This window comes from Photobacterium sp. GB-50, assembly GCF_003026755.1.
Lineage (GTDB): Bacteria > Pseudomonadota > Gammaproteobacteria > Enterobacterales > Vibrionaceae > Photobacterium.
In genome coordinates, this window is the sequence record NZ_PYNX01000001.1 from 1 (window position 1) to 115,343 (window position 115,343).

100 protein-coding genes, 1 tRNA gene and 2 pseudogenes are annotated in these 115,343 nt (G+C 39.6%); 45 read left to right on the forward strand and 58 right to left on the reverse strand.

What is annotated here, in order from left to right; translation table 11 throughout:
* Positions 1-273: 273 nt before the first annotated feature.
* From C9J41_RS00005 to C9J41_RS00020, 4 genes are all read right to left on the reverse strand, one after another.
* A tRNA-Ser gene (locus tag C9J41_RS00005) sits at positions 274-364 on the reverse strand.
* Positions 365-450: 86 nt separating this feature from the next.
* On the reverse strand, positions 451-1,242 hold the full coding sequence (locus C9J41_RS00010) for a phosphorylase (protein WP_107286980.1): 792 nt from the start codon (positions 1,240-1,242) through the stop codon (positions 451-453).
* 21 nt (positions 1,243-1,263) lie between these two features.
* The gene (locus C9J41_RS00015) at positions 1,264-1,659 is read right to left on the reverse strand and encodes a hypothetical protein (RefSeq protein ID WP_107205815.1); all 396 of its coding nucleotides are present in this window, start codon (positions 1,657-1,659) and stop codon (positions 1,264-1,266) included.
* Between the two features lie 453 nt (positions 1,660-2,112).
* Positions 2,113-2,574 carry a hypothetical protein gene (locus C9J41_RS00020; protein WP_233218461.1) on the reverse strand — a complete coding sequence of 154 codons (462 nt, stop codon included), beginning with the start codon at positions 2,572-2,574 and terminating at the stop codon, positions 2,113-2,115.
* A 259-nt stretch (positions 2,575-2,833) separates the two neighbouring features.
* On the opposite strand from C9J41_RS00020, the gene C9J41_RS00025 reads away from it, so the two are divergent.
* On the forward strand, positions 2,834-3,187 hold the full coding sequence (locus C9J41_RS00025; RefSeq protein ID WP_107205813.1) for a DUF6404 family protein: 354 nt from the start codon (positions 2,834-2,836) through the stop codon (positions 3,185-3,187).
* Positions 3,188-3,199: 12 nt separating this feature from the next.
* A pseudogene (locus C9J41_RS21975) lies at positions 3,200-3,613 on the forward strand (MFS transporter); the annotation flags it as partial.
* Between the two features lie 88 nt (positions 3,614-3,701).
* Here C9J41_RS21975 and htpX read toward each other — a convergent pair.
* A complete protein-coding gene (gene htpX, locus C9J41_RS00035) occupies positions 3,702-4,589 on the reverse strand; it encodes a protease HtpX (protein ID WP_107205812.1) in 888 nt (295 codons plus the stop codon).
* A 448-nt stretch (positions 4,590-5,037) separates the two neighbouring features.
* Between htpX and C9J41_RS21860 the strand changes: the two genes are divergently transcribed.
* Positions 5,038-5,199: a hypothetical protein gene (locus C9J41_RS21860; protein WP_199186999.1), complete on the forward strand. Its 162-nt coding sequence runs from the start codon at positions 5,038-5,040 to the stop codon at positions 5,197-5,199.
* 89 nt (positions 5,200-5,288) lie between these two features.
* Here C9J41_RS21860 and bioD read toward each other — a convergent pair whose 3' ends face one another.
* The 4 genes from bioD to bioB are packed head-to-tail and all read right to left on the reverse strand — an operon-like array spanning position 5,289 to position 9,002.
* Positions 5,289-5,969 (reverse strand): dethiobiotin synthase, encoded by a 681-nt coding sequence (gene bioD / locus C9J41_RS00040; RefSeq protein WP_107205811.1) that lies wholly within the window; start codon positions 5,967-5,969, stop codon positions 5,289-5,291.
* Positions 5,962-6,786, reverse strand: a complete 825-nt coding sequence (gene bioC / locus C9J41_RS00045; protein ID WP_107294069.1) for a malonyl-ACP O-methyltransferase BioC — start codon at positions 6,784-6,786, stop codon at positions 5,962-5,964. The genes bioD and bioC overlap by 8 nt, the downstream gene beginning before the upstream one ends.
* A complete protein-coding gene (gene bioF, locus C9J41_RS00050) occupies positions 6,779-7,963 on the reverse strand; it encodes an 8-amino-7-oxononanoate synthase (protein ID WP_107294070.1) in 1,185 nt (394 codons plus the stop codon). The genes bioC and bioF overlap by 8 nt, the downstream gene beginning before the upstream one ends.
* On the reverse strand, positions 7,950-9,002 hold the full coding sequence (gene bioB / locus C9J41_RS00055; RefSeq protein WP_107205808.1) for a biotin synthase BioB: 1,053 nt from the start codon (positions 9,000-9,002) through the stop codon (positions 7,950-7,952). Before bioB ends, bioF begins: the two co-directional genes overlap by 14 nt.
* Positions 9,003-9,217: 215 nt before the next feature.
* Between bioB and bioA the strand changes: the two genes are divergently transcribed.
* The 9 genes from bioA (at position 9,218) to C9J41_RS00100 (ending at position 18,926) form a co-directional block, all read left to right on the forward strand.
* On the forward strand, positions 9,218-10,501 hold the full coding sequence (bioA, locus tag C9J41_RS00060) for an adenosylmethionine--8-amino-7-oxononanoate transaminase (RefSeq protein WP_107245395.1): 1,284 nt from the start codon (positions 9,218-9,220) through the stop codon (positions 10,499-10,501).
* Between the two features lie 157 nt (positions 10,502-10,658).
* Complete coding sequence (locus tag C9J41_RS00065; protein ID WP_107205806.1) at positions 10,659-11,228, forward strand: LON peptidase substrate-binding domain-containing protein; 570 nt, start codon at positions 10,659-10,661, stop codon at positions 11,226-11,228.
* A 124-nt stretch (positions 11,229-11,352) separates the two neighbouring features.
* A complete protein-coding gene (locus C9J41_RS00070) occupies positions 11,353-11,925 on the forward strand; it encodes a sigma-70 family RNA polymerase sigma factor (RefSeq protein WP_107205805.1) in 573 nt (190 codons plus the stop codon).
* Positions 11,915-12,616, forward strand: a complete 702-nt coding sequence (locus C9J41_RS00075) for a ChrR family anti-sigma-E factor (RefSeq protein ID WP_107260749.1) — start codon at positions 11,915-11,917, stop codon at positions 12,614-12,616. Before C9J41_RS00070 ends, C9J41_RS00075 begins: the two co-directional genes overlap by 11 nt.
* Positions 12,617-13,263: 647 nt before the next feature.
* Entirely contained in the window at positions 13,264-14,847 is a 1,584-nt protein-coding gene (locus C9J41_RS00080; RefSeq protein ID WP_107294071.1) for an L-lactate permease, read from the forward strand.
* Between the two features lie 99 nt (positions 14,848-14,946).
* On the forward strand, positions 14,947-15,666 hold the full coding sequence (locus C9J41_RS00085) for a (Fe-S)-binding protein (protein WP_107294072.1): 720 nt from the start codon (positions 14,947-14,949) through the stop codon (positions 15,664-15,666).
* 12 nt (positions 15,667-15,678) lie between these two features.
* Complete coding sequence (locus tag C9J41_RS00090; protein WP_107260751.1) at positions 15,679-17,091, forward strand: LutB/LldF family L-lactate oxidation iron-sulfur protein; 1,413 nt, start codon at positions 15,679-15,681, stop codon at positions 17,089-17,091.
* A 16-nt stretch (positions 17,092-17,107) separates the two neighbouring features.
* On the forward strand, positions 17,108-17,860 hold the full coding sequence (locus C9J41_RS00095) for a lactate utilization protein C (RefSeq protein WP_107260753.1): 753 nt from the start codon (positions 17,108-17,110) through the stop codon (positions 17,858-17,860).
* A 163-nt stretch (positions 17,861-18,023) separates the two neighbouring features.
* A complete protein-coding gene (locus tag C9J41_RS00100; RefSeq protein ID WP_107205799.1) occupies positions 18,024-18,926 on the forward strand; it encodes a LysR family transcriptional regulator in 903 nt (300 codons plus the stop codon).
* Between the two features lie 49 nt (positions 18,927-18,975).
* Here the strand turns inward: C9J41_RS00100 and C9J41_RS00105 are convergent, their stop codons facing one another.
* A complete protein-coding gene (locus C9J41_RS00105; RefSeq protein ID WP_107205798.1) occupies positions 18,976-20,190 on the reverse strand; it encodes an ROK family protein in 1,215 nt (404 codons plus the stop codon).
* 275 nt (positions 20,191-20,465) lie between these two features.
* Here C9J41_RS00105 and queE point away from each other — a divergent pair, with 275 nt between their 5' ends.
* The 5 genes from queE to C9J41_RS00130 all read left to right on the forward strand — a co-directional run bounded on the left by queE (position 20,466) and on the right by C9J41_RS00130 (position 27,256).
* Positions 20,466-21,134, forward strand: a complete 669-nt coding sequence (queE, locus tag C9J41_RS00110) for a 7-carboxy-7-deazaguanine synthase QueE (protein ID WP_107294073.1) — start codon at positions 20,466-20,468, stop codon at positions 21,132-21,134.
* A gap of 274 nt (positions 21,135-21,408) precedes the next feature.
* Positions 21,409-22,809, forward strand: a complete 1,401-nt coding sequence (gene asnS, locus C9J41_RS00115; RefSeq protein ID WP_107294074.1) for an asparagine--tRNA ligase — start codon at positions 21,409-21,411, stop codon at positions 22,807-22,809.
* Between the two features lie 990 nt (positions 22,810-23,799).
* The gene (locus C9J41_RS00120; protein ID WP_107205795.1) at positions 23,800-25,101 is read left to right on the forward strand and encodes a GGDEF domain-containing protein; all 1,302 of its coding nucleotides are present in this window, start codon (positions 23,800-23,802) and stop codon (positions 25,099-25,101) included.
* 102 nt (positions 25,102-25,203) lie between these two features.
* Positions 25,204-25,959 carry an enoyl-CoA hydratase-related protein gene (locus C9J41_RS00125; RefSeq protein WP_107205794.1) on the forward strand — a complete coding sequence of 252 codons (756 nt, stop codon included), beginning with the start codon at positions 25,204-25,206 and terminating at the stop codon, positions 25,957-25,959.
* Between the two features lie 106 nt (positions 25,960-26,065).
* The gene (locus C9J41_RS00130) at positions 26,066-27,256 is read left to right on the forward strand and encodes an amino acid aminotransferase (protein WP_107205793.1); all 1,191 of its coding nucleotides are present in this window, start codon (positions 26,066-26,068) and stop codon (positions 27,254-27,256) included.
* A 108-nt stretch (positions 27,257-27,364) separates the two neighbouring features.
* Here the strand turns inward: C9J41_RS00130 and C9J41_RS00135 are convergent, their stop codons facing one another.
* Positions 27,365-27,670, reverse strand: a complete 306-nt coding sequence (locus C9J41_RS00135; RefSeq protein ID WP_107205792.1) for a hypothetical protein — start codon at positions 27,668-27,670, stop codon at positions 27,365-27,367.
* A gap of 275 nt (positions 27,671-27,945) precedes the next feature.
* The gene (locus tag C9J41_RS00140) at positions 27,946-28,356 is read right to left on the reverse strand and encodes a MarR family transcriptional regulator (RefSeq protein WP_107205791.1); all 411 of its coding nucleotides are present in this window, start codon (positions 28,354-28,356) and stop codon (positions 27,946-27,948) included.
* Positions 28,357-28,652: 296 nt separating this feature from the next.
* Here C9J41_RS00140 and C9J41_RS00145 point away from each other — a divergent pair, with 296 nt between their 5' ends.
* Positions 28,653-29,324: a DUF2982 domain-containing protein gene (locus C9J41_RS00145; RefSeq protein WP_107294075.1), complete on the forward strand. Its 672-nt coding sequence runs from the start codon at positions 28,653-28,655 to the stop codon at positions 29,322-29,324.
* On the opposite strand, the gene C9J41_RS00150 is transcribed toward C9J41_RS00145, so the two are convergent.
* From C9J41_RS00150 to C9J41_RS00205, 11 genes are all read right to left on the reverse strand, one after another.
* Complete coding sequence (locus tag C9J41_RS00150; RefSeq protein ID WP_107286988.1) at positions 29,311-30,603, reverse strand: MFS transporter; 1,293 nt, start codon at positions 30,601-30,603, stop codon at positions 29,311-29,313. The genes C9J41_RS00145 and C9J41_RS00150 overlap by 14 nt on opposite strands.
* A gap of 29 nt (positions 30,604-30,632) precedes the next feature.
* A complete protein-coding gene (gene uhpB / locus C9J41_RS00155) occupies positions 30,633-32,204 on the reverse strand; it encodes a signal transduction histidine-protein kinase/phosphatase UhpB (protein ID WP_107294076.1) in 1,572 nt (523 codons plus the stop codon).
* The gene (gene uhpA, locus C9J41_RS00160; RefSeq protein WP_107294176.1) at positions 32,204-32,812 is read right to left on the reverse strand and encodes a transcriptional regulator UhpA; all 609 of its coding nucleotides are present in this window, start codon (positions 32,810-32,812) and stop codon (positions 32,204-32,206) included. Before uhpA ends, uhpB begins: the two co-directional genes overlap by 1 nt.
* Positions 32,813-32,972: 160 nt before the next feature.
* Positions 32,973-34,367, reverse strand: coding sequence for a hexose-6-phosphate:phosphate antiporter (gene uhpT / locus C9J41_RS00165; RefSeq protein WP_107205787.1), 1,395 nt, complete (start codon positions 34,365-34,367; stop codon positions 32,973-32,975).
* Positions 34,368-34,716: 349 nt separating this feature from the next.
* Positions 34,717-35,370 carry an MBL fold metallo-hydrolase gene (locus C9J41_RS00175; protein ID WP_107205785.1) on the reverse strand — a complete coding sequence of 218 codons (654 nt, stop codon included), beginning with the start codon at positions 35,368-35,370 and terminating at the stop codon, positions 34,717-34,719.
* Positions 35,371-35,456: 86 nt separating this feature from the next.
* A complete protein-coding gene (locus tag C9J41_RS00180) occupies positions 35,457-36,005 on the reverse strand; it encodes a YcbK family protein (RefSeq protein WP_199188045.1) in 549 nt (182 codons plus the stop codon).
* Between the two features lie 172 nt (positions 36,006-36,177).
* Entirely contained in the window at positions 36,178-37,917 is a 1,740-nt protein-coding gene (locus C9J41_RS00185; RefSeq protein ID WP_107294077.1) for a murein L,D-transpeptidase, read from the reverse strand.
* A gap of 211 nt (positions 37,918-38,128) precedes the next feature.
* Entirely contained in the window at positions 38,129-39,250 is a 1,122-nt protein-coding gene (locus tag C9J41_RS00190) for a DUF1513 domain-containing protein (RefSeq protein ID WP_199187000.1), read from the reverse strand.
* Positions 39,231-40,340 carry an imelysin family protein gene (locus tag C9J41_RS00195; protein WP_107245416.1) on the reverse strand — a complete coding sequence of 370 codons (1,110 nt, stop codon included), beginning with the start codon at positions 40,338-40,340 and terminating at the stop codon, positions 39,231-39,233. Before C9J41_RS00195 ends, C9J41_RS00190 begins: the two co-directional genes overlap by 20 nt.
* A gap of 16 nt (positions 40,341-40,356) precedes the next feature.
* Entirely contained in the window at positions 40,357-41,790 is a 1,434-nt protein-coding gene (locus C9J41_RS00200; RefSeq protein WP_107205781.1) for a di-heme oxidoredictase family protein, read from the reverse strand.
* A gap of 95 nt (positions 41,791-41,885) precedes the next feature.
* Positions 41,886-43,139, reverse strand: coding sequence for an imelysin family protein (locus tag C9J41_RS00205; protein ID WP_107205780.1), 1,254 nt, complete (start codon positions 43,137-43,139; stop codon positions 41,886-41,888).
* A gap of 310 nt (positions 43,140-43,449) precedes the next feature.
* On the opposite strand from C9J41_RS00205, the gene C9J41_RS00210 reads away from it, so the two are divergent.
* The 9 genes from C9J41_RS00210 to C9J41_RS00250 all read left to right on the forward strand — a co-directional run bounded on the left by C9J41_RS00210 (position 43,450) and on the right by C9J41_RS00250 (position 51,581).
* Positions 43,450-43,953: a MarR family winged helix-turn-helix transcriptional regulator gene (locus C9J41_RS00210; protein WP_005367205.1), complete on the forward strand. Its 504-nt coding sequence runs from the start codon at positions 43,450-43,452 to the stop codon at positions 43,951-43,953.
* 1,085 nt (positions 43,954-45,038) lie between these two features.
* Positions 45,039-45,926: a ubiquinol oxidase subunit II gene (gene cyoA / locus C9J41_RS00215; protein ID WP_107205779.1), complete on the forward strand. Its 888-nt coding sequence runs from the start codon at positions 45,039-45,041 to the stop codon at positions 45,924-45,926.
* A gap of 28 nt (positions 45,927-45,954) precedes the next feature.
* Complete coding sequence (gene cyoB / locus C9J41_RS00220) at positions 45,955-48,006, forward strand: cytochrome o ubiquinol oxidase subunit I (RefSeq protein WP_199187009.1); 2,052 nt, start codon at positions 45,955-45,957, stop codon at positions 48,004-48,006.
* 15 nt (positions 48,007-48,021) lie between these two features.
* The gene (gene cyoC / locus C9J41_RS00225; RefSeq protein WP_107205777.1) at positions 48,022-48,666 is read left to right on the forward strand and encodes a cytochrome o ubiquinol oxidase subunit III; all 645 of its coding nucleotides are present in this window, start codon (positions 48,022-48,024) and stop codon (positions 48,664-48,666) included.
* Entirely contained in the window at positions 48,666-49,004 is a 339-nt protein-coding gene (cyoD, locus tag C9J41_RS00230; RefSeq protein WP_005367198.1) for a cytochrome o ubiquinol oxidase subunit IV, read from the forward strand. Before cyoC ends, cyoD begins: the two co-directional genes overlap by 1 nt.
* A gap of 12 nt (positions 49,005-49,016) precedes the next feature.
* Positions 49,017-49,934 carry a heme o synthase gene (cyoE, locus tag C9J41_RS00235; RefSeq protein ID WP_045082985.1) on the forward strand — a complete coding sequence of 306 codons (918 nt, stop codon included), beginning with the start codon at positions 49,017-49,019 and terminating at the stop codon, positions 49,932-49,934.
* The gene (locus C9J41_RS00240) at positions 49,934-50,554 is read left to right on the forward strand and encodes an SCO family protein (RefSeq protein WP_107205776.1); all 621 of its coding nucleotides are present in this window, start codon (positions 49,934-49,936) and stop codon (positions 50,552-50,554) included. The genes cyoE and C9J41_RS00240 overlap by 1 nt, the downstream gene beginning before the upstream one ends.
* Before the next feature lie 17 nt (positions 50,555-50,571).
* Entirely contained in the window at positions 50,572-51,069 is a 498-nt protein-coding gene (locus C9J41_RS00245) for a copper chaperone PCu(A)C (RefSeq protein WP_107260771.1), read from the forward strand.
* Between the two features lie 14 nt (positions 51,070-51,083).
* Positions 51,084-51,581, forward strand: coding sequence for a hypothetical protein (locus C9J41_RS00250; RefSeq protein ID WP_107205774.1), 498 nt, complete (start codon positions 51,084-51,086; stop codon positions 51,579-51,581).
* Positions 51,582-51,667: 86 nt separating this feature from the next.
* Here C9J41_RS00250 and C9J41_RS00255 read toward each other — a convergent pair whose 3' ends face one another.
* Complete coding sequence (locus C9J41_RS00255; RefSeq protein ID WP_107260774.1) at positions 51,668-52,033, reverse strand: hypothetical protein; 366 nt, start codon at positions 52,031-52,033, stop codon at positions 51,668-51,670.
* 131 nt (positions 52,034-52,164) lie between these two features.
* On the opposite strand from C9J41_RS00255, the pseudogene C9J41_RS00260 reads away from it, so the two are divergent.
* Positions 52,165-52,700: pseudogene (locus C9J41_RS00260) on the forward strand (peptidase T); the annotation flags it as partial.
* A 307-nt stretch (positions 52,701-53,007) separates the two neighbouring features.
* Here the strand turns inward: C9J41_RS00260 and C9J41_RS00270 are convergent.
* From C9J41_RS00270 to C9J41_RS00280, 3 genes are all read right to left on the reverse strand, one after another.
* On the reverse strand, positions 53,008-53,637 hold the full coding sequence (locus C9J41_RS00270) for a hypothetical protein (RefSeq protein WP_107262077.1): 630 nt from the start codon (positions 53,635-53,637) through the stop codon (positions 53,008-53,010).
* A 418-nt stretch (positions 53,638-54,055) separates the two neighbouring features.
* The gene (locus C9J41_RS00275) at positions 54,056-56,869 is read right to left on the reverse strand and encodes a P-loop NTPase fold protein (RefSeq protein ID WP_107294078.1); all 2,814 of its coding nucleotides are present in this window, start codon (positions 56,867-56,869) and stop codon (positions 54,056-54,058) included.
* Entirely contained in the window at positions 56,793-57,380 is a 588-nt protein-coding gene (locus C9J41_RS00280; RefSeq protein WP_107294079.1) for a P-loop NTPase fold protein, read from the reverse strand. The genes C9J41_RS00275 and C9J41_RS00280 overlap by 77 nt, the downstream gene beginning before the upstream one ends.
* A 450-nt stretch (positions 57,381-57,830) precedes the next feature.
* On the opposite strand from C9J41_RS00280, the gene C9J41_RS00285 reads away from it, so the two are divergent.
* The gene (locus C9J41_RS00285) at positions 57,831-58,679 is read left to right on the forward strand and encodes a LysR family transcriptional regulator (protein WP_107205770.1); all 849 of its coding nucleotides are present in this window, start codon (positions 57,831-57,833) and stop codon (positions 58,677-58,679) included.
* Positions 58,680-58,706: 27 nt separating this feature from the next.
* Here the strand turns inward: C9J41_RS00285 and C9J41_RS00290 are convergent, their stop codons facing one another.
* The 10 genes from C9J41_RS00290 to cmoM all read right to left on the reverse strand — a co-directional run bounded on the left by C9J41_RS00290 (position 58,707) and on the right by cmoM (position 73,390).
* Entirely contained in the window at positions 58,707-60,092 is a 1,386-nt protein-coding gene (locus tag C9J41_RS00290; RefSeq protein ID WP_107294080.1) for a sensor domain-containing diguanylate cyclase, read from the reverse strand.
* Positions 60,093-60,368: 276 nt separating this feature from the next.
* Positions 60,369-61,151, reverse strand: coding sequence for a TSUP family transporter (locus tag C9J41_RS00295; RefSeq protein ID WP_107205768.1), 783 nt, complete (start codon positions 61,149-61,151; stop codon positions 60,369-60,371).
* A 135-nt stretch (positions 61,152-61,286) separates the two neighbouring features.
* Positions 61,287-61,739, reverse strand: a complete 453-nt coding sequence (locus C9J41_RS00300; RefSeq protein WP_107205767.1) for a group II truncated hemoglobin — start codon at positions 61,737-61,739, stop codon at positions 61,287-61,289.
* Positions 61,740-61,872: 133 nt separating this feature from the next.
* Complete coding sequence (gene torA, locus C9J41_RS00305; RefSeq protein ID WP_107205766.1) at positions 61,873-64,353, reverse strand: trimethylamine-N-oxide reductase TorA; 2,481 nt, start codon at positions 64,351-64,353, stop codon at positions 61,873-61,875.
* Between the two features lie 72 nt (positions 64,354-64,425).
* Positions 64,426-65,610, reverse strand: a complete 1,185-nt coding sequence (torC, locus tag C9J41_RS00310; protein ID WP_107205765.1) for a pentaheme c-type cytochrome TorC — start codon at positions 65,608-65,610, stop codon at positions 64,426-64,428.
* A gap of 38 nt (positions 65,611-65,648) precedes the next feature.
* The gene (locus C9J41_RS00315) at positions 65,649-65,819 is read right to left on the reverse strand and encodes a periplasmic nitrate reductase, NapE protein (protein WP_107205764.1); all 171 of its coding nucleotides are present in this window, start codon (positions 65,817-65,819) and stop codon (positions 65,649-65,651) included.
* A 231-nt stretch (positions 65,820-66,050) separates the two neighbouring features.
* The gene (gene mukB / locus C9J41_RS00320; protein WP_107294081.1) at positions 66,051-70,514 is read right to left on the reverse strand and encodes a chromosome partition protein MukB; all 4,464 of its coding nucleotides are present in this window, start codon (positions 70,512-70,514) and stop codon (positions 66,051-66,053) included.
* A complete protein-coding gene (mukE, locus tag C9J41_RS00325; RefSeq protein ID WP_005367158.1) occupies positions 70,514-71,257 on the reverse strand; it encodes a chromosome partition protein MukE in 744 nt (247 codons plus the stop codon). Before mukE ends, mukB begins: the two co-directional genes overlap by 1 nt.
* Positions 71,238-72,560: a chromosome partition protein MukF gene (gene mukF / locus C9J41_RS00330; RefSeq protein ID WP_107245429.1), complete on the reverse strand. Its 1,323-nt coding sequence runs from the start codon at positions 72,558-72,560 to the stop codon at positions 71,238-71,240. The genes mukE and mukF overlap by 20 nt, the downstream gene beginning before the upstream one ends.
* Entirely contained in the window at positions 72,557-73,390 is an 834-nt protein-coding gene (gene cmoM / locus C9J41_RS00335) for a tRNA uridine 5-oxyacetic acid(34) methyltransferase CmoM (protein WP_107205761.1), read from the reverse strand. Before cmoM ends, mukF begins: the two co-directional genes overlap by 4 nt.
* 119 nt (positions 73,391-73,509) lie before the next feature.
* On the opposite strand from cmoM, the gene elyC reads away from it, so the two are divergent.
* The 4 genes from elyC to C9J41_RS00355 all read left to right on the forward strand — a co-directional run bounded on the left by elyC (position 73,510) and on the right by C9J41_RS00355 (position 77,167).
* A complete protein-coding gene (gene elyC, locus C9J41_RS00340) occupies positions 73,510-74,337 on the forward strand; it encodes an envelope biogenesis factor ElyC (RefSeq protein WP_107290405.1) in 828 nt (275 codons plus the stop codon).
* A gap of 325 nt (positions 74,338-74,662) precedes the next feature.
* Positions 74,663-76,051, forward strand: coding sequence for an L-cystine transporter (locus C9J41_RS00345; RefSeq protein ID WP_107294082.1), 1,389 nt, complete (start codon positions 74,663-74,665; stop codon positions 76,049-76,051).
* A 349-nt stretch (positions 76,052-76,400) separates the two neighbouring features.
* A complete protein-coding gene (hpf, locus tag C9J41_RS00350) occupies positions 76,401-76,760 on the forward strand; it encodes a ribosome hibernation-promoting factor, HPF/YfiA family (protein ID WP_107205758.1) in 360 nt (119 codons plus the stop codon).
* 170 nt (positions 76,761-76,930) lie between these two features.
* Positions 76,931-77,167 carry an RNA-binding protein gene (locus C9J41_RS00355; protein ID WP_107205757.1) on the forward strand — a complete coding sequence of 79 codons (237 nt, stop codon included), beginning with the start codon at positions 76,931-76,933 and terminating at the stop codon, positions 77,165-77,167.
* Between the two features lie 33 nt (positions 77,168-77,200).
* Here C9J41_RS00355 and C9J41_RS00360 read toward each other — a convergent pair whose 3' ends face one another.
* From C9J41_RS00360 to C9J41_RS00385, 6 genes are all read right to left on the reverse strand, one after another.
* Positions 77,201-77,929, reverse strand: a complete 729-nt coding sequence (locus tag C9J41_RS00360; RefSeq protein ID WP_107205756.1) for a potassium channel family protein — start codon at positions 77,927-77,929, stop codon at positions 77,201-77,203.
* Between the two features lie 158 nt (positions 77,930-78,087).
* On the reverse strand, positions 78,088-78,834 hold the full coding sequence (kdsB, locus tag C9J41_RS00365) for a 3-deoxy-manno-octulosonate cytidylyltransferase (RefSeq protein WP_107261675.1): 747 nt from the start codon (positions 78,832-78,834) through the stop codon (positions 78,088-78,090).
* Positions 78,834-79,013, reverse strand: a complete 180-nt coding sequence (locus C9J41_RS00370) for a Trm112 family protein (RefSeq protein WP_006645988.1) — start codon at positions 79,011-79,013, stop codon at positions 78,834-78,836. Before C9J41_RS00370 ends, kdsB begins: the two co-directional genes overlap by 1 nt.
* Positions 78,994-80,028: a tetraacyldisaccharide 4'-kinase gene (gene lpxK / locus C9J41_RS00375; protein WP_107294083.1), complete on the reverse strand. Its 1,035-nt coding sequence runs from the start codon at positions 80,026-80,028 to the stop codon at positions 78,994-78,996. Before lpxK ends, C9J41_RS00370 begins: the two co-directional genes overlap by 20 nt.
* Positions 80,028-81,785, reverse strand: coding sequence for a lipid A ABC transporter ATP-binding protein/permease MsbA (gene msbA / locus C9J41_RS00380; protein WP_107205753.1), 1,758 nt, complete (start codon positions 81,783-81,785; stop codon positions 80,028-80,030). Before msbA ends, lpxK begins: the two co-directional genes overlap by 1 nt.
* A gap of 165 nt (positions 81,786-81,950) precedes the next feature.
* Positions 81,951-84,260 (reverse strand): DNA internalization-related competence protein ComEC/Rec2, encoded by a 2,310-nt coding sequence (locus C9J41_RS00385; protein ID WP_107294084.1) that lies wholly within the window; start codon positions 84,258-84,260, stop codon positions 81,951-81,953.
* Positions 84,261-84,291: 31 nt separating this feature from the next.
* On the opposite strand from C9J41_RS00385, the gene C9J41_RS00390 reads away from it, so the two are divergent.
* The 3 genes from C9J41_RS00390 to C9J41_RS00400 all read left to right on the forward strand — a co-directional run bounded on the left by C9J41_RS00390 (position 84,292) and on the right by C9J41_RS00400 (position 86,929).
* Positions 84,292-84,816, forward strand: a complete 525-nt coding sequence (locus C9J41_RS00390; RefSeq protein ID WP_107261681.1) for a DUF2062 domain-containing protein — start codon at positions 84,292-84,294, stop codon at positions 84,814-84,816.
* Positions 84,817-85,109: 293 nt separating this feature from the next.
* The gene (locus tag C9J41_RS00395; RefSeq protein ID WP_107205750.1) at positions 85,110-85,670 is read left to right on the forward strand and encodes an HdeD family acid-resistance protein; all 561 of its coding nucleotides are present in this window, start codon (positions 85,110-85,112) and stop codon (positions 85,668-85,670) included.
* Positions 85,671-86,260: 590 nt separating this feature from the next.
* The gene (locus C9J41_RS00400; RefSeq protein ID WP_107205749.1) at positions 86,261-86,929 is read left to right on the forward strand and encodes a DedA family protein; all 669 of its coding nucleotides are present in this window, start codon (positions 86,261-86,263) and stop codon (positions 86,927-86,929) included.
* Between the two features lie 258 nt (positions 86,930-87,187).
* On the opposite strand, the gene C9J41_RS00405 is transcribed toward C9J41_RS00400, so the two are convergent.
* The 4 genes from C9J41_RS00405 to lolC all read right to left on the reverse strand — a co-directional run bounded on the left by C9J41_RS00405 (position 87,188) and on the right by lolC (position 91,545).
* On the reverse strand, positions 87,188-87,727 hold the full coding sequence (locus tag C9J41_RS00405) for an outer membrane beta-barrel protein (RefSeq protein WP_107245440.1): 540 nt from the start codon (positions 87,725-87,727) through the stop codon (positions 87,188-87,190).
* Between the two features lie 677 nt (positions 87,728-88,404).
* Complete coding sequence (gene lolE, locus C9J41_RS00410) at positions 88,405-89,652, reverse strand: lipoprotein-releasing ABC transporter permease subunit LolE (RefSeq protein WP_107205747.1); 1,248 nt, start codon at positions 89,650-89,652, stop codon at positions 88,405-88,407.
* Complete coding sequence (gene lolD, locus C9J41_RS00415) at positions 89,652-90,344, reverse strand: lipoprotein-releasing ABC transporter ATP-binding protein LolD (RefSeq protein ID WP_107205746.1); 693 nt, start codon at positions 90,342-90,344, stop codon at positions 89,652-89,654. Before lolD ends, lolE begins: the two co-directional genes overlap by 1 nt.
* Positions 90,337-91,545 carry a lipoprotein-releasing ABC transporter permease subunit LolC gene (gene lolC / locus C9J41_RS00420; protein ID WP_107205745.1) on the reverse strand — a complete coding sequence of 403 codons (1,209 nt, stop codon included), beginning with the start codon at positions 91,543-91,545 and terminating at the stop codon, positions 90,337-90,339. The genes lolD and lolC overlap by 8 nt, the downstream gene beginning before the upstream one ends.
* A 253-nt stretch (positions 91,546-91,798) precedes the next feature.
* On the opposite strand from lolC, the gene C9J41_RS00425 reads away from it, so the two are divergent.
* From C9J41_RS00425 to C9J41_RS00445, 5 genes are all read left to right on the forward strand, one after another.
* On the forward strand, positions 91,799-92,383 hold the full coding sequence (locus C9J41_RS00425) for a PilZ domain-containing protein (RefSeq protein ID WP_107205744.1): 585 nt from the start codon (positions 91,799-91,801) through the stop codon (positions 92,381-92,383).
* Positions 92,376-95,837, forward strand: a complete 3,462-nt coding sequence (gene mfd / locus C9J41_RS00430; RefSeq protein ID WP_107261683.1) for a transcription-repair coupling factor — start codon at positions 92,376-92,378, stop codon at positions 95,835-95,837. Before C9J41_RS00425 ends, mfd begins: the two co-directional genes overlap by 8 nt.
* Before the next feature lie 81 nt (positions 95,838-95,918).
* Positions 95,919-96,473 carry a GNAT family N-acetyltransferase gene (locus tag C9J41_RS00435; protein ID WP_107205742.1) on the forward strand — a complete coding sequence of 185 codons (555 nt, stop codon included), beginning with the start codon at positions 95,919-95,921 and terminating at the stop codon, positions 96,471-96,473.
* 106 nt (positions 96,474-96,579) lie between these two features.
* Positions 96,580-96,819, forward strand: a complete 240-nt coding sequence (locus tag C9J41_RS00440) for a YecH family metal-binding protein (RefSeq protein ID WP_107294085.1) — start codon at positions 96,580-96,582, stop codon at positions 96,817-96,819.
* A gap of 91 nt (positions 96,820-96,910) precedes the next feature.
* On the forward strand, positions 96,911-97,384 hold the full coding sequence (locus tag C9J41_RS00445) for an FKBP-type peptidyl-prolyl cis-trans isomerase (RefSeq protein ID WP_005367112.1): 474 nt from the start codon (positions 96,911-96,913) through the stop codon (positions 97,382-97,384).
* Positions 97,385-97,462: 78 nt separating this feature from the next.
* On the opposite strand, the gene C9J41_RS00450 is transcribed toward C9J41_RS00445, so the two are convergent.
* The 7 genes from C9J41_RS00450 to hinT all read right to left on the reverse strand — a co-directional run bounded on the left by C9J41_RS00450 (position 97,463) and on the right by hinT (position 103,160).
* The gene (locus C9J41_RS00450) at positions 97,463-98,752 is read right to left on the reverse strand and encodes an NAD(P)/FAD-dependent oxidoreductase (protein WP_107205740.1); all 1,290 of its coding nucleotides are present in this window, start codon (positions 98,750-98,752) and stop codon (positions 97,463-97,465) included.
* Between the two features lie 191 nt (positions 98,753-98,943).
* Positions 98,944-99,483, reverse strand: coding sequence for an alpha/beta hydrolase YcfP (gene ycfP / locus C9J41_RS00455; protein ID WP_107205739.1), 540 nt, complete (start codon positions 99,481-99,483; stop codon positions 98,944-98,946).
* A 148-nt stretch (positions 99,484-99,631) separates the two neighbouring features.
* A complete protein-coding gene (locus tag C9J41_RS00460) occupies positions 99,632-100,471 on the reverse strand; it encodes a DUF6279 family lipoprotein (RefSeq protein ID WP_107205738.1) in 840 nt (279 codons plus the stop codon).
* 45 nt (positions 100,472-100,516) lie between these two features.
* On the reverse strand, positions 100,517-101,425 hold the full coding sequence (locus tag C9J41_RS00465; RefSeq protein WP_107205737.1) for a phosphotransferase: 909 nt from the start codon (positions 101,423-101,425) through the stop codon (positions 100,517-100,519).
* Positions 101,426-101,463: 38 nt separating this feature from the next.
* Complete coding sequence (gene lpoB, locus C9J41_RS00470) at positions 101,464-102,054, reverse strand: penicillin-binding protein activator LpoB (protein ID WP_107205736.1); 591 nt, start codon at positions 102,052-102,054, stop codon at positions 101,464-101,466.
* 30 nt (positions 102,055-102,084) lie between these two features.
* Entirely contained in the window at positions 102,085-102,471 is a 387-nt protein-coding gene (locus C9J41_RS00475; RefSeq protein WP_107205735.1) for a YcfL family protein, read from the reverse strand.
* A gap of 338 nt (positions 102,472-102,809) precedes the next feature.
* A complete protein-coding gene (gene hinT / locus C9J41_RS00480) occupies positions 102,810-103,160 on the reverse strand; it encodes a purine nucleoside phosphoramidase (protein ID WP_005367093.1) in 351 nt (116 codons plus the stop codon).
* Positions 103,161-103,537: 377 nt separating this feature from the next.
* On the opposite strand from hinT, the gene C9J41_RS00485 reads away from it, so the two are divergent.
* On the forward strand, positions 103,538-105,505 hold the full coding sequence (locus C9J41_RS00485) for a methyl-accepting chemotaxis protein (protein ID WP_107205930.1): 1,968 nt from the start codon (positions 103,538-103,540) through the stop codon (positions 105,503-105,505).
* 31 nt (positions 105,506-105,536) lie between these two features.
* Here the strand turns inward: C9J41_RS00485 and C9J41_RS00490 are convergent, their stop codons facing one another.
* Complete coding sequence (locus C9J41_RS00490; protein WP_107290414.1) at positions 105,537-106,466, reverse strand: DMT family transporter; 930 nt, start codon at positions 106,464-106,466, stop codon at positions 105,537-105,539.
* Between the two features lie 110 nt (positions 106,467-106,576).
* Between C9J41_RS00490 and C9J41_RS00495 the strand changes: the two genes are divergently transcribed.
* The 3 genes from C9J41_RS00495 to pyrC all read left to right on the forward strand — a co-directional run bounded on the left by C9J41_RS00495 (position 106,577) and on the right by pyrC (position 109,861).
* Positions 106,577-107,518 carry a LysR family transcriptional regulator gene (locus C9J41_RS00495; RefSeq protein ID WP_107294086.1) on the forward strand — a complete coding sequence of 314 codons (942 nt, stop codon included), beginning with the start codon at positions 106,577-106,579 and terminating at the stop codon, positions 107,516-107,518.
* A gap of 219 nt (positions 107,519-107,737) precedes the next feature.
* Positions 107,738-108,676: a DMT family transporter gene (locus C9J41_RS00500; protein ID WP_199189211.1), complete on the forward strand. Its 939-nt coding sequence runs from the start codon at positions 107,738-107,740 to the stop codon at positions 108,674-108,676.
* Positions 108,677-108,829: 153 nt separating this feature from the next.
* Positions 108,830-109,861, forward strand: a complete 1,032-nt coding sequence (pyrC, locus tag C9J41_RS00505) for a dihydroorotase (RefSeq protein ID WP_005367079.1) — start codon at positions 108,830-108,832, stop codon at positions 109,859-109,861.
* 91 nt (positions 109,862-109,952) lie between these two features.
* Here pyrC and C9J41_RS00510 read toward each other — a convergent pair whose 3' ends face one another.
* From C9J41_RS00510 to C9J41_RS00520, 3 genes are read right to left on the reverse strand one after another with little or no spacing between them, the layout of a single operon-like run.
* Positions 109,953-113,027 carry an efflux RND transporter permease subunit gene (locus C9J41_RS00510; protein ID WP_107245452.1) on the reverse strand — a complete coding sequence of 1,025 codons (3,075 nt, stop codon included), beginning with the start codon at positions 113,025-113,027 and terminating at the stop codon, positions 109,953-109,955.
* Complete coding sequence (locus C9J41_RS00515; protein WP_107245453.1) at positions 113,027-114,121, reverse strand: efflux RND transporter periplasmic adaptor subunit; 1,095 nt, start codon at positions 114,119-114,121, stop codon at positions 113,027-113,029. The genes C9J41_RS00510 and C9J41_RS00515 overlap by 1 nt, the downstream gene beginning before the upstream one ends.
* Positions 114,118-115,155, reverse strand: coding sequence for an efflux RND transporter periplasmic adaptor subunit (locus tag C9J41_RS00520; protein ID WP_105060489.1), 1,038 nt, complete (start codon positions 115,153-115,155; stop codon positions 114,118-114,120). Before C9J41_RS00520 ends, C9J41_RS00515 begins: the two co-directional genes overlap by 4 nt.
* Positions 115,156-115,343: the final 188 nt, after the last annotated feature.

Here is a 115,343-nt window from a genome sequence, read left to right on the forward strand (position 1 = left end):
ATATAGGAATAACACAAGTACTAAAAGAAAGAGAATGGAGATAAGAGAGATGGAGACAAAGCAGGGTTCATATCCATGTTTAAGAATTATTGTGGCTTGTGGTCATAATAAGAAACAGCTTCAAGCGCAGTAGTTTAGGTAGAGAAAGTTGTGTAGTAAATACAGAAAGGTAGTTTGTCCTGAACCCTTTGTATCACCCTATAGGTATGGGCAACTTCAATACGCTAGATACGAAAAAGCCGCTGATTAAACAGCGGCTTTTCGTTTTAAATATGGCGGAGAGATAGGGATTTGAACCCTAGATACGCTATAAACGTATGCCGGTTTTCAAGACCGGTGCTTTCAACCACTCAGCCATCTCTCCATGGCGCGAATAATAGCGAAGTAAATACCGAGTGTAAATAGTGATAAGTACTAACTGAACAGTCTTTAATCGAATTTAACGGATTATTATTTTGGAACACCGCAATCTGTTAAAAAACGTTCAAAACCGTAATTTTCAAGCCATTGCAATTGTTCAGTTGAACTCACCAAAAAGCGGCCAATAAAATTCACCCCATGCCCTTTTATTTCGCCAACTTGATTCTTTGTGCGAGGAATAAGCAACATCCAACGTTGTGTTAATAATATATTATACGGGTGACATTCTGTTAAACCATTGATACTCGATGTCATATACAACTGCATTGATTCCATAACCGACAAATAATGCTGGTAAAGATCTGCTGCATTTAAATATTCGAATCTCATCAAGTCATGTTTAAAGGGTAATAGTCCCTGAAGAATTGTCTTTTCTAAAGGCAGTGATGTTCTAATAAGCTGCATATGCCGATGCATTTGACTAGAACCTGCTATCGCACCTGAATTAAAAAAACCTAAGACGCTATCATCCGTTATTCCTTCTATCCAAGCTTCAAAATCCTTTAACACTAATGGCGACGTTTGCGGAATATAATTTTTCGCACAGATAAGTAGATGAGGAACAACAATAGGAAATTTATTTAATAAACAAACGTGTTGCTCTCCAATCGTGTTGATATATGCTGAAGGATTATATGGTGATACAAACGGATCATGAGTGGCTACAGATGGAGAATGTTTAACTTTCATATTCTCTGTCTCAACATTAACAATAAACTCTATCCCATTTTGCTCAATGATAAGATCGTTTGTTATTAAAGGTAGTAACTCGCCTGACGCTAAACCCTTGTTCGACTTTTCATAACCGATATCCCACAGCATATTCTTTCCTTTACCACTTATTTAATAGTCTTCATCAATCTCAGGAGTACACTCTTCACAGCTTTGTAACGCAATCTCATGTTTAAACATTGCAACACCTTCTGATGTCATATGCTCTGAAATGAGATCATTCACTTCGGTTGAATCTTCTGAGTTAACTTGTCCATGGTTAATTTCATGTTCAGAATAACCATAATAGTTCAGTAGCAAATAATCGCGCGCTTCATCTTCTGAACATATGATACTGACTGAAAAATACTCTTCATAGTCTGTATTTGATTGAGAGATAACGCTTTTTATCTGCTCAAGCACATCGTCTTTCATACTTGGTGTAAACCATCCAAGTTCAGTTTTAGCCATTCGTTTATGACAGATAAAGCAAGGTAAATCTTCGCTGTAATATTTAAAGTTAGTCATTGTGAAACTCCATAAAAGAGGTACACGACAAAATATTCCTAATATAAATAAAATAATAGCTATAAAAATGGAATTTTGTGTTGCGTTTTGAGCTTTTATTCTAAAAATAATAACGTTAGCGAGATCATATATTTTATAAATATAATCTCTTTACTTATTTTATTGACTCGAGATCACAAGTTAACAACTTTGTTATAAATTTTATGTTTTTAATAGCTATTCTTAAATAATCATAAATTGAATGCTTAACAGGATGTAAGATAAGCATTAGCTCTTAAATGGATTAGGAGGTTCAATCGGAGTGCAAAATAATAAAGAAACAAAAAAACAATGGATTATACCAGCAGGGATCAGCTTACTTATGGCTGTTCTCGGAGTAGTTATTCTATCTCCATTTATTAATATTTAATTTAAATGGGGAGTTCCTTCTCCCCATTTACTTGTTACTAAGCATTAACTTACAGATTCCATATTGAATGGATAATAATATTTTGGCATCTTCGCAAGCCGATTAATGTTTTGTCGTTCTTCTTCTGTTAATGCTAAATTATCTCTTGCAGTATATAAAGCGGATTGAAATATAAGCCAACTATTTAGAAATAATTTATCTCCTGTTTTAGCTGTATAATCCAATAACTTATATGTAAAATCTTTTTCTTTTTTTATAACACACCGCTGAAGAGCCATATTATTCAATTCATTAAGTATTATCTTTTTTCTTTCTAAAGGTTGGCTACTTAACCATGAGTCATTAATAGGTTTTAATTTTCTATTTTCAAGTAATTGACATTGATGAATTTGGTTCTCATATTCTTGTTTAACTTTTAACAACTGCATTTTCTCTGAAGAGCTATTTATGCTTAATGAAAATGAAGGAAAAGAGATAATTAAAAATATATACAATAACTTATACACTTATAGCTACTCAATAAGAAATAATGCTTCGGTGAGAAACATTAATTAAATGATGTTTTATATCTCGGTCGGCAACCTTACAGCAATAATTAATGCAAAACAATAAAGACATTTATCGATAAAAAATACAAATCACAACCATAAAAATTTCTTTATTAATTTATTAGCTTTTCATTTTAATTTGATTGTTTAAACTCATTTTTTACTACAAAATAATAACGCTGTCTTTTTCACATACACTATGTTTAGGGATAAAATAATGCATTTCGAACAGCAATTAGCCTTAGCACATCAAGAATTAACGCGCTATGGCATTCAGCCATCGAATAGTCATCCTATCAGCTTTCAATTATTGCACTGGTCAGGATTACAAGCACCTCTCCCTCATTATGGCCATTTCAAAACCAACTTTTCCATTTTTACTGCATGGTATAGTCTTATTTTTGCGATTATTTTCATTCTTGCAGAGATAATCAGCGATACGCCTATTGCTCTTTTTTCTGCTATTTTTACCTCTCTATTTGCAGGCATAACCGCAGGTATTTCAATGGCTACGTATTATTACTACAGCGCAAAGCGTTTTAATTTAAGCCCTTGGCATCAGTTAAAATAATATTAATTATAGAGCCAAACACAACCAGAAGCCTTAAAGGAGTATTTCAAAACAAAAGCTTTGATTTATTCACTTGGGTTTCTTGTCTGCGGTTTTCAGGTTATGTTTATCGCGACGCACTTACCAAACTATTTCGCAGATAAAGACTTACCTGCACCAACCGCTGCTATTGCGCAGACCTATGTCGGTATCTTTAATATCCTGGATCTTATTTTTGGGGCATTTGGGGTGACCGATTCAACAAACGCGATGAAATAGCATCACTCTACCTGCAAGAACAGGCGTCATTACTGCGTTTTTACACTGCCTGTAACTGAAAATACTGCGGTTATTTCTGATGGGACTATCGTTTTTTGCTGGCTGGGGACTGTGCCATTAACTTCTGGCGTAGTTCGACAAGCCTCTTTCTCGTTTTACTTGCTCACTACGCAAGTTAAACGCAAAAAAAACCCTACTAATTTTCATTAATAGGGCTTTATTTAACGCTTTCTAGTTGAGAAAGTGTCTTTGTCGATTACTTGTTTAAGTACTCGCCTTGACGAAGTGCTTCAATACGTTTTTCTAGTGGTGGGTGAGTCATGAATAATTCAGATAATGACTTCTTACCATTAATACCAAACGCCATCATTGAACCTTCTAATTGTGGCTCGTGGCTCACTTTTAGACGCTCAAGTGCTGCGATCATCTTCTCACGACCAACAAGCTTTGCAGAACCCGCATCAGCGTAGAATTCACGATGACGGCTGTACCACATTGTTAGAATACTTGCTAAGAAACCAAATAGAATTTCCATGATGGTCGATACGATAAAGTATGTCATGTAGCTACCGCCACTTTCACCTTCTTCATCGTTATTGTTCACACCACTGATTGCGCCAGCCACTAAACGTGAAACGAAAATAACAAAGGTATTCACAACACCTTGCATTAACGTCATTGTTACCATGTCACCATTCGCCACGTGACTCACTTCGTGAGCAAGTACAGCTTCAGCTTCATCACGTGTCATACTGTGTAATAAACCTGTAGAAACAGCGACAAGTGAATCATCACGTTTCGCACCTGTTGCAAATGCGTTAATATCTGGCGAATCATAAATCGCGACTGTTGGCATACCAATACCCGCCTGTTGTGCTTGGCGAGATACTGTTTCCATCAACCAGTGTTCTGTTTCGTTACGTGGGCTTTCGATAACCACACCACCAACAGAACGAAGGGCCATTGACTTTGACATCATCAAAGAAACCAATGAACCACCAAAACCAAATAGTGCAGCCATAACTAGCAAACCAGAAAGGCTACCGGGTTGCATCCCTGTTACAGCATAAACAATGTTCAATACAACACTGAACACCAGCATTACTGCTAAGTTTGTTAATAAAAACAATGCAATACGCTTCATATTTCTAATATTCTCCACTTAGAAATTATTTCAATTCCTACCGTTATCAGTAGAATCGATGCTATCTCTTAATACTGACTCTATAGTAAACAAAGTCTGTAACTTAACACTATATTCAATGAATATACGTATGATTTAAAGAGTTTAATTGTTACTAATTCTTTATATATGTTCAAAGTGGCAATTTATCAATAGCGAACACAGACAAAGGTTTTGCTTTATTTTTTTAATATCCTCAATCTATGACGTTCTTTAATCCTCTTATCCCTCATTAATATAAAATTAATATCATATTTACCATAATCATTAACTGCATAATATCAATAAGTTACGAACAATAAATGTGCACTATCTTACTTATTAGACTTTAGTCTTATTGCCTCAGAAAACATTCTCTACTATTGTGACTGTGTTTATATTAGACAAAATGTTGAACCAGGGAGGATTCATGGCTAGTAAAGAGAATTACCAAGTTGCCGTTGATATTTTACGTTGTCACCTTGGCATGTCTTTAGAAGAAGCACATAAAGAGCTGGGTATTGATCAGGTATCAAAATCATCAGCAACAGAAACACAAGAATTACTCATTGGCCTTAACCAAGATAATTAATTGTGTAATACCGCGGTCAGTTATAAAGATAAAGGCACTCAATGAGTGCCTTTATCTTATTCTGTGTATAAAAAAACGATGATTAAACGCTATAACCCAAGCTTTTCTAATTGAATATACGATGATAAATCACGCCTATTAATACCTGGCATATAAGGAATTTCCCCTAATTTCACACCCGGTAAATTAAGCTCTAGCATTTTTATCATTTCTGCGTAATTTTCAACTCCAGGGTTAACCCGATTAGCAACCCAGCCAACCAGCTCTAAACCATCAGCTTCAATAGCTTCAGCCGTAAGCATGGCGTGGCTTAAACACCCTAATTTAATGCCTACCACTAAAATGACAGGTAACTTTTCTTGTTTAACCCATGTAGACAAGAAATCGGTACGTGTAACGGGCACACGCCACCCCCCCGCTCCTTCCACTAATACCACATCAGATTTCGCTTTAAGGTGTGCTAAGCCCTGTGAAAGCACATCAAAATCAATGGTTTTACCTTCTCTTTCTGCAGCCAAATGCGGCGAGACCGGATCTTTAAATGTATAAGGGTTCACTTCTTGATAAGTAAGCTCAACCGGCGATGCTTGTTGTATAAATAAAGCATCTGAATTGCGAAGTCCTTCGGCTGTTTCTTCACTGCCTGAAGCGATAGGCTTGTAACCTGCCATTTGAATATTGTGCTGACTGGCCGCTTGTAAAATAGCGCGACTACTGACTGTTTTACCGACTTCGGTATCCGTCCCAGTAAGGAAAAAAGCATTAGTCATTAATTAAAACTCCAAAACAAACTTGATACGTGGCGGGTAATAAATGGCTTTCATCACGATAGGCATCATAGGCATGCTCTAACGCGTTCAATGTTTTACGACCTAATAACACATTTTTCCTTTTTTGTTGCAAATGTGTAGCGCCAATGCCTTTTAGATCTTTCATTAACCCCAATGCTGATGGGTAATGAACGACTATGGGTGAGAATACTAATTTATCTATCTGTGTTCCTGTTTGCGCCAGCGCAACTTTTATTTCATTTTCTGTTTTAAAATCATTAACATGTTGATATTGATCAACTTGTGCCCACGCATCTTTTAACTCATTTAACGAGCCATCAACCAACGTTGTGAAAAAGATCATACCGCCCGGCCGAACAATACGCTTTAATTCTTGAAGTGGTACAGCTAAGTCATCACACCACTGTAACGCCAAGCTACTAAATGCAATATCATAGCTATTGTCTGCCAATGGCAAATTTTCAGCATCAGCCAATAGATAATCACAATCACTATTACAGCGTTGCTTGGCTTGCGCTAACATTTCTAAAGACAGATCAGCTGCCGTCACATTAAAGCCAAGCTTTACCAATTCCGCACTAAAATAGCCCGTACCACAACCTACATCGATCGCTTTTTTATGGCTTCCTACGGCATGAAGATGAGGTAATTCCTCTAATAATAAATGCCCAACTTTACGTTGAAATGCCGCTGCGTTATCGTAATTTTTCGCCGCTTTACCAAAAGCCGATGCAACCGCTTGTTTATCTATTGGCATCGCTGGCTCGGTATTTAACGCCGTATTAAATTTATCCATTATATTGCTCATTAATTACCTCATTTAATGATGCAGCAAGCAGACGAATATCTTTATCATTATGTGTCGCTGTTAATGTGACGCGAAGACGAGCTGTATTTTGAGGAACCGTCGGAGGACGAATTGCACCTACCCATAATCCACGCTGTTTTAACTGCTCAGATATCGCGATAGTTTGTTCACTACTACCAATAACTATCGGTTTTATAGGGGTAATGGTGTACTGCAACGGTATAGAAGCATCGAGTTGCTGGGTGAACAAATCACTTAACGCTGTTAATTTTTCTCGTCGCCAAGGTTGTTGCTGTATCACTTCACATGCTTTACTTAATGCATAGGCTTGAGCTGGCGGCATTGCTGTTGAGTAAATAAAGTGTCGTGCAAACTGAATCAAATATTCAGCAGTGTCGTTATCACATAATATTGCAGCGCCTTGAAGCCCAAACGCTTTGCCGAATGTGATCACTAAAATATCTGCTTTTATTCCGCTCGCTGCACAACTCCCTCTTCCTTCATCGCCAAGTACACCACACCCATGTGCATCATCAACCACTAACCAACTTTGTTGTTTATCACAAACATGACGTAATGCTTTAAGCGGTGAACAATCACCATCCATGCTAAATACGCCTTCTGTTATCACCATTCGTGCTTGGTTAGGTTCAAGGACTTGTTTATCAAGTAATCTATCTAGGGCATCAATATCATTGTGTGGAAAACGCTTCATCATTGCTGGTGATAACATGCCCGCTTCCATCAATGAAGCATGATTCAACTTATCTTGGTACACACTGTCGTGCTTTTGTAATAGCGTAAAAAGCAAAGCTTGATTTGCGCTAAATCCGCTACTGAAAAGTAACGCCCTGTCATAACCGAGCCATTCCGATAATTGCGCTTCTAGATTTGCATGGGGAGAGTGATAACCTGTCACTAAGGGTGATGCGCCACTGCCAGCACCATATAGGCTCAACCCTTGCTGCCATGCTTCGATGATTTCAGATGACTGTGCTAATCCCAAATAATCATTACTTGAAAAGTTAACAAATGATTGTTGATCCGCAGAAATGTGTCCTGATTCATTACCCAGCTTACGAGATAAACAAGTACGGCTACGATAAAGCTTTTGTTTATCTCGTTCTGCTAACGCATGGCGAAAGCGTTGACTAAACAGAGGCATCGTAAAAGATGTCATCTTTAGTCGGGCGAGATGCCACACGTTGTGCCACTTTGCCTAATAATTCATGCTCTTGAACTTCATCAGGTTTCGCTGCTTGTTGCTCACTGTTAATCCCTAACTTAGCAAACAACTGCATGTCTTTATCTTCACCTGGGTTTGGTGTTGTCAGTAATTTGCAACCATAGAACACAGAATTAGCACCCGCCATGAAACAAAGCGCTTGCATCTGCTCATTCATGTCTTCACGACCAGCTGATAAACGTACCGCTGACATTGGCATAATAATACGGGCAACCGCAATAATACGTATAAAGTCAAAAGGATCGACATCATCAACACTTTCTAACGGTGTCCCTTTCACTTTGACCAACATATTAATCGGTACACTTTCAGGGTGAACAGGCAGGTTCGCTAGCTCAACCAATAATCCGGCGCGATCACGCGAGCTTTCACCCATTCCAATGATCCCACCTGAACAAATTTTCATCCCAGCATCACGAACATGAGATAACGTATCAAGTCGATCTTGATAAGTACGTGTGGTGATAATATTGCCGTAGTATTCAGGGGAGGTATCAAGGTTATGGTTGTAATAATCTAAACCAGCATCGGCAAGCGTATCGGCTTGATCACTGGTGATCATACCCAGCGTCATACACGTTTCTAAACCCATTTCTTTTACGCCTTTAACCATATCGAGTAGATACGGCATGTCGCGCTCTTTCGGGTTCTTCCAAGCCGCTCCCATACAGAAACGGGTTGCGCCTGATTGCTTTGCTTTATTTGCAGCGTCTAGGACACGCTCAACTTCCAATAAGCGTTCCTTATCTACATCGGTACGATAATGAGCACTCTGTGGGCAATACTTACAATCTTCAGGACATGCGCCTGTTTTAATCGAAAGTAAAGTACTGACTTGTACTTGATTAGGCTGATGATATTGACGATGTACTTGCTGTGCTTCAAAGACTAAATCCATAAAGGGTTTATCGAATAAAGCTTGGACTTCCTCTACTGTCCAATTATTACGTACTTCCACAGTCTGACCTCAATTATAGTTATCTTACGACTCACAAGGACTTGCTCGATCCTTCATGTTTACCTGATGTTTCACAGCTCTATTTGTTAACGTCTTGTTTCACTTTTACTCAGTAAAAAGCTATTAAATGATAACTCTATGAACTATTACTACTTGGCTAGTCTACTAACAGCACGTAGACTGTCAACTATGGATAATAACAGAGGTTTACATCTGTGCAAAAAACAAACAATATAGATATTGATTTTGATAAAGAACACGTTTGGCATCCCTATACATCAACAGTTACTCCCCTACCTTGCTACCCTGTTACATCAGCCCAAGGCGTTTATCTCACCCTTGAAGATGGTACGCAGTTAATCGATGGTATGTCATCATGGTGGTCGACTATTCATGGTTATAATCACCCAGTTTTAACTGAAGCGGCAAAAGCGCAGCTTGATAAAATGTCACATGTGATGTTTGGTGGTATCACCCACCAGCCAGCCGTTGATTTGTGTAAAAAACTCATTTCCATCACCCCAGATCCTTTAGACAAAGTGTTTCTTGCCGATTCTGGCTCTGTTGCCGTTGAAGTTGCTCTTAAAATGGCATTGCAATATTGGCACGCACAAAATGAATCTCGTACAAAATTTTTAACGGTTAGCCATGGCTATCACGGTGATACTTTTGCCGCGATGTCTGTGACTGATCCCACCAATTCCATGCATAGCATTTATAAAGGTTTTTTACCTGAGCATATTTTTGCCAAATCGCCAGAATGTGGATTTGGGGATAATTGGGATGAAACTGACATTGCTGACTTTGAAGAAAAAATACGTCTTCATCATCATGATCTTGCTGCGGTGATTATTGAACCCATTGTTCAAGGTGCAGGTGGCATGCGTTTTTATCATCCAACGTATTTAAAACGTATTCGTGAGCTCTGTGATCAATACAATGTTTTACTTATTGCTGATGAGATTGCTGTCGGATTTGGTCGAACAGGTAAATTATTCGCCTGTGAACACGCAGAAATAAGCCCTGATATTATGTGCTTAGGTAAAGCGTTAACGGGTGGATATATGACCTTGTCAGCCACGCTGACCACCAAGCATGTCGCCGATACCGTATGCAGCGGTGAAGCGCAATGCTTTATGCATGGACCAACATTTATGGGGAATCCCCTTGCTTGTGCCGTCGCAAACGCCAGTTTAGATTTATTAGCAGAAAATAAATGGCAACAACAAGTCAAAAATATAGAGCAGCAATTAGCGCAGGAACTGCCAGTAATTGCAGAACTTGAAAATGTAAAATCTGTCCGTTGGTTAGGTGCAATCGGTGTGGTTGAACTGCATCACCCTGTTGAAATGAAAAGTATTCAAGAGAAGTTTGTTCAACAAGGCGTTTGGGTTCGCCCCTTTGGCAAACTTGTCTATATTATGCCGCCATTCATTATTAGCTCTTCACAGCTAACCCTACTGACGACTGCAATTAAAAAAGTTATAAGTTCAATATAACGGTCATTAATTCTAGCGAAAATATCGCATGATTTATCATAAAGCAGACAAAAATCTTATTTATGTCTGCTTATACTTTAGGTCATGATGCCAGTACTAAAAATAATAATAATTTAAGTACAGTATCGATGAGAGTACGTCAGCTAGGGCTAAGATTATGCAAATACCTCTGTTTCCACTAGATGTTTATCTATTACCAGGCGGGATCAGCAAATTAAGGATCTTTGAACCTCGTTATATCAAACTGGTAAAAATTGCAGCTACAAACAAAAATGGATTCGGTTTGTGCATGTCAATCGATAATACGATCTGCCACTTTGGCACACGCGTAGTTATCACTGATTTTGATTCCTTACCAGACGGTGTATTGAGTATCACAATTCAAGCCGTTGAGTTATTTCTTATTGACGATCATTGGCGTGATGAAGACGATCTTTTCTTTGGCAGGATATCTTCCGTCCCTAATTGGCAAAGTACTGATATTAACTATACCGATGTTGAGATAGCAAACAGCCTTAAAGTACTTTTCCAAGAACATCCAGATCATGCAAGCTATTACCCTGCCCCTAATTTTGAAGACATGACATGGGTATGTCAGCGCTGGCTTGAAATTTTACCCTTAGAAGTCAACCAAAAGCAGTGGTTCATGAGCCGAAACGACCATACTGCCGCCTTATCTTTTCTACACACGGTAATTGATGATAATTTGCAGAAAAATGATCCATAACTAAATTAATGACGTATCACTATGTAACTATTCACTATTTATATCAATACACATTGAGATTATGTCTATTATTACATACCCTAATTCTCAATCTAGTCATCATTATAGGTTGAGAACACCCACAATGAATGAGATCAGTATTGAGCAACAAAAACAATTACTCGTTAGTGTAGCAACAGACCGTGATAAAACGGCCTTTTCCGCTATATTTTCTCATTTTGCGCCAAAAATCCGCTCTTATGGTTTAAAACACCTCAAGCATGATGCGAATGCGATGGAGCTTGTTCAAGAAACAATGCTTACTGTTTGGCGTAAAGCACACCTTTTTCATCCTGAGAAAGGGGCAGTATCAACATGGGTTTATACAATAATGCGTAACCAATGCTTTGATATTCTACGTAAGCGTCAAGCAACAAAAGAAGATAATTACAGTGATGATATCTGGCCTATTTTTGAACAGAGACTCGTCACAACATCTGATGATCCAAGTAACGAACAGCTCAGTGATGAGCTCGTTACATTAATAGCAACATTACCAAAAAATCAACAAGTTGTAGTGAAGGAAATTTATCTCAATCAGCGTTCACATCAAGAACTTGCCGATCAGTTAGGACTCCCAGTGGGGACCGTAAAATCAAGGTTACGCTTAGGCTTGCAAAAGCTGCGTTCGCATTTGGAGAGTGACGATGCCTACTAATAATATATCGTTAATCAAACATCACCCCAATAAACAATTACTCGAGCAACACATAGAAGGTAGATTACCCCTTTCTATGTCGCTGGCTGTGGCAGCACATATTGAACTTTGCCCTCATTGCCAACAGTTAGAATCACAATTAACACCTCAAATTGCCAATGCTTCTTGGGCGCAAGCAAAAGATGCACAACGTGATTTACAGCATGATCTTAAAGTAGATGCATGTTTTTCTGCCATGCTGAGTGACATTACAGAGAGTAGTGATTACAATACGCCATACCATGAGCCAGAGTCCCTTACTATTGAATGTAAAGGTATAACCTATGCATTACCGAGAGCATTCACTAAATTTCATCAGTTAAATTGGCGTAATTTAGGGAAAATTAGTCGTGCTCGATTACCCTTTGAAGAAGGTGAAGTCAGATCCAGCTTATTGCACATAGGCAAAGGCGGTACTATCCCGACTCATACTCATAAAGGCTACGAACTTACGCTGTTGCTTGCTGGGGATTTCGAAGATGAAAACGGGCACTATGTTGCTGGTGATTTTATCTTACTTGATGAGTCACATTCAGGACACAGCCCAAAAACTTCTGAAGGGTGCCTTTGCTACACCGTGTCAAATGCCCCACTTCATTTTACTCAAGGTGTGAGCCAACTGTTTAACAGTATAGGTAAAGCCATATACTAAGACTTACTTACAGCCTCTCGCTAAATTCCTTATAGCTAGAAATACCGTTGAGAGGCTCTATAACCTTATTCATTTATTGACTCATTGCATTTATAATTTTTCACTTCACCTCGACAATATATATTTAACCTGACCATTCATTTACAATTTCAAATATAAGAACAACCTTATTTATAATATAAACAAAATAACGTCGTTTTATATTTCCATTCTTATACAAAAATAAAATCGCACTTGTAGTTTAATTACAACAAATACGATTTCATTTGAAAATAAGTCTTATTTTATTTTTTACTAAACTTATCTATTATTCAAAAAATTAGCATCTTTATTAGGTTGGAATCGCAAAATGTTTGTTTCCAATACTCACCTAATCAATTATTAAACACTCTCTCCAGAAACACACAACTCATTGATTATAAATAAATATAAAAACAACCACTGATACATAATTGTCAACTAGCATCACATTTCTTTTATTTTTCATCACCTTTGGGATTAAAAAATAGATAGTCATCATCTATTTCCAACCTAAAATACTCTTCCCACTGTGGTTATACGTTCAGTTATTACGTGTCACTCAGTAAATAATTAAAAATAACAACAAAACAATTTCGTGAAACAACGAAATAACTTAGGTGGGAAATATGTTAAATCTTGCAATATCGGTTATCCCTATTTTGCTTTTAATTTGGATGATGACAAAAAAGAATGCGTTACCATCACATATCGCATTACCAGTGACGGCACTCATCGTTGGTTTTTTACAACTTGTCTATTTTGGTACAGAAAGCCAACTTTTAGCCGCAAACGTCATTTCTGGTGCATTATCCGCGATAACGCCAATATCAATTATTGCAGGTGCTATTTTATTAAATCGTACGTTAAACGTATCTGGTGCTGAAGATGTGATTCGCCAATGGTTAGAAGGCATCAGTAAAAACCAAGTCGGTCAGTTGATGATTATTGGATGGGCATTCGCTTTTATGATTGAAGGCGCATCAGGGTTTGGTACCCCGGCAGCAATTGCAGCGCCGATATTAGTCGGTCTTGGTTTTAATCCATTACGTGTAGCCATGCTAGCACTGGTTATGAATTCTGTTCCAGTCTCTTTTGGTGCAGTGGGTACACCTACATGGTTTGGTTTAGGCAACTTAGGACTTCCCGATACAGAATTGCTTGATGTCGGTCGCCTATCAGCAATTATGCATACAGCGGCAGCGGTGGTTATTCCCGTCATTGCGCTTAAGTTTGTTGTTAACTGGCAACAAATAAAACGCAACTTTGTGTTTATCCAACTAAGCATTTGGTCATGTACTATACCTTATGTATGTCTAGCCCAGTGGAACTACGAGTTCCCAGCATTGATCGGTGGCGCAATTGGCTTAACGCTGTCGATTATTTTTGCTCGTTACAATATTGGTTTAGAAAAGCAGACAGATGCTGACAACGATGAAAAATTAGCAAGATTACCATTTGGTACTGTTTTTAAAGCAATGGCGCCAACACTATTACTGATTGTTATTTTAATCGTAACCCGTATTAAGCAACTTGGTCTCAAAGGCCTATTAAATGATGCAACGCCGATGTTACATCTAAATGTAGGTTTTGCTGATTTACATCTTAGCCAAGCGTTAATCATTCAGCTTAGTCATATTTTAGGTACAGATACATCTTGGGCATATAAAACACTCTATGTGCCGGCATTAATTCCGTTTTTTGTGGTAGTGCTTATTTCAATTCCTTTCCTAAAAATGAATATGCAGCAAACAAAACAAGTATTTAGTGATACCGCATCACGCATTAAAACACCGTTTATCGCCCTAGTAGGCGCGTTAATTATGGTGAAGTTTATGATGATTGGTGGAGAGCACTCACCCATTATGACAACGGGTAATGCCTTTGCTGATCTAATGGGTAAAAACTGGCAATACTGCGCCGCTTATTTAGGTGCGCTTGGTGCTTTTTTCTCAGGATCAGCAACCGTTTCAAACCTAACCTTTGGCGCAATTCAGCAGAGTATCGCGCACAATGTTGGGTTGCCTGAAACCACTATTTTAGCCATGCAATCTGTTGGTGGTGCGATGGGTAATATGGTGTGTATTAACAATATTATTGCGGTATCGACCATTCTTGGTATTGCAAATAAAGAAGGCTACATCATTAAGCGTACAGTGATCCCTATGATTTTGTACGGTGTGATTGCAGCATGTGTCAGCATTTTTATCTAATTGTCCCTACATAACATTAGATAAATGATTGGCTTGCTTTCGGGTAAGCCAATCTCAAATATGAACAATCAGGCGGTAACCCGCCACTGGAGCAATAAAATGAAGGTAAACTTTTTTGTCACCTGCCTAGGCGATACAGTAAAAGCTGAAGTTGCCAAAAAAACAGTAGGTTTACTAGAACAACTTGGCTGCGATGTGATCTTCCCAGAACGTCAAGGTTGTTGTGGTCAGCCTGCATTAAATAGTGGCTACATTGAAAAAAGTAAGCCGGCAATGAAAAGTATGATCCAAGCTTTTGAGATCAATGACTTCCCTATCGTAACCCCAGCCGGTTCTTGTGCGGCTGCGGTTAAAAAGTACCCTGAGTATTTAGCAGATGAGCCAGAATGGGCAGAGCGCGCGAAAAAAGTCGCTGATCGTCTGTTCGAACTAACACAATTTGTTGTACGTCAGCTAGGTGTTGAAAACGTCGGTGCTCGTCTTGAAGGTAAAGGTGTTTACCATCCTTCTTGTAGCTTGATCCGTAAACTTGGCGTACGTGAAGAACCTCTACTTCTTCTAAGCAACGTTGAAGGACTTGAGCTTTTACCTATCGAAAACCAAGAAACATGTTGTGGTTTTGGCGGTACATTCTCTGTGAAAATGTCTGAAATCTCCGGTGAGATGGTGACAGAAAAAGTGCGTCACATTAAAGCAGTAGAGCCTGATTTCTTAATCGGCGCTGATATTAGCTGCTTATTAAATATTGGTGGTCGTATTAGCCGTGAAGGTCAACCAATCAAAGTGATGCACATTGTTGATGTGCTGATGAGTCGTTAAGAGGTCATTATTATGTCAATGAAAACAAGCAACCAAAAATTTAAAGATCGTATTCATGTAAAAATGAAAGACGAGTCTATGCGTGCCGCTGTTGCTAATGCACAAGAACGTATGTTCAAAAATCGCGCTGTTGCTGCGGAGAAACTCGGTAACTGGGAAGAGTGGCGCGAAATGGGTATGGATATCCGTAACCATGTGCTTGAAAACCTAGACTACTACCTACAACAACTTAGCGATAACGTTGAAAAGAACGGTGGTCATGTATTCTTTGCAGCAACAGCTGAAGATGCAACTAACTACATCGAAAAGATTATCCAGCAAAAGAATGCGAAAAAAGTGGTTAAGTCTAAATCCATGGTGACCGAAGAAATCGGTATGAACCAAGTGATTCAGCGTAATAACTGTGAAGTGATTGAAACCGATCTTGGCGAATACATTCTTCAAGTCGATGATTGTGATGCGCCATCACACATCGTTGTACCAGCACTACATAAAAACCGTACTCAAATTCGTGATGTTTTCAACAAGAAACTCGGTTACGAAGGCTCTTCTGATCCAGAAGAAATGACACGTTTTGTTCGTAAACATATTCGTCATGATTTCCTTGAAGCAGAGATCGGTATTACTGGCTGTAACTTTGCTATCGCAGAATCAGGCACCGTCACCCTTGTGACCAATGAAGGTAACGCACGTCTTGCAACCAGCCTACCGAAAACGCATATCGCGGTAATGGGTATGGAGCGTATCGTTCCTACGTTTGAAGAATTCGATATTGTTGCGAGTTTGCTATGTCGAAGTGCAGTAGGTCTACCTCTAACAGGTTATGTGACAGCACTTACAGGTCCTCGTGAAGACGGTAACTGTGATGGTCCTGAAGAGTTCCACTTGGTGATTGTAGATAACGGTCGTTCTAAAATTCTTGGTTCTCAATTCCGCTCTATCCTACGTTGTATCCGTTGTGCAGCGTGTGTTAACACGTGCCCTGCATACCGCCATATCGGTGGTCAATCTTACGGTTCAATCTATTCAGGCCCTATTGGTGCGGTACTTTCGCCACTACTTGGCGGCTATGAAGATTTTAAAGATCTACCCAATGCTTGTAGCTTATGTCGTGCTTGTCATGACGTATGTCCGGTGAAAATACCATTGTCTGATTTGCTGCTTAAACACCGTCAAATCATGGGTGAAGAGAAAATCACAGATTCCATGGAGCGAGCTTCCGTCAGTGGATTTAGCTTTGTGAATGCTCACCCTGCACTATGGGATAAAACCGTTAAGATCGGTGCTATCGTTGCAGGTAAACTGATTAAAAATGGTCAATTACCATTTAAAGTTGGTCTACTAAACGCATGGACTCAGACGCGTGATTTACCAAACCCATCGGGTGAGTCATTCCGCAGTTGGTTTAAAAACAAAAATAAATAATTAAGGAGCTTTCCGTATGTCATCTCAAAATGAGCAACGCATTTATAATCGCGATAGTTTCCTTAACAACATCGCTAAACAACTTGGTCGTGAGCGTATTACTACCCCAGTAGAGCGTCCGAACCTAAAATATAACTGTCACAAAGACGTATTTGCTGATAAATCACAAGATGAATTAAAAGATATCTTGGTCGAATACACGCAGTCTTCTTTAGGCGCACAAGCTGTTGTGACAACCAAAGCACAGTTAGCAGAAGCACTACGTAATGTTTGTTTCAAATATTGCAGCGAAGACGAAACAAACATTGATCCTGTTGGTGAAACCATCTTTACCGCAGATACTCGTCTACTTAACATTATTGACCCGAAAGATTTGAGCGCCGATAAGCATGGTGTTTACATTTGGGATCACTCGGCGGGTTACGAAGCAAACATCACAGTAGCTGAACGTGCAAAAGTTGGTGTTGTATTCGCTGAACAAGCGTTAGCAGAATCAGGCACAATGGTACTTTACAGCAACCCAGCACAGGGTCGCGCAGTAAGCCTATTACCAGAAGCTTCTGTATTCGTTGTACCTAAAAGCTCAATCGTTGCTCGTTTAACACAAGCAACTGAGATTCTGCATCAAAAAGCCATGAACGGTGAACGTGTACCTTCATGTGTTAACTTTATTTCAGGTCCGAGCTCGACAGCAGATATCGAGCTGATCAAAGTTGTTGGTGTGCATGGGCCCGTCTTTGCCACCTACATCATTATTGATGATATGTAAGCTTACTTATCACCAATAGTGATAGCAAACTAGTAGGATACTAGTGGTTAAGCACATTACGGGAATACGAATAACGCAGTCTTCGGGCTGCGTTTTTTTATCTAGAATTTAATCTTTTTAAGTATATAATCCTTCGCCTATTAGGCTTTAAGTGGGATAAATAATGCCAGCTATCGATGATCTCGTTTTATTCACTCAAGTTATTGAACATGGCTCATTCAGTAAGGTTGCTGAACTCAATAATGTGACTAAATCCGTTGTTAGCAAGCGTATTAGCAAACTTGAAACCGAATTAGGCTTACAACTTATATATCGCACCACACGAAAGCTAACACTCACAGAACCCGGTGAAGTCCTTTACCATCGTGCTAAAAGTATCAACCATGTTGCTCAAGCTGCTTTTGACTCTGTGAAGGGCTACAGCGAAGCACTCTCTGGTAAAATTCGGATGTCAGTACCGACAATTTCAGGCGAATTAGTATTAGCAAAAGCCGTGTCTGATTTTTGTCAGAAACACCCCGGTCTTTCGGTTGATATGTCGCTAAACAATCACTTTGTCGATCTCGTTGCTGATAACTACGATTTGGTGATCCGTACCGGTTATCTCGAAGATTCAAGCTTAATCGCTCGTCATATTTTTAATTCTCGCTGGGTAATATGTGCCTCACCCGCTTACATTGAACATTATGGCAAGCCAGAAAAACCTAAAGATCTAAATAGCCATAATTGTCTAGGTTATAACCCTCAAAGTACTGGCCCTTTTGACTGGCAATTTATTAAACAAAATAAAATTTACACTCAAAAAGTCAGCGGAAACTTTTCATCCGACAATGCGATAGCGTTGAAAAAAAATGTCCTCGCAGGTAATGGTATCGCTTATCTACCCAATTGCTTAGTTCATGATGAATTAGAGCGCGGTGAGTTAGTTGAATTGCTCTCGGCACATGCGGGTAAAGTGGTGGGGATTTATGCTGTCTATCCGTATACCAGAAAACCTGCTAAACGGATTCAAGCACTGATTGAACATATTCGAGAAAGCTACATGGAAATTAAAGAAAAATTCTAATATCCATGTAGTATCAATTAGTTATAGCAATCAGTTAAATCAATTATAATTAACCGTCGACGAGTTTCATCAATAAATGCCCATCGTACAACGCTTGTTTAACCAAAGCCGCTCCCGGCATCGTCGCTTGAGTGTAAAAACAGCTTTCTTCTATTTCTAAGCCATCGAAATAAACAGGTAAGGTTTGCGAGCTAATACGATCCATAATCGCAGGATAAAGTACCGATTTAGCACGATTAAACTCCCCACCAATCAAAATGCGCTGAGGGTTAAATAGGTTAACCATTATCGCAATGGCTTGCCCTAAATTATGACCTAACTCCACAATAATTTGTCGCGCTAAACTGTCACCTTCTACTGCCGCATCACATACTGATTCAATCGTTAAAGGCATATGATTCAGCATCGATTCATGTCCTGCTTTAAGCTGCGTTTTCACTTGTTCTAAAATGGCCTGTAAACTCGCAACGGTTTCTAAGCAGCCATGATTACCGCAAAAACAACGTTTGCCAAACGGCTTAATTTGAATATGCCCAAGCTCACCCACGTTACCGGTTTTCCCTTGCAGCACATTATCATCAAGGACAATCCCCGCTCCCACACCATGATGAATAGAAATCAAAATGGAGTTTGCAATACCACGAGAATTACCGAACAATTTTTCTGCTAAAGCCCATGAACGTGTGTCATTACCGATAAAAACAGGCAGTCCAGTTTCATTGTGAATAATTTCACCCAAGGGTAAATTAGACACATTATAATGTGGCATCTGTAATACCATACCTTCACTGGAATTAACTAACCCTGGTAATGACACTGCAATCGCTGTCATTCTGTCTAGTTCGCTAACATGATTGGCAAAGAAAATGTTTATTTCAGCTAATAACTTTTTAACCACATCTTCTTGATGCAGTTGCTCAATATCTTGACGTTCTTCTACTAGAATTTCGCCGCCAAGTGCATGTAAAGCAATAGTAAGATAACCACGACCTAAACGAATAGATAAAAATTGCCACCCTTCATTGGCAGGAACTAGCCCAATAGCAGGTCGTCCACGGCTGCTCGGTTCTTGAAATTGCGTTTCTTTAATTAAATGCGCATCAATTAATTCACGGGTGATCTTAGTAATACTTGCGGGGGCAAGTTGACTGCGTTTAGACAATTCAATGCGCGAGATCGGCCCATACAAATCAATTAGTTTATATACGCTGCCGGCATTATTTCTTTTTATATGATCGATATGGCCTGGCTGAGCGACGTACATGTCGATACTCCTGAGAAAAATCAGCTTAAAAACCTTCGGAAACTAATTTTTTTACTTTGCGAAGTAATTGTGAAGCCTCTTATCGTCAGTACGTGACAAGTATCACTATCAACGACTAAAGACATTGAGTTTCGCTTCTGCGATAATGAAAAAAAGGCTTTTTTGCCTACTCTTTTTTTTAATTAGCGGATTTATTTCACGCAGTAACTTTTCTAATAATGATCATGTTTCATTGACACTAGAATGGTTATAGACGTGAAAATAAGAGGTTCAACGTGTACAAAATTAACGAAGTATTCGAAACAATTCAGGGTGAAGGTGTATTTACTGGCGTGCCTGCAATTTTTGTTCGATTACAAGTCTGCCCTGTTGGCTGCTCATGGTGTGACACCAAACAAACTTGGACAGCAGAGTCACAAGATTTAGTTAGCTTAGAGCAGATCATGGCTAAAACTGGGGACTCACCACTTTGGACTAATCTTGACGCTAATGGTGTAGTGCAATTATTACAAGATCAAAAATATACGGCTAAACATATTGTTATTACAGGCGGTGAACCTTGTATTTACGATCTTCGTCCTTTAACTCATGCACTAGAAAAAGCTGGCTTTAATTGTCAGATCGAAACCAGTGGCACATCTGAAATTCAAACCAGTGATAATACTTGGGTAACGGTATCGCCAAAAATTAACATGAAAGCAAAGTTGCCCGTTTTAGCTTCTTCCCTCGCGCGTGCTAACGAGATCAAGCACCCTGTCGGCACTAGCAAAGACATTGAACAACTTGATGCGCTCATTGATGGCGTGACGCTAAAACCTGATGTCACGATTGCGCTTCAACCTATTAGTCAAAAGCCACGTGCAACAGAACTATGTATTGAAACATGTATTCAACGTAACTGGCGTTTATCGATCCAAACACACAAATATCTAGCCATCGCTTAATCGCTCTGTACTTTGCTTGATTTATAAAACATTTATCAAAAAACCGCTTCGCTTTAATGTTTTACAACGCTAAAGCGAAGCGGTTTCTTGCAAATGACCGATAATTAACCAACTATCACCTCAAATTGCCTATTTCTTTCATCAATTTATCATTTGATTGATATCAATACTTGATGCTTGTCGTAAGAAAGGTAATATTGCTAATACATAAATATCTTTAAGCACGAGATACTTTAATTCCAAAGTCAGTGCCTAAACGGAGAATGATTTAAACATGACTTACGCGCCTGTAACAGACGTATTAAGCGGCAAACTAGCGGTAGACAGTGAAGTTACTGTTCGCGGTTGGGTTCGCTCACGTCGTGATTCCAAAGCTGGGATCTCTTTCCTTGCCATTTATGACGGCTCTTGTTTCGACCCGATTCAGGCCGTGGTCCCTAATGAGTTAAATAATTACCAGAATGAAGTACTTAAGCTTACAACTGGTTGCTCTGTTGAGGTTACCGGTACAATCGTAGCATCTCCTGCTAAAGGTCAAGATTTTGAACTAGCAGCAACCAACGTGAAAGTCGTTGGTTGGGTTGAAGATGCAGATTCTTACCCGATGGCTAAAACTCGTCACTCAATTGAGTACTTACGTGAAGTTGCACATCTTCGTCCACGTACTAACGTGATCGGCGCTGTTGCACGTGTTCGTAACTGTCTATCTCAAGCGATCCACCGTTTCTACCACGAGCAAGGCTTCTTCTGGATGTCTGCACCACTTATCACAGCATCTGACTGTGAAGGTGCCGGTGAAATGTTCCGTGTATCTACGCTAGACATGGCTAACATTCCAATGACTGATAAAGGCGAAGTAGACTTTGACAAAGATTTCTTTGGTAAAGAAACTTTCCTAACAGTCTCTGGTCAGCTAAATGCTGAAGCATATGCGTGTGCACTAAGCAAGGTTTACACTTTCGGCCCAACATTCCGTGCTGAAAACTCAAACACAAGCCGCCACCTAGCTGAGTTCTGGATGGTTGAGCCTGAAGTTGCATTCGCAGAACTTGACGATGTAGCTAAACTTGCTGAAGACATGCTGAAGTACGTATTCAAAGCGGTACTTGAAGAGCGTCGTGACGACCTTGAGTTCTTTGCTCAACGTATCGACAAAGACGCAATTTCTCGCCTAGAGAAGTTCGTAACATCTGACTTTGCACAAGTTGATTACACTGATGCAATTAAGATCCTTCAAGACTCTGGCCGTAAGTTCGAGTTCGATGTTGAGTGGGGCATTGATATGTCTTCTGAGCACGAGCGTTACCTTGCAGAAGAACACTTCCAAGCACCTGTAATTGTTAAGAACTACCCGAAAGACATCAAAGCATTCTACATGCGTTTGAATGACGACGGTAAGACAGTAGCAGCGATGGACGTATTGGCACCTGGCATTGGTGAAATCATCGGTGGTTCTCAACGTGAAGAGCGCCTAGACATTCTAGATGCACGTATGATTGAGATGGGTCTAGATCCTGAGCACATGGGTTGGTACCGCGACCTACGTCGTTACGGTAGTGTTCCACACGCTGGTTTCGGTCTAGGCTTTGAGCGTCTAGTCTCTTACGTAACTGGTATGGGTAACGTACGTGACGTGATCCCATTCCCACGTACTCCACGCTCTGCAAACTTCTAATCGTATTTAGTTTAGAATTGCAAAACGCAAAAAGGCTGCCCTATTGGCAGCCTTTCTTTTATCATCCATTTTGAAGAAATCTGATTAACAATGACATTAAACGACGTTAATCATTAAAGTCTAGGTTGTTAAACGGCACAGGTTTTGAGTAATAATACTCTTAAATCTTCTTATCAAGAGATATAATAGGTTGATAATATGAAATAAATTCATTATTTTTTCACCCTACTCCTAATAACTTTTTAATCCCAGCTGAGAATGAAATAGTCAATAATACCCGCTGCGATCAAGCACAATAATAAGAAATATATTAACCAGTAATAATAAATATTTCTCTGGTTTAATTTATCTTTTAAATAACGATTAACGACAACCAGTCCATTCAAATGACCTAAATCAGAACAGATTATGAACCAACTTGTGGGTGTAAAACTATCATCATATTCAGAATGAAAAGATAAACACTTATTACAAAAATGATTGGAAAGTCAATGAGTCCGTTCGAAGTGCTTAGTTTATCCGCTCCTATTTTTACACCAATATAGCGGATATCATGACTATCATATTCTAACACTCTTAATTGTATTTGAGCGGCTTTGCTACACGTTGATATTTTTCGATTTATTGTCTTTCTAACCAATAATCTGTATCTAATTTTTTGCCATAATCTTTTATATCAGAAATAATAGTCGAATAGGTAATAAGGTAAGATAACCAAGATGCAGTTATCTTTTCGAATCCATAACTCATGAAAATAAGAATAGCAGTCAGCTGTCTTGATATTTTTACAATAGGATTAAAAACACCGCTATGACCTTACTCAAAACCCATAAATGTGCTTTAATTGTATCTAATATGAATAAAAAAAATTCGATAGATTTTACTTGTTGATACAATAAAATATCCTCATCAAAGAGATGGCAAATATGATTGAATTTATACTTTTAAGATATAAAATCCCATCCTTCATTTCTTGTATTGATATTGCAAATGTTTGGTAAGTTGACAAATAAAAACAAAAGTTTAATCAGTAGCCTTAAACTTTTCTCTCTTTTATTCATAGGAATATCAGGTGGATATTTCGCTTACAACGCCTATCATTTAGACGAATTTCATGAGCAATATTTTGAAAAAATTAATTCTATTTACTCTGTAAGTCGACGTTTTAGTTCATATTACAACAATACAAGCACCACCTTTATCCCAAAAGGGTTGCACGATTACAATGACGTTGACGTTTGGGTAAAAAAACCTTCAGATGTGAAATTATTATCAACAGGAATAAACCGTCTTCGCTCTCAACTCGATGAGCTTACAGATAATAACATCTGGACGATTGCTGTTTTTGAAAATCCTGCTGACTATGTCCATTTTGATCCCGCTAGACCCCTTTATTTAGAACTTTATAAAAATAATCATGACAACGATATAATAAAGCGAATTATTAAACGAGAGGGTCTTGGTGAAACTTACCGCTATTTTTATGGCTGTAATTTAAAATTGACTGAAAGGTATGTAGAAGAAGGATCTAACCAAAATATCAGATCATTATATTACCCTATCTACAATAATCGTAAGTTAGATGCATTGCTGGCTATTGATATAAAAAGTAACTTACTTCATGAAGCACTTAAAAGTTACAATAACGAATTCAAGACGGTGCTTTATGAAAACCCAGCAAAGCATGGCTATAACATAAAAGAACTATTACCTTGTGCTAGCCAAGATCCCTTTTATGTAGGTGTAAACTTATTGGCTATTTTAAAAGTATCGCTTACGCCTGCATTATTTTTAACCTTCATGATTCAGCTATTACGTTCAAGATTGAAAAGAAGAAAATTTTCGTTACAACGCGATCTTATGACGCATTTCTATCGACGTGATTACTATGAGAAAAAGCTTCTTTCTCAAAAAAGCTTCTATTTGTTAATTATTGATATTGATAACTTTAAGTCTATAAATGATACCTATGGTCATGAAATGGGCGATGAAGTAATACGTACTGTCGCGGAAAGAGTTAATCAATGTATCCGCCAAAGTGATATCGCTATACGTTGGGGCGGGGAAGAATTTATTTTAAGCTTCCCGGTTATGACAAAAGAGCAATTAGAGCTGAAGGCAGAAGAAATACGACATATTATTCAGGTATACCCAATCCATGGGATTGATGTCACAATTTCAATTGGGGGTACGGTGTCGGACACATTATCATTTACTGAAGCATATAAAGTTAGTGATGATGCGTTATATCAGTCAAAACATAACGGCCGTAATCAATCAACGATTATTTAATGACGTTATTGCTGACGACTGCTTACTTTTGATACTAAATTAGCAAATAATGACTGTAATATGCCATCCTTGATAGATCACTCATTGTTCAAGGATGGCAACATGATCACTTCATCTTTATCAAATCATATTCTTACGCTCTCTATTGACCGCCCTTCCGCAAAAAATGCACTTAGCCTTGCTATGTATCAAGATCTTGCTCAACAGTTAGAACGAGCAAAAAATGATGATATATCCGTCGTTATTATTACAGGCAATGCTAATATTTTTTGCAGTGGTAATGATATTGAAGATTTTATTCAGTTAGCACAGGCAGATAGCACTCAAACACAAAAAAATAGAGCGATTATTGAACGCTTTATGTTCGCTATGATTGACTGTCCTGTGCCTATTATTGCTGCGGTTTCTGGTGCTGCTATTGGAATAGGTATGACACTGTTACAACACTGTGACTTTATTTTTGCCACTCCTAATACAATCTTCACTCTTCCCTTTGTAAAGCTCGGATTATGCCCTGAATTTGGTTCAAGCTTATTATTACCGCAATTACTCGGCGAACGAAAAGCCAAAGCAATGTTACTGCTTGGCGAGGAAATGACAGTAGAAGAAGCGCTATCTCTTGGTTTTATCAATCAAATAACCATTCAACCTGAACAACACGCTGTGCACTGTGCTAATGCACTTATCGCTTTACCTAAAGAAGCATTGCAGCACACTAAAAAACTCCTATCTGACCATTCACGCCAACAGCTAATTGATTGTATTGACAAAGAGAATGACCTTATTTTTAAGCTGATTAAACGCTCAGAAGCAACCAGTGCATTGTCTCGATTTAAGGAAAAAAAAAGTCAGACTTAATTCATGAATAAAAATTATGACTAATTTGTTGCATTTTCTTGTAAAGGTTCTATGACAAAGGGTATAAATAGACATTACCATTTATTAACGCCACGGATGACCAAATATGTTTGAGAAAATTACAGCAGCTCCTGCTGACCCAATTTTAGGTTTAACAGAAGAATTCAAAGCAGATACACGCGCAACAAAAATTAATCTAGGCGTTGGTATTTATAAAGATGAAACAGGTAATACGCCTGTCCTTGCCACAGTAAAAAAAGCAGAAGCTATTTTACTTGAAAAAGAAACAACAAAGTCATATTTAAGCATTCCTGGTACGCCTGAATACGGCCTAGCGGTTCAAGAGCTACTTTTTGGTAACGATGCAACAATCATCACTGAAAAACGCGCACAAACCGCTCAAGCACCTGGTGGTACTGGTGCATTACGTGTTGCCGCTGAATTTATTAAGCGTCAATTGGGTGATGTAAAAGTATGGATCAGTAATCCTACTTGGGCTAACCACCATGGTGTCTTTGGCGCTGCTGGTCTTGAAACACAGCAATACTCTTACTATAACGCTGAAACAAGTGATATTGACTTTGACGCGGCTATTGCTGATTTAAGCCAGGCTAGCGAAGGCGATATTGTTCTTCTGCATGGTTGCTGCCATAACCCAACGGGTATTGATCCAACAACAGAACAATGGCAAGTGTTAGCAAAACTCTGCATTGAGAAAAAACTACTACCAATGTTTGATTTTGCTTATCAAGGCTTTGCACGCGGTGTAGAAGAGGATGCGCAAGGTTTACGCATCTTTGCAGATCAACTGCCAGAATTACTGGTAGCAAGTTCATTCTCTAAGAACTTTGGTTTATACAATGAACGTGTAGGTGCATTTACACTTGTTGGTAAAACTGCAGAGCAAGCAGCCACAGCATTTAGCCAAGTGAAATCTATCGCACGTGTTATTTATTCTAACCCACCAGCTCACGGTGCTGCGATTGTAACAACCATCCTAAACAACGCTGAGCTGCGTGCAGAATGGGAACAAGAAGTTGCTGATATGCGTGATCGTATCCAAGAAATGCGTACGCTATTTGTAGCAACATTAAAAGAGTTAGGTGTCACTAACGACTTTAGCTTCATTGAACGCCAAAACGGTATGTTCTCGTTCTCTGGTTTATCAAAAGACCAAGTTACACAACTTAAAAATGATTTTGCTATTTATATTGTTGGTTCAGGCCGTATTAGTGTTGCGGGTATGACAAAAGATAATATGATGCCTTTATGTAAAGGTATTGCTGCCGTCTTATAATATAAAAGATGAGCAATAAAAGAGGACATTATGTCCTCTTTTTTATTTCCTACCGTAACAGCTATATGTCTTTTTTATGCAAGTTTGACTAATTTAAACAACATAAAATTAGCCAGATTTATTTAATGGCAATACATTACAATATAAATCTCGCTCGTAATTTCTATTTAGTTGTTCCTTCCAAGGCCTTTTTGCAATAGGAACAAGATAGAACATTTCACGTGTAGTATCAGTTACAAAAGCCATATTATGGCGCATCACTTCATAGTGAATATCATGAACAAACCCTAACGAGAAACTTTGTCTACCCGTTAATATATTTATATCTTCCCGCGTTAAAGAAACGCCTTGATTATCTTCAGCAAAACGATCAATCAACCAATCTGAAAATTCTCTCGCACTTATCATTGTCATAGATCATTAACTCCAAATGCTTCGAGCTCCTTGAAATTAACATCCAAATAAACGCTATATAAAACGTAAGCTAATAAATATTAAACGTAATCTAATAAATTATGGATATTAATTCATTATTATATTTATAGCATTAAAATAATTATTATTATAAATAATCGGAACGATGCATAAATAATAAAGTAGAAGTTAATATTAGCAGAAGAAAATATTTTAGAAGGGATATAAATAAGAATAAAAACCCCCGCTTCTTAAAAAGAAGCGGGATTGGCTGATTAAAGTGCTTTGTATAAAACTTTGTTGCCAGCCAATTGGATGCGCTCAACTAACCCTTCTTCGGTCAATTTTTTTAACGCACCTGTAGCCCAAGAAGCCGCTTTCGCATCTTCCTGGCCAGCTTCTAAGCCAATGCCTTTAGGGTTTAAACCTTCAGCATTTTTCACAACAATATCTAACACTTGTTGCTGCTTAGGAGTTAATGATACTGCCGTTGTTGCTTTAGCAGGTGTCGGTTTAACTTCTTTTTTTGCTTCTACAGCTTTTGCCGCTGGTGCAGCTTTCACTGTTTCAACACTTGGTGCTTGTTTAGCTGCTTTTTTAGGCGCTGCTTTGGTCGCTAATTCAGCAAAAACAGGCGTCTGTTTTTGAAGTTTTAGCTGTACTTTACGTTTGTGAGAGATTCTCATTAAATTTCCTACTCCGTTGCACTACTTTCAGTCACCACTATGCCAGCGGGAAAAAGTAAGCGCGTTTTATATCAAGTATGTCAGAGAAATGCCAGCAAACGACGACATATCAACCGATAAATATGATTTTAAGCAAAAAATTCCTTCTATATTCTTCATATATACTTAATAAGTACAAAACATGTAGGCATCTATCATGAACATGCCGTTGATGTGCAATATTTTGAGTAATCAAAACGATCGCTACGCATTTCCATAACGTAAGATAAATTGATGATTTGATTTGGAGTAAAACAATGGAAACCTATCATGTAAAGTCAGCCCCTATTACCCCTAATGTAATGCTGTTTGTTTTTTGTTTTACAGCGTCGATTAGTGCTAGCTGCCTTACCTTTTTTATTCCTAATATGACACTGCAAACAACCTTTTTTACCACTATTATTATTGGGGTTAGTGCCGTTATCGTTATTCGTTACATCTGTGACTCAAAATATCTGTTCACACTTACATTCATGCATTGCCAATATCATAGTCGTTACGGTGGTTGGTCAACCACTTGGAATAATATATCTCAATTAGGTAAAGCTGAAATAAACCACCAAGGCTGGCAACAGCCTGTTCCTTGGATCGGTATTAAACTCAACGATTATGATGATTTTATTAACAGCATCAGTCCTCGATTGGCCGCACGCATTATTATTGAGCAGCGTATTTTATTAGTTATGGCGATTAAAAATAGTGACGTTGCGAATAACACAATAGAAGATGTGTTATTTGATGATGAACCTTACCAAACGCCAAATGGTCATGTCTTTAAAGGCTTAAGAGCGATGCTAGCACACCGTATGAAATATAATCGTGAGTTCTTAGGCTTTGATTTCTTCATCTCTGAAGACACATTAGATAGGCCAATTAATGATTTTATTGGCCTATTAAGGCGTTATAAAGCGGCCGCTATACGCCAATAGCGTCGCCATGTTGCGCTCTTAAAAATGGTAATAACAATAACCCTATCGCAGCAGCCGCTACAGAAATAACGACAAAGAATCCCATCCAATGGTAATGCTGCATAATTATCGCTAATGGGTAACCCGCAAGTGCTGCGCCCATATAGGCAAATAGCCCTACAAATCCGGTTGCAGCACCGACAGAGTCTTTATGTGAACACTCAGCCGCCGCCATCCCAATAAGCATTTGAGGGCCAAATACAAAAAAGCCAATCGTAAATAAACACACCGCCTGTAAAACAAAGCTCGAGATTGGAATTAACCACAGCGCGGCGACAGACAAAAAGATACCGATTGAAAACAATAAGATCATCGGCCCGCGATTGCCTGAGAATATTTTATCCGATCCCCACCCAGCCACCAGCGAGCCTAAAAAACCGCCAATTTCAAATAATGACAACGCGCTATTAGCCGTGATCAAGCTATAACCATATTGTTCGGTAAGGTATAAATTACCCCAGTCGTTAATCGCTGTCCGAACGATATAGACCAGAATATAGCTAAGGCTTAATAGCCAAATATATTTATTATTGAGTACATAACGAAACAGGATCTGCTTTTGCGATAAGCCCTTGCCTGTATTTTCATGGGCAATTTCTAAGTGATCTTTGCGCCAGTGTCCAATACTGGGTAATCCCATTGACGTCGGTTTATCGCGTAAACGCCAACAAAGAAATAAACCGATAACCACAGCAATGATGCCAGGAATATAGAAACTGTAACGCCAGCCAAAATGGAGCACAGTGAAACCAACAATAATGGGGATCATTGCGCCCCCCATATTATGTGCAGTATTCCAGATAGACCACCACCTGCCACGCTCAGAGCGTGAATACCACGTTGTTAATAACTTGGAACAGGCAGGCCATCCCCAGCCCTGAAACCATGCATTTAATATCCATAATATGCTGAGCGCGACAATCGAACTAGATAAGCCAAATAGAATATTAATTACACCGGTCGCAATCAGCCCAATACCCATAAAGTAACGAGGATTAGAACGATCACTAACAATCCCAGAGATGAATTTCGAGCAGCCGTAAGTCAGATAAAATAATGTGCCCATTAGGCCAATGTCGGCTTTATCCCACCCCAAATCAGTAATAATTGCAGGCATGGCATAACTGAAGTTTTTACGGGTTAAATAAAAGGCAGCATAACCAATATACATACTCACCATAATGTGAATACGCCAATAACGATAACGTTGAGCCGTGTCTTGAGTCGCGTCTATATTCATAATTCTATTATCGTCTAAAGGTTCTAAACCTATGAGAGAGAGCTAAGTTGTGGCAGTACAACACGAATGTTAGTCCCAACTAAAGGCGGATGGTCATAGTAAATCTGTAATTCAGCTTTAGGCTGAGTATGGCTGGTAATAACACACTGACCACCTAACGCTTCGATACGCTCTTTCATCCCACGTAAACCAAAGCCTTTCAATGTATCACTGGTTTTAAAACCCACGCCGTTATCTTCTATTTCCATTGTGATATTGTCATCAACCGACAGTGTGATCAGCACTTCCGTTGCCTTTGCGTATTTTGCGATGTTATTTAGCGCTTCCTGTGCGACACGAAACAGCGTGATTTGCAGCATATCTGACATCACATCATCAATACCTTTCGGATAAGACATTGCGACATCAATATCTTGTGCTTCAAAGTTTAAATCTCTGATCACTTGTTCGATCGCTGCTTTTAAGCCTAAATCATCCAGTGTCTTTGGCCGTAATTGCGACAATAAGCCTTTTGTTGTGTCATAAATATTTAGCGATAATTGCTCTATCGAAGAGGCACAAGATTCGCCAGCCTGTGATGTTTCGACACGTTTTAAAATACTGGCTTGAGTGCGTATTGCGGTAATATTTTGTCCAATTTCGTCATGTAATTCTCGCGCGATATTTTGTCTTACAGACTCTTCTGCCGTAACCAACTGACGTGATAAGGAATAATTGCGTTTTAATTGTTTCGACAGTTTTTTATTTAAATCACGCTGATGTTGGATCCCAATCCCCAACAAAATCCCCGTAATACTTTGTGCTGATAACGACAGCAACAAATCAACGGTTTCAATTGAACTCACTTCACTACGAACAGCAATTAAAGCAATACTGTTAAGTAAGGTGCCCAGTAATGCCCCTTCCCAACCATAACGAAACGCTAATACTATAATCGGAATTGCCAAACAAAATGGCGCAAACAAACTCAATTGCTCAGGTAAATGCACCTGCAATAAGATGTTGGCAATGAATAATAGGCAGAAAAAGAACAGATGCTGGCTACGAAATTCAACCGGACGAGAAACCACATCGACTGTTAATGGTATCCACTCCTTTTGAAACAAATAATTCCAAATCAAATAACAGCTCGGTACCAACATTAAGCCGCTCGTCATACTAATAAGGAAAATAAAACCGAGTCGGCGAGTATTGAAAAGGTCAAACAAGTGCACCCCATTCAATACCAGCATATTGATCAGTGCTAATGTTGTTATCGCTATAGCCATAACAGTAAGTAACCGCCACTGCACACCTTTATAGTAACGCCGCGCAAGTAAGGTGACAGGTATCGATAACATACTGGCAATAAATAAAGCCAGCCAACTATATTGCGGCAAAGATAATGCCAGTAATAGTAATCCGATCCATTCTGCACTATAGATAGCAAGCCAATACTTTTTAGAGCTATGAAGAGTTAAACCAAGCCTAAGTGCAAAAGGAAAAAACACCGTTGCGAGAATAGGATCCATAATGAAGTAATATGAAATACCCCATAAGCAGAACCAACTACAGCAAACAAATAACCAAACACAAAGTGATGTTAGGCTAAAGCTACGCACTAGATAACATCCCCGCTAAAGAACTTAGCAAGCTCAACGTTATTTTTTACGTCCAATTTATCCATCGCATTAGCACGGTGAACATGTACCGTTTTATGGCTTAAACCCAATTTTACCGCGACGGCTTTAACATCAAGCCCTGTTGCGAGTAATTCACTAATTTGATGCTCACGTTTCGTCAATGTTCCTAATGCTTGTTTATTACAATTAGGTGAGACTAAATTAATCGCGATATCAGGAGTTAAATAACAACCGCCTTGCGCTGCTGTTCTCACTGCTTGAACTAATTCATCAGGGCTACAACGTTTACTTAAAAAACCTTTAGCGCCGAAACTTAATGCTTTTTCTACTACCGTTGCAGAGTCATGAACACTCAGCATAATACTGGCAATACCTGATGGAAGATCTTCAAGTAACGTTAAACCACTTTCGTTAGGCATAGAAATATCTAAAATACATACCGTAGCATCTGAACCAGGTAAACCTAATCGCGCTTCTGCAGCAGAGCTGAACTGTCCAACAACCTCCATATCAGGCTCTAAGGCTAATAGCTGAGCAAAGCCAGAACGCACAATAACGTGGTCATCAACCAAAGCAATTTTGATCATTACCTGAATACCTATAGAGAAAAACGCCATAAACTACCCTTTCATATTACTGTGAGCAAGTGCTTTACTTGATATTTATTCCCTATTGGCATTCATAAATACATGGATACAAAAAAGCGCTTTGGTGATCAAAGCGCTTTTCTAAAACATTAGCTGCTAATTAGTTAGTTGCTAATTGCTGGTTTTCTTTCTTTTCACGGTAAATCTTACGCTCTTCAAGGACAGCAACAATTGCCATGATCACACAACAAATGACTGCAGCCGTATCTAGCGCAACGAATGTACCCGCCCAACCTGTTTGACCGAAAATAGGCGTACCATCAGCGATCATACCTAAACCTAATTTCGCAAAGCTATCACCGATTAGGTAAGCAAACGTACCTTTAATACCATCGGCAACCGCGATACCTTGCTTAGGAACAAAGCCAACTGCCGCAACACCAATAAGAAGCTGTGGACCAAAGACTAAGAAACCAAGTGCAAATAATGATGCTCTGTAAGCAAAAATTGTATCCGCATGTTGGTAGAAACCTAATGTTGCAATCACGCCAATAAGCGCAATACACGCAACTAAGCCACGACGACCATTGATTAAGTCAGAGAAGAAACCCCATAAACATGTGCCGATCAATGCGCCCGTTTCAAACATGGTGAAACCAGAAATAGCCGTTTCTTTATCAAAACCAAGTATTTCGTAACCGTATACCGTTGACCACTGGTCGATACCAATACGTACCACGTAAAGAAATACATTAGCAAAACATAGTAGCCAAATAACCTTGTTGTACAACACATAGGTTTTGAAGATTTCCAGCTTGCTCATCTGGTTTTCGTTAACCGCTTTATCTTCTTCAGAAATTGGCTCTTCAAATAGCTCCTCAGCGGTACCTAAACCATAAGATTCAGGGCTATCGTTACCCATGCTAAAACCAATTAACGCAACAACAATTGCAATAATTGACGGCACGATAAACATACCCGCAACATTACCATTAAAGAAGTAGTTTGCACCAAATAGTGCAACACCTGCGGCACCCGCACCACCGATGTTGTGCGAAATATTCCACATACCAAGGAACGTACCGCGGTTCTTTTTACTGGTCCATTTTGAAATAGTGGAGTACGAGTTAGAGCCACCCACACTTTGGAATAAACCCGATAATGCATACAGGCCAATCATCATGTAAAACGAGCCCATTGATGGCCCCATGACTAAACCAAAGCCCAGCATACATAAACCAGACAACAATAAGCCCAATGGCAAAATATTTTTCGAGTTCTTACCATCACACCAGTAGTTTAATGCTGTTTTACCGATGCCATAAGTAATAGAGAAACCAAGACCAATGGTACCTAGTTGCGTCATACTCATACCGTAATCAGAGATCAGGTCGTTTTGCGCAATATTGAAATTCTTACGGATGAAATACATCACCATGTAGCTAACGAACACCACAAGGTATGAACGCAAGAATGGTGCAAGCCACATTTTCTTACGAACAGCTAAAGGTAAATCAAGCGTTGGTTTTCTTACCTGTGTAAGCAGTTTTAACATGTGAAATCCTCAGATAGTCACTGAAAAATCGATGCTATGGATGTTTTTATGATCAATACGCCCAATCGGAGTACTGTTATTACCATTAACATTCACAGTGCAGGGATCACCATCATTCAAAAACGTGTGATTAAATTGGGATATACCAATAAAAATGGATAGATGATCATTGCCGAGGATTTTATCGATGCCTAACCGTTGAGGCATGAGAAGGCGACCTAAAATAACTAGGAATAATTCCTAATTCAGGTGAAATTGACGTAAAAATGTGACGGAGCGCAAACTGAAGATATGTAGCAAATAGAAGAAAGTGAGGCTAGCGCCTCACTTTATAGAATAGAAAATCGCATTAATACAATGGCATTTCATCAGCAACAAATGGGTTTGTTGCTCGCTCATGACCAAATGTCGATAATGGACCATGACCCGGTACAAAAGTCACATCATCACCTAATGGCCACAGCTTAGTTTTAATCGCGTTGATCAATGTTGGATGATCACCACGAGGAAAATCAGTTCGACCAATTCCCCCTTTAAATAGCACATCGCCAACAAATGCAACATTAGCGTCATTGCTAAATAAAATCACATGTCCAGGTGTATGTCCTGGGGTATGGAGAACTTGCAAAGTTTGATTACCGACATGAATTTCATCACCATCGTTTAACCATTGCGTTGGCTCAAATGCTTCCGTCATCGGAAAGCCAAACATTTCACTTTGACGCGGTAGGCCTTGTAGCCAAAACTCATCATCTTTATGTGGGCCAATAACCGGCACATTTAAAGACTGAGATAAAGGCGCTGTACCTCCAACATGATCAAGGTGACCATGGGTTAAAATAAGTTGAGTAACCGTTAACCCTAGTTCGTCAACCACCTTGGTTAATTGTTCAATGTCACCACCAGGATCAACAATCGCCGCTTGGTTTGTTTCATCACACCAAATAATTGAGCAATTTTGCTGAAACGGTGTAACAGGAACAATTTGATACTTAAGACTCATACTCGCTTAACATCCTAGCCATAAACATAAGCCGAAAGAATGCCACGATTATTTATAAAAATATAGCGACGATTTATAGCATCTAATTAACCGCGCCAGTTACGTACCGGACCTGTGTCAATATGCACAAACTGGCTTCCAGGGTAATAACCCACACCACCAATTTTCAGATCCATTGCCGCTTGGCGAACTTTTGATAATGGAACACCTTCAAGATTAAAATCGATAGCTTGCGCCTTCATGTGATAACTCTTTTTCGCCACGCCACCGCTGCGTTTTGCCAACATTTTGTTGGTTTTTGGCGAACGATAGCCCGAAATAAGTTGAGCATAGCCTTCATGGCCTAAATATGTCTGAATTTGTGAGATTGCATCATATAAACGACGATCAATGCGAGCCACTTCATTTTGCCTAAAATCACGACACAGATGATCAATTTGTCTTACCGCAGAGCCGACATACGTTTTTCCATTAAAATACTTTGTTTCTAACTCTTCACCTGTATGAAGATTACGAATCAATAGATCACGAGGATCGGAAGCTTTAAATGGGCTGGCAATTGCTATATTAGGTAATAAACAAGAACCGACAACCGCTCCGCCGAGAGCAAGGAATTTACGGCGATTAATATTAATTTCTGACATACCAACTCATGATAAAAAACGTGCTATTTATTGGAATAATGCAAGGCGTATACCACCCGCTTTTTCCAGCACGATATCCATCATTAATAAAGTAGTCAAAGAGCCATGTCACATATTTTTAATGGCGAAAGAACTACTATTTATTTTCATGGGGTTATCTAGTTCAGTAATTGTAAGCAGAAATTAACGAACTATTATTTCCTTGATCGCGGTCATACTGATATATGTCACTACGATAATTCACTAAGCCTAACTCATCGACCCACGCAGTCTGATAAATTAAATCTACAGGTACATTTTTACTATTACCTAACACTATCGTGCGCGTTTTTTTACTTTCAGATAAATGATTAAAACGTTCTTCACTACTTCCTGAATATTCTAATAGTATCTTTGCTAAATTTTTTGCCTGTTCAACTCGAATACAACCAGAACTTAATGCACGGTCATGCTTTTCAAATAAAAATCGCGAAGCGGTATCATGTAAATAAATAGCTTGGCTATTCGGGAAATTAAATTTAAATACTCCTAATGCGTTTTTCTTTCCTGGCTTTTGTCTTAAACGATAGGGAAAACGATTCGGTGATAACAAATAATATGGAATTGAATTAATAGCTATTTTTTGTGCATTCTCCCATCCTTTTAGCACTTCATAATTATTGCTAGACAAGTAATTTCGATTTATTCTCACCTTCGGCATAATATCTTTTTTCATAATAGAATGTGGGACATTCCAATAGGGATTAAAGACAACCGATTGAATATCAGAATCAATCATAGGCGTTTGTCTTGATGGGCGTCCAACAATGACTTTACTTCCCAGTACCCTTTCACCGCCAAGCCATAAGTCCATATGATAACTGGGAATATTCACCACAATGCCAGTGTCTGGCTTGACCGACCATAATCGCATACGTTGTGCATTTAGTGCCAATAGCCGAATACGCTCTTTGATATTTAATGCTAACCATTGCTGGGTGTGGGCGCCTATTACGCCATCACTCTTTAAACCGTGTCGCTGTTGAAAACGCTTTACTGCGAGCAAAACAGGGCCTGTTAAATATTTTCTTTTTTGAGTACGTACTTTCTTCGCTTCTAATGCCGTCATATCGCCTAATGTTTCCAGCACAGTGACAACACCCTCAATATTGTTAACATACTGTCCTGGGTGAATATTGCCTTTAAATAAAAAGACAGGCCATCGAGTATCTTTTATCTCGTTAAGTTTATTTAACGCAGTAACAAGCTCTGTATATTCATTATCGAATGGTTTTAACCTAGCAATAAAGTTACGTAAACGTTGTTGTTCATGGCTTGTTAATAATTTGTCTATAAACCCATCAGAAGGTAATGGCAGTATTGTGGGAGGTATATCACCAAATAACCATAAGTTTCCTTTTTTCTGTACCGCTTCAATAAAACCCATATATGCAAATAATGTATCAGTTGCCAGCACATCGTAATAGCGCCAATCATCACTCTTTCGATAACGTTTTAAATTATGATAACGACGGGTTAAATCAGGAGAAACTTTTGTTAATGACAATAAATAAAGTTGATCTTCAAATTCAGCCATAGCAATTTGATCTTGCCACACTTGACTATATCCAATCGTAAAATACAACTCAGCCAATTTATCAAGATACTGAATACCTTGTACATTATTAGCAATATCTGTTACCCAGCCTTTCGCTATTTGATATTGCTGACTAACGGTATGATTATTGCTAAATATTTCTTCACCTGATGAATGTATTAATTTAGACGTAATAATTTGCTTATCTTTTATTTCAAGCGTTTTATTTTCTGTTGTAGAGTGAGATGATAAATCAGATGAAGCTGCAAGATTAATAGAAAATAAGCATAATACAGAGGTGAAATACCAATACTTACAAATAGTCATAGAAGTCCCCAAGCACTACTTCGCTATTACTAATAATAGTATTTAGAGAATTAAATGTAGACGCAATTTAGTTAAAGTTAAATATATCTACAAGAATAGAAAGGAAACGGGGAATTAATAGCAATAATGTTTGCATATTGCAAAAAACAATGCTGTTTCTTAATAATAAGAAGAAACAGCATTTATAATTAAACCGTAGAAAATACCGTGATTAGACAGCAGACAGTGCCCAATGGTTATCCCACATAATCGCACTTTGTTTTGACGTCTTTTTAAAATGGGTATCAATACTGAGTATTTTCCCTGCGCCTGAGCCAACAACCCAATGGTTATCTAGCATTGCAACGCCAGAAGCATCAACCAAAGGCTTCACCTCAACTAACTCTCGCGTTGATTGATCCCAAATACCGTAACAATTCCCTCTTGGTGAGGTTGCTAATAAATAGCCATCAATCGAACCAATACTGGCAATGTAATGATTAAACCTCAACCATTGTTCATCTTCCGCCAATAAAGAATGCAATGCCTGACCCCGTTGATGCGTTGCCACCAGCGGTGCGGCCTGTTCAGGCTCACCACGATACTGTTGACCGCAAGCTATACCGCCATTATCCATTAAGCTAAGGTGGCGAATACTAAGACGCTTATCTGCAAGTTCAGCTTGATCAACAATCTCACCTCGGCGCTTATCTACATACACTAATGCAGGCTGCATTGAATCAAGGTTTAACGGTGTTCTTCCTTGGGTATGCACCCCTCCAACCCCCACCGCTAAGGTATTATTATCAGCCCAAATCACCTCATGAGGACCAATACCAAAATCGCTAAACTCAGCCACTTTAGGTAAACCTTGCCTAACCTCATAGACCCCAATAATACCGCGACTGGTTGCGGATTCTCCTTCCGTTGTATACAAATACTGACCATCATCAGAAAAAACACCGTGGCCGTAAAAGTAACGATTAGGATCTGCTGCTCGTAAGCCCCACTCTGTACCTGATTTATGATCAAACACTTGAACATATTGCCCAGGACGGCGAGAAAACACCGCGGTTAATGAGCCATTACGTTGCAACGCAATACCATGACCTCGTGCAGGTAGCATAATTTTCAGCAGTGGATTTCCTGATAAATCAGCCACAATAGCTGCAAATTTCCCTGCTGCGGTTCGACTACAACCAATCAGTTTGGGCTGACTGTGTGATTGTACTGAAACACCATGTCTCGCGCTGGCATCACAGCCTGTTAACGACATAAACGGTAAAGCACTAGCTGATGAAAGCGCATAACGTAATAATTTACGCCTCGATAAATTAGTCGCCATCGGTTGCATTAAACCCCATCACAATACCTAGCTCTGCCGCAACATCATCGTGTAACGCTAACTGAATATATTCCAGCCCATTAAACACATTAATTAATTCACGGTATCCAGCTTTTGTTTTGAGTAATGCTCCCATGCTCTTTTCTTGAGGCCAATCGGCTAACAACAGTTCAAAGCGCTGATTAATACGATTTGCGGTGATCTCATGTCCTTCATTAATCAATAAAGCATGTAGACCTTTACCATTGGCTAAATATAACTGGTGTAATGCTTCAACACTCGCTTTTAAACTCACCATTGATGTTTGTGAACGCCACGCTTCCGCTTGATAGGGTTTTGGCTTACCCGGTTTACCCATTGGACGCGTCAGTTTTTTAAGGGTGTAATCAAGCTGGTTATTGAGTGCGCCTAAATATTCACCCAAGGCTAATGGCGGTGGTAATGTTTGCCATGGGTTATGTTTCCACTCTGAGACTAAAGCTGAAGCGGTTTGTACCATATGCCCTGTTATTGCATCGGCTAACTGACAATAATTAGCCTGAGATAACTGCTTTTGCTCTTGAAATAAAAACCACTCAGCAGCACCTAAACCTTGCACAACCACACTTTGATCAGCAATGTCTTGGCTACTAAATGTTTTTTCTGACTGTAATAACTGTTTAAGCTTTCTACCTGTGGTGTTCTTTTTGTCAGGCCAAAATTGCACTTGCCAGCTTAACGCTAAAGCTTCTTCACTACCTTTTTCTCGGCCTTGTAATGCCATCCAGTTTTGCATGGTTGTTAACCATGCCTCTTGCGCCGCTTTTACAGATGCATCACTGTACTGAGTACAAATATGATTTACGCTATCATGCAGTAAACGGGTCGATTGCTGATACTTTGTTGCGGCATCCAATGACAGTTCATAAACAGGCGTAAGATTAAAACCTAACGTCTCCGTAGGTTTTACATTTTCAATCAGTGGCGTTGGTTTGGGCTCTGATTGTGAAACGTCAGTACTATCGTCGGTGCTATCTTCACTACAACCTGTGGTCATAATACTTAACGCCACTGTACAAACGGTAAGAATAATCTGAGATTGGCTTGCATACTTCTTCATTACAATACCGCTCCTTTTACAGTGAATTTAAAAACGCGACTAATGCTTGGCGATCAGATAACGGCAGTTGCAACACTTTATCGCGGCTCATTTGTGCTTCACCGCCATGCCATAACACCGCTTCCATAACTGTTCTAGCACGCCCATCATGTAAAAAGTTAGTGTGTCCGTTCACTTCCTCGGTATAACCTAATCCCCATAACGGCGGTGTTCGCCATTCTTGCCCATTCGCTAAAAACTCCGGACGATTATCTGCTAACCCTTCACCCATATCGTGTAGCAATAAATCGGTGTAAGGGTTGATAGTTTGTTCAGATAACGCTGGAAGATCAGGGACAGTAGCCGTTTTAATATTCGTGCGGTGACAACTTTCACAGCCAATATCAGCAAACAACTTTTCGCCTTTCATAACTTGAGGATCAGTAATATTTCGACGCGCAGGTACCGCTAAATGCTGCGAATAAAATTCAACAAACTTGAGCACTTTGTCTGTGACTTCATGTTTTCCGCCATTAGGCAGTTCTTGGCAAATTGACTGTTTATCGCTACAGTTTTCTTGTTCAAATAACGCACTGGTTAAGCCTAAATCACCATTAAACGCAGCAGCATTTTGTTGCATTAAAGTGGGTTGCCCCGCTTTCCAACCAAAGCGTCCAATCACCGTTTTATTCGCTTGCACATCCCACACTTGGTTTAATTTTCCGCTTACGCCTCTGCCTTCATCGGCTTGTGCAGTAACAAAAGACTTCAATGTCGCCTCTGGGATATGCTCCAACAAACCCAATCCGATCATTGGTGGCGCAATACGTGCAGATAACATTACATCTTCCACCATTGGGCCATAATTGAGATCCGTAATAGTTAAATTAGGCTTACGTAGGGTTATCACCTCACCGTCAGAAAACGTCACAGGTACATCAGTGTAGGTTAATGCTATTTGCCCTTCTGGTTTAGCTTCAGGCAAGGCAAAATCTTGTAATTGGCCGCCATAAGTCGGCTCTGGAATTGTGCCAGTTTTAATCAACTGTTTTTTCTGGGCATCTGTTAGTGCTGGAATACTTAAACGCACCAGCATAGAGACAGCATTAATATCGCCTTTTTCAGGTGGATGACCGCGCCCATCCTTAATGTGGCAATTCTGACAACCGTTGGTATTAAATAACGGCCCTAAACCATCACGGGCATCGGTTGTTGCAGGGGCTTGTACCCAAGGATTACGAAAAAAACTGTTACCAACACTGAAATCTAATCGCTTAGACATTGGCAAATTACTTGAAGGTAAAGAAAAGGCATTGGCACCTGTTTTTGGCGTGGTGGTATCACCGCCAGATTTAATTTTTGCCAGTTGCTCTTGGGTATACTTTGGTTTTGTATCAGGAAGAGATGATTCTGCCGACGCGATAACAGGCAGTAACCCTAACGACATCAATATCGTTGCTAAATACTTCATACTCACACTCATAGATTCTTATTATTAAAATACGAATAAAGTCGCCCTAACTGCTGGCGACTTATTCTTTATATTTTTGTTGAGCAGTAAGTCGTTTAGAACTGATGATCTGCTGTATCAGGATTTAGGTTACTTACCCCAATAATACTTGCCGCTTTTTCAATTTCAGCCGTTTGCTGCACTAACGCCATAATAGATTTATTCACCAACGCATGGCCGGCTTTATTATCTGTAGCAATAAGTTGATCAAAGTGTTGGTTATCTTTTTCAGCTGAATCAACCAGTGTTTGGAGTTGAGCGCGAGTTTTATCAAATTCAGCTTTAATTTCAGCCGCGGCTTTCTTATCTTTCGCTGCCACTAGGTCATTAATACTTGGACCTGTTAACACTTCACCATTAGTACGGGTGTAAGTACCCGTGTAAACGTTATAGATACCTTGCTCATTGTAGTAATGCGAGTTATGGGTGTTATCTGAAAAACAATCGTGCTCGTCTTCCGTTGAATTGGCTTCTAATGCCACCTTCATACGCTCACCAGCAAGCTCACCTAATGAAAGAGAGCCCATACCAAATAGCATTTTACGCAAACCGTTATCTGCTGATTCTGCTAGTAGTTCACTACGGTAGTTCTTCGCATCTGTTGCTGACCACTGCTTTTCCATCCATTGCAGATCGTTAATCAACAGTTGAGAAGAAGCCGTTAAATAATCAGCACGGCGATCACAGTTACCGTTAGTACACGCTTCGCCTTTTACAAAATCTGTAAATTTACGATCGCCAGCGCCACTCTTAGTACCGTTAAGATCTTGTCCCCATAATAAGAACTCAATCGCGTGATAACCAGAAGCCACATTTGCTTCAGAACCGCCTAATTCATTTAACCCAGCAATCAATTCAGGCGTGATCTTAGTAACATCAATCTCTTTATTACCCACATTCAGGGTTTTGCTTGCTACGATATTCGCTTTTGCACCTTCATTACCAAGCTCGTGTTGGTAATCATTCGCTACGTAGTCAATTAAACCTTCATCTAACGGCCATGCATTTAATTGTCCTTCCCAATCATCAACAATACCGTTGCCAAAACGGAATACTTCAGATTGTTGGTAAGGAACGCGAGAAGCTTTCCATGCGGTACGTGCTGCTGAAAGTGTTTTTTCAGAAGGATTAGCAACAAGAGCAGCAATCGCTTTATCTAAATCTTTTGCGGTCGTTAATGCATCACTATAAACACTGTGTGCAAGATCAGCATAATGCGTCACCACCTCTTGCTTGGTTGCCGCTAGTGTCACGGTAGGCAACGTAAAAATCGCTGCTGCAATCAGAGTGTGAGTCAATGTTTTGTTCATTAAAGCGCCTTCCTTGTTAGAGCGTTTCTTAATAAAATCAAGAATAGAAATCTAATTGATAATTGTTATTATTTACAATAATATCAGATTGGTAACATTTTGAAACACATCAGCCGCATTTAATGATAATAATTTGCATTTAATTTTTTAAAAAAACCATAACTCGAACAGATATAACGATTATCTCGATGTTTTTCACGTATAATCTTTGCTATAGCTAGCGTAATCATACATATTGCAACATTGAGATTTATTACCGCAGTGATAAATCTCAACACGTAATATGCCGCTGTAAGATTTGGAGATTTACATGGACAAGCACGAAGAAGTACTGATTGCTCTTCGACAAATTATTCGCGCTATCGATCTGCATTCAAGAAAATTGAACAAAAACGCAGGATTGACAGGGCCTCAATTAGTTTTGATGCGAGCGATTAAAGCATCAGGTGAAGAAGTAACTATTCGTCAGCTTTCTAATAATACTAATATGAGCCAAGCAACGGCTACGACCATCCTTGATCGACTAGAAAAACGCGGTTTAGTGGTACGTCAGCGTAGCCAATTAGACAAGCGAAAAGTGCATGCTCACCTTACCGAAGATGGCTTAGCGCTACTTGAAAAAGCGCCATTGCCGTTACAAGATAGCTTTATTTCTCAATACCAAGAATTGGACGATTGGGAACAATCACTGTTACTGTCATCAGTACAGCGTATTTCAACCATGATGAATGCCGAGCACCTTGATGTCGCTCCTCTACTTGAAGTAGGTAGCATTACTCAGCAAGAAAAAACCAAAAGCGAATTAGAAGAATAACTCGCAGATATCATATTGATTTAAAATATAAAAACCGATCAACTGATCGGTTTTTTACTTTCTCTTACTTGGATGTTTTTACAGTGTTTGGAAACGTCCACCGTCCATCTATACTATCAGGTTAGCTTGATAGATCCGAACCATGAAAGCGGCATAATCACTCGCTAAATTTTCTCTGTTTAGCTCATAAACCACCACTAGCGAAACATACCGATCCTTCATTTCTAGGAGGGTATCTGTACTCCAGCAACAACATCAGAACACCCGCCATATAAAGTGTCTCTTGATTCATTCTAATCATTGATTGCGGTTCAATCGATGTTGGTGTGTCTTAACTGATACCCATGATTCACGCCTTTTACTCATTTCTGAATATCGATAAATTTTGCTGGATTCAACATTCGTTCTCAATTCTATCGTCATTGACAGTCCTAACCTATCTAAAGCTAAAGAGTGCAATCAGCCAATAATCAAGAAAAAAACATAGAAAGTTAAAACAAACTAACCCCCATCTTTAATGTTTCGATTTGGTAACAAAACTTAAATTAGCAATAAAAAAAATGAGATCTCAATCACCCAAGCGTTTTGGGTTAGAAAATCATAAAAACATCAGGAACAAAGTGACTCACAAAAATGATCCATATCGTACTTTAAAACATAAAATATTAAGAAAATCATAACCAAAGAGAATGCAAGCAAAATTCTTAAGTTACATAAAAGTCCCTATATTAGTCACTCGAATCATTAAGCTATGTATGTACACATTCATTAAAATTTGAACACAACACCATTGTTTTTTTGTACGAAATCAGTGAAAATTTGCAACGAACATCATCATTTTGCAACAAAATACAACATGTGTTTTACATTGCTTTCTTTTGCCATTAAATTGCAGTCATAAACCTTATGAACAAAAGAAGGAAATCAGACACGGTTAATATCTATAACGCATAACAAATTTCTAAATTTTGTTTACACGTTAAATAATTACAAATCAATAATAAATATTTGACAATTCTTTTAAAGCAGTCTTCTGATTTTCATTACTGGATTAAATGAAAGTAGTACAAGGTCAGGGAGGAAAAATGAAGATAACACGTAGCAGGAAAGTTGGGATAACGATCCTTGCAATATTATCAGTAGCACTTTTAACGTTTCTATTTACTAGCAGTAACATGGTTCTATTCGATTCAAAAGGTTCGATTGGCCAAGCCCAGTCTACACTGATCATTACATCAGTACTTTTGATGGCGATAATTATAGTCCCTGTTTTGCTGATGTCCGTGTATTTCCCTTATAAATACCGTCACAGTAATAAAGATGCGGAATACAAACCAAATTGGGAGCACTCCACAAAAATCGAAGTGATTGTGTGGGCCGTTCCTTGTTTAATCATTCTTGCGCTAGGTTGGATCACTTATCAAACCTCATATTCTCTCGACCCGCGTAAAGAGATTGCGTCTGAAGAAAAACCGTTGACTATCCAAGTTGTTGCAATGAACTGGAAATGGCTGTTTATCTACCCTGAACAGCAAATAGCAACGGTTAATGAAATCGCGCTTCCTGTAAACCGCCCAGTGAGATTCTTAGTTACATCTGATACCACGATGAATTCATTCTTCATCCCACAACTTGGTAGCCAGGTGTACGCGATGGCTGGGATGGAAAATAGACTTCACCTAATGGCAGAAGAAGAAGGCGTTTATCGTGGCATTTCTGCGAACTATAGCGGCTTTGGTTTTACCAACATGAAGTTCAAAGCACACGCTGTAGACAATGCCGACTTTGACCAATGGGTTCAAAAAGTAAAAACATCCGACAAAGTATTGAACGACAGTAGTTACGACGTACTGACAGCCAATGCTAAAGAGCAAATTAAAACAGCTCACCCTGTGACTTATTTTGCTTCTGTCGATCCTCTTCGATTCAAAGATATCATTGAAAAACACGCGGGAGTCCAAAATGGCTTATAAAGGCGATGTCTACGCCGATCCGGATCCTATCTTCGGCAAACTAAATTGGGATGTAATTCCATTTACAGACCCAGTCATATTACCTGTTATGCTAGGCGCTCTTTTGGGTGGACTAGCACTTGTGGCTGCAATCACTTACTACGGTAAGTGGAAGTATTTATGGGAACAGTGGTTTACTTCCGTCGACCATAAGAAAATCGGTATCATGTACATCATTGTTGCGGCAGTGATGCTTTTCCGTGGTTTTGCTGACGCCTTCATGATGCGAACCCAGCAAGCAGCGGCAACCATCAATGGAACGGGTTATTTACCTCCAGAGCACTACGACCAAGTCTTTAGTGCCCATGGTGTAATCATGATTTTCTTCGTTGCCATGCCATTCGTGGTTGGCCTGATGAACATCATCGTTCCACTTCAAATTGGTGCACGTGACGTAGCCTTCCCATTCTTGAACTCTTTGAGCTTCTGGCTATTTGTTGTTGGTGCAATTCTGATTAACATGTCTCTGTTTATCGGTGAATTCGCTGCAACAGGTTGGCTTGCTTACCCACCATTATCTGGTATGGAATACAGTCCTTGGGTAGGTGTCGACTACTGGCTTTGGGCGCTACAGATCTCTGGTATCGGTACCCTACTGACCGGTGTTAACTTCGTTGTAACCATTATTCGCATGCGTGCACCAGGTATGAAACTGATGCAAATGCCTGTGTTTACATGGACATCGCTATGTGCGAACGCACTGATTGTTTTGGCTTTCCCAATTCTGACAGTAACGTTAACGCTACTAACACTTGACCGTTACATTGGCACCCATTTCTTCACCACAGATATGGGCGGTAACGTAATGATGTACGTTAACCTTATCTGGGCATGGGGTCACCCTGAAGTATACATTCTGATTTTACCTGCTTTTGGTATCTTCTCAGAAATCACAGCGACATTCTCACGTAAGCGTCTATTCGGCTATGTCTCACTTGTGTGGGCAACAGCCGTTATCATGATTCTGTCATTCGTGGTATGGCTACACCACTTCTTCACCATGGGTGCAGGGGCAAGTGTTAACGCCTTCTTCGGTATTGCTACGATGATTATCTCTATTCCAACCGGGGTTAAGATATTCAACTGGCTATTTACCATGTACAAAGGTCGCGTTGAGTTTTCAGCGAGCATGTGGTGGACAATTGCATTCCTGATTACCTTCACAATTGGTGGTATGACAGGTGTAATGCTTGCAGTTCCAGCAGCGAACTTCGTACTGCACAACAGCTTGTTCGTTATCGCTCACTTCCATAACGTAATTATCGGTGGTGCGCTATTCGGTTACTTTGCAGGTTTCACTTACTGGTTCCCGAAAGCAACGGGTTTCAAGCTAGACGAAAAACTAGGCAAGCTTTCTTGTCTTCTTTGGACTATCGGTTTCTTTGTAACCTTCATGCCAATTTACGTTCTAGGTTTCAGCGGTATGACACGTCGTCTAAATGTTGCTGATAATCCTGAATGGGCACCACTACTTTGGATCTCTGCATTTGGTGTATTCATCATTGCATCGGCTATTGCGACTCAGTTCTACCAAGTTTACGTAAGTATTCGTGACCGTAAGCAAAACCTTGATCTTACTGGTGACCCATGGGATGGACGTACGCTTGAGTGGGCAACCTCTTCGCCACCAGCGTTCTACAACTTCGCAGTTCTCCCTAAAATTCACGACCGTGATGAGCACCACTATGCAAAAGAGAACGGTTTAGCGTACAAAGCGCCTGAACGTTACAAGCGCATTCATATGCCGAAGAATACTTGGGCAGGTGTTGTGATCAGCGCATTTGCATTAACACTCGGTTTTGCTTTTGTATGGCACATCTGGTGGATGGTAATCGCTAGCGGTGTTGGTATTTTGGCGTCATGGATTGCATACAGCTTTGAGCGCAACAAAGACTACTACGTTGAAGTTGCTGAAGTTGAAGCAATTGAGCGTGCACATCTAGCACGTGTTTATGGCGAACAAGGTTCGACAAGCGAAGAAAACAAAGACGAAGATCAGGATGAAGATGATTCGTCTGACCTAAAACCTGTTACGGCATAGGGACTGACAGCAATTATGACTACAGAAGTTAAACATACATTTGAACCAAACGTCGCTGCTCAGTCACATGGCGGTCATGATCACGACGATCATGACCATCATGATTACGCAGGCGATACAGTCTTTGGTTTCTGGATTTATATCCTTAGTGACTGTTTATTATTCGGTACGCTTTTCGCAGTGTTTGCCGTTTTCTCAAACAGCTTTGCTGGACAAATTGAGCCAACTGAACTGTTCAACTTAACTTTCGTTGCTGGTGAAACTGCCCTACTTCTTCTAAGTAGTTTCACTTTTGGCATGGCAATGCTTAAGGCGAACAAAGAAGACATGAAAGGTATGCTCAAGTGGTTGGGCATTACCTTTGCGCTCGGTCTGTCTTTCTTAGTAATGGAGCTTTATGAGTTCTGGCATTTCAGTAATGAAGGTGCCACTTTCCACAGCAGTGCATACTGGTCATCTTTTTATGCACTTGTTGCAACGCACGGCCTTCACGTATTTGCTGGCCTGATTTGGATGATTGTTCTATTCGTCCACTTCAAGCGTGATGGTTTTTCTGAAGATAATAAGACGCGTCTAGCTTGCCTGAGCTTATTCTGGCACTTCCTAGATGTTATTTGGATCTGTGTATTCAGCGTTGTTTACTTGATGGGGGTATTGTAATGGCTAATTCATCTGAGCACGGCCAAGGTGGACAGGCTCACGGTAGTGTAAAAGAGTATTTAAATGGCTTGATTCTATCCATCATTCTAACTGTAGTACCTTTTGTTATGGTGATGGCTGGAATCGGTTCTAAGCCGCTCATTATCGGCGTAATCATGGTTTTCGCCGTCGCGCAAATTTTTGTTCAACTTGTTTACTTTTTACATATGAACACCTCATCAAAGCAGATGTGGAATACCTCCTCCGCTGTTTTTGTTGTGGTAATTGTCGCAATTATCCTCATCGGTTCGTTGTGGATTATGGAACACCTAAATCACAACATGCTGATGGGTCACTAATAGGGTTACAGGATGTATAGACCTTATCTAAAAATCACCAAACCCGGTATTATCGGCGGCAACTTAGTTGCCGCCATCGGTGGTGTGCTTCTCGCTTCTCAAGGCAATATCGATTGGCTATTACTGCTTGCTGTTTGTATGGGTACTAGCCTAATCGTTGCGTCTGGCTGTGTTTTCAACAACGTGATCGATAAAGATATCGATCGCTTAATGAAACGCACCTGTGAACGAGAGCTCGTTAAAAATGTTATACCTGTATCTCATGCGCTTATCTGGGCTACGGTATTAGGTTTATCTGGCTTTTATATACTAAGTCAATTTACAACAACGGTTGCATTGCAATTTGGTGTGCTCGGGTTCGTTGTTTATGTCGGTTTATATAGCCTTTATTACAAGCGTAAATCCGTTTACGGCACATTGATAGGCGGACTTTCAGGCGCATGTCCTCCGGTTATCGGTTATTGCGCAGTAACAGGTCACTTTGATGCAGGCGCTGCAATCTTATTCATTACTTTCTGTATCTGGCAACTTCCGCATTCTTATGCCATTGCCATTTACCGATTTGATGATTACAAAGCAGCATCTATTCCCGTTCTACCTGTAGAAGTGGGTATCGCACGTGCTCGTTTACACATCATCGCTTACATTATTGCCTTTGCTGTTGCTGCTTTAGCACTTAACTACCTAGGTTATGCGGGTAGCTGGTATGCACTGGGTGTCGGTTTAGTCAGTCTTCACTGGTTATATATTGCCAAAGTGGGCTACCAAAAAGTGCCAGATGCGCAATGGGGCAAACAGATGTTACTTTGCTCAATCGCTAACATCATGGTGTTTTGTTTACTTATTTCTCTCGACTTTTCAGCGGGAGACCTATCAGAAAATTATCAAGCTAGTAATACAGTAGTTTCTACTCTGCTGGAGCGAAGTTAATGACGAAAAACCCTGTAAAAATTGTGCTCCTTCTTGGAGCACTTGCCCTCGCTGGCATTTTCGCGCTTTACATAACTAACAGTACAACCCCGATTGGAGATAGACAGAAAGCACTGAAAGATCTTGGCGGTGAATTTCAACTAAATAGCCGTGATGGCACCGTCAGCCTTGGTCAATTTAAAGGACAAACTGTCGTTCTCTACTTTGGATTCCTAAACTGTGCTGAAGTCTGCCCTTCTTCTATGGGCGTGATGTCGACAGCTTTTTCTATGTTGCCACCTGAAGAATATGCCAACGTACAAGGTATCTTTATCAGTGTCGATCCAGGTCGTGATGATCTTGATTCTCTTGACAAGTTTGCTAAGTATTTTGATAAACGCATTAAAGGGCTAACAGGAACAAAAGAAGAAATAGACGCTTTAACAGAACAGTATGGTGTTTACTTTGATTTAGTTGATATGGCGTCTTCTGAACTTAGCTACACCGTAGACCACGCTTCTCGTTTCTATATTATAAACCCAGAAGGAAAGCTGGTTGATGCAATGAGCCATACAACGACACCTATTGAACTAGCTGCTGGTATTGACCGTGCACATAGCAACGCGCTTGCTAAAAACTAAAATTTATAGGGAAAATAATGAAAAAGACCGTATTATCGATCGCGTTGGCACTGGTTGCATTCCAAGCTTCTGCACACGACCACAGTGCCCATGACACTGCAGTGGCTGACACGAAGACATACCATCAAGTACAAAACGTTAATGACGTCCTTACGATTGAAAATGCTCGTGCTAAAGCCACTATTCCAGGGGTAAAGGTTAGCGCAGGTTATATGAAGATCACCAACGATACCGATGAGCCTATCCGCCTTGTAGAGGCAAACTCATCTATCGCAAAACACACAGAGTTCCATCGTATGTTTATGCGTGATAGTCAGATGGCGATGCGTAAAGTTGATGCTCTTGAGATCCCTGCAAATGGTTCTATTGAGCTAAAGCCAAAAGATTACCACCTAATGTTTATGGGTGTTAAAGAAGCTTTAAAGCCAGGCCAAGAAATCAAAGTGACTTTAGTTGCTGACAACGGTGAAAAGTTTGACGTGCAACTCACTGTTATGCCGATGACCAAGTATTGATTCGGAGTATAAATATGAAGTTATTTGCTTGTGTGCTAGGTTCGCTGCTCGCGTTACCCAGCTTGTTTAATATCGCTCAAGCGAAAACATCAATGGACAGTATTCTTGAGAGCCAAGCTATCCCCTGCTCTTCTGAGCTAAGGGATTTGGCAACAGTCTCGTTAAAAGATAATCCTCATCGAATGCTGCCTTACGTGAGTAAGTCTGATGATGTGCACCTTTTCAATGCACTGGCGGTAACCACCTATCGTGATCGTCAAAGCCATGTGACTTTTCATGGTGTGAAAAATATCGAAGGTGGATGTGACACTTCAGTCACTGAAAGTTATATTTTGCAAACGTCTTGTGCAGACGCTCGCCATGAAGCTTTTAGCAAATGGGATTTCGAAGGGAAACTGAATGAACATACCTATGTGCTAAAGAGCAAAAAAATCAAAGGCAAACAAGCGTTTCTTACCGAGCAATTCTCAAACTTTTGCTTAGTAACAACACGACAAGTGATTAGTAACTAACTACAGCCATAATCAATATCAATGCCCTGTTTCTTGATTATTCAAGTACAGGGCATTTTTTTTCGTCACGCTACAAAGCATAAACGTTAGCCGTTATAGCCTTTGTTTGAAGTCAGTTTCGCTAAACCTTTCACCACGCGGAAGATAGACCAAATCCACACAGCAAAAAGCAATAAATAACCAACAACAACTAATGTTAGTATGCCGCAAATAATCGATAAGCCTAACCCCCACCAGAACGTTGTTGTGATATTGCTGTAGTGATCAGCAAAAATAGTCCCTTGCGCATCACCCTTTTTCACCATTGCCCAAATTGCACCAACGAACCAGAAAACCCCTGTAAACAAACCAAGAATCATTAAGCCATAGGCAATTAATGCGTTTGTTTTTGCGGCTTCATCTTTTGCTGTCATGGTTGGATTAACCACTACCTCTTCTTGCATCTCTGACATGTAAAACTCCTAAAGTTGTCAGCTAATCATCCGATCAAATAATGGTGAAAATACTATATAGGTCTTTTTTTACTCGCAACGTAATACCTTGCTATGAAACGAGATACACAATGTTATTCGATGAATATCTAAATTCATTATTAATGGCACATCAATTCATCAGCATGTTGCCAGCAGGTGAAGCACCACAATATACCGAAGGGCGCGAAGGTTATTACTGGGTAAAAGAAATGACAGGCAACAGTGCTAAAACAGTACTGAAGCTTGATATTCGTGATTTCAGCCAACAGGGCTATCGCGATCGCATGGCATTTTTACAAAACCTTGCTGATAGCTGGAAACATTGTGGGGTGAATCTACCATCTCGATTCAATTAGGTAACCGATACGAGAATGTCGCAAATAGCCTAGAAGGTGAAGCGAGATTCCCTATCGATATTGCCAAAGAAGCTTACACACGCAATAACATAGAGATGAACGCGATCCCAAGGCGAGGCGGCTATGATGGCGCGGTGCTGTCACAAAAAGGCTTACCTTACCCTAACCTTTTCACTGGGGCACATAACTTTCACTCTATTTATGAATATCTGCCAGTAAAGTCGCTACAAGCGGCCAGTTCTTTTGTAACCGAGATAATCAAAATCACCTGCGAGCGATACAGTAAATAAGCTAATCAACTTATTGTTACGCTGTCTAGTAGACTCTGATTAATAAAAAAACCGATCAAATGATCGTTTTTTATTAAAGCTTGAGTTAGCTAATTTTTGGACAGAAATGTGTTAGCAGATTGCTTTATTTAGACTGGTAGGTATTAGAAAAAGTAGGTGTAACGCCCTGCTAAGTATTAGCAACGCAATACCTTTGCTGCCGCATGCTACCTAAAACACAACACAACACAACACAACACAACACAACACAACACAACACAGTAAAAATGCCATGCGTTGCGGATCAATCTTAAACAGTTTATTAGCACTATGTCTGTGATAGAATTTTAAGTACCAAATTTCTTTGCTTATTCAATTTTTCGATATACGGTTTGATTAGTTCTGAATAACGACCATTTATTACCGATAAATTACGTAATAAATCCTCATTGGTAGCTTCCATTAACTTAGCAGTATTTTTATCAATATTGTGGTTTGATGACTGCTTAGACATCACCCCACTGTAAATATCGGAGGTTTCATTGATTTCTTTCTGCCACTCCTGAAAGATATACATCTGCTGTATTAGAGCAACTTGTAAGTTATTGGCATGAGATAACCACTCTGAATTTGATGCTATGTAGGCTTCATTGCTAAGCTGCAAGCTCAATAACAAATCTTCAAAGTTGTTATAAATAGCCTTTTTGTTACTGATGTCTATGCTCATTAGTGTTTGATACATTTCCGACGAATTTTTCACTTGCTCTGTGATTGCTTCAATACGTGCTATTTCTTGCTCGTGTAACTTATTAGTATTATTTTGAATATCGGAAACGATTTTATCTAACTTAGTAATCTCTTCTTTCGAATCTGCGATCTCTTGATATTGGAAAACTAAGCCAATAATCAGTCCCAAAAAGGTAAAGATCTCTATTATTTTTGACAGTCGAATTTTCATTACTCTCTCTGTATCTGTGAATAGTTCTAACAGTATATTAATAAGAAATTATACTTACACTACTTGGTGACTAAAAATTTAAGCAACCATACAAATATTTTGATCAGAAAATCATGACATTATGAACACTTTCTAACGTCAAGAGAACCATTTGAAGAAAAGACCAGCCAACTGTTCACTAATCACCTAGAGGCATTAGGCCAATTATTAGAACTAATCCCAAATATCGTTAATACTATATGAATGAGTATCTGATCTACGTTTTGAGGCATAAGCGTGCTAGAACGCTTCTGGACAGAAACTGTATAGCAGTTTGCTCTATTTCGGCTTATCCAGTATTAGAAAAAGTAAGGGTGACGTTATATTCGAACTTTCAACATCACCCTTAATAGTATTAATTGCTTATTGGCTTAAGTTACTATGCTGCACTATCAGTCTTATTATTATCTTCGTGTTCATTAAGTCTCTCAGTAACAGCTTTTGTTAGCTTATCATTCTTAGTTTCAGGGTCATCATTCAAGACACTATAAAGTGCTTTCAAGTTATCTAGTGACCATTCAGATATATTCCATCCAGTTCCGTCTAGAGGTTGCCTTAGTAACCATTCTTTTTCGTCTTGGTGCTCTTTATTAATCGCGTCATCTAGCAACGCTATAGCTTCCATTTCTAATCCACTATCATTGATAGTAGGGATGCTAATTAGCTCACCAAAGTATCGGATGATTCGATATCTATTATCAAGAGACGTATTAGTCTTAAAGAAAGCAGATATCAAACTTATTCGTATACCATTTCGCTGATTTTCATCTATTAGATGAGTCAAAACTTTTACTAGTTCTAAATTGTAATTGTGATGGTTTTCATACAGCTCTTTCAGAGCTTGTTGAAGAGGTTTTTGATACTCCAAAATACACTTTTTACTATGGAGGTAATAAGCTATTTCTTTGAAGACTAGATGATCAACTTTGATTCTTTCCAACCATTCCTCTTTAGTAATACTTGGGTTATCAAAATATTCAGTAAGTACAGAAAGGAAGCCCATTGATTCACACTGGATAATATCTTTCACCACCGTTAGGTTCCAATCTAAAGGCTCTTTATCTCTAGTAGACCAACTTTCCATCCAATTAAAAATTTCTTTTGGTGTTAAATTTGCGCAGTTATCTTTTAAATAAATATAATCATTAGCTAGTAGAGCGCTGATATTTATTCTATGAATACGATGATTCTTAATAAGCTCCTCTAGGTGAGGTAGTAAATAGCTACCTACCGTGCTGTTCTTACACCAGGTTAAAACTTTTTCAAACGTACAGAAACTTAGATAGTTTGTTAGGTATTGAGAAAAATCAGGTTGTTCATTTAGTTTATTTGATAACCATCCAGCAACCTGATGAGAATGGTTTTGACCATGGTGATTCCTAACAGTTAAATTTTCTGTCGGATTATGTTCATTGACTAAAGATGCAGCACATAAAGCAGTGTAAGCATTTAATGTATCATCATCTAAAGAGTCTAAGCCTCTATGACTCTCAAGTCCGTTAACCAGTTGTTGAGAACAAGCCTTGTTCTGAGATTCGTTCCACTGACTGGTAAAAGGCAGCATTGTAGTAAGAACATCCACTTCAGCCGAGTTTATGTTAATATCGGCTAAAAGTTCTTCATCGCTCAATTTAGAAAGTTCACCAATACGCATTTTCTCAAGTAACGCTGGAAAGATGGTGTTTTTACTCTCTAGTATTTTCTGACGTTTGGATGCGGCAATTACGAGGTCACTTGTAGCCAATGATTGTAAAAGATTGAGTACATCCCATTGTTCAATTTTCTCCTTGATAGGGAAAAGAGCGTTAACTATAAAAGAATGGTTTGGCTTGTTTATAAAATGAGGAGTTTTACCTGTAACTAAAGAGAATGAGTAGCATTGTTTAATAGCTTGTTCAAGGTCTTCCCACTTATATTGAGCTGTCTCTATGTCTGAAGCCGAATTTAACGATTTCATCACCTTCCAAATTTCGTTAATGGAATTTGTAATTTTCTTTTGGTGTTCCTTTATTATTTTGTAGTCTATGTTGACGTTATTGTCCTTTAGGTTTCGGTAGCTATCTATTAAATCTTCATCAAAATCGTAGTCTTCAATTGTTGAGTACTTAATCTCGTGATTAATATCATTTAGGTATTTTTCAGCAACCTCTAAGCCATTATCCACCTGAACTAAATAGTCTGTAATTTTTACCAAATCACTTGTATTTGTAATTGCTAATTGTTGTCTGAATAGCACATCAAACCCGAGCAGCGAACTAAGCTCCACCAACATATCAGCGTCGTAAGTTTTTAATGCTGTCCTAATTGGTTCAGCGATCAACTCACTTTGTGCAATCGTAAATGATGTTTGAAAGTGCAGTGCCGCTACTTGCTTAGCCCACTCATCTTTGCTTCCACCGTATTTAAGCAGTAGCTTGTGAGTAGCTTTAAGCTTTCGCTCAATATCAGATGGAATTGCATCGATATCTTTGCCACTTTTAGGCTCACTTAGAAATTGATTTACCGATAATTTGTAGTCCTTTACTATCATAAGATAAGCAGCGCATGAAACACCACTCAGTAGCTCATTAGATTCAGGGCAACTATCTATCTTAGCTCCTATACGGTTAACTATACTTTTTAAATATCGAGGAGTGATTTTTTGCACCCAGATTTCGATTAGGTCTTTAACGCCTTCTTGTCCTGTTATATCGGGAAGAGTCTCATTCCAATACGCCTCAAACTGGTTTCGCCAACCAGTAGTAACAACTGGAGGAGCCGAGAAAGGAACAGGAATACGCTTACTTATAAATTCCTTACCAGATTGACTTTCATCAACAGCACTCTTCTCAAGAGCCTTTGCTAAATGTTCTTCGGAATATGGAAGTAAAATACGAAATCTCTCGCTGCATAGTGACGTTAAAATTTCTATATCACTCCATAGTTCTCGAGCTATATCGGGTGATACGCGGTCAATATTGTCAACGACCAACAGCAACGTTTTTTCTTTAGGTATGAGATTTGAAAACGTCTCAAAAGCCTCTTTAAGCTCAATAGCTCCTACTTCTCTATTTACATCAATAGTCTCACTGATAGTATCAGTGCTATTCCTTTTAACCAGATCACCTAAACGAGTTTTACACCCGACGGCTCTTAAGACAATATATACTAATAAAGGCGATACGAATAAAGCGATAGACAGCCAGCCAGCCACTCAGCTTATCTAAGTTAGGTAAACCGTCAGCAAGTTCAGCCAAGAACTTAAGTGAAGGCTTTACCTGTAGAGCAGACACACCTAACGAAAAAGCAAATATAATTGCCGAAAAAGATATATGACTGGTAGTGTCTTTCGTATACTCAAGACGTTTACCAAGAGCGGTATCAACAGCGCTTCCAAGCTTATCAAGCTTATATTTCTCTTTTGTTCCTATTAGAGCCTTAAGCTCGGTTTCAATGTTCTGTATAAGAGCTGGCTTGAGTGTACTGTGATATTGGTCAGCATCAAATGTAACTACATGGTAGCCTTTCTCCACAATCTCCTGTTGCAATATACTTATAACAGTACTTTTTCCTGACCCCAAATTGCCTTCAATACCGATAATGTGCTGACTACTATCAGATAACAGAACACTGGCAATCGCTTGAGCTACTTGCTTGTGTCCTTGCCCTTCAAATAAGTCTGCATCAACGGGCTTCTCATTCTGGTACTTTCTGGTGTTAATCATTAATACATAAATTCCTTCATCATACTGAGGTATTCGATATTCATATCATACGTGTCAAAAATTCTGCTACTTTAAAAAGTTCTATCAGATTTGGATTGTAATAATGCGTAGTACTTCATATTACAAACGATTGTTAATTTGATTCCATCACCTGAATTGAATAATTTCATCATGCGGTAGCAGGGAAACATTATTTTATATTGATACCGCCTAATGTCCGAAAAGTCAGGCAATAATACTGTTTATTTATATGGGATTTAATGACACCAGTAACACTTTTTTGCTTGGTAAAAGTCATTTGAATAAAAAGCTATCAAATTGGATAAACCATAAGTAGAAATGTGGCAATTATGAGTTAGAGATGTAAATTAGCACCATCGAGTAAGCACCTCGCCTCCTCTCCTATAATCACGTATGATTAATTCCTCTCTTTCATCAATGGAATGAACTATGTTACTCGAAGGTATTGAAACCTTATTAGTGTTAGCGGAAGAAGGCACCATGAGCCGTACGGGTAGCCGTTTGTATATCAGCCAATCCGCAGTGAGCAAACGGATTGCCAAGTTAGAGGCGACATTAGGAACTAAGCTGATCATTCCTGCGGGGCGATTAATTAAGCTAACCCCTGACGCCCATGCGCTGATTAACAATGTAGGGCCAAGTTTTAATGAAATTCGAGGGCTGATTTTTGAACATCAGAATTTAGACGATCAAAGCATTATTACAATTGATTGCTCTGAAACCTTAGTCGCGGGTTATTTATCACAAGCGATGGGGCAATATTTTCAGCACGATAAATACATTTCCATTACCACTCACCATACCCCTGTGATTGTCGAAAACGTGCAATCTGGTAAGGCTTCAATTGGCTTTTGTGCGGGACATCTACCTGCAAACTATAGTTTTATTGCCGAGCATTTAATCGATGAGCCTTTTAAGGTGGTATTTAACCAACCCTTAACGGCATTACCGAAAGCGTTAGTGGTGAATGATTTAAAAAACCCAGCCAATTATTCTCAAGCAGCAATATTGCAAAAAGTCGGGATTGCACCATTAATGGAGATGGATTCTTACACTGCCGCAGCACAGTTAGCCTTGGCAGGTATGGCGCCAGCACTTGTGCCCCTGTCGATTGTTAACACACTACAGATTGAAGATAGGTTCTGTTTTGATTTTGAAGCGTTATCTGGCTTAACCCGCCCTATTAATCTGATTTATCGTCAAAATAGTTACAAGCTACCTAGGGTCAAAAAACTGGTTAAGACTATCACTGATGTTGTGATCCCAAAAACAATATAACTGATCGCTATCTCGCGAGTAAAAACGCTATTTATTCGCGCTTAACTGCCCTAGCGTGACTTTGTTTTTACCCGTTTTTTTAGATGCATATAGCGCTTCATCAATACACTTCATCACACTGGTTATTGTAAAATCTGGGGAGGTGAATTCACATAACCCGACAGACGATGTCACTGAAAAGTGAGTATCACCAGAGGTAATACGATGCTGTGACAAGGTGTGAAGAATCCGCGTACAAATTTCTTGGCCATGATGACTGTCGGTATTTTCCATTAACAACACAAACTCTTCACCGCCCCAACGCGCAATGATATCGGTGGAACGTAAGTTCGATAAACAAATGTTGGCAAACGCAACCAGTACATCATCACCAACATCATGCCCATAAGTATCATTAACCTGTTTAAAGTTATCGATATCGAATATCGCAATACTGTAGGTTTGGTTGTTGGTTAATGTTGCAATAGCGTCTAGTTTTTCATTTAACAAGCGCCTATTGGGTAGATGTGTTAACTCATCGGTATATGACGCTTTTTGCAGCATCATATTCATATCAAGGATAGAGTTCTGGCTCCGTTTCAGGTACATCTCGCGCTTATAGACATAAATGCAGATCAAGCAAGAGAGAAAGTAAAGCAAGCACCTTAAATAGAGACTGTTGTCTTGGTAGTTTTTTTGTTGGTTTTGAATAACGAACAACCACTCACCATTCGGCACTTTAACGGTAAAAGAGCTATCGGTTTTTTTGCAACTCTTTTCTATGTTATTAAAAATAGTTAATCGATGGCCATCTGGGTTAAAGCCAAGGATTTTATAATAGCTATTATTTAGCGCGAGTTTTTCTCGAAATGTATCAAGGTAACTGATCGCATTTACAAACCCTGTAAACTCTTTTTTTTCATTAAATAAGGGTAAGCGTAGAATAAACGCCAGTTTGCCGTTTTGAATAAGCTTAACGGGACCAATTAGGCTCACACTTCGGTTTTCAATGGAAAGTAATACGCCTTTTTTGCGCTCTTTAATATGGTTAAGATCGTGCCCTATCGCGGTATTTTTTGTCTGGTTAGGATAAATGTCGGTAATAATCCCTAAAGGCGCATATTGAAGTTCTGAAATAACATCGTTATCAGCCATTACTTTTTTAGCTATTACATCAAATCCTTTCGTATTTTTACTATTTTGAATATTTAATGAATAACTTAATGCTTTAAGACTAACAACCATACTATTAATTTGTTCATTAATTTTGGTTGTAATGGTCTGACTGATATTTGCAGTATCTTTGTTGATTAATAAATCATGTTTCTTTTTGTTATTAAAAAAGAACAACTCGATAACAATTAACAGTAATAATAAAGAAAATAATATAGCAAAGCTAGAATGCGTTATTCTCACTTTAAATTTGTTATCCATAATGAATCGCTGCCAGCATTAGAGTTGAAATATCAATCGCTTAATCGCACAAATATACTTCATTTCGAATGAAATTAATATCTTATGTGCAAAAAACAAAACAATTTCTTACAACGCTAGGATTTATTTAGAATCTTAAAGAGTAAAATATTTAATTATTATGATTTAGCCTTTTTTTATTTGTTATTCCTATCATTTTTCTTATCTCTTCTTTTATGTAGCACATATGCCACGCTAAATATATGTATAGTATGGCATGCATTTTATTTACTAATTTTAGAAACCAATAAATTGAAACCATTGTGGGTGTTGATCCCAAAGCAACTTAATCGCCATAATCATCGACATGATAATAACCATTGGACGAATAAACTTTTGTCCTTTATTAATCACAATGTGCGCTCCTAATCGCGCACCAATAAAACCACCAGCTGCCATAATTAAACCCAGTTTCCAAAGAGGTAGCCCCGCGATAATAAAAAAGATAAGCGCAGCGATATTAGAAGTGAAGTTTAATATTTTGGTTCTTGCAGTTGCCTCAACTAAGCCAAACTTGGCAATCGCAACGAAACAAATGGTAAATAAAGAGCCGGTTCCTGGGCCAAAAAAACCATCATAAAAACCTATGGATGTACCCACAGCAAAAGCAAACATCGCTTCTGATAGTTTTGGATCGCCCTGCGGTTTACCGATATTAGGGCTAAAAAGAAAATACAGTGATACAAATATTAATAAAAGAGGAATAAGACTGGTTAATGTACCTGCATCAATATGTTGAACCAACAACGCGCCAATCGCTGAGCCTGTAAAGGTACAGGCTATAGCTAGGCGCATGTCTTTAAGTTTCACTAATCCATTACGGACAAAATACAGTGAGGCTGAAAAGCTACCAAATGAGCTTTGTAATTTATTGGTAGCAAGTACTTGTGCTGGCGGAATACCCACCGACAATAAGGCAGGAACGGTTAATAACCCACCGCCACCAGCAATAGCATCAATAAAGCCGGCTAATCCTGCGACAAAAAACAGTAGTACGAAGATCTCTAACGTTAATTCCATTGCAACTCACATTGTAAGTTATTCTTTAATATCGTGATATTAACGTTATGAATAAAAATACAATAGAGAAAAACAAGACGACAACCTATTCCAACTTGGAATAGGTTGCCGATATAGAAAATGATTGCTCAATGATTACTTTCTGTTACGGCACATTTCGGCGGGGAAGGAAAGCTGTACCATGATGTAACGTTTGAAGGTTTCTTCATAAGGTTGGTCGTCTAACGCTTTTTGCATACACAATAGCCAAGCGTCTTTTTCTGCTAAACCAATATCTAAATGACGGTGTGCGCCCGGTATATTGATCGAACCATACATTTCTGCGTAACGAGATGGCCCCCCCATCCAACCGACTAAAAATGTGGTGAGTTTCGCTTTAGATTCCGTTAAATCAGGGTGATGCATAGCACGTACTGTAGCAGCAACGGGCAAGGTATCCATATAGTGATAAAAGGCATCCACTAATTGTTTTACACCTTGCTCACCTCCCGCAGCTTGTAAGGTGCTGTCTCCCACCCCATATACGGGTGCTTTGGCTTTCTTTACGCCTGAAAACTCATCTTGCTCTGGGTATTCTGAACTATCCAATCTCGACTCACTGTCTTTTACTGCTTTTGTTTATTTTATTATATCTAAAAAAAATAAAGAGCCCTGTTACTGGCTCTTTATTGTTTGCTTGATGTCACAGCAATGGTTGATTTACTGCTGCTGTTATTAAGCCTTAAGTCACATAAATAGGCCCACTGAATGACGTTACAGGTGGCACTTCGCCAGTGAATTTTTCAATATCAACAACAACGGTATTGGCACTGGTTGCTTGCGCTAACTGTGAGGTTGGAATATCAATGGTAACGGTATTAGGATCGCCATAAGTATCAATCGCACCAATGTCGTTATTCAACGGCCCAAACCATGCCCCTTCGTAAATTCTTATTACGCCTGTTGGGTAATCTTCCGATAATACCGCCCCTGCTAATAATTGGCCGCGATCATTAAAGACTCGAACAATATCACCGTCTTTAATGCCTTTTTTCTTAGCATCATCGGGATTAATATAAACGGGCTCATGATCTTTTACTGCATAGGTATTACGGTATTTTTCCGAATCACACATTTGTGAGTGTAAACGTTTATTGGGATGGCAAGATTGCAGCCAGAATGGAAATTGCTTCGATTTCGGCCCACCATGTGAACGCTCTTCTTTTTCAAACCACATTGGGTGGCCTTGGCAATGTTCATAGTTATAGCGCGCTATTTTTCGACTATAAATTTCAATGAACCCTGACGGTGTACCCAGTGAATTGATTTCAGGATCTTTTCTGAACGCTTCGTGGCTTACGTAGGTTTGGTCGGTTTTAAATTCGACGATGCCATTTTTCCAAAATTCGTTAAATTCTGGCATTGGGTTACTATTTTTGTTTGCCTCACGACAATCATTATACAGCTGATGTATCCACTGCATTTCTGTCATGCCGCGAGTATATTGCTTACTTTTCCCAAATCGTTCGGTAAGTTCGGTGAAGATCTGAAAATCTGTTTTTGATTGGTATAAGGGATCAATCAATTTATGCATCGCCAATACACCAGAGGTAGAATACGTGCCGTATTGGTCGAGATCATTACGTTCAAACTGCGTACATGCCGGTAATACGATATCAGAGAAACGACACGTTGGCGTCCATGTGTAATCAATATTGACGACGGTTTGTAGCTTTCTAAACGCTTCTTTCATTCGGTTACGTTGTTGATGGTGATTCCATGGATTACAGCCACTAAACACCATCATTTTAATATCGGGTAATACGACGTTACCGCCGTTAAATTTGATCTTTTTCCCCGGTTCCATAATCGAATCAATCCAACGAGCAACAGGAATAACTGAACTATAACCTTTGAAATCATTGTTATTCCAAACTGGCACTTGCCCTTCATCGACATTTCGTGGAAAACCACCTGGCCCTGCTGCGGTACTAAATGGCAGCCCAACACCACTATAGAAATGAGAATAAGACACCCCACCACCGGGTAAGCCTATTTGCCCAAGCATGGATGCCAACACGGCTCCCATCCAATACGGCTGTTCACCATGTTGCTGGCGCTGTACTGCCCAGCCAAACATTATCATGGTGCGATCTTTCACTAATCGACGAGCAAATTTACGAATGTCGTCGGCTTTAACACCACAAATTTTTTCTGCCCATTCTGGGGTTTTCTCGATTTTATCTTTGCCAGTACCAAGTAAGTACGGCAAAAATTCGTTAAACCCTAAGGTATACGTTTCTAAAAATTGTTTATCGTAAAGGTTCTCTTTGTATAAGGTATGGGCAATACCTAACATGAAAGGAACATCGGTTTGGGGGTTCACGTATTGGTGTTCACAACCGAAATATTTTTGGCTTTTCGACACCACAGGATCGACGGATATCATGGTGATCTCGCCCTTCGCGACTTTGTCTTTTAATTGGGCGTAATAACCATAAGAGCCGTGCGTTTCACACTGCCAACCAATCTGGCTATTTTTGATCGGATCGTTAGACCACCAAATTAAGGTTTTGGTATCTTTTAAAATGGTTGTCCATGTGGTGGCTTGGGCATAAACCTCGGTTGAACCTAACACGTAAGGCAAAATAACTTGTCCTGCCCCTGTGGAATAGTCCCCCACTTTTTTAATAAAGTTGCCATGCATCCCCACCGCACGTTGCATGTGTGAGGTACAGCTTTGGAACTGTCCGGTTTCACGCCAGCCTGTTTGCCCCGCATGCAGTGCCCAAGGACCATAATCTTTTTGGATACGTTGTAATTCTTGGTAGAAGAGATCTAACGCTTCATCCCACGTTACTCGAATAAAGCGATTGTTACCTCGTGTTTCACCACTGTATTTGTTTTTCTTAAGCCAGTCTAACCGCACCATGGGATAACGAATTCTTGAAGGACTATAAATTAACCCTTTAATCCCGTTTAGCATATCAGTTGGATGCTTATCTAATTCAAAGGGTTTAATTTCTGCAACTTGACCGTTATAAATACGCGCTCTGAATGCTCCCCAGTGTGAACCTGTCACTTTCCAAATACCGGGCGGCTCTGTTGATTTTGTGACTTCTTCAGCAGCTTTAGCCGCTTGCATCAGCAATCCAGGACCAATAACAGAAGCGGCACTCGTAGTTGCTAAGCCTTGCAAAAATTTACGTCTACTCAGTGACATAAAAAAATTCCTCACGATTAAAACGTAAAAAGGCTGCTGAACATAATGTATGTTTAGCAACCTTTAGTTTGATTAATGTTCAGCTTTAGAAAAGTCTGACGAATGGTTTTGTAAATATTTCAAAACAATAGCTTCGCTATCTGTATCAAAATTCACAAATGCAAGCATACCGTTAAACATGCCAGGCCAAGTATTTGCGTCAAAATGGTTTTCTGCTGGCTGGGTATGACATACGCTACAGTTGGTGTTGTAGGCCGATTTTGCGGCACTCCAAATAGTACTGACATCACTAACAAAGTTCTTTTTCTCAACCCATAATGTTGCGGTTACTTGTTGCCATTCTAGGCCTGTGACGTCATCTTCTTTTTTCTCGAAACCTTTTACAATATCCGCACTTTGCGCAGCATTTTTACTTAAGGCGGCTGTCGGTATATTCATTCCGAAATCTTGATTAATCACCCGACCAAAACCTTTTACTTTTCGCCAACCGTTCAGTTCAATTTGCAGCATGTCGTCTTTAATGGCCAACACTTTCACTGCCGATGCAGGCTCTAAAGAACCCCCGTCTTTCGTTTTGGCTTCATCTTCATAAAGAGGCAAAAATTGCACGCTGTAGTAGGTATCACCGTCTGAGTAATCGGTACTATGTGATGCCGCAGTCAATTCAGAGACAATCCCACCAGACGAGGCCATATCCGCTGGTAAGTGATGGGCTATACCTTTGTGGCAGTCTATACAACTTTGATCTTTAACCGCAGCTTGTTTCATTTGTGCCTGCGCCCGAGGTGACATTTCATCCCATTTCATGCTGGCATAACTGTGGCAACTCTTACATTCTAGCGAACCGTTCGCTGCAAACCGTTTCCATTCGTGTTGGGCTAATTCCAGCCTTTTTGCCTCAAACTTTGCAGGTGTATCAATGGAGCCAACAATGGCGCCAAAGACTTCTTTACTCGCCTGCATTTTTCGAGCGATTTTATCCGACCAATTATGCGGAACATGGCAATCAGGACAGGTTGCCCTAACCCCTGAATTATTCGACCAATGAACGGTGCCTTTTAATTCAGGATATACGGTGTCTCTCATCGAATGACAACTGATACAAAATTTTTCTGTGTTGGTCATATCAAGGGCAGTATTAAATCCCCCCCAAAATATAACCCCCGCGATAAAACCACCTAATGCGAGTACGCCAAGGCTTATTTTTGTTGCTGGGCGCCACAGGGTTACCCAAGCTTTTTTTAAGGACGACTTCATTATTTACCTACCGTTTTTTATTCAATATTGACGTGTGCCTAACCATGACCCGGAGGCCCGAGGAAAAACACTTGCATCGCCCAAATAAAAAAACCATACCCGCCCACAAAAATGACAGATAAAATAGGAAACAGTAAAACAATGATAAAGAGAAATGTTCGCCATTCATAACGGCCTCTCTCTTTATCATCCATTTCTTCACTTAACATTATTGCTCTCTCACTTATTAGTAAGCCTTATTATTCTTAATAGGCTTTTCCAGTGCTTAAAGTGAATTATAGACAATGCTTTTACATTTAATTTTCAAGCTTGTTAAAAAGCCAATTCGATCACATTTTTTTCTTATCTTTTACAACCTTATTTTTTATCTAACCTTTTGTTTTAGATATAAAAAAAGGCCAGCACTTCTGCTGACCTTTTTTGCGATATTTAACGAAAAGTTAGTCTATCGTGTCGATATCTAAGACTGTTTGGATTGGTTTTTCATGTTTTGGTGTATTACCAAAGCCACGTAAACCTACCACGTGTACGTGTTCACGATCTTTGAAAATCTTACGTACCAGTTTGTAGGTTGTCCCCTTTTCAGGACTGATATTTTCCGGTGCCGCAATCAGTAACTGCATGTCTAAGCGTTCACATAACTCAAACAATGTTGCGATTGATTTACCATCAAGTCGTGCCGCTTCATCCAAGAACAAGAGTCGACAAGGAATGATATCTTTACCACGTAAACGTCGCGATTCTTCTTCCCAGCTCTGAACAACCATTAACAGAATTGCCTGACCTGTACCAATCGCTTCACCCGTAGATAGCGCGCCTGATTCCGCTTGTAGCCAGCCGTCTGTACCACGGTTAACTTCAATGCTTAACTCTAGGTAGTTACGGTAATCTAACAGCTCTTCACCCAAGATTTGCGGTGAACGTTGACCCATATCGATATGTGGATTCAAACGTTGGAACAACTTCGCAATCGCTTCCGAGAATGATAAACGGTTATTACCGAATAGATCGCTATGTTGATCTTTATTCTCAACAAGTCCTGCAAGTAGCGATTCGTGCGTATCACGTACTTTAACGTTTAGACGCACACCATTTACCTGACCAAAACCAATACTTTGCAAGCCTTGGTTTAGCATACGAATACGGTTTTGCTCACGCTGGATTGTTTTACGAATAATATTCGCAACGGAATCTGAACTGATCGCTAAACGTTGTTCACGCGCCGTTAGCTCTTCGGTTAAACGTCCCAGCTCTGCTTCCATTTCTTCGATAGCTTCTACTGGATCGTCAGTACGAATAATATCGTGACGAATACGCTCACGTAGATGCTGGTAAACCGCGATGTAGAACAGAACTTTACGTTCAGGACGCGTCACATCTTCTGACGCGCGTAATGCATCACGTAAATCTTCGTTATCCGCAACCGCAAGACGCAGTGAACCGAGCGCTTTATCCGATAGTGAACGTAGTTCATCTGCCGACATATATGCCATTTCACGACGGTGTAAACGACGTTCAACATCGCTTTCACGTGCTAAACGTAATACCGCGCACCAACCCGCTTTCGCGTTAACCACTAACTTACGGAAGTCTTGGTAATCTTTACCCACTTTACGTAAACGCTTCACTAACGACTTCATTTCAAGTTCGATAGAGGTGGTTGATTTTTCTAACTGGCTACGGCGACTACGTGAACTGTGTAAACGCTCATTGAGTTCATCACGACGAATACGCGCGCGTTCTTCAGCTTCAACATCTGCACGTACACCTAGCTCTTGCAGTTCACGTTCAAATTCTTGAACGGTTTCCATTTTCGCTTGGTGCGAGCTCTTCAGTGACGCCATTAACTGGTTGTACTGGTTTGCTTGTGCGCGCGCTTGTTTTAAGCTTTCACGGCTGCGACCACGGGCTTGTTCTGCGGTTGCAAGTTTCGCTTTAAGCTGCTCGTTTAACTCTGAGCTCTTGCTTAGTAGCTCTACCGCATCGGCATAGCTAAAGTAGTGACGGCGTTCGGCCAAATCAGCGACCGCAAAGATCAGGGTTTTCAGCTCTTGTAGCTTCTTATCTGCCGCTTCGTAATCAGCTTGTAGCGCATCGAATTGCTCGGGATCAGCGTCCAGCGAAGACACTAATGTTTCAAGCTCGGCTAACGCTTTACCATGACGGTCAAGGTAGTTACGTGCTTCATCCATTTGTGAAAGTTGTTGTTCAACTTCTTCAAAACGTGCGCTTAGGGTGTCATCTTCAAGCAGTGTTACTACTGGGTTTAATTTACCCAATAATGCAAGACCTTCACGTGCTGCCGCTAACTGGCTACGCTGTTGTTGTTCTTGCGCTTGTGATTCTGATAACTGACGTGCAATTTGGTTACGTTGATCACGTGCTTGCTTTAATTCTACTTCTGGATCTGGATTAAATGCCACAGACATGTGGGTGGCTACAAAGCTATTGAAGCTTTGGTACAAACGCTGAAGTTTTTGCGAATCAAACGATGCTTTTGCGTGATCTTCTACAACTTGATCTTTCTCATCACGTAAGAACTCTAAACGTTGTTCACGTGCTGCACGACCAAATAGTGGCATTTCAGGGAAACGTGAGTAACGCAGTTGGCGATCGTTTAAATGAACACATACTGCATCTTCGAGTTCATCAACATCAAAGCCACTGTCATCAAATGAATCCGCGTCACCTTCGATGATGTAAAGATCATCTGGACAATCATCTAGTGTGACTAATTTTTCTTTAATGCCGCTAAGATCAGGAACAATAATCGCGTGTCGAGCAGGGCCGTACATCGCACTGAAATATGGCGCATCATCAATAGTGATATCATCATAAACTTCAGATAACAGCGTACCGCCAAGGGTATCGGCTAGGCCACGTAAACGTGAGTCATCACTACCGCCAGGCTGTGCTAAACGCTCAATATCAGCGTCAAGTTGCTTCTTACGTGCGGCTAATTCATCACGTTGACGCGAAGCTTCACGCTCGTTATCCAACGTTAGCTGCATTGCATCCATCACCGCTTGGCTACTTGAAAGATCAGCATTGGCTTGCTCTGCTAATTTTTCAAGCGCATCAGAAGCTGCAATCCATGTTGGTGCTTGCGATTCTAATACGGTAATACGAGAGACTAAACGTTGCTCGTCATGGCGCATGTCGTTGCGTTGCTCAACCAGCGTTGCTTGATCTTGCTCTAGGCTTTCAAGCGTTGCTTCATGGCGCGCTTGTTCTTCAACTAACGCTAATTCGCTATCTAATGTGGTGGCGAATTTCTTGGTATACGTTTCAGCTAATTCAACCGCTTGGCGTTGACTACGCACGCTACGCTCTAAATCACGGTATTGCGCTTTTAGCTGCTCACCACGATCTGAAATCGCACGTAATTGACGACCATGATCAATCAATTCACGGGCTTTGTTACTTGCATTTGCGCGATCAACGGCACCGGCAATGGTGGTAATGATCGCTAAGCCTTTATCAAACTGTTGCGCCGCCGCTGACGACATATCCAGTTTATGTTTAAGGGCTAATAATGCTGTTGTTTGGGTATCTTGCTGTTGTTTAAGTTGCGCAAGATACGGTGGCGCTTGATCAGGTAGCATTTGATGATCGCCAGACAAATCACGTGCTTTTTCTAATGCCTGTACCGCTTGTTGGTACTGCAATGCACGGGTTTGCTGCATATCTAATGCTTGCTGGTAATCGGCTAACTGGGTTTTTAAGCTATCAACTTCTTCTTCCGTTAGCTGTGATTGTTCTTCGGCAATCGCAAGTTGCTCTGCCGCTTCTTCAACCACCATGACCTGCTCTTCAAGACGCTCTGTTAGCTCTTCAAGATCTTCTTTGTAACGCTCGATTTTCTCAGCTTGACGGACTGCGGTTTGTACTAGCTGTAGGTGATCTGATGCAGCTTGATGATCTTGCTCTAACGCGCCTTCTTGCTCGGTCAATTCATTCAGCTCTGCGGTCATGTTATTAAACGTAGACTGCTGATCGATTAAGGTTTGACGTGAGCCCATTAGCTCACCACGTAAGCTTAATGTTTGCTCTAGCTTCTTCTGACGCTCGTTAGCATGACGCATATAATCGGCAGCAACATAGTTCGTTGCTTCAGAGATCAAATGCTTAAACAAGTCACGGTCACGCTGAGTCAGTTTGATCGCTTCTAATGTCGAACGGTTTTCACGCAGTGCCGCTTCCATATCTTGGAAGGCTTTTTTAACACCGGTGTTGTGCGGTAATAGGTAATCACGTAATGAACGTGTGATCGCACTTGAAATACCACCGTATAGCGATGCTTCAATTAAGCGGTAGAACTTAGAACGATCTTGGCTGTTACGTAATTTCTTCGGTAACACGCCCATTTCAAACATTTGAACGTGGTAATCAGTTACCGAGTTAAATGCTTTAAATTGCACGCCTTCATATTGTGCAACAATGTCTTTAACATCATTAAGCTGGCGAACACGCGCTTGGTTTTCTGATAGCGTTTCAATTAACACATCAGTGGGTTTGATGTTTGAAGGCAAGCCTTGAATTAAGAAAGGCTTAATATCGACTTTCTTATCACGACCCGCGACTTGCTGTAATTTTACAGCAAAGATAATGCGTTGCTTTTTCGAGTTAACCACATCAAGCGCTGCATAACAGGCCCCCGGCTTCAGTTTACCGTGAAGACCTTTATCGCGTGAGGCATTTGAACTTCCCGCTTCCGTTGTATTTCGGAAGTGAAGCAGGCTTTGATCAGGAATGAGTGTGGTAATGAAAGCAGCCATGGTTGTTGACTTACCCGCACCGTTACCACCTGAAAGCGTTGTCACCAAATTATCAATGTCAAAGGTACGAGCAAAGAAGCCGTTCCAGTTGACCATGGTGAGCGATTGATACTTACCGCGTTCCATTAAATACTACTCTCCTGTTCCACTTGTTGTGCATCTGCATTTTCAAGTGATTCTTGACTGTCTTGTTCGATATCGTCGAGCAAACTTGATTGGCTTGGTTCTTGATGATGCACAACGGCTTCACCGTCACGGATCAAGCGTAGCTGCGCTTCACGCATATCATCACCTGTTCGTACATCGGCACCAAAACGGAATACCGCTTCACTAATACGGAATTTACCGTGATCACCAATTGGAATTAACATCCCTATACGGCGTAAACGACGCAATGATGTTTTCACTTTATCGAACAGTTTTTCACGATCAAGATCGGAACCTGTTGCGCGGTTAGTCACTAATTTCATTAGCTTTTGTTCATCTGCTAATGTCACTAACTCATCAAACAACTCTTGGTTAGTAAAAATACCTTCGTGCGCTAAACGCTCTGGGCTTAGGTAAAGGAAACACAACACTTTACCCACCAGCATGTCGATTTCTGATAATACAGAACGACCAATCAATGAGGTTGAACGTGGACGAAGGTATAAAAAGCCTTCTGGCGCACGGACTAATTCTGCATTGTAACGCTTGTAAAACATGCCGAGCTCTTGTTCAAATTCGATCAAAAAGGCATGGTTATCTAAATCTTCACTAGAAATATGGCGACCTGAACGGAGCGCGTTATCCAGTGCGGGGAAAAGTGGATTAGCAATCGCTTTTGCTAAATTTTCCGGCATGAATTCTTCAATATTTGTCAATGACATGAGCTTGTACCTTGGCTCCGTATTCGTTAATTGCTTCCCAATCAGGCTGAATTGCATTGAAGTCAGCCTCTGAGTATCCCATTCTTACTGCTTGATCAATCACGATTCTTGCCAAATCAAAATGCTGGGCAAATGGATGTTGAGCCAAATAATCTTTGAGCAGTGAGCTTAGGTTGATGGGTGCGCCTGTCGATTTGTGCGCTTTTAGCATTGCTGCAACTTTTTCTGCCAATATATCATTAACTAAGTCGAGCTCTTCAAATTCCATCTCAGCGGGAACAATACCTGTTACTTCATCGTCACGAAGCACTAATGCTTCATCACGCATGTCTAATAAACGTTCAGCATCTGCATAGGTCAATAACCATGGCGCATCAAAATAATCAGTAACCGACTGGCGTAAACGCTGACTAAATGCACGGTTCTTGTCCATGTCTATCGCGGTACGAATAAACTTATGGACATGGCGATCGTAGCCAATCCATAAATCAATCGCTTGCTGACCCCAACTGATAATGCGATCCAGTTTTGCTTGAAGGATATACACCATCCCATCAACATAATCTAAATCATCACGACCTTGTGTGGATTCTTGAATCGTCAGTAACTGCGTTTGTAGCTGATCGCCTGCCGCTTGTAGTGTGTCTTGAAGCTCTTTTAACGTCGCAGACGTTTCATCAAGTAACTGCTCACAACTACTGATTGCCGCGCGCCAGTCTTGGTTTAGCAATTCAGCAATATCGACTTTGACTTGCTGCTGTTGCTCATCCATGGTGCGCTGGTTTAAATCGATGCGATCGAATATTTCAGCTACTGAGTATTTCAATACGGCATGAACATTTTGACGCCAGTGTTTTTCATCACCGTCTTCTTGTGCCGCCGTTGCTGCTTTATTGATTTCGTCTGCCACCATTGCTAACTGGATAGATAGCTTGAGTGTTGAAAACTCTCGTTGGCGAACGTAATAATCAGTAATGCCTAACGCTAATGGGCTTAAACGATAAATACTAGCGCCATCAGTTACTTCACTAGTAAAGCGTGAAATTAATCGCTGTCTTACCAATTCATTAATGGCGTTGTTGGCGCGAAATGCCAGGGTTTCTTTGGATTGGCCGAACATATCACTTACGATGCGAAATGCGTCAACCAGTTCTCCTTCCCCTAATTCTTCATCAAAGCGATCACCGCTTAAAACGGCAATGGCTAACAAGAACGCCAGCCGTTCCGTTGGTAGGTTTAAAGCAAAATCGTTTTGCTTTACCCAGTTAACCAACTCGGGAACCGTCTGGGTAACTTCACTCATCCCTTGTCCTTATTGCTGTTATTAGAGTTTGTCGTTGTTGTGTGCGTTTCTTTCGCAAAAGGCTTACGGGCATACACATGAATATAACGCCCCAACGACAAAAACGGCTCTTGACGGCAAAGCTTCTGCTCCATCTCAAGAACCTGTTCAAAACTGTAGTCACCTACACGGAAAGTTTGCATATAATCATGGAAGGTTCTCACCCCTGTTTTACCCATGATTTCAAACCCTGCATCGGTTAGGCACTGATAAACATCTTCTGGTTTTATCCCTTGCTGCGGCTGTAATTTAAAGCGCTTGCGATGTGGCATTCCTTGCTCAATATGAGTCAAGTTACCGCAAATTAAGTTTTTAAACAGTAGACCGTTATAGTTATAAAACATCACGGAAATGGCACCGCCTGGTTTCACATTGTCTAATAGACCAGTAAGTACCTCGATTGGTTCAGCTAACCATTCCATTACTGCATGAAATAAAATTAAATCGACAGGTTCAGATATGAACTCATCAATTTCCTGCACAGGACAATGCACAAAACGATATTGCTCAAGCAAACCGTTTTTAGCAATTTCTTGTTGAGCTAATGTCAACATTTCGCTAGAAAGATCACATAACGTTACTTGATGTCCAAGTGATGCAATTTTTTGTGACAATTGTCCAATACCTCCCCCTGCATCTAATACAGTAAGAGGTGATACACTGCTAAGCGAGGTAAGAATTTGTTCAATATCTTGCCATACGACAGTTTGTCGTATTTGCCCTTTTGCTGTGCCATATATGTTTTCAGCGAACTTTTGCGCTAAATCATCAAAATTTCGGTCTTTGATCACGGCTGCTTTACGTTATGATAGCGAATCTAAAAAGTGACTCATTTTCTCACAAGCAGTAAAGGAATAAAGGCTTGTGATGCTTTTTCAAGCTCAACTGCTGAAATTTCGGACTACATTTCATGTTTGAATTAAAAAAATTAATCGCAACACTCCTTATGCCCCTCCCAGCACTGCTGATCATTGGGGTTATTGGATTATTGTTTTTATGGTTTACGCGTAAGAAAAAACTCGCTTCGGGAATTATTGCATTCTCTTTTTTAGGTATTTTTGCCGTCTCTTTTCAGCCTGTTTCTACGAGTTTATTGCGACCATTAGAGCAACAATATCCCGCTTTTGTCGGTTCATCTAAACCTATCGATTTTGTTATGGTGCTTGGTAGTGGTCATGTGATCGATAAAACGTTTCCTATCACCTCAGAACTTTCACGTACTGCGTTAATGCGTTTAGTTGAAGGTATTCGTATTGCGCGAATGTATCCGGGATCTAAAATAATCCTCTCCGGTTACGGTGGTGGAACCAATATCAGTCAAGCTCGTATGATGGCTAAAGTCGCCCTAGCATTGGGAGTGAGTAAATCGGATATTCTGTTGTTGGAAACAGCGAAAGATACCTGGGAAGAAGCGCATCAAGCTGCTTCTGTTGTTGGTGATAAAAGCTTAGTACTTGTTACTTCAGCCAGCCATATGCCGCGAGCCTTGTATGAATTTCATCAAGCTGGACTGTATCCAATTCCAGCACCGACTAACTTTTTAGCGACGAACAAAATTAAACAACCTTGGATACGCTACGCGCCAAGCTCGCAGTTTTTAAACCAAACTGAACGTTATTGGCATGAAAAACTAGGGAGTTTATGGCAACAATTGCGTACATTTCTTGCTAACCATAAAGAACAAAGCACGGATGGAAACAATCATGATAGTGCGGATGCGTTAACAGTTGCTGGCTAAAACCATATAAAATGCCCTTATCGCCCAGTAAATCATTACTGGGCTTTTTTTTGCCTACATCACTTACTTTTCTTTACTTTTCTGAGTAGTCCTCAACGTATTATCACAAACACATATAACTAAAAGCTATATATATAAAACAATCAAGCTAAAAAACGTCATAAAAAATGTATCTGAAAAAAGCGTTAGCCACTATGATTCCCCTCCAATGAGAAACAATAATTGCTTAACATTTTAATTTCTAAATTTTACAAGCATCAGTTTATTTAACTGCAAATAATTGCTTTCTCGTTTTTATTATATTGATAATTTAAAGGTTAGCAGTATGTACCAAATTATAAATTTAGCCGTCTTTACGGTACTGATCGCCTTGTTGATTAAGCAGCAACGTACCGATAGCACCCTGTCAAAACGCGTTTTTACCGGATTAATTCTCGGTGTCTTATTTGGCGCTGCTCTACAGTGGTTATATCACCCACAAACTCCTGTCGTTAGTGACACCCTTGAGTACATTAATATTGTTGGGGCTGGGTATATCAGCCTGTTAAAAATGATTGTTATGCCACTCATTATGGTTTCTATCATTGGCGCAATTATTAAGGTTAAGGATTCAAGTGCGCTGGGTAAAATATCATTTCTCACCATAGGTATTTTATTAGCAACAACAGCAATCTCTGCTTTAATCGGCATAATGATCACTAACCTATTTGGTTTGACAGCTGATGGTATTGTTGAAGGTGCGCGTGAAATTGCCCGTGGCGAAGCATTACAAACACGCTTGGGCAGTATTGCGAATGTGTCGTTTGCCGACATGATAATTTCATTTTTCCCTTCTAATCCTTTTGCTGATTTAGCGGGTACGCGTCCTACTTCTACGATTGCCGTTGTGATTTTCTCTGCATTTGTTGGCATGGCGGGATTAACGGTAATTAAAACAAACCCAGAGTTAGGCGCTAGCTTTGAAAAGTTTGTTAATGTTGCCCAAGAAATTGTTCGTACACTCGTACGTATGGTGCTGAGCTTAACACCTTATGGTGTGATGGCATTAATGACGAAAGTGGTTGCTGGCTCTAACTACGACGATATTCTAGGTTTATTGAATTTTGTTATCGCATCGTATGTTGGCCTTGGGTCAATTCTGGTATTACATTTAGTACTCGTTAGCTTTGTTGGGGTCAATCCTCTGCGCTTTTTCAAGAAAATTTTACCCGTACTAACGTTTGCTTTTACCTCGCGTTCAAGTGCAGGCACAATTCCGTTAAACATTGATACTCAAGTAAAATCGCTTGGCAATGGCGATGCGGTTGCTAACTTCTCTGCTTCCTTTGGCGCTACGATGGGACAAAATGGCTGTGCGGGGTTATATCCAGCAATGCTTGCCGTAATGATTGCGCCGACAGTGGGCATTAATCCATTAGATCCCAGCTTTATGATTTCCCTTATTGCCATTGTAACCGTCAGCTCTTTTGGGATTGCAGGTATTGGAGGTGGTGCGACATTTGCCGCTCTTATCGTTCTTTCAACATTAGGTATGCCCGTTGCACTTGCAGGCTTGTTAATTTCGATTGAGCCTTTAATTGATATGGGAAGAACTGCAGTAAATGTTAGTGGCTCAATGACGGCAGGAACTATTACTTCTCGTATTTTAGGCTTAAATAAAGCGACTGAGATAGATAAAGAGAAACAACCAAACGTTATTGACACACACGCTTAAACATAATTTAGCTATGATTACTCTTGTATTAACAAATAAAAATCTCACTTTTTTTTAGTTTTTCACTTTTCAATCAAAGATTACTTTTTTAGTAAAAAACATAAAAATTACATTTCATTAACACTATTTATTATTTAATTTTAATAAATAGTGTTTTTTTCATTCTTATTCGATAAATACTTTATTTTTCATTATTACCATCACTATAAATTGCTTATTAAGCAATCAAGACCTTCCTCTTTTTAACAAATCCTCTTATGGTAATTAATGTGACATAGATCACGTTAGATAATAATTTTTAGACTAGTCTTATTAAGCATAAACTCCAACACATTATGAGTAACTTATTATGAGCATTAAAATTACAGCACGCGGTTTTGAACTTCCAGACTACCTAGAACAACATATTAAAGAAGCATTCTTTAAGTTTGATAAATTCAAAATTACTTTCCAAAGCAAAGATGTATTTATGAAACTTGAGGAAGGCCGTAAGTTTACTGTTGAAATCGCAACTAAGTCTAACCTAGGTAAAATCGACGCTACTGGTGAAGCTAATGAGCTAATCGATGCATTCAACGAAGCCTTTGACCGTCTAGAGCGTCAAGTCATTAAGCACAAAGAAAAACCACAAGCTCACCTCAGTGAAAAAGCACAAAAAGAGAAAGAAAACTTAATTAAAGAAGAAGACGAAACGTTAGCTAAGTTATAAATCATCTTGCCACTAAAAGCGGTCACTGTTTTACATCATTTATTTCGGTGATCGCTTTTCAATATAGGTAATAGAAATATCTGTATTCCTCATTTCTTACTCCGCCATATACCTCTCTTCGATATTTTTCGTGTTAAAATAGTAAAACACACCAAATAAAAGATCTCTAAATGAAAATTCTAGTTCGTAACCTTTCTCGTAGCACCACTGAAATCCAAATTCGTAAAATTTTTGAAGAGTTTGGCAAAGTAGGAAACTGTAACCTTGTTTTAGATACAATTACAGGTAAGTCAAAAGGCTTTGCTTTTTTAGAAATGGACGATGAGCAACAAGCAGTCCGTGCGATGAAAGCTTTAAATGAAACGATGGTAGACAAAAGTCGTATCCGTGTAAAAACAGCACAGTAAAAAGTCTATCTAACAGGGCAATACATTGCCCTGTTAATCAGCTTTACGCGGACTATTTTTATTATCCTTTACTCTGTAGCTACTATCTTTATAAGTGATATTAATAGCAAAATTGCTTAAAATTAAACCTATAAATATAAAGTTATACATTGCATGTAATATCACCAAGGCTTTCGCATCATGTCCGATTGGTGCCATGTGCCCATACCCTATTGTTGTCGCCGTAATAAAACTAAAATATATCGCATCAAAATTTGAGACTAGATTGCTCACTCCACCTGTCGCTTTATATAAAACAGCAAACCCCAAGCAGACTTCGATATAATTAATAACTAACATTAAAAATGAACGTTTTTTAGATATTGGCGGGCTATAGATATCTGAAAGAAAAATGATACTTAATAAATAAAGCAACGTTTCTAATAGTAAATAAGATATAAATAAAATAGAGAATGGTGATGATTCAAGATTAAAATTAAAGATCAGTATCGGTGTTATTAATTTAAGAATAACATAAACTTCTGAACATATTTTCCTTGCTAATAATCCAAACTTACCAGAGATATGTCGAATATACAGCCCAGGAAAAATATAAGATGATAGAACAAGAAAAAGTTTGAATAATCTCTCGATGCCAAATGTATTTTCTTTTTCATCATTCCAGACTTGTTTTACATGATCATTTTGATTTTTTATCGCAGGTTTGACGTAGCGAAAATCAGTGCTCCATTGGCTTAAAAATAACTTCTTAATAAATGCCATGGATTATTTCCTCATTCGTTAAACCAAGTGACGTTATCACTGTAACACTTGTTACTTACGACTTTGTATTTAATAGATATAAAGCCTGATCTCTATTCCATAATCAAGACAAATAAAAAAGCCTAAACTCTGTTTAGGCTTTATCTGTTATTGCATTTTTAACCCACGAACTGACGAACTTTCTCCAGATCTTCTGGCGTATCTACACCCGCAGGTGGTGCATCAATTGCCACATCAACATGGATTTTTTCTCCGTGCCAAAGCACGCGCAATTGCTCTAGAGACTCTATTTGCTCAAGTGCACTTGGTGCCCAATTGATATAGGTTTTAATAAACCCTGCACGGTATGCATAAATACCAATATGACGAAGTAAATTATGATGCACAATTCGTGGCTGCTTGGCAAAATTATCACGATCCCAAGGTATGGCTGCACGGCTAAAATACAATGCATAACCATCTTTATCCGTAACAACTTTTACAGCATTTGGATTAAATACTTCATCATAGTGATCAATTTCTACCGCTAATGTCGCCATAGGTGCGTCTTTATGCGCAATATTATCAGCAACTTGGCGGATAATAGTGTCAGGAATAAGTGGCTCATCCCCTTGCACATTAACAACAATATGATCATCGGCTAATTGATATTTCTCAACTACTTCGGCTAAACGCTCGGTACCAGATTCGTGATCTGTGCGTGTTAAACACACCTCACCACCAAAACCTTTCACCACATCAACAATGCGTTGATCATCCGTTGCAACAATCACTTGATCGGCACCGGACTTTATCGCTTTCTCGTAAACCCACTGCACCATTGGCTTACCTGCAATATCTGCCAACGGTTTACCCGGTAAACGTGTAGATTGATAGCGCGCAGGAATAATAACGGTAAATGTCATTATTTAACCTCGTCAGAGCTTAACGTACGTGCTTCTGGCTCAAGTAAAACTGGAATGCCATCTTTAATAGGATAAGCTAAACGATCAAATTTACATACCAGCTCATTATTTTTTTTATCGTAACTCAACTTGCCTTTACATACAGGACAAGCAACGATTTCAAGCAGACGATGATCCATACGTTTCCTTTACCTCAATGATCTTATTAATAATGTCTGTTGCCTGAGGCTGAGCGATATCTGCATTAACGGGTAAATACCACCAGTTATCTTCAGCAAACGCATAGCACTTCACGGCATCTTTTTCAGTCATTACTAAATGCTGCCCTTGATGGGCTAACTCTAACAATGTTTGTTTTTCAAATGCTTGATGATCAGCAAAAGGCTGACATAAAACAGGGGTTACGCCTAATTGATTTAGGGTAGAAAAAAAACGAGGAGGATGACCAATACCCGCAATAGCTACGATATCTTTTAAGTCACCTATCAAGCAACGCTCACCTGTTTTCACATTAATTAAATCGGTTGGGACTAATGTCATTGATGCTTCATTTGCTTGCGCTGAACCACCATTACAAATCAGAAAATCAACGCTATCTAAACGCTCACAGGTTTCTCGTAATGGCCCCAGTGGCAATAAATGCTCGTTACCAAAACGACGTTGACCATCAATCACAACAATTTCAATATCACGATCCAATGCATAATGCTGAAGACCATCATCAGTGATGATCACATCTACATTGTGATCTAATAGCATCTTCACCGCTTCACTGCGTTTAGGTGCAACAGCAACGGGGGCGTTCGTTCTTCGTTGAATAAGTACGGGTTCATCACCTGCAATATCAGTGCTAGTTGTCGCTTCAACATAATAGGGATAATGCGGCGCTTTACCACCATAACCACGAGAAACCACACCCGGTTTTAAACCTTGCGCTTGTAGTTGTTCCACCAGCCACACGACAACAGGCGTTTTACCATTGCCACCCGCAGTAATATTGCCAACCACAACAACAGGTACAGGCGCGCTATACGCTTGTTTTTTACCAGCAGAATATTGTCGTATTTTATGTTGGCTAATCACCCCAAATAAAAAACTTAAGGGTTTAAATACAGGCCAAAGCAGAATGTAAAGTAACAGCATCCCCCCTTTAGGCGGATGCTGAAACCACATTTTTTCAATAAGGGATGCCATTAGTCACCAAACTGAATTCGATGAAGTTGTGCATATGCACCATCATGGCTAATTAGCTCTGCGTGAGTACCGCGTTCAACAATTTCACCATCATCTACTACTAGGATTTGATCGGCATTTTCAATCGTAGATAAACGGTGAGCAATTACCAGTACCGTTCTGTCTTTTTGAAGTTCATCTAAGGCACTTTGAATTGCGCGCTCAGATTCAGTATCAAGTGCTGATGTTGCTTCATCAAGAATTAACACAGGCGCATCACGTAACAGCGCACGAGCAATCGCAAGACGTTGACGTTGACCGCCCGATAAACTGACACCGTTTTCGCCGATAATAGTATCTAAGCCTTTATCCATGCCTTTGATAAAGTCCATCGCATAAGCCAGTTCAGCTGCACGTTCAATATCTGCACGACTGTATGCACCTTCACTTGCATAAGCAATATTATTTGCAATAGTGTCGTTAAATAAGTGTACGTTTTGAGAAACAACCGCCACTTGGTTACGAAGATTGGAAAGTTTGTAATCTCGAATTTCAACCGAATCAATGTTTATTTCACCTGACTCAATGTCATAGAAACGCGTCAATAAGTTTGCAATGGTACTCTTACCAGAACCCGAACGACCGACTAATGCTAATGTTTTACCTGCCGGTATGCTAAAGCTCACATTACGCAATGCTGGAGTGTCCTTTGTCGGATAAGTAAAGGTTACATTCTTAATCTCTACATCACCCTTCACACGTTTAACTTCAACTTTACCATTGTCTTTTTCGGTTTCTAAATCCATTAATTCAAACAGGGTGTGACAAGCAGCCATACCGCGTTGGAACTGAGAAGTAACACTTGTAAGCGCTTTTAATGGACGCATCAAGCCGAACATCGAACCAAATATAACGGCAAACGTACCTGGTGTTAGTTCCGCTCGTAAAGATGGCGTATTTGCCAAAATTAATACAACGACAAGAGCAAAAGACGCTATGACCTGTATTACGGGGTTTGAAATAGCCTGAGCAGAAACAAGCTTCATGGTCTGGCGACGCATTTGATTGCTCACTTTATCAAAGCGCTCTTTTTCTACTTGCTGACCACCGTAACTTAATACGACTTTGTGACCTTTTAGCATTTGCTCAGCAGATGACGTCACAGACCCCATCGCATCCTGCATATTTCGTGAAATTTTACGAAAACGCTTTGATACAATACGAATACTGATTGCAACAACAGGGGCAATCACAATCAAAATTGCGGATAGTTGCCAACTATTCCAGAACATCAATACCATTAGACCAATAATAGATGCCCCTTCACGTACAATGCTCACTAATGCACTACTGGTAGCTGACGCAACTTGCTCTGAATCGTAAGTAATACGAGATAACAATGCCCCTGAAGATTCTTTATCGAAAAATGAAACAGGCATTTTCATGAAGTGTTGGAATAACTGACGACGTAAGTTCATTACAACATTGCCTGATACCCAAGATAAGCAGTAAGTTGCTACGAAGCCACTTGCACCACGCATTATCATTAAGCCAATTAAATAGATTGGCATCATCGCTAGGAAATTAGAATCAATTTTGTCTAATCCACCAAAGCTTTCATCAAGCAGTGGCTTGATCATTGAAACCAATAAGGTATCACCAATCGCATTGATGATAAGAGCGATCACTGCAACAGCAAGGCCTGCTTTATAAATGCTAATGTAGGGCCATAAACGCTTGTACGTTTCGCTTGATGATTTTTCTGTTAATTGAGTCATGAAAACCAATTTATTACTAATACAGTTTTTATATTCTACCCTTAACTTCCTTCTCTACCAAATTTGTATCTCATCCTTTTGAAAAATTTATCTTTAGCGTAAAAAAAAGCAGCAATAAGTGTTCTTTACCCAAGCGATGAACATCCTAAATTGAAAAAAGGACACTTATAACCAACGAGGACGATACCACTGTGTGGCTGAGTGTTGTCGCTCAGTAATAACTTGGTAGTTTCGTCCGTTAATAGTCACGCTTATCTGCCCCGAATTTCCCGTTGATAACCACTCAATCCCTCGATCCTGATACCGTGCTTTGATACTTTTTGCTGGCAAATTCCATGCATTATAATAACTAGTAGAAACAACGGCTAATGAGGGCTTTATCGTGTCAATAAAGGTATGCGTTGATGACGTTTTGCTACCATGGTGAGGAACTAACAAAATATCAGCATCCAGTGTCGGTGCGCTCTTTAACATCATCAACTCAGCAATCGCATCAATATCACCCGTTAATAACACGGATGGGCCTTGAAGCTCACTATTTTGAACATGGATAACGCAAGAATGAGGATTTCGGGCATGATACACGCGCTGTAAAGGCCATTGGACTTTGAATGTCAAACCTTGCCAATGCCATGTTTGGCCTTTCTGGCATGGCAAATATCCCTTTTCAAAATTACTACTGTACTTATATTGCGGTGATAACTTCTCGATAATGATTGTTTTTCCACCCGCATGATCACTGTCATCGTGACTAATAATTAAATAATCTAATTGCTTTATACCTAGCTGTCTCAGAATTGGTAGAATAGTGGTTTCAGCAACGGCTCTATCCTCCCATCGATTGCCAGTATCATATAATACAGCCTTGTTATTTTTAATAATCAGTACCGCTAATCCATGTCCAACATCAAGTACCAACATTTTCCAATGCGACTTTACCGGCTCTTTAATAAACCAACACAATGTAATTACTATCACCGAGCTATATAGCCACTTAAATGACGATAAAGGCAATAACATCAATGCAACAAAAATGATGATAACTCCCCAAAGTAAAGGGGTTAGGTTCACTGATAATGGATACCACGCACCTTCCAACCATTGGTTCCCTTCAATGATAGGAATTAAAGACCAGTCAGCACATTGCCAAAACAATGAAGAAACGGGTGGAAACCATAACGTCAGCAGTGCTAATAATACTAAAGGAACCGTGATGATACTGACCAAAGGAACAGCAACTATATTAGCAATAGGAGCTGCTAGCGATACGCCACCGAACCATAACCATTGTATGGGTAACATTAGCACCAATAGCCAAAGCTGAATTTTTGCTAGTTTAAATAAAAACGCTTTGAAGCGATTGCTCGATATCGAGTCATCAAATACGCTTCTTCCTGTAAAATAGCGCTGGCTTAGGGTAACTAAAATTAAAACACCAACGGCATAAAATGATAGCCAGAAAGAAGCACTATAAATGGCGAATGGGTCAATAAATACACTTAATGCTAACGCAGCTAATAATAGTTGCCAATGGCGCCAATACACATCTGTTGTTTTCAAGATCCCGAGAAACACACACATAATTAATGCACGTATGGTCGGCGTAGTGAAGCCACTTAACCAGGCATAGGAAAATGCGATACATAACCCTGTTATCATCGGTAACCAAATAAAGTAACGCTTCTGCGGCAAGAAAAGCTTACATTTTAGGCCTATTTGCCACCCTAATAACATGGCAAGTGCGATGTGTAACCCTGAAATAGCTAACAAATGAGCCGTTCCACTGTCTCTTAAATGAAGCCAATCTACTTTCGTTAATCCACTTCGGTCACCAAACGCTAATGCTAATAGGTATGCTTTATTCGGCATATTTTCGACATAACCTAACGCCTTATCATAGAGTTGCTGTCGCCAAGTTATTCTTGATGGAAGTAATAATGGCAGCGATGATAATCGATGACGCACCACAGCATTACCATGTACATTTCGACTCACAGCATATCGTTCTGCATCAAAGCCAGCTTGATTTACACGTCCAACAATTCGACTCAACTTAACAGGTAAGTGCCAAATTTGACCTTGCTTTAATGTTGGCGCATCCGGCCAAATCAGAAATAACCTATGAGATGCATCCAAAACAGGATTATCAGGCGATGAATGAAAATAATTATCAACAACCTCTACTTCAATATTTGAAATTGGTATATTTTCATTTATTACAGCACTTATACGAACATTTATGGTAAGATTTGTGCGATTTAGCGGAATGTCTTCAACTTTTTTACGATATTGTTCGGCACATAACACCGCTAGAAAAGCACTTATTGAAAACCAGAAAAGAAAATGGTTTTTACAATAATAAAAAATAACAAGGCTGACTATTATTGCTGTCATATACCACCAGTACGGTGGTAGAAATGATAACCAATGCAGTGAATGAAAACCTATTGCGATACCTAATGATGTTTGTAACATGCTGTTATCGCCATTTTAATAAATACTAATTATGCCTAGACATCTTATAAAAAAGTTCTTACCAAGCCATGAAGTCATTAAGCGCCAAAAAGCACTTAAGATCTTTGGTAATGTACTTTATAACCCGAACTTATGGTGCTTAAACCGTCGTTCTGCGTCAGGTGCATTTGCCGTTGGCTTATTCATGGCTTTCGTACCACTTCCTAGTCAAATGATTATGGCAGCTGGGTTAGCTATTTTATTTGGTGTAAATCTGCCTCTTTCAGTAGCTCTCGTTTGGGTAAGTAACCCTGTGACTATGCCTGTTTTATTCTATGGTGCTTACAAGTTAGGCGCTTGGGTATTGAATAGTCCTAACATCGCGTTTCACTTTGAGCTTTCATGGGATTTTTTACTTAACCAAATGAGCCAAATTGGCCCCCCATTTTTACTTGGCTGCTTTATTTGCAGTGTAGTATCAGCGCTTATCGGCTATTTTGGCATCCGTAGCTTATGGCGTTATTCCGTTGTGAGAAGCTGGAATAAGCGTAAATTCCGAATTGGTAAAAACCACTAGCTTTAATACTTTTAAAATATAAATAAGCAAAAGCCTCTATGACGAGAGGCTTTCTTCTTTTATCTTTATTTTTTAGATCAAAAAAACACATTTAATTACCCGCCTGTTTCATTTTTCACAATTTTCATTGCCAGTTCAATTTTCGTTAATACTCACTATCCATTTTCATCATATGTTTTATTCAAAAACTTAAATTACTGTTTATCAATAGAGGTTTTACTAGCAAATCAAATAATTACGTCTAGTATTAGGAAAACATTTAAATTACACATTTTACTTTTAAGGTACTTATTATGGATAACCCTGTGAGCTCAATGCTTAGCAAAGGCTGGAAATGGTTTATTATTGTTGGAGTTATTGTCGCATTAGCCGGTGTTTTTGCAATTAGCTTACCTATTGCTGCGGGTATGACAATCACAACAATTGTAGGGACCATTTTCCTTGTGATTGGTCTAGTACAGGTCTATCACACCTTTAGTATTCATGATTGGAAAACTAAAATTTGGTACGTTATTAGTGCGCTATTCTATTTAATTGGCGGCTTATTTATTCTAAGCCAACCGTTTATTGGCTTAGTTACTATTACCGTATTAATGATAGCCACAATGATTTTCAACGGTGTTACGCGTATGCTATTTGGTTTTAATAGTCGTAAACACCTTGCAGGTTGGCGCTGGATTGTAATCAGTGGTTTGATTTCTACTGCTATTGGTATCTATTTCTTTACTCTGATGAATAATCCAGAATTCTCTATGTCATTACTGGGTATTTTTGTTGGTGTATCACTACTATTTGAAGGCTTCAGCTTTATTTTCATTGGTACTCAAATGAAAAAAGTGGTTCAAAATAAATAACATAAAAATGGAATCTAAATAAAAAGCCTCAATATTTTTGATATTGAGGCTTTTTTAATTCAGATACCATCGCGTATTTGCAATATTTGTACACAACTAAACGTTTGCTATTTAGTTGTAATTTCAGTACTAATAACGCTGCAGATTACTTTAACTAAGATATAGCAATGCCGTGTATTCAACGATTATACGTTTTCTCATTATTGCTTGGTTGCATTTTCTTTCATCACTGTGCATCTGCAACAGCAAGCGCTATTAATACAAATCAATACCTTAAACAAACGACACCAATAACGTCTGTTGACTCTACTTTTATATCTTCAACGCAGCGCTATCGCGTTTTACTCTCATTACCTAAACTGGTGAGCTCTCCGTTGTCTCATCAACGTGATCATTTGCTTGCTTTGTTACAACAAAAGAGTAGTGTTTCACTCTCTTACATACTGATAGCTATAGAAAATTTTTGTTTAAAACGGAAAAAACTTTTACCTCTAGCCAATTTTCAATTTCGTTTTACACATAGTCGGGAACAACTGTTTCACTAACGTCAACCGACTTTTATTTTCTACTTTTATTACAAGGACACATAGATGCTTGATTCATTTGTATCTATTTTTTCTGCGCTCTGGCATCAAGATTTTGTTGCATTACAAAACCCAGAAAGCATGGTGATGATTTATGTTTGTGTAACATTTGTCATTTGGTTAGAAAGTGCATTTTTACCTGCAGCTCCCCTACCTTGCGATAGCATTGTTATTCTTGCTGGAACATTAGGTGCAATGGGGATCATCGATTTTAAATTGATTGTCTTCTTACTAATCGTGGCATCAGCCATCGGTAGTTGGCTAGCTTACTTGCAAGGTCGCTGGCTAGATCACCTACCAAAAGTAAAAGGCTGGGTGAATATGGTGCCACCTCATCGAATGAAAACTGTGGATAATTTACTTATTCGTCATGGTATTGTTGCTTTGTTTACCGCACGATTTATTCCTGTTGTCCGCCCTTTATTACCTTTAATGATGGGATTTAGGATTAAAAGTCAGGCTCACTTTTTCCGTTTTGCTTGGTTAAGTGCTACAGCTTGGGTATTACTATTAACAGGGTTAGGTTATTTATTAACGCTTCTTCCAGAAAAAATCGCCAAAGTCGCAACAATGGTATTGATGGTTGCACCATTTGTTACTCTCGCTATTGCTATTGTTAGCTTATCAAGCAATTGGTTACTAAAACGCTTTAAGAAAAACAAAGCCATGTTGTAACAAGCAATATATAACAAAAGTCTGCTGACACACTGCACAATAAAAGTGAGTGGATAAGCAGACTTTTTGGTTCTAAGCATACCCTATCAGCTTTTGGAACTTGATTGACTTTGTATCTTAAATAACACGCTTATGCTAATAAATAACAGGGGCTTATTGTGATGGTTTAAACCACTATTTCGCTATTATGGCACCTATTTTAGATACAAAAAAACCCGCTTTAGCGGGTTTTTTATTACATCGTAATACTGTTTATACTTAGAAGTAGAAACGAGTACCGAATACGATATTAGTTAGGCTGTTCTTAGCTTGCTCGCTTGAGTAAGAATCACTAGAGAAGATCTTATCAGTTGCGATGCTGTAGTTAACTTCAGAAGTGATAGCAACGTTAGGATTAATAAAGTATTTAACACCAGCAGAGAACTTAGCATTTGCGCCCCAGTTGCTGTCAGAACCTTGGTTGCTTAGAGATAGACCACCAACTTCAGCAGCAGCACCTACGTAAGGAACCCAGTTAGTAGAGTTCACGAAGTTGTACTCGGTGAATACACCTAGCTGACCACTAAGCTCATCATTAGCGTCTTGAGCACGAACAGTCGCAGTACCACCTACTTCCCAGTTATCTTTAACGAAAGTACCGTAAGTACCGTTAATATCTGCATGCCAGCCACTACCTAGTTTTGCGTTACCTTGTACACCGATCTCTTGAGTACCAGCAGGTAGTTGAACGGCTGCTTGTGCTGCAACAGGAGCTAATACAGATAGTGCCACTAGAAGGCTTAGTGCATTCTTTTTCATTATTTTTCCTAAATGTTTTTATTTTTAAACAAGTTGTCCACTTTAGTGCAATCCCTTTACTTAGTTAGGTTACTTAAATAGAGAAGTAACAATCCGTCTACGACACTTGTATCCATAAATCAGTGGCGACAAAATTAGCACGCAGTTTCATCCCTGTTAAATGAAACAACTTAATTAATTTTAAAATGAACACCATTCACAATTTATAAGAAAAAAGTTTAATTATTCAGTTGAACTCACCCACAAGAGCACAAAAAAACAACCAATCAGGTAAATAAAAAAGCATTGTTAAAAATAAAATAAAAATAAAATTCACAATATTGTGAATATTATTTATTTATCGACCAAATAATGACCACTAAAACTAACGTAAGAATCGTCTACCTTTTATTTATTGTTCTTTATTTTTATCACGTAGAGACTTCATCTATTTTTATTAATTAATGACCTTGAATTTAATCGCATAATGACAGCAACTTTTCTCTATTTATAAGAGAACAAGATCGCTTAAACACATATCAATAATGACAGTCCTTCCGGGTATTATGATTCAACAATCGCAGGTATACGTAATTGAAAATCAAAACGTCAACACTTGAAAAATTCTAAGTAGTTTAATCTATAGATACAAAAACGGAGCCAATGTGGCTCCGTTTGATATCAATAATACAATAAGACTATTTCGCACTTAGTACTCTGGCAGGTTGCAAACTACTTGCCCTACGAGCGGGATACCAAGTAGCAACAAGGCTGAGTATAATTGCTGTTATAGATACAATTAACACATCTTTATAGGCTAACTGAGTGGGTAGGAAATCAATAAAATAAATATCCCCCGATAAGAACCGGTGACCAATGATTTTTTCTATCACTCGAACTATATGAGTTAAGTTAACAGCAACTAAGCTACCAAATATTGACCCCATCACGCTACCTAACACACCAGATAATACGCCATGCCAAATAAAGATGGATTTCACTAAGCGATCACTTGCCCCCATGGTTCTTAAAATCGCGATATCAGAGGCCCGATCTTTTACTGCCATCATTAAGGTTGAAACGATGTTGAAACACGCAACCCCAATAACCAATACCATAACTAAATACATAATCGTACGGACTAACTGAATATCACGGTACATATAGCCGTATTGTTGTGTCCAACTTTTCAGATAAACATAGACAGGAAGCGTATTACCCACTTCTTTTACAATACGCTGCGCTTGTAGTACTTTATCCACTTTAATTTGAATACCTGAGACACCTTGCCCCATATCCATGTATTTTTGTGCATCAGCCATTGGCACTAGCGCCAATTTATGATCAATTTCTCCCCCAAGCGCTAAAATACCCGCTACTTGTAATCGAATTCGATGCGGAGCACGAAGCTGGGTCATTTCAGGATCGGCATCAGGAAGCAATGCGGTTAACCAGTCTCCCACTTTCACATTCAGGCTTTTAGCAACGCCTTGACCTAAAATGACTTCTTTTTTACCAGCAGTAAATTTGCTCCACGCATCATTTAAAACATAGTGCGGTAATTCACTGACTTTAAGTTGCTCTTGAGGGTTAACACCTCGAACACCAACAGCTTTTAACTTTGTGCCTTTTTCAAGTAACGCAGTGAATTCAACATAAGGCGCAGCCGCTGTTACATCCGGGTGTTTTTCTATTTGCTTAACTAGCGGTTGCCAATTATTTAAAGGAGGCTCAACCGCCTGTAACTCACCCTGTGGGATCACAGATAACACACGGGTTTGTAGTTCACGTTCAAAACCATTCATTGCTGACAGACCAACAATGATCACCGCAACACCAACGGCAATACCTAACATCGATGACATTGAAATAAATGACACCATTCGGTTACGTTTTTTCGAACGATTAAAACGACTACCTATATATAAAGAAAGAGGGCGAAACATTAAGCCTCCACAACGACTTGAGATAACACGCCATCTTGCATATGCATACAACGGTCAAGTTTTGCTGCTAATTCACTATCATGGGTCACGACTAAAAATGCGGTACCTGATTCTGCATTTAATTTACGCATTAAATCATAAATTTCTAATGCCGTTTTATGATCAAGATTCCCCGTAGGTTCGTCAGCTAAAACAATAGAAGGATTGTTAACCAAGGCACGCGCAATGGCAACACGTTGACGTTCACCACCACTCAATTCCGAAGGACGGTGCTCATAACGATGACTAAGCCCCACTAAAGCCAGCATATCTTGTGCACATGTACGCGCTTGACTGACACTTTTACCACCAATTAACAACGGCATAGCGACATTTTCAACGGCAGTAAAGTCCGCAAGTAAGTGGTGAAACTGGTATACAAAGCCAATTTCTTGATTACGAATTTTCGCTTGTTTGTTCGCACTTAAAATATCTAAGCGCTGCCCTTTAAAGAACACTTCTCCATCAGTGGGTTCATCTAAAGCCCCCAGAATGTGCAACAGTGTACTTTTCCCTGAGCCAGATGATCCCACAATGGCGACCAACTCATTGTCAGCAATCTCTAAATCAACTTGCTTTAAAACTTCTGTCTCAAACTGCCCTTCTTTATAGGTTTTACAAACTTGGTGACAAGATAACAACGCATTATTCATAACGAAGAGCCTCAGCAGGACGGACAGCGGCCGCACGATAAGAAGGAAAAATAGTCGCTAATAAACTCAAGCTTATAGCGCCTAAAATAACAAACATAATTTGCATCGGTTCAATCACGGTGGGTAACGTGCCACCGATCGATGCTAAATCGACACCCAATACAGAAATAATGGCATTAAGATAGTGCGCCACTAACGCGCCGAGTAAGCCACCTAATAAGGCACCGATAACACCACTACTTGCCCCTTGAACAATAAAAATCATCAAGACTTGGCGGTGAGTCATACCTTGGGTTTTTAATATTGCAACTTCTGATTGTTTCTCCATCACCACCATCACTAAAGCAGAAATGATGTTAAAAGCCGCCACACCTATGATCAAGCTAAGCATTAAGCCCATCATATTCTTTTCCATTTTTACTGCCTGGAACAGCTCACCGCGCTGCTCGCGCCAATCAGACCATGTCCAACCATTGGGTAATTTCAATTTAGCTAATTCAGGAACAACGAATGGATCATCAAGGTATAAACGCCAACCTGTCATTTGATCCTGTTTATAGCGTAATAAACGTCCAGCATCTGAAATATTGGTGTATACCAATTGGTTATCAACATCAGAGCCCGTGTCATAAATACCCGAAACTTCAAATTTTCGTTGGCTCGGCATACGACCAATTGGCGTAAATTGGCTTGCACTGGTCACCATCAGACGAATTTTATCGCCCGGTTGAACACCCAGTTCAACGGCCAACGCTTGGCCAATAACCACTTTAAAACTCCCAGGAGTAAGATCACTTAAGCTCCCCACCATCATATGACGAGAGATGGGATCATATTGATTAGGTTCAATACCAATCATCGTACCGGCAGCAATAGAGTTTGCACTTTGTATAATCGCTTCACCACGTGTGATCGCCGTTACACCTGTCACATGTGGCAATTGTTTTAATGCCTCTGGTGCGTTTTCTGATAACGGTACTCGTCCATCTGCACTCGATACGACGGCTTGCGGTAGAACACCTAAAATTCGACCTTTTAGCTGATCTTCAAAACCGTTCATCACAGACATAACGGTAATTAACGCCATTACACCAATAGTAATACCGGCTGTAGACATATAAGAGACAAAGCGACTAAAGCGATCGCCTGAACGACCACGTAAATAACGTAAGCCAATATAAAAAGACACTGGATGAAACATAGGATTGAGAAACCACTCCTTTATTAGGTTGGTAAAGAATACTCGTTCACACCCTTAATTACCATCCGACATAGTAAATGTAATGTAAATTCAGTGACTAAATGATAAACACTTACGCCGCTTTTCTTGCCCTTGCATGATTGCTAAGTAATAATCAGTCCAATTAAATCAAGCTTTATATGCTGTGGCTGTCAGTTATGGCATCCGCTCCTATTATTAGTTTGAAATAGGATTTATTCACAGTGAGTGCGCTATGACACAACAAGATGAGTATTTTTCAGTCCAGCTAGGGCTTACTATTAACGTTGAACGTTTATCATCTAATGAAAGCGTACCTGATGAACAAGATTTCAATGCCGAAATCCCGCCTTTATTTCGTATTGCCAGCGAGTGTTCGACGTTAGAAGACAATGCCGATCGTTTATTCGCCAGTTTCAACAAAAATGAAACCCAAGCATTGATGGATTATCTTGCAGCACAAAACAGTAAAATTAATCTATTACTGTCTTATGTTTTATCGCAGCAAGATGATCCTACCTATCGTTTTACTACCTTAACTTTTGGCGCAAGTAACCTTAGTTTTACCAGTTCATCTTCCTATCCGGTTGGCACTAATGTTAGAGTGAAACTGTTTTTAGATTACCCAGCCGCTGCTATTTTTTGCTACGCTGAAGTCACCGAAAGTATTGCTAGCGATGAGCAATTTATCATTAAATTGCGTTATACCCGTTTGCTTGAAGATGATCGAGATTTGCTGATCCGCGCCGCTTTATATAGCCAGCAAAAACTTTTACGCCAACGTGCTCAACAACGACAATTAAATAATAACGATGAATAATAAACACTTACTTTCTATACCCTTACCTAGTAAGGCTGGCGATAACCGTTATATCGGTAATATCAAGGGGGCAGCCCTTGCACTGTCTTTTGCAGAAGTGGCCGCATCGCATAAAGGCCCAGTTCTTGCGGTGGTGCCTGATACCCAAACAGCCTTAAAACTTCAGCCAGAAATCACGCAATTTTGCGATGTCGAGGTAAACGTTTTTCCAGATTGGGAAACCTTGCCTTATGATAATTTCTCGCCACACCAAGATATTATTTCAGAACGTTTAGCGCGTTTATACAAAATGCCAAGCCAAAAATCTGGCATTATTTTGGTGCCGATCAGTACCTTACTTCAGCGTCAAACCCCAAGAGAATTTATCCACCAGCATGCTTTAATCGTAAAAGCTGGCGATCGAATGTCACTTGAAAAGCTGCGCTTACAGCTTGAAGTATCAGGTTATCGTCATGTTGATCAAGTGATGGAGCATGGCGAGTATGCCAGCCGAGGCTCGCTGCTTGATTTGTTCCCAATGGGGAGTCAATCACCTTACCGTATCGATTTTTTTGACGATGAAGTCGACTCTATTCGTCAATTTGATCCAGATAACCAACGCTCCACCGGTGAAATTGATAGTATCGATTTATTACCAGCGCATGAGTTCCCAACGGATGAAATCGCAGTTGAAAATTTCCGTATGCGCTGGCGTGAACGTTTTGAAGCTCGCCGAGAACCAGAATCTATTTATCAACAAGTCAGCAAACGTACATGGCCTGCAGGTATTGAATACTGGCAACCACTGTTTTTCGATAAAACAGAAACCTTATTTGATTACTTACCTGATACTTCTTTGCTTATCACACTGGGTGATTTAGAGCCTGCCGTTGATAGCTTTTTAGCCGATGCTGAATACCGTTACGATCAACGCCGTGTTGATCCATTGCGTCCTTTACTTGAACCTAAAGAGCTATGGCTAACAAAAGATGAAATGTTCACAGGCTTTAAGAATCTGCCTCGTGTTCGTATTCAGTCGGAGCCTGTCGATAGCCAAAAAGCAGGCCGTTTTAATCCTGAATTAAAACCCGTCCCTAGCATCACGATTAATCATCAACTTAAAGAGCCGTTTGCTGAACTCAGACGCTTTGATGAGCAATTCCAAGGCAAAGTCATTTTCTCTGTAGCCTCTGAAGGCCGCCGAGAAGCGCTGCTCGATCTATTAGCACGGATCAAAGTCCGTCCATTGGTTTGTAAAACCTTAGATGAAGCCCTTGATAATCCAACCAAACATAGCCTTGTTATTGGCTCTGCTGAAAATGGCTTTATTCTTGATGATCCTGCTGTTGCATTCTTATGCGAAAGTGACTTACTTGGTGAGCGTATTGTTCAACGCCGTCGTCGCGATGATAAAAAAACCACGGTCAATGCCGATACGATTATCCGTAACCTTGCTGAACTGCAAGTGGGGCAACCTGTCGTTCACATTGATCACGGCATAGGCCGTTACCAAGGTTTACAAACCCTTGAAGCTGGCGGTATTAAAACCGAATATGTGACACTTGAATATCAAGGTGGCGCTAAACTCTATGTTCCTGTTGCATCACTGCATTTAATTAGTAGCTACTCAGGTGGTGCTGAAGATACTGCACCTATTCATAAATTAGGTGGCGAAGCATGGTCTAAGGCTCGCCGAAAAGCAGCAGAAAAAGTCCGTGATGTGGCGGCTGAATTACTGGATGTTTACGCTAAACGCGAGTTAAAACCAGGCGTTAAATTTACCCTAGATCGTGAGGCGTACGCTGAATTTAGCGCAGGTTTCCCTTATGAAGAAACCTACGATCAAGCCTTAGCAATTAACGCAGTTCTGTCTGATATGTGCCAAACCAAGGTCATGGATCGCCTTGTTTGTGGTGATGTGGGCTTTGGTAAAACTGAAGTCGCTATGCGTGCTGCATTTGTGGCTGTTGATAACAACAAACAGGTAACTGTGTTAGTGCCAACTACCCTATTGGCACAACAGCACTTTGAAAACTTCCGTGACCGCTTTGCTAATACGCCAGTGCGTGTCGAAGTGCTATCTCGATTTAAAACAGCGAAAGAGCAAAAACAAATTTTAGCGGATGTCGAAGAAGGTAAAATCGACATCTTAATTGGTACTCATAAGCTACTAAATAGCAGTGTGAACTACCATGATTTAGGCTTATTGATTGTCGATGAAGAGCATCGCTTTGGTGTACGTCAGAAAGAAAAAATCAAAGCGATTCGTGCCAATGTCGATATCTTAACCTTAACGGCAACACCGATCCCTCGTACCTTAAACATGGCAATGAGCGGGATGCGCGATCTTTCGATAATCGCCACACCACCAGCGCGTCGTTTAGCGATCAAAACATTTGTTCGCCAATCCGATGATGCTGTTATTCGTGAAGCTGTGTTACGTGAAATCAGCCGTGGTGGTCAGGTTTACTTCCTGCATAATGAAGTCGATAGCATTGAAAAAACGACCGAAGATTTAGCAAAGTTGATCCCTGAAGCCCGTATCACCTTTGCTCACGGTCAAATGCGTGAGCGTGAACTCGAAAAGATCATGGGCGATTTTTACCACCAGCGCTTCAATGTACTTGTGTGTACTACAATTATTGAAACTGGTATCGATGTCCCTACCGCTAATACCATTATTATGGATCGCGCTGATAATCTTGGCTTGGCTCAGTTGCACCAGTTACGTGGTCGTGTTGGTCGTTCTCACCACCAAGCTTATGCTTACCTATTAACACCACATCCAAAGCGTATGACGAAAGATGCGGTGAAACGCCTTGAAGCCATTTCTTCCCTTGAAGATCTTGGTGCTGGCTTTACGTTAGCGACCCATGATTTAGAAATTCGTGGTGCTGGTGAATTACTTGGTGACGAACAGAGTGGTCAAATTCAATCGGTTGGCTTTAGCCTCTTTATGGAGATGTTAGAACAAGCCGTTGAGGCTCTAAAAGAAGGTAAAGAGCCTTCGCTAGATGATCTACTTAAACAACAAACAGAAGTTGAGTTACGTATTCCAGCGCTACTGCCTGATGACTACATCCCTGATATTAATACTCGTTTATCACTTTACAAACGCATCGCAAGTACTAGTGATGACAACGAGCTAAACGAAATTAAAGTTGAGCTAATTGACCGATTCGGCTTATTACCAGAAGCAGCATCGAACTTACTGACGGTAAACAGTGTCAAACTTAAAGCTGCCACGCTTGGCATCAAGAAAATCGAGAACGGTGAAAAAGGCGGCTATTTCGAATTTGATCAAAATGCAGCAATCAATCCAAGCTTCCTTGTTGGTTTACTGCAAACTCAGCCCAATGTTTTCAGAATGGATGGCCCAACAAAACTGAAAATTATTGCTGAACAAAGTGATCGTAAAAAGCGAATAAAGTTCCTTGAAGATCTTCTTGAACAATTTCGTCAGCACATGGTGTAAGTAAACCATCCTCTAAGAGTACTGACCGAACAAGGTCAGTACTTTATATTTAGATACTCTCCGAATTTCGGCAGGATAGCTATGAAACTTGATTTCGAAATCTCTACGCCTCGGCTTATTCTTCGCCCATTTAAAAATGCTGATCTCAATGATTTTCTCGCAGCCGTACATGACTCAGTTAATGAACTAAGTCCATGGCTTGAATGGTGTGATAATCGCTTTGATCAACATGATGCCCATGAATGGATAAGCGCAAGTCGACTCAGCTGGCAAACCGATTTTAGCTATGAATTTGCCATCTTTAATCGCTTTGATGATGCGTTTATTGGAACGGTTTCTCTTAGTGCGATTATTCCTATGACCAACAGTGCAAATTTAGGCTATTGGATAAAAACAGGTTGTCATAGACAAGGATTTGCGACTGAGGCGAATATTGCAGCCGTACAATTTGCTTTTCAAATGCTAGGGCTAACACGCTTAGAAATCATTACGCATATCAATAATTATGCTAGCCAAAAAACAGCAAAAGCATGCAATGCTAAATTTGAATGTGAAGCGCGTAATCGTATTTATTATCATAATAAACCGCTTGATGGTCTTGTTTATTCGCTAGTACCAAGCGATTTATTCACTTAACCTAAAAAGCTGCATTTAAAATACACTTTATTATCACACATCAACATTTTCTTTGGGTCCTTCACTTATGCTTTATTCGTAAACAATATTGAAGGACAACTCCCGGATGAATACATACCACGCTCACGATATCCTTAATTTACTGATTGAATCTCAACAGCCGTACACAATAGAAACACTGAAAGAAAAAATTGCGAATAGCTACGGTTCTGATGCGACGTTTTACACCTGCAAGTTAAAAGATTTAACGATTGAACAATTGCTAGAATTTTTTGTTGCTAAAAACAAAGTGACCATTACAGATGGCATCGTTACGACTAACATTGCCAATATGTGTCACCATTAAACGATTAAGCACAACATTCTTTACAGTTTCATGCTGTTAGAAAAACGACACAGTGGTAAGATGCAAGAAATTCATTTGTAAGGAAACTATTGTGTCAAAAATTGTTATTGCCGTTATTGTTGCCGTATTACTCGCTTTTTTCCTTTATCGTTCATACAACAATAAGCAAGTTGCTGCTGAAAACATTAAGCAAGGTGAAGCTTTTCTTGCGGAAAATAAATTAAAAGAAGGCGTACAAACGACGCCTTCTGGTCTGCAATATCTTGTTTTGCAAAAAGGAACAGGGACTGAACACCCTAAAGCGACAGATAGCGTAACAGTGCATTACCACGGTACTTTAATTAATGGCACCGTGTTTGATAGCTCAGTCGATCGTGGTGAAAAAATTTCTTTTCCACTTAACCGCGTGATCAAAGGTTGGACGGAAGGCTTACAACATATGGTTGTTGGTGAAAAAATGCGTTTCTTTATTCCAGCAAATCTTGCTTATGGTAATAACGGTGCAGGTAGCATTCCACCAGGCTCAGTGCTCATTTTTGATGTTGAGTTATTTAAAATCAACTAATAAAAAACAGATATAAACAAAAACGCCAGCAAAAATGCTGGCGTTTTTTATGTCATCAATTAAACCATTATTACTAACTTAGTGCAGCTTTAAGCTTGGACGAAGTACACGGTTAATACGGCTTACTAACATAATAAGTCCTGTTTTAAACATCCCATGTAACGCCATTTGGTGCATACGGTATAGTGAGATATACACCATACGTGCTATGCGCCCTTCTACCATCATCGAACCTTTTGATAGGTTACCCATTAAGCTACCAACAGTTGAGAAACGGCTTAGTGATACTAACGAGCCATGATCGCTATACACATACGGTTTCTGTTCACGATCTGTAATTTTCGCAACGATGTTTGAGAAACAACGGCTTGCCATTTGGTGTGCCGCTTGCGCTCGTGGTGGAACAAAAGAACCATCTTCCTGCACACAAGATGCCAAATCACCAATCACATAAATATCATCATCACGGGTCGTTTGTAGCGTTGGTTTAACCACTAACTGATTAATACGGTTCGTTTCAAGCCCTGCAATATCTTTCATGAAATCAGGTGCTTTGATACCGGCAGCCCATACCATGATTTGTGCTGGAATATGATCGCCATCTTTTGTGGTTAAGCCTGTTTCATCAGCCTTAGTGACCATAGTACCAGTACGTACGGTTACACCCAATTTCGTTAGCTCACTGTGTGCCGCTTGAGAAATACGCGGTGGCAATGCCGGAAGAATACGATCGCCAGCTTCAACTAGGTTTACGTTTAGACGAGAGCTATCTAAGTCACCGAAACCGTAGTTATGTAACTCTTGTACTGCATTATGAAGCTCTGCTGATAATTCAACACCAGTAGCACCAGCACCAACAATTGCGATATCAACGGTCTTTTGATCTTTGTTTCCATGTAACTTCATGAATTGGTTGTTCATCTCTGTACGGAAACGGTGTGCTTGCTCTGGGCTATCAAGGAAAATACAGTGGTCACGCACACCCGGAGTATTAAAATCATTCGATGTAGAACCAATCGCTAACACAAGAATATCGTATTCTAATGTACGCTCAGGTACTAACAGCTCGTTTTGCTTATCAAATAATGCAGCAAGTGTGATCGTTTTATTTTCACGATCTATCGTTTCTAATGAGCCCATTTGAAAATCAAAGTGATGGTTTTTCGCATGTGCTCGATAACTAATAGCATCTACACCTGCATCTAATGAGCCTGTTGCTACTTCATGAAGTAATGGTTTCCACAAGTGACTTGCACGGCGATCCACTAGAGTAACTTCTGCACGGCCTTTACGACCAAGGGTACGTCCAAGCTTTGTCGCAAGCTCTAAACCACCCGCACCGCCTCCAACAACAATAATTCGAGTCAAAATCACTTCCTCTCTAATTTTATAAATTTTTTAAACTGACAAATACCTTATTGCATAGCAGACTGTTTGTTGTGGTCTGTTTTGCACGCAAAATGCTAGGCAAAAAGAGATCTGAAGCCAGTAAAGCCACATATGTGTAGGTAGACGGATCTATGATCCGTCTAAGGTATAGGAGGTAATATATTTCGTTATTATTGCGCTTTAAACGCTTTTATTGTTTGTAGATGTTGCGAGATCTTTTTAAACTTATGTGTTTCATTTTCGTCCCACACTATATCATAAAATTGATCTAGCTCATCTTTTGTAGCTTGATTATCTAATACTTCGTCATTAGTTGAAAGTATGCAAAGACAATTACCTGCATTTTTTTTGCGAAAACCTTCAACGCATTTCGTCATAATGTCAGTATATTCTTCTGGACGATCAATACGTCCTTCCATGTTATTTTCAGGATGAAGGTTTGGGTTAAAAATGACTTGTTTAATACCGCATAAGAAGCCAATTCTTTCAGCCCAATAGCCCCCCAACCCAACCCCACAGATCAGTGGCGTTGTATCTTTATTCTCGTCTACTAACTTATGAACTTCTTTTAGTAAATGCTGCATATCATGCTTTGGATGCAGGGTACTGTAATTTACAAAGCGGATATCAGAATCGATAAACTGTAACTGTAATACCTTTTCATGATTACCAGGGCTTGTTGAATCAAAGCCATGTAGATAAATAATCATATCAATTCCCTCTCGCTTAATTTTAAAATCATCCGTGCCCTTGTATAGGACGTTATAAATCTACCACTTTCTATATGGTTTAACAGGATAATAATGAAAACTATGATCTTCTTTGCAAACTAGGAGCATTGATAAAAAGCGTTCAGCACTACTTCTTTTGAATTAATGTCGCGATATCTTTTCTAAGTGATGTGAGTTCACCTTGTAAATGGCGTAACTGCTGTGGGCTTAAACTCTCGTTTAACTGCTTCATGATGACAAAACGCTGGCTTAAATACTCATCGAGTTGAGTTTGATAGACCGCATTTTTAAGAGAAAGAATATTTTTCACTTGTTGTTCGACACGCAATGAAAACTGCGCATTATTACGTTGTTTCAGTATCCTCTTTAATTGTGACAAGTTATCTGTCGCTATATTTTGAAAAATTGTGGATTGCTGTAATTGCAGTTGCGCTAAGCTTAGGATCAACTGCTTTTGTTGCTTCGTTAGACGTCCAATCCACTTTTGGGCTTTATCTTCAAGCTCATCATAGCGATCTTCAAGGCGTTGTTTTGGACTTTTCGATAAACGCTCTTCCCGTCGCTCAGTTATCTCTTTTTCAATCGCTTGTAAACTGGCTGCAATTTGTGAAGGGCTCATTGTTTTAACAACATCAATGATAGGTGATACAAAAACCAGAACTGATGCTTCGCCTGCTTGCGTAAAACGCTGATGATAATTGGCAATTTGTTCTGCTGTTAACGGTTTTTTAAGATCTGTTTGTAAGGCAGAAATCAACTTATGAAATACGGCTAATTGTTGCTGTCGATGTTGTGCAAGTGCAGTTTCAAGACCTTGCTCTAACTCACCCTGTTGTTGAGAGTCCAAATCAAGATAATCTGATAAGTAATAATCAATCCAGAAATCCAATGAATTGTATACCAATTTAAATGTGCAACCAGATAACACCACACAAATAAAGATTATGCTTATCGTTCTTTTCAACATCAGTACGTCTCCTTGTACAAACGTTTCACATTTACTATAACGTCTCTATGTAACCAATTGTTTTAGCTTGAGCTCTAATTGTTTAGCTTGCTGTAAATATTCATCATCATGCCAAACTTGATAACCCACCAAATACCACAGTAATGCTAGGTACTCACACCAGGGCTGCCAGTAATTTACCGCCTCTAACCATTCATCAGTAGATACCAAAGTGATATCGGACGCCTCTCTTGCCACACAATAATCTTTCACTGCTTTTTCAGGGCTAAGTGCATTAGCTAATATCGTCATGGTTAAATCAAGAGAAGGATCGCCTGCACTGGCATATTCCCAATCGATAACTTTAGCGTTCATCACATCAACTAACCGGTCACTGTCATTAGGGACAATAATATTGTAACGCCCTAAATCAAAATGACAGCAGGTATCAGGAAAGTAGTGATTAATCTTCTGATTATCAAAATAATGGTAAATAGATAGTAATTGTTTTGATTTTAAATTAGCAGCAATCGTTTGCCAGTAATGCTCAATACGTTGCTTAATATCTAATCGATGGGTAGGAAGAGGTAAAGCATGAATACGCGCTTGAAGTTGACACAGTTGCTGATTGGTAAATCGTTGATCTGCTTGTTCGCCTTCAAGCCAATCTACAATTAATACTTGTTCATTATTATTTAGATTAATGTCTAACAATGCATAGGGTTTTGGCGCTAATTTAGAACCGTCAATTAAACGTAATAACTGATATTCATGCGTTCGATTAATACCAAAAGCTTGAGCCGTGCTCGTTAATGGTCGCCACACGTAATGGGAAGATTGATTATTTGAAGGATGGTACAGGAATAATTTCCAACAGCGATTGGTTAAACCGCCCGCTAATGGGCTCGCTGTTAGAAATTGTACATCGGGTAACAAAGACAATAATGTGGGATCAAAACTCTCGTTATCTTTCATTATAATTTCAACATTACTACCCGATTATTTAGGCTAAATTACCAACCTTGAGAGTCTGATTCACTCTTAGGTGCTAAACCTGAATCAGCCCACTCAATTGAACCTGAGTTTGTATCCATCAAACGCATGGTCATTTTATAGAAAGGGACATTCTGACCATCTTCACGCTTGCTCGTATTGGTTACATGACCATACAGCATGTATTGCGCACCTGTCATTTTAGCAAATTGAATCGCAGTACCTTGATTAACAAAACGATCATTCTCACTAAAGTTCATTTGTTTACGCACCGCATCAACGCGAGACTTATCGACTAAGTTAAATTTACCTGAACGTGAAATTTTAGACTTAATTGTGTTAGTAAGCGACTTAGTATCAACATGTCCACTGGTATTGTTTTGAATATTATCAACAATCACAATCGGATGCTTACCGCCTGCTGTAATTGAAGATACAGCCGGTGATGACAACATCTTTGTTGTTAAGTCCGATGCCGTGTTATCAAGATCATTAGAGCCAAAATTTACCGATGGAGTTTCAGGTAAATGCGAATTCACATAATCGACAGTTTGGGCACAACCACCTAATAATGAAGATGCCGCTAATAATGCAAGAACGCTTTTTTTCATTGTTTTACCTTAACAATATTTTATATTAAATCAGTATACTGCTCGACGAACGTAAATACGATATTGGGTAGCTTCAACTTTATCAGCAATACCTTGTAATATTACTTTACCGTTGCCAGCCAACGCAACGGAATGCCATGGTGCCGCACTACCACTGATCTCTAAACCTTGGCCATCATACCAATAAATACGGTATTGCAAGTTCAGATCTGTGTTAACTTTGTTTATTGCCTCAACAGAGGCTTGCATTAAACCATTAACTTTCGTTATATGAGCGTCTTTAAAAACTAAGCTACGTGCAAGAAAAGCGTTACCAATAACGACATTTTGATTGCTGTTTTCGATACTAATACCAGCATGATCACTGCTACATCCAGTGATAATTAATGCTAAAAATAATGCCATTACATACTTCATTACATGCCTCTTAATAGCGTGACAATCAAATTTCTAAGTAACATTATAAGAAACTCATTTATGATCGTGCGTTTAGCTATGACCCACAAGTTCTTACTAATAAATCTAATATCGGCATTTACCGTTACATAGCAACTCGTTAGATTTTAATGTTAGTAAGCGACGATTACCAATAAAGTAATAGATAAGCTATCTGATATAATCAATTTATCGCAATAAAAAAGCCTGAATATCACACCACTTATCGTATACCCAACGAGAAGATTAAAGATACTCAAGCTTTGTGTCTATCTGGGGATAATTATTATCCATTACATAACGTTATCAGCACGTCATGACTAGCCAACTAGCATTGGCCCTAAAGGACGCCCACCTAATAGGTGCATGTGAATATGGTAAACTTCTTGTCCACCATAAGGATTACAATTGACGATCAAACGGTAACCGTCTTCTGCCACGCCTTCCTTTTCTGCTAATTTACGCGCAACAGTAAACATACGCCCCATCATCAACTCATCATCGGCTTCCACATCATTGACTGTTGGGATCAATTTATTTGGAATAATTAAGATATGGCTTGGCGCACGAGGATTGATATCACGAAATGCTGTGACTAAGTCATCTTGATACAAAATATCAGTTGGAATTTCTTTACGAATAATTTTACTGAAGATAGTTTCTTCCGCCATTTCTGACTCCATCAACTCATTGTTATTTGTTTAGTTAGTGAGTATGCGTCAGTCAACTCTATTGCGCAATATTGAACGTTGTTTTAAAGATTTAATAGAGAAAAAATTTCACGTTTTCGTGTTTTTTTGATGCAGCGATCAAACAATTGAAGCCTAAACAAATTTATCTATCAAGACTCAAGCAGAACTGACGATAGTATAGGTTAGAGTTAATTTGATAATTCGATTCGCAAATTTAGCATTGATTGCGAAATAAAGGGTTACCCCATTATCAAATTACATTTATGACTAATAGGTCAGCATTATGATGACACTGACCCTTTGCTAAATATAGGGATATTATGAAGAAATCTAGCCAAACTTCGGTCATACGTCGTATGTACTCCGGTTTTGTGGTTATGGTTGCATTGTTTGTTTTAACCATTGTGCTCATGCTTGATGGAACAAACCGTATCCATAATCAGTTAACAACAGTAACAACAGACGCACTTCCTTTAGTCTCTATATCAAATAAAGTCAGTGTTAAACTTCTTGCCGCCGACAAATCTTTTAAAGACTTTTTAACCAGTCAAGATCCTGCTGCAATGAAAACCTATGAAGCCGACTTTCGTAAAGCAACAAGAGAGTTCGCCTCTGCGCGTAAAGAGCTTGTAGCCATTGCCGAAAGTAATCCAGAGTTAACGTCTTACATTAAAGCGCTAACCGAATTAGAACAGCGTTACTTCAGCGAAGCTCAAACCGCGATGGGTAATTATCGCGCGCAAATGTTAGCCGGTGATGAGCGCCAACAATCAGCGCGACGCTTTCAGCGTTTGCAAGCTGAACTCAGCATTGGTATGAAAGAATACATTAATGAGCAAGATAATATGGCTGTTAAGATGATGGCTAAAAATTTCTTTGTGAAGCTAAAAGAAACAGAAACCATTACTTCTGATGCCCTTGCCACTGACGATATCAGTAAGATTAAAGCCGCAATAAAAGCGAATAAACGCAGTGTAAACCATCTTGCCAACGCATTTCGTAGCTTAACAACCCTACTTTCAGGCTTAAAAGAAACATTCGGTAAATCCGTTACTCAATACACGTTAGATATCGGTAAAAAAGGCGGTGTGCTTGATCAACACTATGAATTCATTGAAGCGAAAACGCGCCTTTATGACAACATTGCCACGCTAACTAAAGAAGTGAATCAAGCACTATCGATTCTTGAGCAATTTAATCAGCAAGCGACCAATCAAATGGATCAAGCGATTGCAACAGCTGATGACACTTACAATCAAGGCATAACCAAAGCTGTTGGTATTGCGATTGTGGTTATTTTATTAGCCATTTCTATCGGTTGGTATTTAGCGCGAAGTGTTCGTCGTCCACTGGTTTCTATGCTAAAAACGCTTGAATCATTAACTGATGGTGATATGACACAGCGTACAGAAAGCAGTCAATTCATTGAGTTTAATAAACTAAGTCATCACATCAATACGTTAGCTGGCAATCTTCAACAAATTTTAAGTCAATTAAGCAAAGCATCTGAAGATCTCACTCAAGTTGCGGCAGAAAACCAAAGTACAACTGCACAAGCAAAACAGCGACTCAATGAACAACGAGAGCAAACTGTTTCTGTGGCAACAGCAATGACAGAGATGGAACACTCAGTTACTGATGTATCGCAAAGTGCACAGAACACCATGGAACGTGTTCATGAGGTAGAACGTGCATCAGCAACAGGTCGTGAAGTGATGAGTAAAAATATTAATATTGCCCATCAGCTTTCAACTCGTTTAGATGACTCTGTAACAGCCGTTGCTGATCTTCAACAAATGAGCAGTAATATTGGTTCTATTTTAGATGTTATTCGTAATATTGCCGACCAAACTAACCTACTTGCACTCAATGCCGCCATTGAAGCAGCCCGTGCTGGCGATCAAGGACGAGGCTTTGCCGTTGTTGCCGATGAAGTACGTGTTCTCGCTAAACGTACCACCGACTCTACCTCTGAGATTGAAGCGATGATCCAAAACCTTCAAGGTAGCTCAGGTCAAGCGATGGAAATGATGCAAAGCTGTGTAACAGAAATGGATAACAGTATTAATCAAGCATCAGATGCCAATAGCGCAATGGAAGAGATCCAAGCGATTATCATTGAAATTAGTCAAATGAGTAGTCAAATTGCACAATCAGCGGAAGAGCAGCGGACGACGACTACCGACATTGCCCGTAGTTTAGAGGATATTAGTCATATTGCTGATACGAACTACAATGCAATGGAAGAAATGGCAGAAGCCAGTACCATGTTAGATAGCTTAGCCACTGAACAAAATAAACTGGTTCATAAATTTAAACTGTAATTTAAGCTAAGCAAGTAAATGAAGCCGATCATCAGATCGGCTTTTTTGTTTTAGCGAAAAATTTACATTTAGGTTTCACTGAAATGAACATAGCGGCCAATACAATCAATCCCGCCCCCACCCATTGAAGCTGTTCAAATCGTTCTCCTAACCACCAATGTGCAAACAAACCACCAAATACAGGCTCTAATCCCAATAAAAAAGAGACTTGGGTTGGGCTTGTATGCTTCACCCCATAATTTTGAAAGTAAAAAGCGAACAAGGTACAAAAAATAACAAGGTAGCCAATATACAACCAAAACTCTGGCGCGCTAGGTATGATGAATTGTTCTACAGGGACAGTGAAAACCAATAAGCTAATACAAACAACGGTGACCACTGATAATTGGATAAATGTTGCCACCATAGGATCGCAATGTTGTTGATTCATTTTCTTTTTAGTTGTCACCACAAAAGCGGCACGCCCCAGTGCTGCGATCAAAATGAGAATATTACCGATATTAAACGTTACCGTATTCAGGCTATCTCCTACTAATAACCACACACCGGCAATTGCAATGCATCCGGCAAATAAATCTGTAACCGCAAGTTTATGACGATTAAGCAATGCATCAACAGCAGGCGTAAAGATAATAAATAGGCTAATAAGAAAAGCAGCATTTGAAGCCGTCGTGTGTTTTAGACCATAAGTTTCGGCCAAATAAATAATACTTAATATTCCTCCAGTTGGTGCTAATTGCAGCCAAACCTGTTTATTTAGTTTCTTGCTGACTAAGGGAAATATCACTAAAAGTGTGCAACAAAAACGAATCGCCAAAAACATCAACACACCAGTATAAAGCATAGATTCTTTTGCCACACCAAAACTGGTTCCCCAAAAAACTGCGGCAGCTAGCACACCTATTGTTGCTATTAATGAAGTATTTAAAAATACACTTTTATTCAGCTCGACCTGTTCCATTCACACACATCCTTTCTTACACGGTTTTAGTCACTGTTCTTGTAAGATTGAATGGTATATGTTTGACTTGATGTTGATAATACCGCCAATAAGCAAAGGATTTATGACTGATGGACAAAAATAAAATTATTCAACTTCTTCCTGATATTGCAGCCTTTGTCACGGTTGTAGAGTCAGAAAGCTTCAGTCATGCCGCGAAAAAATTGGGAATGACACCATCTGGCGTGAGTCGTCAAATAAGCCGCCTAGAAAAAGAGCTTCAAGTACAACTAATCAAACGCAGTACTCGTAGCCAGTCACTTACCATTGCAGGGCAAGAAGCTTACCAATATGGTAAAAATATCCTTCAGCAAGCCCAAGATGTAGTAAATATAGCCAGCAAGCAAAAGCAAGATATTGAAGGGATACTCACCATTGCCTCACCGAAAGCGTTTTGTCGTCAGGTACTTCAACCTCTATTACTGGAATTTGTTGACACTTATCCAAAGCTACAACTAAAAATCCAAGTTACAGACAAACCAATCGATCCGCTCTATCACGACGTAGATGTCGTCTTTAGGTTAACCAACGAGCCTCAAAATAACCTAGTGGCCAAACAGTTAGCCACTAACGATCTGGTATTATGTGCAAGCCCGTATTACCTCGAAAAGAAAGGTACACCAACACACCCTAAGCAATTAGCCCAGCATGATTGTATCTATCTAGGCGAAACAAATACTGACAACCAATGGCGGTTTAAATCTGAAGATGAAGAGCTGAAAGTGACAGTGAATGGGCGTTATATTGTTAACCATACAGAGATGCGTTTAGAAGCCGCATTAAATCACTTTGGTATTGCGGTATTACCTGCATTCGTCGCGCAAAAAGCTTTGCAATCAAAAACCCTTACTGCGGTACTTAACGATTGGACACTTCTTGATAATTACCAAGGTACTGTGTTCATGCAATACCTGCCTAATATCAATATGCCTTATCGCCAACGTGTGTTTATTGATTTTATTAGCGAAAGGTTTTCGTCTGATTTAAGAAAAAAGCTTACCAATTGCAATTAATTGCTTGTAAGTGTTTTTTATCTCTTGTAAGTTGAGCTTAGCGTTCAATAAACAGGCAACACTATGATTTATTCAACTATTTTCACTTGTTACATTTGGCTCCTCAATTCACTACTGCCATCCGGCCGGTAGAGTTTTGCTATCTGGCTGTGAGTTATGCTCAGCCAGTGACCTTCGCATTTCTCGCAGCTTTATTTTCATTTTTAAGCGAGAAATCACATGACATCATCGAACTCAAACAACAACCCAGTTAACGAAAACGTCAGTTCCCCTCATGCTGAACTCAATAAAGGCATTGTTTATGCCCTTATCGGTACTGCTTTATTTTCTATCAAGCCCGTTTTTATCAAACTGGCTTATCAATATGGTGGAGATGCGGTATCGATTATGTCGTTACGGGCGATAAGTTCTGTGCCGATTTATATTGTTATGATGCTGTGGCTATTAAGAAAAACAGAGCATAGAGATAACCTGAAACGATATGGTTTAACGGCAAGCGCTATTGGCGTCTTAGGCTACTATGTTGCGTCATACCTTGATATTGCAGCCATGGCACATATCAGTGCGCAGCTAGAGCGACTACTCATTTTTCTATTTCCAAGCTTCGTCGTTTTAATTAGTTGGACTGTCCTAAAACAAAAGCCAGCACAAGGTACATTTAAAGCTATTGCACTTGGCTATATTGGTGTCGCTTTCATTGTTTTTCATGATTTAGGAAGCATGGGAAATAATGTCTTGCTAGGTAGTGGGTTGGCCATTGCGTCCGCATTCGTTTTCGCTTGTTACTTAATCATGAGCAAAAAGTTAATTACCCAAATGGGCAGCCAATTATTTACCTGTATAGGGATGGGATCTGCGGGGATCATTATTCTAATTCAAAGCCAATGGCAAGGCGTCAATGTGATCGAGCTAGATCCAATGCTTATCCTGCTTGGGATCGCGCTAGGGATCTTTTGTACTGTGTTGCCATCGTTTTTTGTTGCAGCCGCGATGCAAAAATTAAATCCATCACAGCTAAGTTTAACCAGCAATGTTGGCCCAGCTATTACTGCAGTTTTTGCTATCACATTACTTAATGAACCTTTTACTTTTTATCATGCAATAGGCATGCTTTTCGTGGTTTATTCAGTAATAAGCATGAAGAAAAGAGGACAATGATACACAGATTCTAGCTAAAGTGCTGTGATCCTATTCTCTTTTGGCAAACGATTGCCTTTTAATTCAGCAATCAAACCGATTGTTGAATTAATGACCTTTACTTAGCGCAACGATACTTTTAGAATCGGGCAAATTTTTTGGAAGGGAAACAAAATGACAACATTAACGATTACTCGTCCTGATGATTGGCACACACATTTACGTGATGGCGATGTATTAAAAGATACAGTAAGGGATATTAGCCGTTACATGGGACGCGCGATCATCATGCCTAATTTAATCCCTCCTGTTACTGATACAGAATCTGCTTTAGCTTACCGTGACCGCATTCTTGATGCTCAACCAAGCCCGACTTTCTCACCACTTATGGTTATCTACCTAACAGATAACACATCACCTGAAGAAATTAAGAAAGCCAAAGCATCGGGTCATGTATATGCTGCAAAACTCTACCCTGCTGGCGCAACGACTAACTCAGACTCTGGCGTTACTTCAATTGATAAGATTCGCCCTGCATTACAAGCGATGCAAGAAGTTGGTATGCCACTTCTTATTCATGGTGAAGTCACACATAATCATGTTGATATTTTCGACCGTGAAAAAGCATTCCTTGATACGGTACTTGGTCCTATTGTTGAAGAATTTTCATCACTCAAAATTGTACTTGAACACATTACGACAGCAGATGCTGTAAAGTTTGTTCAAAATGCAGGTGACAATGTCGCTGCAACCATTACAGCTCACCACTTAATGTTTAACCGTAACCATATGCTAGCAGGTGGTATTCGCCCACACTTCTACTGCTTGCCTATCTTAAAACGTAACACTCACCAGCAAGCATTAGTGGATGCAGCAACCAGTGGTAGCAAGAAGTTTTTCTTAGGTACCGATACCGCACCGCATGCAAAAGGCATGAAAGAAGCGGCATGTGGTTGTGCTGGCTCTTACACAGCTCACGCAGCTATCGAGCTCTATGCAGAAGTCTTTGAACAAGCTGGCGCACTAGATAAGTTAGAAGGTTTTGCTAGCTTCAATGGCCCTGATTTTTACGGCCTACCACGTAATACAGATACGATTACGCTTGTAAAAGAGTCGTGGACAGTGGCAGAAGAAATGCAATTTGGTAGCAACACGGTCGTACCTATTAAAGCGGGTGAAACCATTAGCTGGAAAGTTAACGCTTAACCACTGAAGTAAACCAAACGCTAAACAGCTTTATAAAAATAAAGGCTTCCGAATCGGAAGCCTTTTTAATTGCAGTTAATTTAATTCAGCATTAAGCAGTTTCTTTTGTCGGTACTTTTAGCTTATGAAATAAACGATATAGCACCGGAACAACGATTAAGGTTAATACGGTAGCGAAACTTAAACCAAACATAATGGTCACTGCCATTGGTTTAAAGAACACATCTGGTAATAGCGGTAACATACCTAAAACAGTGGTGATAGCAGCCATACACACAGGACGTACACGACTGACAGCCGCATCTAACACAGCTAAATATTTCTCTTTACCACTGGCTATCTCAATCTCAATTTGGTCTAACAATACGATACCGTTTTTCACCAACATACCGGATAGACTTAAGAAACCAAGCAATGCCATGAAACCAAATGGCGTATTAAGTAACAACAAACCTAATGTCACACCAATAATTGCCAATGGCACGGTTGCCCAAACGATCAATGCTTCTTTTACCTTATTGAAAAGCAATACAGTAATTAAGAACATCGCCAAATAACCCATCGGCATCGTTTGGAATAACGAGGCTTGCGCGTCTGCTGATGATTCATACTCGCCCCCCCATTCCAAGGTGTACCCCTCTGGCAGTTCAATATCTGCGATTGCTGGCATAATACGTTTTTGTACTGTCGCTGCCGTTTCTTCACCAATAGGATCTGGATCCGCCATTACCGTTAACACACGTTTGCGATTTTTACGCACCACTAATGGATCTTCCCAACGTACATTGACACCTAGCACCACTTGTTGAAGTGGAATATAACCTTGAATGGCAGGGCTCCAGATCTTCATGCCTTCTATGGTGCTAATGTCGACTCGCTCATCTTCAGGCAAACGTGCCACGATTGGCATTAAGTTTGTTCCCTCACGATAGAGACCAATGTTGATCCCTGAAAATGCCATTTGCAGTAACTCATCAACATCTTTTTTAGTAATGCCATAGCGTCTTGCTTGGCTTTCATTAAATATCGGCTCAATTACTTTGGTGCGCTCTCGCCAGTCATGACGAATATTGAATGCGCCAGGATCTGCATTCATCACATCCACCACTTGCGACGCAATACCACGTAGTATGGTTGGATCTGATCCAACAATTCTCGCTTCAATTTTAGCGCCGGATGAAGGCCCTAACATGACTAGTTTGGCTTTGTATTCAATTTCGGGAAATTGTTTATCTAATTGTTCACGGAAATTTTTCATCACCGGAACAACACTATCAAATGAGTCAACACGCACAATTAACTCACCATAAGCGGCGTAACTTTTCTCTGGTGCGTACGTCAACATAAAACGTTGCGAACCTTTACCCGCACTTGAACTAACGTATTCCACGCCCTTTTCCGCTGCAACCACTTTCTCAAGCTGTTTTAGCGTATTATTGGTTGCACGAATATCAGTCCCTTCAGGAAGCCATACATCCACCATGAACATTGGCGTTGTAGATGCCGGAAAGAACGATTGTTTCAATAATGTAAAGCCATATAAGCTAACACCTAACATCAAGATCAAAGTGATCACTGTTAGCCATGCACGACGCATACAAAACTCTAATGACTTACGGTATACGGTGAAGAAAATACCGCCATACGGATCTTTTTGATCGCTATCTTGATCCACCTTGACGTTTTTAAAGAAAAGATCGGCAAAGAATGGCGTTAACGATATCGCTGTAAACCAACTCAGCATCAGTGAGATCAGAAGCACCGTAAATAGTGTTCGACAATATTCACCCGTTGAATCTTGCGATAAACCAATTGGCGCAAATGCCATTACTGCAATGACTGTTGCCCCTAGCAGTGGCCACTTGGTTTGAGTCACAATGTCAGAAGCCGCTTGCATTCGCGTTCGCCCCTTCTGCATGCCTATCAATATTCCTTCGACCACCACAATGGCATTATCCACCAGCATACCCAGAGCAATAACGAGGGCACCTAACGAGATACGTTGTAAGTCGATCGCTAACCACTTCATAAACACAAAGGTGCCTAAAACAGTCAGGAGCAAAATTAAACCAATCAGTAAACCTGAACGAAGTCCCATAAAGAACAGCAGCACCACAATAACAATGGCTACTGCCTGACCTAAGCTAACAACGAAACCACTTACGGACTTATCTACTTCAATCGGCTGGCTATATACTGCATCAATATCAATACCCACTGGCTGTTGCTCTTTCAGTTCAGCCAGTCTTTGCATAACCCGTTGACCTACTTCTACAACATTAACCCCGGCGACAAATGAAATACCGACGTTCAGCGCTTCTTTGCCGTTAAAGCTAACTAAGTTATCTGGAATTTCCTTAAAACCTTTTTTGATCTCTGCGACATCTCGAAGGTAAATCAGCCCATTAGCGCCTTTATCGGTAATAATTAAATCGCCCAGCTCATCAACATTTTTAAACTCACCAGTAGGATGAACGCGAACATATTCATCGCCAATACGAACTGCGCCCGCACTCGTGACTAAATTTTGTGTGGCTAAAATGTTGTAAATTGTATCTAAAGAAATGCCGAGGCTACTGAGTCGCTGCATTGAGATTTCAATGAATACTTGCTCTTGCTGATTGCCAGTAACACCCACTTTTCCCACGCCATCAACAAGTTCAATTTCTCGGCGTAAGTAATCAACATAATCACTGAGTTCTTTATAGCTATAACCTTCACCCGTTATTGCTAACAAAATGCCGTAAACATCACCGAAATCATCAATAACTTTAGGCTTTGCGACTCCTGGAGGTAAGTTAGAGGATATATCATTAACCTTGCGGCGTAATTCATCCCAAATTTGTGGTAAATCGTCAGGGCCATAATTGTTTTTCATGGTCACTGTGATTTGTGACAACCCTCGACTAGAGATAGAATTTACTTCATCAACATAAGTTAACTGCTGAATCGCTTTTTCTATAGGATAGGTCACTTCTTCTTCAACTTGCTGTGGTGTCGCCCCAGGGTAGGAGGTAACAACCATAGCGTCTTTAATGGTAAATGCCGGATCTTCTAATTGGCCTAAACCAAAGAAAGAAAAGGTTCCGCCAACAAGAAATATTAGCGTCAGCATCCAGCTGATCACTTTATTCTTAATAAAATAAGTCGCGATATCTTGCTTCATTATTGTTGTCCCTCCTTAGCCAATACCACCACTTTTTGTCCCTCTCGTAAGCGGTTAACGCCTGTAACAACAACTTGTTCCCCTTGTTTAACACCCGTTTTTAATCGTACCCCTTCAGGCACAACTTTATCTGTTACCACAAGGCGTTTCGACACCGTATTGTCAGGTGTCAGAATCCAAACATATTTCTGATTTGAGGCAATATCATCACCGTCTAAATTAAATAAGGCTTCAAGTGGTACGATTTGCTGCCCCACTTGATAAACTTGTAACTTTTGAGCATCGGCTTCAACTTCAACTGGCATGCCTTCCAAAATGAACTGACCTTTGGGCATCGGCATCGTTAAGGTCACGAGAAATGAACCCGATTCAGGATCAGGTTCAGTGGTAAATTCTTTTAATGTCACCACATATTTTTCATTATTGGGTAAAATGACTTTCGAGGAAGAACCCTGTGCTTTATTAACATCCAAGATACTTTGCTTGGAATAAATCATATCAGGCGCTTGGATCTCGATATCAACAGAATCAGTGCTATGAATATTCATAATCTGCTGACCTACTTTGATATTTTCAAATTGCTCAACGGGAATAGTTGAAATCACACCACTAAATGGGGCTTTTAGCGCAGTAAAACTTAATTTTAATTTGGCTAAATCAAGATTTGCTTTCGCAATACTTCGCTTCGCTTTTAATTCATCAAATTGAGACTGAGGTAAATAGCCATTTTTTAATAATGTTGCGGAACGGCGGTATTGGCTATCAATAACATTGTATTTAGCTTGAGCATCATCCACCTCTAATGTGTAATCACGTGGATCTAATCGCGCTAATACCTGCCCTTTTTTAACGGTGTCTCCTGAACGCACTAATATTTGCGTAATTTCTCCAGCAATACGAAATGATAAAATAGATTTATCAGCTGCTGAAGCCACTGCTGGAAACGTTAATTTCGGTGATTGTTTACCTGACTGTACCTGCTGTACCTTGACTCGCGGTTGCGCTTCGCGCGGCTCAACACTTGGTTTCTCACAACCTTGGAGTAACCATGTTGTACAGATAACCAATGTCAATAAACGATAACGTTTGATCATAGTCCACGCTCCTTGATCCATGAGCGGACCTTCTGACCTGATTGCAATTCAGATACGCCTGATGTCGCTATAACATCACCATCTTCTAAACCTGATATCACACGATTATTGTTATCTAATATGACTTCAGTTCTTACAACTTGCTGATTATCATCAACACGCCATACATAATCTTTATTGTCTTCAGTAATGATCGCACGCATTGGTATTGCGCCTGCATTTCCTTGTGGCAGAACAATTGTCACGCTACCAGACATTCCCGGCATGATATTACTGCCTTCCGGACGTGCCATTGAGAGTGTCACTTTATAACTGGATGTTTTGCTATCTGGCTCTGTATCAATTTCTTTAAATTGTGCGGGAAAGGTTTGATTAGTTAAGGTATCGAAAGCAACAGTAGGATTAATATTTTCGGCATGACCTTGAAAGCGCGCTAAAAGATAATCAGGAAGCTGAAATGTCATATTGATTAATTTAGCACTTTGAATATGCATTACAGGCTGTTTTGCACTGATATATTCATAGTTTTCAACCATGGATAAAGAAAGGTGCCCATCATAAGGTGCGATAAGCTTGGCATAACTTAAATTCGATATTGCTTTATCTAATGAAGCTTTTGCCTGTTTTAAGTTAGCTTTAGAGGTATCGTAATCTAACTCTGATACTACATTTTTTTTCCGTAATTCTTTATCGCGCTTAAATTGCACATTCGCTAAATCATATTGCGCTTGTGCCTGCTTCACTAGCAGTGAAAATTCATCGCTATTTAATGTTGCAAGTATCTGTCCTTTCGTCACAAATTGACCGGGGTGAACATCTACGCTAGCAAGTTGACCTGAAACGCGAAAAGCTAAAACGGCTTTATCTCCCGCCTCAACAATCGCTGGAAACGCCCGTTGTGATTCATTATTACCTACTGAAACTGATTGTAATTTAACAGGTCGAGACTCAGGCTCAGCAATCGCTGATTTATCATCCTTGCAGCCAATTAATGCTAAGCATGTAAACAATGCCGCAAAAAAGCGATATCTCATACTACTCTCCATGATGTTTCATACTAAATCTTACTATTGTTAAAAAAATGTATGAAAAAATATATATCTATGAATAGTAGAGGCTTTTAAGTTAACAATCTTGTTTCATATATGAAAATAGAGTCAATATCACAATCCTTTTAAGATAAAAGAGACAATAAAAAAAGGAGCACAAGGCTCCTTTTCTT

What these genes read in the sequence shown, in the direction of transcription:
- C9J41_RS00010 (WP_107286980.1), bottom strand. Translation starts at nt 1,242, where the DNA reads ATGCTGTGGGATATCGGTTATGAAAAGTCGAACAAGGGTTTAGCGTCA.
- C9J41_RS00015 (WP_107205815.1), bottom strand. Translation starts at nt 1,659, where the DNA reads ATGACTAACTTTAAATATTACAGCGAAGATTTACCTTGCTTTATCTGT.
- C9J41_RS00025 (WP_107205813.1), top strand. Translation starts at nt 2,834, where the DNA reads ATGCATTTCGAACAGCAATTAGCCTTAGCACATCAAGAATTAACGCGC.
- htpX (WP_107205812.1), bottom strand. Translation starts at nt 4,589, where the DNA reads ATGAAGCGTATTGCATTGTTTTTATTAACAAACTTAGCAGTAATGCTG.
- C9J41_RS21860 (WP_199186999.1), top strand. Translation starts at nt 5,038, where the DNA reads ATGGCTAGTAAAGAGAATTACCAAGTTGCCGTTGATATTTTACGTTGT.
- bioD (WP_107205811.1), bottom strand. Translation starts at nt 5,969, where the DNA reads ATGACTAATGCTTTTTTCCTTACTGGGACGGATACCGAAGTCGGTAAA.
- bioC (WP_107294069.1), bottom strand. Translation starts at nt 6,786, where the DNA reads ATGGATAAATTTAATACGGCGTTAAATACCGAGCCAGCGATGCCAATA.
- bioF (WP_107294070.1), bottom strand. Translation starts at nt 7,963, where the DNA reads ATGCCTCTGTTTAGTCAACGCTTTCGCCATGCGTTAGCAGAACGAGAT.
- C9J41_RS00065 (WP_107205806.1), top strand. Translation starts at nt 10,659, where the DNA reads ATGCAAATACCTCTGTTTCCACTAGATGTTTATCTATTACCAGGCGGG.
- C9J41_RS00070 (WP_107205805.1), top strand. Translation starts at nt 11,353, where the DNA reads ATGAATGAGATCAGTATTGAGCAACAAAAACAATTACTCGTTAGTGTA.
- C9J41_RS00075 (WP_107260749.1), top strand. Translation starts at nt 11,915, where the DNA reads ATGCCTACTAATAATATATCGTTAATCAAACATCACCCCAATAAACAA.
- C9J41_RS00080 (WP_107294071.1), top strand. Translation starts at nt 13,264, where the DNA reads ATGTTAAATCTTGCAATATCGGTTATCCCTATTTTGCTTTTAATTTGG.
- C9J41_RS00085 (WP_107294072.1), top strand. Translation starts at nt 14,947, where the DNA reads ATGAAGGTAAACTTTTTTGTCACCTGCCTAGGCGATACAGTAAAAGCT.
- C9J41_RS00090 (WP_107260751.1), top strand. Translation starts at nt 15,679, where the DNA reads ATGTCAATGAAAACAAGCAACCAAAAATTTAAAGATCGTATTCATGTA.
- C9J41_RS00095 (WP_107260753.1), top strand. Translation starts at nt 17,108, where the DNA reads ATGTCATCTCAAAATGAGCAACGCATTTATAATCGCGATAGTTTCCTT.
- C9J41_RS00100 (WP_107205799.1), top strand. Translation starts at nt 18,024, where the DNA reads ATGCCAGCTATCGATGATCTCGTTTTATTCACTCAAGTTATTGAACAT.
- C9J41_RS00105 (WP_107205798.1), bottom strand. Translation starts at nt 20,190, where the DNA reads ATGTACGTCGCTCAGCCAGGCCATATCGATCATATAAAAAGAAATAAT.
- asnS (WP_107294074.1), top strand. Translation starts at nt 21,409, where the DNA reads ATGACTTACGCGCCTGTAACAGACGTATTAAGCGGCAAACTAGCGGTA.
- C9J41_RS00120 (WP_107205795.1), top strand. Translation starts at nt 23,800, where the DNA reads ATGTTTGGTAAGTTGACAAATAAAAACAAAAGTTTAATCAGTAGCCTT.
- C9J41_RS00125 (WP_107205794.1), top strand. Translation starts at nt 25,204, where the DNA reads ATGATCACTTCATCTTTATCAAATCATATTCTTACGCTCTCTATTGAC.
- C9J41_RS00130 (WP_107205793.1), top strand. Translation starts at nt 26,066, where the DNA reads ATGTTTGAGAAAATTACAGCAGCTCCTGCTGACCCAATTTTAGGTTTA.
- C9J41_RS00135 (WP_107205792.1), bottom strand. Translation starts at nt 27,670, where the DNA reads ATGACAATGATAAGTGCGAGAGAATTTTCAGATTGGTTGATTGATCGT.
- C9J41_RS00140 (WP_107205791.1), bottom strand. Translation starts at nt 28,356, where the DNA reads ATGAGAATCTCTCACAAACGTAAAGTACAGCTAAAACTTCAAAAACAG.
- C9J41_RS00145 (WP_107294075.1), top strand. Translation starts at nt 28,653, where the DNA reads ATGGAAACCTATCATGTAAAGTCAGCCCCTATTACCCCTAATGTAATG.
- C9J41_RS00150 (WP_107286988.1), bottom strand. Translation starts at nt 30,603, where the DNA reads ATGAATATAGACGCGACTCAAGACACGGCTCAACGTTATCGTTATTGG.
- uhpA (WP_107294176.1), bottom strand. Translation starts at nt 32,812, where the DNA reads ATGATCAAAATTGCTTTGGTTGATGACCACGTTATTGTGCGTTCTGGC.
- uhpT (WP_107205787.1), bottom strand. Translation starts at nt 34,367, where the DNA reads ATGTTAAAACTGCTTACACAGGTAAGAAAACCAACGCTTGATTTACCT.
- C9J41_RS00175 (WP_107205785.1), bottom strand. Translation starts at nt 35,370, where the DNA reads ATGAGTCTTAAGTATCAAATTGTTCCTGTTACACCGTTTCAGCAAAAT.
- C9J41_RS00185 (WP_107294077.1), bottom strand. Translation starts at nt 37,917, where the DNA reads ATGACTATTTGTAAGTATTGGTATTTCACCTCTGTATTATGCTTATTT.
- C9J41_RS00190 (WP_199187000.1), bottom strand. Translation starts at nt 39,250, where the DNA reads ATGCAACCGATGGCGACTAATTTATCGAGGCGTAAATTATTACGTTAT.
- C9J41_RS00195 (WP_107245416.1), bottom strand. Translation starts at nt 40,340, where the DNA reads ATGAAGAAGTATGCAAGCCAATCTCAGATTATTCTTACCGTTTGTACA.
- C9J41_RS00200 (WP_107205781.1), bottom strand. Translation starts at nt 41,790, where the DNA reads ATGAAGTATTTAGCAACGATATTGATGTCGTTAGGGTTACTGCCTGTT.
- C9J41_RS00205 (WP_107205780.1), bottom strand. Translation starts at nt 43,139, where the DNA reads ATGAACAAAACATTGACTCACACTCTGATTGCAGCAGCGATTTTTACG.
- C9J41_RS00210 (WP_005367205.1), top strand. Translation starts at nt 43,450, where the DNA reads ATGGACAAGCACGAAGAAGTACTGATTGCTCTTCGACAAATTATTCGC.
- cyoA (WP_107205779.1), top strand. Translation starts at nt 45,039, where the DNA reads ATGAAGATAACACGTAGCAGGAAAGTTGGGATAACGATCCTTGCAATA.
- cyoC (WP_107205777.1), top strand. Translation starts at nt 48,022, where the DNA reads ATGACTACAGAAGTTAAACATACATTTGAACCAAACGTCGCTGCTCAG.
- cyoD (WP_005367198.1), top strand. Translation starts at nt 48,666, where the DNA reads ATGGCTAATTCATCTGAGCACGGCCAAGGTGGACAGGCTCACGGTAGT.
- cyoE (WP_045082985.1), top strand. Translation starts at nt 49,017, where the DNA reads ATGTATAGACCTTATCTAAAAATCACCAAACCCGGTATTATCGGCGGC.
- C9J41_RS00240 (WP_107205776.1), top strand. Translation starts at nt 49,934, where the DNA reads ATGACGAAAAACCCTGTAAAAATTGTGCTCCTTCTTGGAGCACTTGCC.
- C9J41_RS00245 (WP_107260771.1), top strand. Translation starts at nt 50,572, where the DNA reads ATGAAAAAGACCGTATTATCGATCGCGTTGGCACTGGTTGCATTCCAA.
- C9J41_RS00250 (WP_107205774.1), top strand. Translation starts at nt 51,084, where the DNA reads ATGAAGTTATTTGCTTGTGTGCTAGGTTCGCTGCTCGCGTTACCCAGC.
- C9J41_RS00255 (WP_107260774.1), bottom strand. Translation starts at nt 52,033, where the DNA reads ATGTCAGAGATGCAAGAAGAGGTAGTGGTTAATCCAACCATGACAGCA.
- C9J41_RS00270 (WP_107262077.1), bottom strand. Translation starts at nt 53,637, where the DNA reads ATGAAAATTCGACTGTCAAAAATAATAGAGATCTTTACCTTTTTGGGA.
- C9J41_RS00280 (WP_107294079.1), bottom strand. Translation starts at nt 57,380, where the DNA reads ATGATTAACACCAGAAAGTACCAGAATGAGAAGCCCGTTGATGCAGAC.
- C9J41_RS00285 (WP_107205770.1), top strand. Translation starts at nt 57,831, where the DNA reads ATGTTACTCGAAGGTATTGAAACCTTATTAGTGTTAGCGGAAGAAGGC.
- C9J41_RS00290 (WP_107294080.1), bottom strand. Translation starts at nt 60,092, where the DNA reads ATGGATAACAAATTTAAAGTGAGAATAACGCATTCTAGCTTTGCTATA.
- C9J41_RS00295 (WP_107205768.1), bottom strand. Translation starts at nt 61,151, where the DNA reads ATGGAATTAACGTTAGAGATCTTCGTACTACTGTTTTTTGTCGCAGGA.
- torA (WP_107205766.1), bottom strand. Translation starts at nt 64,353, where the DNA reads ATGTCACTGAGTAGACGTAAATTTTTGCAAGGCTTAGCAACTACGAGT.
- torC (WP_107205765.1), bottom strand. Translation starts at nt 65,610, where the DNA reads ATGAAGTCGTCCTTAAAAAAAGCTTGGGTAACCCTGTGGCGCCCAGCA.
- C9J41_RS00315 (WP_107205764.1), bottom strand. Translation starts at nt 65,819, where the DNA reads ATGTTAAGTGAAGAAATGGATGATAAAGAGAGAGGCCGTTATGAATGG.
- mukB (WP_107294081.1), bottom strand. Translation starts at nt 70,514, where the DNA reads ATGGAACGCGGTAAGTATCAATCGCTCACCATGGTCAACTGGAACGGC.
- mukE (WP_005367158.1), bottom strand. Translation starts at nt 71,257, where the DNA reads ATGTCATTGACAAATATTGAAGAATTCATGCCGGAAAATTTAGCAAAA.
- mukF (WP_107245429.1), bottom strand. Translation starts at nt 72,560, where the DNA reads ATGAGTGAAGTTACCCAGACGGTTCCCGAGTTGGTTAACTGGGTAAAG.
- elyC (WP_107290405.1), top strand. Translation starts at nt 73,510, where the DNA reads ATGTTTGAATTAAAAAAATTAATCGCAACACTCCTTATGCCCCTCCCA.
- C9J41_RS00345 (WP_107294082.1), top strand. Translation starts at nt 74,663, where the DNA reads ATGTACCAAATTATAAATTTAGCCGTCTTTACGGTACTGATCGCCTTG.
- hpf (WP_107205758.1), top strand. Translation starts at nt 76,401, where the DNA reads ATGAGCATTAAAATTACAGCACGCGGTTTTGAACTTCCAGACTACCTA.
- C9J41_RS00355 (WP_107205757.1), top strand. Translation starts at nt 76,931, where the DNA reads ATGAAAATTCTAGTTCGTAACCTTTCTCGTAGCACCACTGAAATCCAA.
- C9J41_RS00360 (WP_107205756.1), bottom strand. Translation starts at nt 77,929, where the DNA reads ATGGCATTTATTAAGAAGTTATTTTTAAGCCAATGGAGCACTGATTTT.
- kdsB (WP_107261675.1), bottom strand. Translation starts at nt 78,834, where the DNA reads ATGACATTTACCGTTATTATTCCTGCGCGCTATCAATCTACACGTTTA.
- C9J41_RS00370 (WP_006645988.1), bottom strand. Translation starts at nt 79,013, where the DNA reads ATGGATCATCGTCTGCTTGAAATCGTTGCTTGTCCTGTATGTAAAGGC.
- lpxK (WP_107294083.1), bottom strand. Translation starts at nt 80,028, where the DNA reads ATGGCATCCCTTATTGAAAAAATGTGGTTTCAGCATCCGCCTAAAGGG.
- msbA (WP_107205753.1), bottom strand. Translation starts at nt 81,785, where the DNA reads ATGACTCAATTAACAGAAAAATCATCAAGCGAAACGTACAAGCGTTTA.
- C9J41_RS00385 (WP_107294084.1), bottom strand. Translation starts at nt 84,260, where the DNA reads ATGTTACAAACATCATTAGGTATCGCAATAGGTTTTCATTCACTGCAT.
- C9J41_RS00390 (WP_107261681.1), top strand. Translation starts at nt 84,292, where the DNA reads ATGCCTAGACATCTTATAAAAAAGTTCTTACCAAGCCATGAAGTCATT.
- C9J41_RS00395 (WP_107205750.1), top strand. Translation starts at nt 85,110, where the DNA reads ATGGATAACCCTGTGAGCTCAATGCTTAGCAAAGGCTGGAAATGGTTT.
- C9J41_RS00400 (WP_107205749.1), top strand. Translation starts at nt 86,261, where the DNA reads ATGCTTGATTCATTTGTATCTATTTTTTCTGCGCTCTGGCATCAAGAT.
- C9J41_RS00405 (WP_107245440.1), bottom strand. Translation starts at nt 87,727, where the DNA reads ATGAAAAAGAATGCACTAAGCCTTCTAGTGGCACTATCTGTATTAGCT.
- lolE (WP_107205747.1), bottom strand. Translation starts at nt 89,652, where the DNA reads ATGTTTCGCCCTCTTTCTTTATATATAGGTAGTCGTTTTAATCGTTCG.
- lolD (WP_107205746.1), bottom strand. Translation starts at nt 90,344, where the DNA reads ATGAATAATGCGTTGTTATCTTGTCACCAAGTTTGTAAAACCTATAAA.
- lolC (WP_107205745.1), bottom strand. Translation starts at nt 91,545, where the DNA reads ATGTTTCATCCAGTGTCTTTTTATATTGGCTTACGTTATTTACGTGGT.
- C9J41_RS00425 (WP_107205744.1), top strand. Translation starts at nt 91,799, where the DNA reads ATGACACAACAAGATGAGTATTTTTCAGTCCAGCTAGGGCTTACTATT.
- mfd (WP_107261683.1), top strand. Translation starts at nt 92,376, where the DNA reads ATGAATAATAAACACTTACTTTCTATACCCTTACCTAGTAAGGCTGGC.
- C9J41_RS00435 (WP_107205742.1), top strand. Translation starts at nt 95,919, where the DNA reads ATGAAACTTGATTTCGAAATCTCTACGCCTCGGCTTATTCTTCGCCCA.
- C9J41_RS00440 (WP_107294085.1), top strand. Translation starts at nt 96,580, where the DNA reads ATGAATACATACCACGCTCACGATATCCTTAATTTACTGATTGAATCT.
- ycfP (WP_107205739.1), bottom strand. Translation starts at nt 99,483, where the DNA reads ATGATTATTTATCTACATGGCTTTGATTCAACAAGCCCTGGTAATCAT.
- C9J41_RS00460 (WP_107205738.1), bottom strand. Translation starts at nt 100,471, where the DNA reads ATGTTGAAAAGAACGATAAGCATAATCTTTATTTGTGTGGTGTTATCT.
- C9J41_RS00465 (WP_107205737.1), bottom strand. Translation starts at nt 101,425, where the DNA reads ATGAAAGATAACGAGAGTTTTGATCCCACATTATTGTCTTTGTTACCC.
- lpoB (WP_107205736.1), bottom strand. Translation starts at nt 102,054, where the DNA reads ATGAAAAAAAGCGTTCTTGCATTATTAGCGGCATCTTCATTATTAGGT.
- C9J41_RS00475 (WP_107205735.1), bottom strand. Translation starts at nt 102,471, where the DNA reads ATGAAGTATGTAATGGCATTATTTTTAGCATTAATTATCACTGGATGT.
- hinT (WP_005367093.1), bottom strand. Translation starts at nt 103,160, where the DNA reads ATGGCGGAAGAAACTATCTTCAGTAAAATTATTCGTAAAGAAATTCCA.
- C9J41_RS00485 (WP_107205930.1), top strand. Translation starts at nt 103,538, where the DNA reads ATGTACTCCGGTTTTGTGGTTATGGTTGCATTGTTTGTTTTAACCATT.
- C9J41_RS00490 (WP_107290414.1), bottom strand. Translation starts at nt 106,466, where the DNA reads ATGGAACAGGTCGAGCTGAATAAAAGTGTATTTTTAAATACTTCATTA.
- C9J41_RS00495 (WP_107294086.1), top strand. Translation starts at nt 106,577, where the DNA reads ATGGACAAAAATAAAATTATTCAACTTCTTCCTGATATTGCAGCCTTT.
- C9J41_RS00500 (WP_199189211.1), top strand. Translation starts at nt 107,738, where the DNA reads ATGACATCATCGAACTCAAACAACAACCCAGTTAACGAAAACGTCAGT.
- pyrC (WP_005367079.1), top strand. Translation starts at nt 108,830, where the DNA reads ATGACAACATTAACGATTACTCGTCCTGATGATTGGCACACACATTTA.
- C9J41_RS00510 (WP_107245452.1), bottom strand. Translation starts at nt 113,027, where the DNA reads ATGAAGCAAGATATCGCGACTTATTTTATTAAGAATAAAGTGATCAGC.
- C9J41_RS00515 (WP_107245453.1), bottom strand. Translation starts at nt 114,121, where the DNA reads ATGATCAAACGTTATCGTTTATTGACATTGGTTATCTGTACAACATGG.
- C9J41_RS00520 (WP_105060489.1), bottom strand. Translation starts at nt 115,155, where the DNA reads ATGAGATATCGCTTTTTTGCGGCATTGTTTACATGCTTAGCATTAATT.